General features: G+C 68.2%; 104 protein-coding genes, 2 tRNA genes and 1 pseudogene (2 of these 107 only partly in view). 45 read left to right on the forward strand and 62 right to left on the reverse strand.

The annotated features are described in order from the left end of the window. A protein-coding gene (locus ODE13_RS07035) for a MarR family transcriptional regulator (protein ID WP_322478629.1) crosses the window boundary here: on the forward strand, window positions 1–411 show its 3' portion. 135 nt of this gene lie to the left of the window's left edge; the window shows 411 of its 546 coding nt (coding positions 136–546); its start codon lies off the left edge, out of view; it ends in the stop codon at window positions 409–411. A gap of 12 nt (window positions 412–423) precedes the next feature. On the opposite strand, the gene ODE13_RS07040 is transcribed toward ODE13_RS07035, so the two are convergent. The 3 genes from ODE13_RS07040 to ODE13_RS07050 are packed head-to-tail and all read right to left on the reverse strand — an operon-like array spanning window position 424 to window position 4,050. After that, a complete protein-coding gene (locus ODE13_RS07040) occupies window positions 424–1,860 on the reverse strand; it encodes an MFS transporter (RefSeq protein ID WP_322478630.1) in 1,437 nt (478 codons plus the stop codon). A 29-nt stretch (window positions 1,861–1,889) separates the two neighbouring features. Next, window positions 1,890–2,864 (reverse strand): PDR/VanB family oxidoreductase, encoded by a 975-nt coding sequence (locus tag ODE13_RS07045; RefSeq protein WP_322478631.1) that lies wholly within the window; start codon window positions 2,862–2,864, stop codon window positions 1,890–1,892. A gap of 40 nt (window positions 2,865–2,904) precedes the next feature. Further along, a complete protein-coding gene (locus ODE13_RS07050) occupies window positions 2,905–4,050 on the reverse strand; it encodes an aromatic ring-hydroxylating dioxygenase subunit alpha (protein WP_322478632.1) in 1,146 nt (381 codons plus the stop codon). A 153-nt stretch (window positions 4,051–4,203) separates the two neighbouring features. On the opposite strand from ODE13_RS07050, the gene ODE13_RS07055 reads away from it, so the two are divergent. Continuing rightward, the gene (locus ODE13_RS07055; RefSeq protein WP_322478633.1) at window positions 4,204–4,821 is read left to right on the forward strand and encodes a PadR family transcriptional regulator; all 618 of its coding nucleotides are present in this window, start codon (window positions 4,204–4,206) and stop codon (window positions 4,819–4,821) included. An 83-nt stretch (window positions 4,822–4,904) separates the two neighbouring features. On the opposite strand, the gene ODE13_RS07060 is transcribed toward ODE13_RS07055, so the two are convergent. The 8 genes from ODE13_RS07060 to ODE13_RS07095 all read right to left on the reverse strand — a co-directional run bounded on the left by ODE13_RS07060 (window position 4,905) and on the right by ODE13_RS07095 (window position 12,324). Next, window positions 4,905–5,591: a 3-oxoacid CoA-transferase subunit B gene (locus ODE13_RS07060; protein ID WP_322478634.1), complete on the reverse strand. Its 687-nt coding sequence runs from the start codon at window positions 5,589–5,591 to the stop codon at window positions 4,905–4,907. Next, window positions 5,588–6,283, reverse strand: a complete 696-nt coding sequence (locus ODE13_RS07065; protein WP_322478635.1) for a 3-oxoacid CoA-transferase subunit A — start codon at window positions 6,281–6,283, stop codon at window positions 5,588–5,590. Before ODE13_RS07065 ends, ODE13_RS07060 begins: the two co-directional genes overlap by 4 nt. Window positions 6,284–6,318: 35 nt before the next feature. Continuing rightward, on the reverse strand, window positions 6,319–7,527 hold the full coding sequence (locus ODE13_RS07070; protein ID WP_322478732.1) for a thiolase family protein: 1,209 nt from the start codon (window positions 7,525–7,527) through the stop codon (window positions 6,319–6,321). 304 nt (window positions 7,528–7,831) lie between these two features. Beyond that, complete coding sequence (locus tag ODE13_RS07075; RefSeq protein ID WP_322478636.1) at window positions 7,832–8,806, reverse strand: hypothetical protein; 975 nt, start codon at window positions 8,804–8,806, stop codon at window positions 7,832–7,834. Next, complete coding sequence (locus ODE13_RS07080; protein ID WP_322478637.1) at window positions 8,806–9,648, reverse strand: ABC transporter ATP-binding protein; 843 nt, start codon at window positions 9,646–9,648, stop codon at window positions 8,806–8,808. The genes ODE13_RS07075 and ODE13_RS07080 overlap by 1 nt, the downstream gene beginning before the upstream one ends. Beyond that, window positions 9,648–10,487, reverse strand: a complete 840-nt coding sequence (locus tag ODE13_RS07085; protein ID WP_322478638.1) for an ABC transporter permease — start codon at window positions 10,485–10,487, stop codon at window positions 9,648–9,650. Before ODE13_RS07085 ends, ODE13_RS07080 begins: the two co-directional genes overlap by 1 nt. Continuing rightward, window positions 10,484–11,317 (reverse strand): ABC transporter permease, encoded by an 834-nt coding sequence (locus tag ODE13_RS07090; RefSeq protein WP_322478639.1) that lies wholly within the window; start codon window positions 11,315–11,317, stop codon window positions 10,484–10,486. The genes ODE13_RS07085 and ODE13_RS07090 overlap by 4 nt, the downstream gene beginning before the upstream one ends. Before the next feature lie 38 nt (window positions 11,318–11,355). After that, a complete protein-coding gene (locus tag ODE13_RS07095; RefSeq protein WP_322478640.1) occupies window positions 11,356–12,324 on the reverse strand; it encodes an ABC transporter substrate-binding protein in 969 nt (322 codons plus the stop codon). 170 nt (window positions 12,325–12,494) lie between these two features. On the opposite strand from ODE13_RS07095, the gene ODE13_RS07100 reads away from it, so the two are divergent. After that, window positions 12,495–13,367, forward strand: a complete 873-nt coding sequence (locus ODE13_RS07100; protein WP_322478641.1) for an IclR family transcriptional regulator domain-containing protein — start codon at window positions 12,495–12,497, stop codon at window positions 13,365–13,367. 19 nt (window positions 13,368–13,386) lie between these two features. Here the strand turns inward: ODE13_RS07100 and ODE13_RS07105 are convergent, their stop codons facing one another. Beyond that, window positions 13,387–14,574 carry an NADP-dependent malic enzyme gene (locus tag ODE13_RS07105; protein ID WP_322478642.1) on the reverse strand — a complete coding sequence of 396 codons (1,188 nt, stop codon included), beginning with the start codon at window positions 14,572–14,574 and terminating at the stop codon, window positions 13,387–13,389. A 330-nt stretch (window positions 14,575–14,904) separates the two neighbouring features. Between ODE13_RS07105 and ODE13_RS07110 the strand changes: the two genes are divergently transcribed. From ODE13_RS07110 to ODE13_RS07135, 6 genes are all read left to right on the forward strand, one after another. Beyond that, window positions 14,905–15,258 carry a hypothetical protein gene (locus tag ODE13_RS07110; protein WP_179541365.1) on the forward strand — a complete coding sequence of 118 codons (354 nt, stop codon included), beginning with the start codon at window positions 14,905–14,907 and terminating at the stop codon, window positions 15,256–15,258. Window positions 15,259–15,353: 95 nt separating this feature from the next. Further along, window positions 15,354–16,418, forward strand: coding sequence for a LacI family DNA-binding transcriptional regulator (locus ODE13_RS07115; protein ID WP_322478643.1), 1,065 nt, complete (start codon window positions 15,354–15,356; stop codon window positions 16,416–16,418). A 12-nt stretch (window positions 16,419–16,430) separates the two neighbouring features. Continuing rightward, complete coding sequence (locus tag ODE13_RS07120) at window positions 16,431–17,135, forward strand: pyroglutamyl-peptidase I (protein ID WP_322478644.1); 705 nt, start codon at window positions 16,431–16,433, stop codon at window positions 17,133–17,135. A 95-nt stretch (window positions 17,136–17,230) separates the two neighbouring features. Next, on the forward strand, window positions 17,231–18,406 hold the full coding sequence (locus tag ODE13_RS07125) for a S8 family serine peptidase (RefSeq protein ID WP_322478645.1): 1,176 nt from the start codon (window positions 17,231–17,233) through the stop codon (window positions 18,404–18,406). Between the two features lie 61 nt (window positions 18,407–18,467). Further along, entirely contained in the window at window positions 18,468–18,722 is a 255-nt protein-coding gene (locus ODE13_RS07130; RefSeq protein ID WP_322478646.1) for a hypothetical protein, read from the forward strand. A gap of 145 nt (window positions 18,723–18,867) precedes the next feature. Beyond that, a complete protein-coding gene (locus tag ODE13_RS07135) occupies window positions 18,868–19,233 on the forward strand; it encodes a hypothetical protein (RefSeq protein WP_322478647.1) in 366 nt (121 codons plus the stop codon). Window positions 19,234–19,334: 101 nt separating this feature from the next. On the opposite strand, the gene fdhA is transcribed toward ODE13_RS07135, so the two are convergent. From fdhA to ODE13_RS07150, 3 genes are all read right to left on the reverse strand, one after another. After that, on the reverse strand, window positions 19,335–20,549 hold the full coding sequence (fdhA, locus tag ODE13_RS07140) for a formaldehyde dehydrogenase, glutathione-independent (protein ID WP_179541371.1): 1,215 nt from the start codon (window positions 20,547–20,549) through the stop codon (window positions 19,335–19,337). Window positions 20,550–20,659: 110 nt separating this feature from the next. Beyond that, window positions 20,660–21,568 (reverse strand): HAD family hydrolase, encoded by a 909-nt coding sequence (locus ODE13_RS07145; protein ID WP_322478648.1) that lies wholly within the window; start codon window positions 21,566–21,568, stop codon window positions 20,660–20,662. 59 nt (window positions 21,569–21,627) lie between these two features. Then, window positions 21,628–22,617, reverse strand: a complete 990-nt coding sequence (locus ODE13_RS07150; RefSeq protein ID WP_322478649.1) for a helix-turn-helix transcriptional regulator — start codon at window positions 22,615–22,617, stop codon at window positions 21,628–21,630. Between the two features lie 98 nt (window positions 22,618–22,715). Here ODE13_RS07150 and ODE13_RS07155 point away from each other — a divergent pair, with 98 nt between their 5' ends. Continuing rightward, a complete protein-coding gene (locus ODE13_RS07155) occupies window positions 22,716–23,714 on the forward strand; it encodes an SDR family oxidoreductase (RefSeq protein WP_322478650.1) in 999 nt (332 codons plus the stop codon). 18 nt (window positions 23,715–23,732) lie between these two features. On the opposite strand, the gene ODE13_RS07160 is transcribed toward ODE13_RS07155, so the two are convergent. Further along, window positions 23,733–24,023 carry a PLDc N-terminal domain-containing protein gene (locus ODE13_RS07160; RefSeq protein WP_322478651.1) on the reverse strand — a complete coding sequence of 97 codons (291 nt, stop codon included), beginning with the start codon at window positions 24,021–24,023 and terminating at the stop codon, window positions 23,733–23,735. 140 nt (window positions 24,024–24,163) lie between these two features. On the opposite strand from ODE13_RS07160, the gene ODE13_RS07165 reads away from it, so the two are divergent. Then, window positions 24,164–24,919 (forward strand): hypothetical protein, encoded by a 756-nt coding sequence (locus ODE13_RS07165; protein WP_322478652.1) that lies wholly within the window; start codon window positions 24,164–24,166, stop codon window positions 24,917–24,919. A 47-nt stretch (window positions 24,920–24,966) separates the two neighbouring features. Next, window positions 24,967–25,401 (forward strand): DUF6653 family protein, encoded by a 435-nt coding sequence (locus tag ODE13_RS07170; RefSeq protein ID WP_322478653.1) that lies wholly within the window; start codon window positions 24,967–24,969, stop codon window positions 25,399–25,401. A gap of 35 nt (window positions 25,402–25,436) precedes the next feature. Here the strand turns inward: ODE13_RS07170 and dnaB are convergent, their stop codons facing one another. Continuing rightward, complete coding sequence (dnaB, locus tag ODE13_RS07175) at window positions 25,437–26,786, reverse strand: replicative DNA helicase (protein WP_179543069.1); 1,350 nt, start codon at window positions 26,784–26,786, stop codon at window positions 25,437–25,439. A 96-nt stretch (window positions 26,787–26,882) separates the two neighbouring features. After that, the gene (locus ODE13_RS07180; protein ID WP_322478654.1) at window positions 26,883–27,767 is read right to left on the reverse strand and encodes an alpha/beta hydrolase; all 885 of its coding nucleotides are present in this window, start codon (window positions 27,765–27,767) and stop codon (window positions 26,883–26,885) included. Between the two features lie 78 nt (window positions 27,768–27,845). On the opposite strand from ODE13_RS07180, the gene ODE13_RS07185 reads away from it, so the two are divergent. Together ODE13_RS07185 and ODE13_RS07190 are read left to right on the forward strand one after the other, a co-directional pair. Beyond that, the gene (locus ODE13_RS07185) at window positions 27,846–29,357 is read left to right on the forward strand and encodes a peptide synthetase (protein ID WP_322478655.1); all 1,512 of its coding nucleotides are present in this window, start codon (window positions 27,846–27,848) and stop codon (window positions 29,355–29,357) included. Continuing rightward, a complete protein-coding gene (locus tag ODE13_RS07190) occupies window positions 29,357–30,631 on the forward strand; it encodes a glutaminase (RefSeq protein WP_322478656.1) in 1,275 nt (424 codons plus the stop codon). The genes ODE13_RS07185 and ODE13_RS07190 overlap by 1 nt, the downstream gene beginning before the upstream one ends. A 17-nt stretch (window positions 30,632–30,648) precedes the next feature. Here the strand turns inward: ODE13_RS07190 and ODE13_RS07195 are convergent, their stop codons facing one another. The 6 genes from ODE13_RS07195 to ODE13_RS07220 form a co-directional block, all read right to left on the reverse strand. After that, window positions 30,649–31,782, reverse strand: a complete 1,134-nt coding sequence (locus ODE13_RS07195) for an LLM class flavin-dependent oxidoreductase (RefSeq protein ID WP_322478657.1) — start codon at window positions 31,780–31,782, stop codon at window positions 30,649–30,651. 1,315 nt (window positions 31,783–33,097) lie between these two features. Further along, complete coding sequence (gene rplI, locus ODE13_RS07200; protein WP_179541381.1) at window positions 33,098–33,550, reverse strand: 50S ribosomal protein L9; 453 nt, start codon at window positions 33,548–33,550, stop codon at window positions 33,098–33,100. Between the two features lie 33 nt (window positions 33,551–33,583). Continuing rightward, window positions 33,584–33,823, reverse strand: a complete 240-nt coding sequence (gene rpsR, locus ODE13_RS07205; RefSeq protein WP_070159044.1) for a 30S ribosomal protein S18 — start codon at window positions 33,821–33,823, stop codon at window positions 33,584–33,586. Window positions 33,824–33,901: 78 nt separating this feature from the next. After that, a complete protein-coding gene (locus ODE13_RS07210; RefSeq protein ID WP_322478658.1) occupies window positions 33,902–34,474 on the reverse strand; it encodes a single-stranded DNA-binding protein in 573 nt (190 codons plus the stop codon). Window positions 34,475–34,535: 61 nt separating this feature from the next. Then, window positions 34,536–34,835 (reverse strand): 30S ribosomal protein S6, encoded by a 300-nt coding sequence (gene rpsF / locus ODE13_RS07215; protein WP_179541383.1) that lies wholly within the window; start codon window positions 34,833–34,835, stop codon window positions 34,536–34,538. Between the two features lie 266 nt (window positions 34,836–35,101). Further along, a complete protein-coding gene (locus ODE13_RS07220; RefSeq protein WP_322478659.1) occupies window positions 35,102–36,448 on the reverse strand; it encodes a M18 family aminopeptidase in 1,347 nt (448 codons plus the stop codon). A 124-nt stretch (window positions 36,449–36,572) separates the two neighbouring features. Here ODE13_RS07220 and ODE13_RS07225 point away from each other — a divergent pair, with 124 nt between their 5' ends. Together ODE13_RS07225 and ODE13_RS07230 are read left to right on the forward strand one after the other, a co-directional pair. Continuing rightward, the gene (locus ODE13_RS07225) at window positions 36,573–38,009 is read left to right on the forward strand and encodes a sodium:solute symporter family protein (protein WP_322478660.1); all 1,437 of its coding nucleotides are present in this window, start codon (window positions 36,573–36,575) and stop codon (window positions 38,007–38,009) included. Window positions 38,010–38,012: 3 nt separating this feature from the next. Then, window positions 38,013–39,266, forward strand: a complete 1,254-nt coding sequence (locus ODE13_RS07230) for an amidohydrolase family protein (RefSeq protein ID WP_322478661.1) — start codon at window positions 38,013–38,015, stop codon at window positions 39,264–39,266. 31 nt (window positions 39,267–39,297) lie between these two features. On the opposite strand, the gene ODE13_RS07235 is transcribed toward ODE13_RS07230, so the two are convergent. The 14 genes from ODE13_RS07235 to ODE13_RS07300 all read right to left on the reverse strand — a co-directional run bounded on the left by ODE13_RS07235 (window position 39,298) and on the right by ODE13_RS07300 (window position 54,026). Then, complete coding sequence (locus tag ODE13_RS07235) at window positions 39,298–40,074, reverse strand: response regulator transcription factor (protein ID WP_246349165.1); 777 nt, start codon at window positions 40,072–40,074, stop codon at window positions 39,298–39,300. 193 nt (window positions 40,075–40,267) lie between these two features. Then, window positions 40,268–41,665, reverse strand: coding sequence for a sensor histidine kinase (locus ODE13_RS07240; protein ID WP_322478662.1), 1,398 nt, complete (start codon window positions 41,663–41,665; stop codon window positions 40,268–40,270). Window positions 41,666–41,710: 45 nt separating this feature from the next. After that, window positions 41,711–42,646 carry an ABC transporter permease subunit gene (locus ODE13_RS07245; protein WP_322478663.1) on the reverse strand — a complete coding sequence of 312 codons (936 nt, stop codon included), beginning with the start codon at window positions 42,644–42,646 and terminating at the stop codon, window positions 41,711–41,713. A gap of 1 nt (window position 42,647) precedes the next feature. After that, window positions 42,648–43,640: an ABC transporter ATP-binding protein gene (locus tag ODE13_RS07250; RefSeq protein WP_322478664.1), complete on the reverse strand. Its 993-nt coding sequence runs from the start codon at window positions 43,638–43,640 to the stop codon at window positions 42,648–42,650. 113 nt (window positions 43,641–43,753) lie between these two features. Continuing rightward, on the reverse strand, window positions 43,754–44,632 hold the full coding sequence (locus ODE13_RS07255) for a M23 family metallopeptidase (protein ID WP_322478665.1): 879 nt from the start codon (window positions 44,630–44,632) through the stop codon (window positions 43,754–43,756). 131 nt (window positions 44,633–44,763) lie between these two features. Beyond that, window positions 44,764–45,627, reverse strand: a complete 864-nt coding sequence (locus ODE13_RS07260) for a nuclear transport factor 2 family protein (RefSeq protein WP_322478666.1) — start codon at window positions 45,625–45,627, stop codon at window positions 44,764–44,766. Window positions 45,628–45,680: 53 nt separating this feature from the next. Beyond that, window positions 45,681–47,408 (reverse strand): ABC transporter ATP-binding protein, encoded by a 1,728-nt coding sequence (locus tag ODE13_RS07265; protein ID WP_322478667.1) that lies wholly within the window; start codon window positions 47,406–47,408, stop codon window positions 45,681–45,683. Continuing rightward, window positions 47,405–48,157, reverse strand: a complete 753-nt coding sequence (locus ODE13_RS07270) for a class I SAM-dependent methyltransferase (RefSeq protein WP_322478668.1) — start codon at window positions 48,155–48,157, stop codon at window positions 47,405–47,407. Before ODE13_RS07270 ends, ODE13_RS07265 begins: the two co-directional genes overlap by 4 nt. Before the next feature lie 49 nt (window positions 48,158–48,206). Beyond that, complete coding sequence (locus ODE13_RS07275) at window positions 48,207–48,794, reverse strand: hypothetical protein (RefSeq protein ID WP_322478669.1); 588 nt, start codon at window positions 48,792–48,794, stop codon at window positions 48,207–48,209. Then, on the reverse strand, window positions 48,791–50,719 hold the full coding sequence (locus tag ODE13_RS07280) for an alpha/beta fold hydrolase (protein WP_322478670.1): 1,929 nt from the start codon (window positions 50,717–50,719) through the stop codon (window positions 48,791–48,793). The genes ODE13_RS07275 and ODE13_RS07280 overlap by 4 nt, the downstream gene beginning before the upstream one ends. Window positions 50,720–50,849: 130 nt before the next feature. Beyond that, complete coding sequence (locus ODE13_RS07285; RefSeq protein WP_179541396.1) at window positions 50,850–51,041, reverse strand: hypothetical protein; 192 nt, start codon at window positions 51,039–51,041, stop codon at window positions 50,850–50,852. A gap of 110 nt (window positions 51,042–51,151) precedes the next feature. Beyond that, window positions 51,152–51,352 carry a hypothetical protein gene (locus tag ODE13_RS07290; RefSeq protein WP_179541397.1) on the reverse strand — a complete coding sequence of 67 codons (201 nt, stop codon included), beginning with the start codon at window positions 51,350–51,352 and terminating at the stop codon, window positions 51,152–51,154. A 212-nt stretch (window positions 51,353–51,564) separates the two neighbouring features. After that, complete coding sequence (locus ODE13_RS07295; protein WP_322478671.1) at window positions 51,565–52,872, reverse strand: DUF418 domain-containing protein; 1,308 nt, start codon at window positions 52,870–52,872, stop codon at window positions 51,565–51,567. A gap of 68 nt (window positions 52,873–52,940) precedes the next feature. Beyond that, window positions 52,941–54,026 carry an inositol-3-phosphate synthase gene (locus ODE13_RS07300; protein WP_322478672.1) on the reverse strand — a complete coding sequence of 362 codons (1,086 nt, stop codon included), beginning with the start codon at window positions 54,024–54,026 and terminating at the stop codon, window positions 52,941–52,943. Between the two features lie 176 nt (window positions 54,027–54,202). Here ODE13_RS07300 and ODE13_RS07305 point away from each other — a divergent pair, with 176 nt between their 5' ends. After that, window positions 54,203–55,597: a glycosyltransferase family 87 protein gene (locus ODE13_RS07305; RefSeq protein ID WP_322478673.1), complete on the forward strand. Its 1,395-nt coding sequence runs from the start codon at window positions 54,203–54,205 to the stop codon at window positions 55,595–55,597. Between the two features lie 9 nt (window positions 55,598–55,606). Here the strand turns inward: ODE13_RS07305 and ODE13_RS07310 are convergent, their stop codons facing one another. Next, on the reverse strand, window positions 55,607–57,031 hold the full coding sequence (locus ODE13_RS07310) for a CCA tRNA nucleotidyltransferase (protein ID WP_322478674.1): 1,425 nt from the start codon (window positions 57,029–57,031) through the stop codon (window positions 55,607–55,609). Between the two features lie 156 nt (window positions 57,032–57,187). Between ODE13_RS07310 and ODE13_RS07315 the strand changes: the two genes are divergently transcribed. The 5 genes from ODE13_RS07315 (at window position 57,188) to trxA (ending at window position 63,063) form a co-directional block, all read left to right on the forward strand. Beyond that, complete coding sequence (locus tag ODE13_RS07315; RefSeq protein ID WP_179543072.1) at window positions 57,188–57,682, forward strand: NUDIX hydrolase; 495 nt, start codon at window positions 57,188–57,190, stop codon at window positions 57,680–57,682. A 9-nt stretch (window positions 57,683–57,691) separates the two neighbouring features. Next, window positions 57,692–59,431, forward strand: coding sequence for a murein biosynthesis integral membrane protein MurJ (gene murJ / locus ODE13_RS07320; protein ID WP_322478675.1), 1,740 nt, complete (start codon window positions 57,692–57,694; stop codon window positions 59,429–59,431). 116 nt (window positions 59,432–59,547) lie between these two features. Further along, on the forward strand, window positions 59,548–61,458 hold the full coding sequence (locus ODE13_RS07325; RefSeq protein ID WP_322478676.1) for a hypothetical protein: 1,911 nt from the start codon (window positions 59,548–59,550) through the stop codon (window positions 61,456–61,458). 234 nt (window positions 61,459–61,692) lie between these two features. Beyond that, entirely contained in the window at window positions 61,693–62,697 is a 1,005-nt protein-coding gene (trxB, locus tag ODE13_RS07330) for a thioredoxin-disulfide reductase (protein ID WP_322478677.1), read from the forward strand. 39 nt (window positions 62,698–62,736) lie between these two features. Continuing rightward, window positions 62,737–63,063, forward strand: coding sequence for a thioredoxin (trxA, locus tag ODE13_RS07335; RefSeq protein WP_322478678.1), 327 nt, complete (start codon window positions 62,737–62,739; stop codon window positions 63,061–63,063). Window positions 63,064–63,186: 123 nt separating this feature from the next. On the opposite strand, the gene ODE13_RS07340 is transcribed toward trxA, so the two are convergent. The 8 genes from ODE13_RS07340 to rpmH form a co-directional block, all read right to left on the reverse strand. After that, window positions 63,187–64,320, reverse strand: a complete 1,134-nt coding sequence (locus tag ODE13_RS07340) for a ParB/RepB/Spo0J family partition protein (RefSeq protein ID WP_416210601.1) — start codon at window positions 64,318–64,320, stop codon at window positions 63,187–63,189. 1,074 nt (window positions 64,321–65,394) lie between these two features. Continuing rightward, window positions 65,395–66,288, reverse strand: coding sequence for an AAA family ATPase (locus ODE13_RS07345; protein ID WP_322478733.1), 894 nt, complete (start codon window positions 66,286–66,288; stop codon window positions 65,395–65,397). A gap of 269 nt (window positions 66,289–66,557) precedes the next feature. Beyond that, complete coding sequence (gene rsmG / locus ODE13_RS07350; protein WP_322478680.1) at window positions 66,558–67,277, reverse strand: 16S rRNA (guanine(527)-N(7))-methyltransferase RsmG; 720 nt, start codon at window positions 67,275–67,277, stop codon at window positions 66,558–66,560. Window positions 67,278–67,339: 62 nt separating this feature from the next. After that, window positions 67,340–67,936, reverse strand: coding sequence for a protein jag (locus ODE13_RS07355; RefSeq protein ID WP_416210602.1), 597 nt, complete (start codon window positions 67,934–67,936; stop codon window positions 67,340–67,342). Window positions 67,937–67,959: 23 nt separating this feature from the next. After that, window positions 67,960–68,931 (reverse strand): membrane protein insertase YidC, encoded by a 972-nt coding sequence (gene yidC, locus ODE13_RS07360; RefSeq protein ID WP_179541416.1) that lies wholly within the window; start codon window positions 68,929–68,931, stop codon window positions 67,960–67,962. A gap of 30 nt (window positions 68,932–68,961) precedes the next feature. Next, window positions 68,962–69,354 (reverse strand): membrane protein insertion efficiency factor YidD, encoded by a 393-nt coding sequence (gene yidD / locus ODE13_RS07365; RefSeq protein ID WP_218882072.1) that lies wholly within the window; start codon window positions 69,352–69,354, stop codon window positions 68,962–68,964. 115 nt (window positions 69,355–69,469) lie between these two features. Next, window positions 69,470–69,883, reverse strand: a complete 414-nt coding sequence (gene rnpA / locus ODE13_RS07370) for a ribonuclease P protein component (RefSeq protein ID WP_179541417.1) — start codon at window positions 69,881–69,883, stop codon at window positions 69,470–69,472. Between the two features lie 184 nt (window positions 69,884–70,067). After that, complete coding sequence (gene rpmH / locus ODE13_RS07375) at window positions 70,068–70,205, reverse strand: 50S ribosomal protein L34 (RefSeq protein ID WP_179541418.1); 138 nt, start codon at window positions 70,203–70,205, stop codon at window positions 70,068–70,070. A 412-nt stretch (window positions 70,206–70,617) separates the two neighbouring features. Between rpmH and ODE13_RS07380 the strand changes: the two genes are divergently transcribed. The 15 genes from ODE13_RS07380 to ODE13_RS07445 all read left to right on the forward strand — a co-directional run bounded on the left by ODE13_RS07380 (window position 70,618) and on the right by ODE13_RS07445 (window position 92,528). Further along, the gene (locus ODE13_RS07380; RefSeq protein WP_322478682.1) at window positions 70,618–71,394 is read left to right on the forward strand and encodes a TetR family transcriptional regulator; all 777 of its coding nucleotides are present in this window, start codon (window positions 70,618–70,620) and stop codon (window positions 71,392–71,394) included. 74 nt (window positions 71,395–71,468) lie between these two features. Next, entirely contained in the window at window positions 71,469–72,401 is a 933-nt protein-coding gene (locus ODE13_RS07385; protein WP_322478683.1) for an ABC transporter ATP-binding protein, read from the forward strand. Between the two features lie 6 nt (window positions 72,402–72,407). Next, a complete protein-coding gene (locus tag ODE13_RS07390; protein WP_322478684.1) occupies window positions 72,408–74,060 on the forward strand; it encodes a hypothetical protein in 1,653 nt (550 codons plus the stop codon). Window positions 74,061–74,469: 409 nt separating this feature from the next. Further along, complete coding sequence (gene dnaA, locus ODE13_RS07395; protein WP_322478685.1) at window positions 74,470–76,062, forward strand: chromosomal replication initiator protein DnaA; 1,593 nt, start codon at window positions 74,470–74,472, stop codon at window positions 76,060–76,062. A 782-nt stretch (window positions 76,063–76,844) separates the two neighbouring features. Continuing rightward, a complete protein-coding gene (dnaN, locus tag ODE13_RS07400) occupies window positions 76,845–77,972 on the forward strand; it encodes a DNA polymerase III subunit beta (RefSeq protein WP_322478686.1) in 1,128 nt (375 codons plus the stop codon). 13 nt (window positions 77,973–77,985) lie between these two features. Then, window positions 77,986–79,200: a DNA replication/repair protein RecF gene (gene recF, locus ODE13_RS07405; RefSeq protein WP_322478687.1), complete on the forward strand. Its 1,215-nt coding sequence runs from the start codon at window positions 77,986–77,988 to the stop codon at window positions 79,198–79,200. After that, window positions 79,197–79,796, forward strand: a complete 600-nt coding sequence (locus ODE13_RS07410; RefSeq protein WP_179541424.1) for a DUF721 domain-containing protein — start codon at window positions 79,197–79,199, stop codon at window positions 79,794–79,796. Before recF ends, ODE13_RS07410 begins: the two co-directional genes overlap by 4 nt. 280 nt (window positions 79,797–80,076) lie before the next feature. Then, window positions 80,077–82,227 (forward strand): DNA topoisomerase (ATP-hydrolyzing) subunit B, encoded by a 2,151-nt coding sequence (gyrB, locus tag ODE13_RS07415; protein ID WP_416210594.1) that lies wholly within the window; start codon window positions 80,077–80,079, stop codon window positions 82,225–82,227. A 38-nt stretch (window positions 82,228–82,265) separates the two neighbouring features. Next, window positions 82,266–84,893, forward strand: coding sequence for a DNA gyrase subunit A (gene gyrA / locus ODE13_RS07420; RefSeq protein WP_322478688.1), 2,628 nt, complete (start codon window positions 82,266–82,268; stop codon window positions 84,891–84,893). A gap of 263 nt (window positions 84,894–85,156) precedes the next feature. Continuing rightward, complete coding sequence (locus ODE13_RS07425; RefSeq protein ID WP_378937982.1) at window positions 85,157–85,543, forward strand: DUF3566 domain-containing protein; 387 nt, start codon at window positions 85,157–85,159, stop codon at window positions 85,541–85,543. A gap of 101 nt (window positions 85,544–85,644) precedes the next feature. Further along, window positions 85,645–85,718: transfer RNA gene (locus ODE13_RS07430), tRNA-Ile, on the forward strand. Window positions 85,719–85,778: 60 nt separating this feature from the next. Next, complete coding sequence (locus ODE13_RS16925; protein ID WP_218881899.1) at window positions 85,779–85,892, forward strand: DLW-39 family protein; 114 nt, start codon at window positions 85,779–85,781, stop codon at window positions 85,890–85,892. Between the two features lie 45 nt (window positions 85,893–85,937). After that, window positions 85,938–86,010, forward strand: a tRNA-Ala gene (locus tag ODE13_RS07435). 613 nt (window positions 86,011–86,623) lie between these two features. After that, window positions 86,624–90,985: a hypothetical protein gene (locus ODE13_RS07440; RefSeq protein ID WP_322478689.1), complete on the forward strand. Its 4,362-nt coding sequence runs from the start codon at window positions 86,624–86,626 to the stop codon at window positions 90,983–90,985. Window positions 90,986–91,115: 130 nt separating this feature from the next. Next, the gene (locus ODE13_RS07445; RefSeq protein ID WP_322478690.1) at window positions 91,116–92,528 is read left to right on the forward strand and encodes a copper amine oxidase; all 1,413 of its coding nucleotides are present in this window, start codon (window positions 91,116–91,118) and stop codon (window positions 92,526–92,528) included. 6 nt (window positions 92,529–92,534) lie between these two features. On the opposite strand, the gene ODE13_RS07450 is transcribed toward ODE13_RS07445, so the two are convergent. The 3 genes from ODE13_RS07450 to ODE13_RS07460 form a co-directional block, all read right to left on the reverse strand. Then, on the reverse strand, window positions 92,535–93,377 hold the full coding sequence (locus tag ODE13_RS07450) for a PhzF family phenazine biosynthesis protein (RefSeq protein ID WP_322478691.1): 843 nt from the start codon (window positions 93,375–93,377) through the stop codon (window positions 92,535–92,537). Window positions 93,378–93,621: 244 nt separating this feature from the next. Beyond that, window positions 93,622–94,329 carry a rhomboid family intramembrane serine protease gene (locus ODE13_RS07455; protein ID WP_322478692.1) on the reverse strand — a complete coding sequence of 236 codons (708 nt, stop codon included), beginning with the start codon at window positions 94,327–94,329 and terminating at the stop codon, window positions 93,622–93,624. A 168-nt stretch (window positions 94,330–94,497) separates the two neighbouring features. Beyond that, on the reverse strand, window positions 94,498–95,031 hold the full coding sequence (locus tag ODE13_RS07460) for a peptidylprolyl isomerase (RefSeq protein ID WP_179541430.1): 534 nt from the start codon (window positions 95,029–95,031) through the stop codon (window positions 94,498–94,500). A gap of 159 nt (window positions 95,032–95,190) precedes the next feature. On the opposite strand from ODE13_RS07460, the gene ODE13_RS07465 reads away from it, so the two are divergent. Next, window positions 95,191–96,075 carry a hypothetical protein gene (locus ODE13_RS07465; protein WP_322478693.1) on the forward strand — a complete coding sequence of 295 codons (885 nt, stop codon included), beginning with the start codon at window positions 95,191–95,193 and terminating at the stop codon, window positions 96,073–96,075. 88 nt (window positions 96,076–96,163) lie between these two features. Here the strand turns inward: ODE13_RS07465 and ODE13_RS07470 are convergent, their stop codons facing one another. After that, window positions 96,164–96,490 (reverse strand): cell division protein CrgA, encoded by a 327-nt coding sequence (locus ODE13_RS07470; protein WP_322478694.1) that lies wholly within the window; start codon window positions 96,488–96,490, stop codon window positions 96,164–96,166. 182 nt (window positions 96,491–96,672) lie between these two features. Between ODE13_RS07470 and ODE13_RS07475 the strand changes: the two genes are divergently transcribed. The 3 genes from ODE13_RS07475 to ODE13_RS07485 are packed head-to-tail and all read left to right on the forward strand — an operon-like array spanning window position 96,673 to window position 98,376. Further along, window positions 96,673–97,539 carry a class E sortase gene (locus ODE13_RS07475; RefSeq protein WP_322478695.1) on the forward strand — a complete coding sequence of 289 codons (867 nt, stop codon included), beginning with the start codon at window positions 96,673–96,675 and terminating at the stop codon, window positions 97,537–97,539. Between the two features lies 1 nt (window position 97,540). Further along, window positions 97,541–97,702, forward strand: coding sequence for a hypothetical protein (locus ODE13_RS07480; protein ID WP_179541434.1), 162 nt, complete (start codon window positions 97,541–97,543; stop codon window positions 97,700–97,702). Between the two features lie 11 nt (window positions 97,703–97,713). Next, window positions 97,714–98,376: an aminodeoxychorismate/anthranilate synthase component II gene (locus tag ODE13_RS07485; RefSeq protein WP_322478696.1), complete on the forward strand. Its 663-nt coding sequence runs from the start codon at window positions 97,714–97,716 to the stop codon at window positions 98,374–98,376. A 13-nt stretch (window positions 98,377–98,389) separates the two neighbouring features. Here the strand turns inward: ODE13_RS07485 and ODE13_RS07490 are convergent, their stop codons facing one another. Genes ODE13_RS07490 through ODE13_RS07520 form a run of 7 tightly spaced genes read right to left on the reverse strand, consistent with a single transcriptional unit; the run spans window position 98,390 to window position 108,632 of the window. Further along, a complete protein-coding gene (locus tag ODE13_RS07490; protein WP_416210596.1) occupies window positions 98,390–100,663 on the reverse strand; it encodes a protein kinase domain-containing protein in 2,274 nt (757 codons plus the stop codon). After that, entirely contained in the window at window positions 100,660–102,561 is a 1,902-nt protein-coding gene (locus ODE13_RS07495) for a protein kinase domain-containing protein (RefSeq protein ID WP_322478697.1), read from the reverse strand. The genes ODE13_RS07490 and ODE13_RS07495 overlap by 4 nt, the downstream gene beginning before the upstream one ends. Continuing rightward, a complete protein-coding gene (locus ODE13_RS07500; protein ID WP_322478698.1) occupies window positions 102,558–104,009 on the reverse strand; it encodes a penicillin-binding transpeptidase domain-containing protein in 1,452 nt (483 codons plus the stop codon). The genes ODE13_RS07495 and ODE13_RS07500 overlap by 4 nt, the downstream gene beginning before the upstream one ends. Continuing rightward, entirely contained in the window at window positions 104,006–105,535 is a 1,530-nt protein-coding gene (locus ODE13_RS07505; protein WP_322478699.1) for an FtsW/RodA/SpoVE family cell cycle protein, read from the reverse strand. The genes ODE13_RS07500 and ODE13_RS07505 overlap by 4 nt, the downstream gene beginning before the upstream one ends. After that, window positions 105,532–107,328: a PP2C family protein-serine/threonine phosphatase gene (locus tag ODE13_RS07510; protein ID WP_322478700.1), complete on the reverse strand. Its 1,797-nt coding sequence runs from the start codon at window positions 107,326–107,328 to the stop codon at window positions 105,532–105,534. The genes ODE13_RS07505 and ODE13_RS07510 overlap by 4 nt, the downstream gene beginning before the upstream one ends. Before the next feature lie 3 nt (window positions 107,329–107,331). After that, entirely contained in the window at window positions 107,332–107,841 is a 510-nt protein-coding gene (locus ODE13_RS07515; protein ID WP_322478701.1) for an FHA domain-containing protein, read from the reverse strand. Next, on the reverse strand, window positions 107,841–108,632 hold the full coding sequence (locus ODE13_RS07520; RefSeq protein ID WP_322478702.1) for a DUF3662 and FHA domain-containing protein: 792 nt from the start codon (window positions 108,630–108,632) through the stop codon (window positions 107,841–107,843). Before ODE13_RS07520 ends, ODE13_RS07515 begins: the two co-directional genes overlap by 1 nt. A 52-nt stretch (window positions 108,633–108,684) precedes the next feature. Here ODE13_RS07520 and ODE13_RS07525 point away from each other — a divergent pair. The 4 genes and pseudogenes from ODE13_RS07525 to ODE13_RS07540 all read left to right on the forward strand — a co-directional run. Beyond that, window positions 108,685–108,867: pseudogene (locus ODE13_RS07525) on the forward strand (LacI family DNA-binding transcriptional regulator); the annotation flags it as partial. A 287-nt stretch (window positions 108,868–109,154) separates the two neighbouring features. Continuing rightward, entirely contained in the window at window positions 109,155–109,793 is a 639-nt protein-coding gene (locus ODE13_RS07530) for a substrate-binding domain-containing protein (RefSeq protein WP_322478703.1), read from the forward strand. An 84-nt stretch (window positions 109,794–109,877) separates the two neighbouring features. Then, a complete protein-coding gene (locus ODE13_RS07535; RefSeq protein WP_322478704.1) occupies window positions 109,878–110,417 on the forward strand; it encodes a YceI family protein in 540 nt (179 codons plus the stop codon). A gap of 98 nt (window positions 110,418–110,515) precedes the next feature. Beyond that, window positions 110,516–111,286, forward strand: coding sequence for a sulfite exporter TauE/SafE family protein (locus tag ODE13_RS07540; RefSeq protein ID WP_322478737.1), 771 nt, complete (start codon window positions 110,516–110,518; stop codon window positions 111,284–111,286). 20 nt (window positions 111,287–111,306) lie between these two features. On the opposite strand, the gene gdhA is transcribed toward ODE13_RS07540, so the two are convergent. The 4 genes from gdhA to ODE13_RS07560 form a co-directional block, all read right to left on the reverse strand. Continuing rightward, complete coding sequence (gene gdhA, locus ODE13_RS07545; protein ID WP_322478705.1) at window positions 111,307–112,662, reverse strand: NADP-specific glutamate dehydrogenase; 1,356 nt, start codon at window positions 112,660–112,662, stop codon at window positions 111,307–111,309. A 95-nt stretch (window positions 112,663–112,757) separates the two neighbouring features. Continuing rightward, window positions 112,758–113,297 (reverse strand): Na+/H+ antiporter subunit E, encoded by a 540-nt coding sequence (locus tag ODE13_RS07550; protein WP_322478706.1) that lies wholly within the window; start codon window positions 113,295–113,297, stop codon window positions 112,758–112,760. Between the two features lie 3 nt (window positions 113,298–113,300). After that, window positions 113,301–115,070 carry a proton-conducting transporter membrane subunit gene (locus ODE13_RS07555; RefSeq protein ID WP_322478707.1) on the reverse strand — a complete coding sequence of 590 codons (1,770 nt, stop codon included), beginning with the start codon at window positions 115,068–115,070 and terminating at the stop codon, window positions 113,301–113,303. Next, on the reverse strand, window positions 115,070–115,343 hold the final stretch of the coding sequence (locus ODE13_RS07560) for a complex I subunit 5 family protein (protein ID WP_322478708.1). Its footprint extends 1,253 nt past the window's final position; the window shows 274 of its 1,527 coding nt (coding positions 1,254–1,527); its start codon lies off the right edge, out of view; its stop codon occupies window positions 115,070–115,072. Before ODE13_RS07560 ends, ODE13_RS07555 begins: the two co-directional genes overlap by 1 nt.

Raw genomic sequence — 115,343 nt, forward strand, 5'->3', positions numbered from 1 at the left:
GCCTTCCTCATCGCTCGGGTGCGGGGGCTCGGCAATGCCTCGGCGAACCGTCGGCTCGCCCCTCTGGGACTCAAGGTGCGCGACTTCGCGGTGCTGTCCATGGCCTGCTCCGACACGCGGCCCTCCCAGCGCGAGCTCGGCCGGTTCCTGGACCTGGACCCCAGCCAGGTGGTCGCGCTGGTGGACCGACTGGAGCGCCGCGGCGCGCTGCGCCGGGAGGTGGATCCTCGGGACCGCCGCTCCAAGATCCTGGTGGGCACACCGGAGGGGCATCGACTCCATGAGCAGGCCGCCGAGCAGACGCAGCTGGCCCACGAGGAGCTCTTCGCCTGCCTCACCGAACAGGAGCGCCAGGAGGTCCTGCGCCTGCTCTCCGCCGTGGTCTTCGCCGCCGATCGGGCCGGTTCCTGAGGGAACCGCCGGTCAGACCCGCGTCGAGGGGCACTGCACAGTCGGGGAGTCCTGCGCGGTCAAGGAGTCCTGCACGGCGCCACCCGTCCTCGCCGCGCCGGTGCGCAGCTGCTCGTCCGCGTCCCCAGCGCGCTCCGGCGCAGGCCGCGGCAGCAGGAACACCGCCACGGCACCGAGGACGACGACGCCGGCCACCGCTCCGTACAGCTGCGCGGGCGTCCAGTCCAGGTCCATCAGGGCGCCGGCCGCCAGGGGAGCCAGAATCGCCCCCGCACGCCCGACCCCGATCGCCCACCCCACGCCGGTGCTGCGCAGACGCGGCCCGTACTGGGCGGGGGCGAGCGTGTACAGTCCGGCGATGCAGCCGTTGATGAGCGCCCCGATGAGGATCCCGATCACGAAGGCCACCGGCATGAAGGCTGTGGCGGCGATGAGCACCGTCATCGTCCCGGCCGACAGCAGAAGGAAGCAGAACAGCACCGTCCGGGCGGGCCAGCGGCTGGCGCACAGGCCGAAGAGCACCGATCCCACAGCCCCGCCCAGGGCGACCATCATGCCGAGGTTGGCGCTCTGCTCGCGGCTCAGCCCGGAGGCCTCCAGCAGGGTGGGGGTCCAGGAGTTCGCGAAGTAGAAGCCGAACATGGTGCAGAAGAAGGCCGCCCAGAGCAGCAGCGTCCGGCGCCTCCGGGCGCCGCGGAACAGGTCCCCGATGCGTCCGGCCGCCGCGGCGTCGTCCCGCGCGGCGTGCGGATCACGAGCCAGGTCTGACTCCACTGCGTCGAGGTCGTGCCCCATCCGGCGGGCCAACTCACTGATCCGCGCCCGATCCCTCGACCGTGCCCTCACGCGTAGGAAGTCGATGGATTCGGGCAGGACGGCGATCAGCACCACCAGCACGATCGCTGAGAGCAGCGCCCCGGCCACGAACACGCCCCGCCAGCCGAATCCCTCCTGCAGGGTCACCGCCGCCAGGCCGCCCAAGGTGGCTCCGACTCCGAAGCCCGCCGCGTAGATGCTCACCGCGAGCCCCCGCCAGCGAGCGGAGGAGTATTCGCTGACGATCACCGTGGTGCACACCAGGACGCCGCCGACGCCCAGCCCGGTGACGAACCGCCAGAGGCCCACCTCAAGGGCGGAGCTCGAGATCGCCACCAGGGCGGGACCGATCGCGGCCAGAGCCACGGAGACCAGCACAGTGGGCCGGCGTCCGACCTTGTCCGCCACAGGCCCGAGCACGAGCGCCCCGACGGCCATGCCGATCAGGGCTGCGCTGAGCAGCAGACCCAGCACGGAGCCGCTCAGTTGGAACTCCTCGCCGACGGCGGCGGCGGTGAAGGCCAAGGCCATGACGTCGAAGCCGTCGAGGATGTTGAGCACGACGCACAGACCCACGATGAGCCACTGATAGGACGTCATCGGGGCCGCGTCGATGCGGGCGCGCAGATCCATGGGGTGTTCCTTCCGAGGCGACGGGGACGTCAGTGGACGTCGAGGGTGATGGTGGGCATCGAGGACGACGGCGGAGCTCCTTGGTCAGCCTGCGCCGCGGGATCCTTCCGTCGCGCGACACGGGAGACGCAGGCGCAGAGCGTGGCGTCGTCCTGCTTCTGCCGCTCGGAGAAGAAGACGTCGCGGTGGTCGATCGCGCCGTCGAGGCTCTCGACGGGGAGCACACAGAGCCCGCATTCGCCTTTGCGGCAGTCCGACATGGCCTCCACCCCGGAACGCTCCAGGGCGTCCAGCAGGGACTCGCCGGTTCCCACCACGGTCTCCACACCCCAGGAGGGGGCGCGGACGAGGAACTCCTCCGCCTGGAACCAGCCGCTGCTGCCGAAGGTCTCGTAGCGCAGGTTCGGCAGCGGGAGCTCGCGTTGCAGCCACTCTCGACGTACGGCGTCCATGAGCCGGATGGGTCCGCACATATAGAGCTCCGTGGCGGGGTCGACCTGGTCGAGGAGCTCCGGCACGGACAGCGGCCCGCCCTCATCGTCGACGTGCAGGCGCAGGTTCTCGCCGTGCGTGCTGGTCAGCTCCTCCAGGAAGGCCATCCGTTCCCGCGTGCGGCCGACGAAGACCAGCGTGTAGTCGGCGCCGAGCCGGCGCAGCGCCGAGGCCATGCCGGCCAGAGCGGTGATCCCGATGCCGCCGGCGAGCAGCACGTAGCGCGGGGCGCCGACGCGCAGCGGGAAGTTCTGCAGCGGGAAGGTCACCGGGAGGGTGTCGCCGGGCTGCAAAGAGTGCATGTAGCGCGATCCCCCGCGGGAGGTGGGTGAGAGGTTCACCCCGAGAGTGATCCGACGCCCGTCCTGAGAACAGCCGACCAGCGAATAGGAGCGGATGTCCCCGGAGTCGATGCGCAGATCCACATGCGCACCGGGTTCCACCCGGACCGGCTGCTCCAGCTCGATCTCGATCCTCCGGATGCCCTCTGCGGCCGGGGCGGCGGCGTGCACGCGCCCAGTCTGCCAACGGGCCTGCGCGGAACCGGCCATCTCAGCGCACCACCCTCGCGCCCTCGGCGAGGGCCGTCACCGGCTCGCCCGAGGATGCTCCATGGTCCATCATCCGCTCGGCTTCGACGGCGGCCTGGATGAGGCGGCGGACCCACATGCCGCCGGCGTCGATGTTGAGGTTGTAGAACTCGTGGTCAGGGTTGGCCTTGATGGCCTTCTGCTGTGCCATGAGCATCTCCTCGTCCTCGGCGAAGACGCCGTGGACGCCATCGCGCAGCTGCGTGGTGATGCGCTGCTGGTCCAGGCAGTAGTTGCGCATGAACGCCCAGAAGTAGAGCGAGCGGCGTCGGCCCACGGGCGTGATGGTGTTCATCACGAAGCCGTTGACCCCGCGGCTGCGGTCACCCTCCAGCGCACCGGTGCCGGCCTCGGCCACGCCGACGTCGATGCAGATGGTCGAGGGCATCTCGAAGGTGATGATCTGCCACCGGTCCACGCGGCCCTCGAAGTCCGGGAAGCGGTCCCGCATGTTCTTCCGCCAGAACGGGGGCGCCTCGATGTCCTCCATGAACCGGGTGACGGTGACGGTGCGCTCATCATGGGTGACGTCGATGTCGGAAGAGCTGAGCTCCTTCTGCCCGATGGAGGAGGAGTGCAGGAACTCCTCATGGGTGAGGTCCATGAGGTTGTCCAGCACGAGCTGGTAGTTGGCGGCCACATCGATGGTGCGGCCGTCTCCGGCCCAGTCCGGGGAGTCCATCTGGTGCATGTTCGGGATGAGCGAAGGGTCCGCCAGCGTGGGATCGCCCGGCCAGACCCAGACGAATCGGTGCCGCTCCACCGCGGGATACGAGGCGACCATGGCCGAGGGGTTGATGGTCTCCTGAGCCGGCATATGGGTGCACCGTCCGGCCGAGTTGTATCGCAGTCCGTGATAGGGGCACTGGATGCCGTCGGCGCCGACGAGCTGCCCCATGGACAGCGGCGCGAGACGGTGCCAGCAGGCGTCGGCGAGCGCGACGGGGCGCCCCTCCTCCGTGCGGTAGAGCGCCATGGGGCGACCGGCCACCGTGCGGGCGGTGATCTCCTTCCGCCCGATCTCGTGGTCCCATCCGGCCACATACCAGGCGTTGAGGGGGTACTCCATGCTCTTTGCGGTCGCGCCCGTGGGCCCGAGATCCGTCATCACTGCCTCCTGGTGTCCGCTACGCGACTGATCGGCGTGACTCACTTCGTCCATTGACTATGCCGATAGTTATTCTGTGAGCTGAGACACACCGTAGCCAGCGATATAGTCGTCGTCAAGACCCCGCATCTGAGGAGGAAGGAGAGCGGATCGATGAGCCTGCGCGCCGCCCTGCTCGCGCTGCTGACCGCCGAGCCGCTGACTGGGTACGAGGCCGCCAAACGCTTCGACAGCTCCGTGGGGCACGTGTGGAACGCACCGGACTCGCAGATCTACCCCGAGCTGCGACGCATGGAGAAGGAAGGGCTCGTCGACGGTGTACAGGTGCCCTGGGGGCCCAACAGCACCAAGACGCGGTACTACATCACCGAGGACGGAGAACGGGCTTTCCGCGACTGGATGGACGCACCGCTGGACTATGGGCCGCTGCGCGACGCCGCCCATATGCAGGCGGCCTACTTCGAGTGGGCCGACGCCGAGCGGGCCCGCGACCACCTCCGCCGGCACATCGCGTTCTACAACGGCATGCTGGACCGCTGGCGAGCGGCCCGCGAGGTGATCCTGGACCACAGCCACCGCACCATCGCGGCCCGGCTGGAGAAGTTCCCGCCCCAGACCCACGAGCGGATCGTGGCGTACAAGGCCTTCGCCTATGAGGGGCTCATCGCCCGCGGCGAGGCCGAAGTGGCCTGGGCGCAGCGAGGACTGGAGCTCATCGACTCACTGGAGGCCGAGAATCCCGCGCCGAGTGGCCACGAATCCCAGCACTGACGGGATGACACGCCGTCGGGCACCCCCAGATGCCGGGATTCACGGCCACTCGATGGCGCTCCGCCACTCGATGACGTCCAGGCTCATTCGGCGACGTCGAAGGGCACCTCGAGCCGCTCCCGCAGCTCCTCCACGGTGATGCCATGGGCCTCACGCAGGATCAGCTGGGCCGCCCCGTCCGCGCGGCGGTCCAGCAGGAACACCCCGTGGTCCGTGTACACCCGGCTCACGCAGCCCAGCCCAGTGACCGGGAAGGTGCACTCCGGGACCAGCTTCGGCGAGCCGTCCTTGGCGAAGAGCGTCATCATCACGAAAACCTGCCTGGCACCGACGGCGAGATCCATCGCTCCGCCGACGGCCGGGATCGCATCCGGGGCCCCGGTGGACCAGTTGGCCAGATCCCCGGCCGCCGAGACCTGGAAGGCGCCCAGCACACAGACGTCCAGGTGCCCGCCACGCATCATGGCGAAGGAGTCGGCGTGGTGGAAGTAGCTGGCCCCGGGCAGCTCGGTGACCGGGATCTTCCCGGCATTGATGAGATCGGGGTCCACATCGTCGCCGTGAGCCTGCGCCCCCATGCCGAGCATGCCGTTCTCGGTGTGCAGGGTCACCCCGCCCTCCGGAGTCAGGTGATCAGCGACCAGCGTGGGCTGCCCGATGCCGAGATTCACATAGGACCCCGGAGCGATGTCGGAGGCGATGAGCCGGGCGAGGTCGTCCCGGCCCAGACGGGCCGATTCCTGAGTTCCGGTGGTCTGCTGCGCGGTCATGCGATCTCCTTCAGGGCGGCCTCGCCGGAGGCTGTCGGGATGACGGTGACGGTGTCCACGTGGATGCCCGGGGTGACCACATGCTCGGGATCGATGCCGCCGACGGGGACGAGCTCATCCACTTGGACCACGGTGTGGGCGGCTGCCGCGGCCATGACCGGCCCGAAGTTCCGGGCCGTCTTCCGGTAGACCAGGTTGCCGGCCTCGTCAGCGCGCAGCGCCTTGATCAGTGCGATGTCCCCGGGCAACGGCTGCTCCAGGACATAGCCGCGCCCGTCGATGACGCGGGTCTCCTTGCCCTCGGCCAGCACGGTGCCGTACCCGGTGGGGGTGAAGAATCCCCCGATGCCGGCCCCGGCGGCGCGCAGCCGTTCCGCCAGGTTTCCCTGCGGCACCAGCTCCAGCCCGATCTCCCCGGCCCGATAGGCCTCATCGAAGTGCCAGGAGTCTGACTGCCGGGGGAAGGAGCAGATCATCTTCGCCACACGCCGCTCTTTGATGAGCAGCGCGAGTCCGGCGTCGGCCTGGCCGGCGTTGTTGTTCACCACGGTCAGATCGCGTGCGCCGGAGTCCAGCAGCGCGTCGATCAGCTCCATGGGCTGCCCCGGGTTGCCGAACCCTCCCAGCAGCACTGTGGAGCCGTCCTCCACCTCACCCACGGCCTCCGCCGCATCGCGTGCGATCGTGATCATCCTCGTCCTCCTCCATCAGTGTTCTCCAGCACAGCTCAGTCCGCGCGCTCCAGCACGACAGCGATCCCCTGCCCGACGCCGATGCACAGCGCCGCCACGCCCCACCGGACGCCCTCGGCCTGCATCCGGCGGGCCAGCGTGGCCAGCACGCGAGTGCCGGAGGCGCCGAGCGGATGCCCGATGGCGATGGCGCCGCCCCAGGCGTTGACGATGGCCGGGTCGCGCTCGTCACCGAACCCCCAGGCGTCCAGGCAGGCCAGGGACTGGGCGGCGAAGGCCTCGTTGAGCTCCACGGCGCCGACGTCGGCCCAGCCGATCCCGGCCCGCGCCAGCGCGCGGCCTGCCGCCTCCACCGGGGCATAGCCGAAGAACTGCGGTTCATTCGCGGCGGTGCCCCAGCCCGCCATGCGCGCCTGCGGGGCCAGACCCAGCAGTTCGCCGCCGCGGGCGGAGCCCAGCCAGGCGGCCGAGGCACCGTCGTTCATGGGTGAGGCATTGCCGGCGGTCACTGTGCCGTCTTCACGCCGGAAAACCGTCTTCAGCCCAGCCAGCGACTCGGGAGTCACGCCGTCGCGGATGGTCTCGTCCCGGGGAAGGCCCACTCCGGGGACCTCGACGACCATCTCGGCATAGCGACCCTCAGACCAGGCCTGGCCCGCACGGGCGTGGGATTCGGCGGCGAAGGAGTCCTGCCGTTCACGGCTGATGCCGTGGCGCTCGCGCAGCTGCTCGGTGGCCTCCCCCAGGGAGACGGTCCACTCGGCGGGCATCCGGTCGTTGACCAGCCGCCAGCCCAGAGTGGTGTTGACGGCTTCGAGGTTCTTCAGCGGAAAGGGCCGGTCCGTCTTGGGCAGCACCCACGGCGCCCGGGACATGGACTCCACGCCGCCGGTGAGCACGACGTCGGTCTCCCCCAGCGCGATCTGCCGCGCACCGGAGATCGCCGCGTCCAGCGAGGAGCCGCACAGCCGATTGACGGTGCTGGCCGGCACCTCCACAGGGAGACCCGCCAACAGCCACGCCATGCGGGCGACGTTGCGGTTCTCCTCCCCCGCGCCGTTGGCGTTTCCCAGGATCACCTCGCCCACGACATCTCCGGCCGCGGCAGGATCGAGCTTCGGAGCCCGGCCTACCAGCGCACTGATGACCTGCTGCGCCAGATCGTCCGGGCGCTGCCCGGCCAGGGCTCCGCCGACTTTGCCGAAGGGCGTCCGCACACCGTCGTAGACGAAGACATCCTTCATGACGTCCTCCATGAGAACTCCTGCCCGCGTCCACCCCACCAGTGGTGTTCGCTATGCGTACGTTTGTTCGCTTGTCGCACCTAGTGTAGACCGCCTGCTGCGCCGCGCCAACCCCTCATCCCCATGCCTGACACCCCGCCCGCATACCCCGCCCGCATACCCCGCCCGCATACCCCGCCCGCATACTCCGCCGACCCGCGAACTCCTCGTCGATCGGGGGATCTGGACACGGCTACGCCCCCGGAGAGCCGCATAGCCGCATCCAGATCCCCCAGTCGATGTGTCACAGGATCGGGCCTCAGGGTCAGACATCAGGGCAGGGCTCGGGCCCAAGCGGGCTGCTCCTGCCGGCCTGCCACGCGGCCGCCACCATCACCGAAGAGCACAGCAGCAGCATCCCCGTCCCCCACCACCAGGACCGGGTGACCTCATGGATCATCCCCACCATCACCGGCCCGGTCGCGGCGATCGCATAGCCGACCCCCTGCACCATGCCGGAGAGCTGCCTGCCGAAGGCCAGGTCCACCGGGCGCATGGCGATCAGCGTCAGGGACAGCCCGATGCCCGCCCCCTGCACGAGTCCTCCCGTCGCCATGAGCAGGGGCCAGAGCTCCGGGGCCGTCTGCAGCCCGGCGAAGAAGAGGAACCAGCCGGCCCCGATTCCCGCTCCAACGATCCGCGCGTCCCCGGAGATGCGCAGCATCGACGGCACCAGCAGCGTCCCGGCGATGCCGATCAGGTGGAAGATCGACAGGGCCGTGCCGGCCGTGGCCTCGCTGAGCCCGCCCGACTCCACCAGCTGCGCGGGCATCCAGGTGGCGCCGGTGTAGAACAGCAGGGACTGCATCCCGAAGAAGACCGCCAGCCACCAGGCCCCCGACTCCCGCCAGACGTCGCCCCCCGCCTCCGCCCGAGCACCAGGACCCGGCGCCGGCGACGCCCCGGACGACCCAGCCGCCCCGGACGCCCCGGACGCCTGCCATCCCGCCGTCATCCCGCGCGCGCCCGCCACGCCAGCGACCCGCATCCGCAGCACCCAGACCACCAGCGCGAGCACCACGAACAGCCCGGGGAGGCTGATCGCCCAACGCCAGCCGGCGAGCACCGCCACCGTCGTCGGGCTGAAGGCCAGCTCGGCGCTGATGGCACCCAGCACCGGGGGCACTCCGACGATCGGGGATCGCAGGGTCAGCCCCACCAGGATGACCGCCAGCACCAGCAGCCCCAGGCGCTCGGGGCCCGCCGGACCGCCGGGGGCGCCCCGGGGCGCGGACGTCATCACACCGTGCTCTCCGCCGCCTCCTCGTCAGGACGATAGCCCTGCTTGGCCCGCTGGACGAGGTCATAGATATGGGCGCGCAGCCGCCCGAACTCGGGATCGTTGCGGGTAGTCAGCTGGTCCCGCTCATCGGGGAGGTCCACCGCCACATCCTCGAGGATCACCGTGGGCCGGGCGGAGAGCACCAGCACCCGCTGACCCAAGTAGATGGACTCATCGATGTCATGGGTGACGAACAGCAGCGTGATCCCGAGCCGCTGCCACAGGTGCCGCACCAGGTCCTCCAGATCGGCGCGCGTCTGGGCGTCCACGGCCGCGAAGGGTTCGTCCATCAGCAGGATGTGCGGCTCATAGGCGGCGGCGCGGGCGATGGCCACGCGCTGCTGCATGCCGCCGGAGAGCTGCCACGGGTAGGAGTCCGGGACGTCACCCAGCCCCACCGCCTCCAGAGAGTCCTGGACCAGCCGGGCCCGCTCAGACTTCTTCAGTCCCTTCTCCTTCAGCGGCAGCTCCACGTTCTGCGCGACGGTCAGCCACGGGAACAGGGAGCGGGCGTACTCCTGGAACACCACAGCCATGCCTCGCGGGGGGCCGGAGACGTCGTGGCCCTCCAGCGACACCGTCCCGGAGGTGGGGGCCAGCAGCCCGGAGATGCACCGCAGCAGCGTGGTCTTCCCGGCGCCCGAGGGCCCCACGATGCACACGATCTCTCCCGCGGTGGCGTCGAAGGTCAGGTCGCGTATCGCCTCGGTGTCCCCGGACGCGGATCGGTAGACCTTCCGGAGACCCCGGACCTCCAGCATGGGGGATCCCGTCGGCGGTCGATGAGCTGAGTGGGACATCAGTTTCCTCCCCTGTGGGACTGGCGCTGGCCGTGGTACCAGAAGAGCACGGGCCGTTCGATGATGCGGAAGAGCACGGACAGGACGACGCCGACCAGGCCGAGCAGGATGATGCCGGTCCACATCTCCGGCATGGCGAAGGACCGCTGGAACTGCACGATGGTGAAGCCCAAGCCGTTGTGCGCGGCGAACATCTCGGAGATGACCATCAGAATGATCGCGATGGACAGCGACTGGCGCGCTCCGGTGACGATCTGCGGAGTCGCCCCGCGCAGCACGAGAGTACGTAGCTGGGTGAGGCGGCCCAGTCGATAGGTTCTGGCCGTGTCCCGGAGGACCTCGTCGACCCCTCGGACGCCTTCGACGGTGTTCAGCAGGATGGGCCAGACGGCGCCTGCGGCGATGACGAAGACCTTCATGCCGGTGCCGATGCCCAGGAACAGCATGAGGATCGGGACCATCACCGGCGGCGGGATGGCGCGGAAGAACTCCAGCACCGGCTCCAGGAAGGCCCGCAGCCGGGAGCTGAGTCCGATGGCGGTCCCGAGTCCGACGCCGATCAGCATGGCAAGCGCGTAGCCGGCCAGCAGCCGGCCCAGCGAGGGCACGACGTCGGCGGTGATGCGCCCCTCGAACCAGGTGGGCCCGAAGGTCGCCAGGATGTCCCGCAGCGGCGGGTAGAAGAAGCTGTCCGCCCGATCCGAGGTGACCCACCAGATCACCACCAGGATCAGCGGAAGCGCCAGAAGCGTCAGGAGGCGACGCCACACCGGAAGCCGCCGCAGAGCGACGAGGCCGCTCGCGCGGGCGGGGGCGGTCGCAGGCTGGGTGGTGGTCATGACGCGGTCTCCCGTCGGACGGAGGAGTGCCAGTGCAGGACCCGGCGCTCCACGGCGCGGGCGCCGAGGTTGACCAGGACCCCGATCAGTCCGGTGACGATGACCAGGGCGTACATGGAGGAGACTTGGCCGGACTGCTGGGCCACGGCCAGCAGACGTCCGAGCCCGGGGGTGCCGATGATGAGCTCCCCGGTGATGGTGAGGATCAGCGCCACAGTGGCCCCGAGCCGGAATCCGGTCATCGCGAAGGGCAGGGTGGTGGGCCAGACGACCGTCCGCGCGGTGGTCAGGAAGCGGAAGCGGTAGGACCGGGCCGTGTCCCGGGCGACCGGATCGACGTCCTGGACCCCGTAGAGCACCTGCACCAGAACCTGCCAGAAGGTCGCATAGACCACCAGCAGCAGGGTCCCGGGGCGACCGGTGCCCAGCATCAGCACCGCCAGGGGGATGAGCGCCACCGAAGGGATGGGCCGCAGGAACTCGATGGTCGATGCGGTGGCGTCCCGCAGGATCCCCACGGAGCCGATGACCATGCCCAGCACGATCCCGGCCACCAGGGCGATGGAGAATCCGATCGCCCAGGTCACCAGGGTGTCGCCCAGGGCGGTCCAGAACTCCCCGGTGGTGATCCGGTCGGCGAGCGCGGCGGCGATCTCGGAGAAGGGCGGCAGGAATCGGGCGTCTACGGCGCCGCTGCGGGGCAGCAGCTCGAGCACGAGGATCAGGGACAGCACCCCGGCACTGCCCCATAGGGCCCGGTTGGTCCCTTCACGGGGCCGGCGTGCGGCGCGCGGCGTCGTCGACGGCGGCGCGGCCGTCTGAGTCGTCATGGCGGTGGACCTCCGGTCGTGGACGTCAGCGGCGGGCGTCAGCGGATGATTTCGGCGACGTCGAGCTCGTCCGTGATGAGCCCGTGCTCGTGAGAGAGGTCGGCCAGATGCTGGAGCGACTCGCGGTCGATCTCTGCCGGGAACTCCGGCATCACCATGCGCTCGAGAATCTCGTCATCGATCTCGGTGTAGGTGCTCAGGATCGCGCGGGCCTCGTCGGGGTTCTGCTGGGCATGTTCGAGGGACTCCGTCATGGCGGCCGTGAAGGCGTCGACGACCTCGGGCTCCTGCTGGGCGAAGGGCTCATCGGTGAAGTATCCGGCGATGAGCAGGTTCTCGTCGGTCTCGGCGAAGTTGTAGGTCACCACCTCAGCGCCCTGCTCCTGAGCGATGCTGGAGAACGGTTCGAGGATCCAGGCGGCGTCGACCTCCCCGGAGGCCACGGCGGCAGGCATGTCGGGGAAGCCCATCTCCACGAAGCTGATGTCCGTGGGATCTCCGCCGTCCTGGGCCACGACCTCGCTGATGGTGACGTCGCCGATGTTGTTCAGCGTGTTGACAGCCACGGAGCGGCCCTCGAGGTCGGCCGGCGCCTCGATCCCGGTCTCCGGCATGGTGAGCACGGCGCCGATGTCCTCGCTGGTGTCCCCAGTGGTGGCCGCTCCAGGGGTGAGCAGCGTCAGCGGCAGGTCGCGGTCGGCGGCGATGAACAGGGAGACGGTGTTGGAGAAGCCGAAGTCGTAGTCCCCGCTGACGACGGCGGGGGCGATGGCCGCACCACCCTGGGCCACCTCCAGCGTGACGTCGAGGCCGTGCTCCTCGAAGATGCCCTCCTCGACGCCCAACCAGATGGCGGCGGTGTCCACGATCGGCATCACGCCCACCGTGATCTCAGTGAGCTCGCCCTCGGAGCCCGGGCCGCCGTCGTCTGCGGCGTCACCCCCGCCACATGCGGTCATCAGGGCCAGGGCGGTGACGGCTCCTCCGGCAGTCAGGGTGCGTCGCATGGAGACTCCTCGATGTGAACGGCTGGGCCTCCCGGCCCCTCAGGGCACCTTGGAAACGTGCCCAGAGCGAACAACAGTTCGCTATAGGCACATTACACAGCTGTGATGCGGATCACGTCAAGAGGCGCATGCATCGTCGCACCGCTGACCGGGCGGTATAGGCTCGTCACATGGAAGACCCCCGCACAGCGAACGGCGCGTCCACCCAGCGCACCGATGCGCCGCAGGAGACCCCGACCTCCTCGGAATCCCCTGATAAGGAGGAGTTCGTCCGGTCTCTGGCCAACGGACTCAAAGTGCTCGAGTCCTTCGCCGAGGCCGAGGACCCGATGACGCTCTCCGACGTCGCCCGGCGCACCGGGCTCTCCCGGGCTGCCGCCCGGCGCATGCTCAAGACGCTGGTCCACCTGGACTACGCGAGCACCGACGGCCGGCTCTTCGTGCTCACGCCGAAGGTGCTCAGCCTCGGCGTCGGCTTCTGGTCCGGCAACGGGCTGCACGACGTGCTGCAGCCGCTGCTGCGCACCCTGGCCTCCGAGCTGAACGAATCATGCTCAGCCTCGGTGCTGGTGGGTGAGGAGATCGTCTACATCGCGCGGGCGCACACCCGCCGCATCATGCGCATGGACCTCGACGTCGGCACGCGCCTGCCGGCCTTCGCCACCTCCATGGGTCGCGTGCTCCTCGGAGGCCTGGACGAGGACGCACGACGCCGGCTCCTCGACCACGCGGAACGGCCCCAGCTCACCCCAGTCACCCGCACCGGGGTCGACGAGCTTCTGCAGATCATCAACACGGCCCAGCGGGCAGGATGGACTCTCGTCGACCAGGAGCTCGAGACCGGGCTGCGCTCGGTCTCCGCCCCGGTGATCCATCCGGAACGAGGCGTGGTCGCGGCGATCAACGTCTCAGTATCCGCAGGGCTGGAGACGCCTGAGCAGACGCGCGACCGCGTCCTGCCTCCCCTGCGGCGTGCCGCGGAGGAGGCAGGACGCTCAGTCGCCGTCTGGGAACGCAGCACGGGGCGTCCCGTGCGCGACTAGGCCCGGGCATCAGGCCCGGTCACCCCACCTCGCCGGTCACCCCGTCCTGCCGGGCAGCCTCGATCACAGCGGCCGCCACGTCCGCTGCCACACGCTCGTCGAGCGGCGAGGGCACGATGTAGTCGGGGCCGAGGTCCTCCCCCACGGTGTCGGCGATCGCGGTGGCCGCGGCGACCTTCATCGCCGAGGTGATCCGCCGGGCGCCAGCGTCGAGCGCCCCGCGGAAGATCCCGGGAAAGGCCAGCACGTTGTTGATCTGGTTCGGGAAGTCGGAACGCCCAGTGGCGACGACGGCGGCATGTCGGGCGGCAACCTCGGGCATGATCTCCGGGTCCGGGTTGGACAGGGCGAAGACGATGGAGTCCGGCGCCATCCGCGCCACCGCCTCCTCCGGGACCTTCGACGAGGACACCCCGACGAACACGTCCGCCCCGTCGAGCGCCTCCGAGATCCCCCCGATGACGCTCTCCCGATTCGTGAAACCGGCCACCCGGGCCTTCACGGCGTTGAGGTCGTCGCGATCCCGGTGGACGGTCCCCTGCGAGTCGGTAAGGATGATGTCGCCGATCCCTGCCTCGTGCAGGATGTCGGCCACCGCGATGCCGGCCGCTCCGGCTCCGGCGATCACCACCCGCGTGTCGGCGAAGCTGCGCCCGGTGAGCCGAGCGGCGTTGGTCAGCGCGGCGAGCACCACCACGGCGGTACCGTGCTGGTCATCATGCATCACCGGGCAGTCGAGGGCCTCGATGAGCTTCTGCTCCAGCTCGAAGCAGCGCGGAGCGACCACATCCTCGAGGTTGACGGCCCCGAAGCTGGGCCGCAGCCGGACCATGGTCTCCACGATCTCGTCCACGTCGGTGGTGTCGATGACCAGCGGAATCGAGTTCAGCCCGCCGAACTCCCGGAAGAGCGCGGACTTGCCCTCCATGACCGGCAGCGAGGCGGCGGCCCCGATGTTCCCCAGCCCCAGCACGGCGGTGCCGTCGGAGAGCACCACCACGAGCCGGGAGGCCCAGGTGTGGGTGGCGTGTGCGGCGGGGTCCTCGTGGATCGCCCGGGAGACCTTGGCGACCCCGGGGGTGTACGCGATGGACAGCGCCCGCTTCGAATCCAGCGGCATGGTGGTCTCGACGGTGAGCTTGCCACCCTCGTGGGAGGTGAAGACCTCGTCGTCGGTGATGGGCGCGGTCGTGTCGGTGGTGGACATCAGTGGTGACTCCTGGAAAGCGTCTGATCAGGTCGGCACGGCGCATCGCGGATCCCGCGGGAGCGTCCACACGTCGTCGGGTGGACCGTGCGCTCCGGCCGTTCGCTGCAGTGCGCGCCGAGGTCATCGGCATCTGCACCGTCGCAGTGGTCAGTACTTTCTTTAGACCGTGCAGGCCAGGGTACGGCACGCCGGCGTCGGCACGTGAGCGTCGGTCCATCCAGTGGACGTCCAGCGCACGTCTCTGACAGGGGCGCCCCGTGTCCGGCGACGCATGGACGCGGCCGACCGACCTGGTCACCTCGAGCCCTCCCGTCTACTCTTCGATCCATGACGATCTCACCTGACAGCGGCCGGCGACGGCTCTCCGCCGCCGAGCTCGACGGCGATGCGGCCAGGATGGCCCGGCGTCGCCGGAGGTCGGGGGTCGGAGTCGGCGTGGTGCTCTCTCTGCTGGTGGGCTATCCGGTGTTCCACATGCACTTCCTGGCGCTGGTCAGCTACGGGATGGGCCGCCCGTGGGGCGGCTGGCTCCTGGGCGCGTTCCTGCTGGCCTGCCTCCCGGCCACCTCCGCGGTGACGGTGGGCACCGGCAGTCTGCGTCGCGGTCTGCTGCACGGGCTCTGGACCGGCGCGACGATCTCTGTGCTGGCGGTGGGAGGACTCATCCTGGTGATCGGCTGACCGCCCCCCACCCCAGGCCCACCCGAAAGAATGCATGTTTCTCAGCACGTCAGGTCTTCGCCAGATCGAAGTCCGGCTCTGCTACGTTGATCACAATGCCTGCCTCAGACACCCAGCCGCCGCAGGGCATCGATGGTGCCCGCGCCGCGGCTGACGCCCCTGTCCGTCGACGCCGTCCGACCGGCGCCGACGTCGCCGCGCGCGCCAACGTCTCCCGCGCCACCGTCAGCTTCGTGCTGAACAACACCCCCGGCCAGACCATCTCCGAGGAGACCCGGCGCGGCGTGCTCAACGCCGCGGAGGAGCTCGGCTACCACCCCAACCGGAATGCCAAGTCTCTGGCCTCGGGAAAGTCCACGAATCTGGTGTGCGTGGTACCGCGCACACAGCTGGGCGAGCCGGCCACCGCACTGATCGGCATGCTCACCGCCGAGCTGAGTCGACGCGGCTACTCCATGGCGGTGCACTTCGAGTCCTCGGACCACGGCGCGCTCACCGCACTGGTCCAGGACCTCGCCCCGCAGATGATCTTTCCGCTCTTCGGAGCCCTGCCGGGGTGGATCGATGAGGAGGCCGCCGACGGCACCACGCTGATGGCGGCCACCCAGCTGCCTGCGAACACTCGCGACGCCGGCGCCGCCGCCCAGGTGGAGCACCTCGCGCAGGCCGGCCACTCCCGTATCGGCTATGTGGGCACGGCCAGCCCCGTCGCCGGCGAGATCTCCGCATGGCGTGCCGCCACGGCCGAGCGCATCGCCGAGGGACTCGGACTGCAGATTCCGGTGGTGACCTCCGTCGCCGTCGACGGCTCCGACGCAGTCAAGGCGGTCCGCCGGGCCCGCGAGGCTGGTGTGACGGCGCTCTGCGCCTTCAGCGACAACATCGCGATCATGCTGATGGCCACGCTGCAGGACGAAGGCATCGCCTGCCCCGAGGACATCGCCATCGTCGGCTATGACGACGTCTCGTTGGCCGAGTGGTCCCGTCCGCGACTGACCACGGTCCACTGGGACGAGTCGGTGATCGCCTCGCTGATCGCCGACGCCGTCATCGCGGCCGTCGACGACGCCCCGCAGCGCCCCGCCGCCGAGCAGATCGCCTCCGGCGACGATGTGGTGATGATCGGCAAGGCCGAAGTCATCGTGCGCGAGTCAGCCTGAAGCCCTGAGCCCATGAGTGCCGGACCTCTGGACGACCGGCCCACGAGCGCCGCACCGTTGGTGCTCCTCTCCGGTTTCGAACCCTTCGGCGGGATGGACCACAATCCCTCCTGGGACGTGGTCACCGCAGTAGCCGCGCGCGCCGCGGCAGGTCAGTCCTCCCTCCCGGGAGCGCCCGAGGTCCGCCCGCTGCGCCTGCCGGTGGCCTTTGGTCAGGCGCCTCGGCTGCTGGACGAGGCGGTGGAGGCCGCCGTCGTCGAGGGCAGGCCCCCGGCCGCCGTCCTCGCCCTGGGCCTGGCTGCCGGCACCGACGTGGTGCGGCTGGAACGGGTGGGGGTGAATCTGCGCGATGCGCGGATCCCCGACAACGCCGGCGCCCAGCCGGCCGATGAGCCCGTGGTCGAGGGCGGCGACGGCGCACTGTTCTCCACTCTGCGGCTCAAGGCCGCCCACACACGGATCAGCGCGGCGAACATCCCGGTGCAGCTCTCGCTGAGCGCCGGAAGCTTCGTCTGCAACGACGTCCTCTACTCCCTGCTGCACGGTCTGCGGGTGCGCGGCCTGGAGATCCCTGGAGGGTTCGTCCATGTCCCTGACCTGCGGGACCCGCTGTCTCCGGTGAGCCTGGAGGGGGCGGTGGAGGCCGTGGAGATCCTGCTGGAGGAGACGCTGCACGGCGGCGCCGACCTGGCGACCCCCGGCGGGTCTCTGCACTGAGCCGGGCGGAGACGCCACCCCTGGGGGATGTCACCGCCGGAGCCTACTGTGGGACCACGTCCTCATGACCCGATCCGGACCAGCAGGAGGCCCCGATGCACACTCCCGAGCACACTCTGACCACCAGCACCCGCGAGGGTCGCTTCGTCGTCGTCTTCGACACCGCCGACCTCCACGTCCGGGATCAGGAGGCCCCAGGTCTGCTCAGCGCAGAGGGTCTCTCCACCGACACCTACTTCTCCCGACTGGGCATCGCCGTGGTCGACGGGGAGGACGAACGCCTGGAGGCCTTCCGGAGCCGCTGCCGGGATCGCCGCCGTCCCGTCCGGGTGCTGCCCGAACGGATCTACCACGTGCTGGGTCCCGCGACGCCGGCCCGGCCTGCCGAGCATTCAGGCTCTTTCACCGACACCGCGGAGCTGACCTGGGGCCTGCAGGCGGTGCGCGCCGTCGAGTCGGGGCACACCGGGGCCGGGGTCCGGGTAGCAGTGTTGGACACCGGCTTCGACCTCGAGCACCCCGACTTCACCGATCGCGGCGTGACCGCCGAGTCCTTCATCGAGGGTGAGACCGCCCAGGACGGCCACGGGCACGGCACCCACTGCATCGGCACCGTGGGCGGGCCGCGCAGCCGCGAGGCCGGCCCGGGCTACGGTGTGGCGCCGGAGGCGGAGATCTTCTCCGGGAAGGTGCTCGGCGACGACGGCTCGGGCTCCGACACCTCCATCCTGGCCGGGATCGACTGGGCCCTGCGCCATGACTGCGACCTGATCTCGATGTCCCTGGGCGCTGACATCCCGGAGGTGCACCCGCCCTACGTGGCCGCCGGGCGGCGTGCCCTGGAACAGGGCGCGCTGATCATCGCCGCAGCGGGCAACAATGCACGGCGCAGCGCCGGGGAGGACGGGTTCGTCGGAGCGCCGGCGAACAGCCCCTTCGTCATGGCTGTGGGTGCCCTGGACTCGGAGCTGGGGGTCGCGGACTTCTCGGCCCGCACGCTGCCGGGACGGGGCGGACAGGTCGACGTCGCCGCGCCGGGAGTGGATGTGCTCTCCTCCTGGATCGGGGACGAGCAGCACCGGACGATCAGCGGAACCTCCATGGCCACGCCTCATGTCGCAGGTGTCGCCGCACTCCTCGCCGAGGCCACCGGCTTCCGGTCGCGTGAGCTGTGGGCCGAGATCGTCCAGGAGGCGGTGCGGCTGGAGCAGCCCTCCGTCGACGTCGGATCAGGGCTCTCCGTGGCGCCGCCGGCAGACGATGCCGGCTGACCCGGGACAGACCGGGGAGCAGGCCTGTCTGCATTCCGGGTCGGAGGACTACCCTGGCGGCATGCAGTCCCACCGTGAAGAGAGCGTCGGCTGGATCATCACGGTCGATGAGAAGAGCGCGACACACCTGGATGACGTCGTCGTGGAGCTCCAGGCCGCCGGCCTGCGGGTCAACCGTGTGCTCACCTCGCTTGGGATGATCAACGGCCGTGCCCGCGAGGACCAGTGGGAGACCCTCGCCGCCGTCGACGGAGTGGTGTCGGTGGACCGCGAGCAGGAGCACCGGATCAGCCCTCCCGACGCGGACGTGCAGTGACCCAGACTCGACGGCCTACCCACACTGGCGCGCGATAGGCTTGTCTGCCGTGACCACCCGCAGAAAGTCCCGCAGCGCCGCACCCCCGGGACGGACGTCGACACGGACGAGGGACCGGACTCAGAAGCGACCTTCGAACCGCTCGGTGCCCCGCTCATCCGGCCGTTCCGCCAGGGACCATGGGACGGCGGCGAAGTCTCGACGTCGGACGGGAGGAACCTGGGGCCGGTACCTGTGGGCCCTGGTCACCTCCGTAGTGATCGCCGCGCTGCTCTTCGAGTTCACCATGCTGTGGACCATCGGGGTCGGGTTCTACATGCTCGCCCTGCGCGAGTTCACCGGCCTGTGGTTCCTCGTCGGAGGCTACGCGCTGGCCTGCGTACCGGCCGCCTTCGGGCTGCTGATCGCCACCGGGCAGTTCTGGCGCAGCCTCACCCATGCCCTGTGGATCGGGCTGGTCTACGGCCTGCTCGGATTCTTCCTTCTGGACCGCATCCTCGGCGCACTGTGACCCTGCGCCCTGTCGGCGTGACGCAGAGAAGCCATCTGCACCGCCCGTCTGGCGGCGCAGATGGCCCTCTGGCCCCTCCCTCAGGCAGGTGGGCCGCCGACTCAGGCGGCCACCATGCCATGCGGGTCGATGACGAACTTCCGGGCCGCGCCGTCGTCGAACTCCTGATACCCGCGCGGGGCATCGTCGAGGCCGATGGCGGTGGCGTTGACGGCCTTCGCGATCTGCGCGCGGTCATGGAGGATCAGGTTCATCAGCTTCCGGTTGTACTGCTTCACCGGGCACTGTCCTGTCATGAACGAGTGCGACTTCGCCCAGCCCAGTCCCAGTCGGACGCCCAGGGTGCCTTCCTTGGCCGCGTCGTCGACCGCACCGGGATCCCCGGTGACGTAGAGCCCGGGGATGCCGATCCCCGCACCGGCACGGGCCACGGTCATGCAGTCGTTGAGCACGGTGGCCGGCGCCTCTCCGGCCCCGGAGCCGTGGCCGCGGGCCTCGAAGCCGACGGCGTCGACAGCGGCGTCGACCTCCGGCTCTCCGACGACCTCGGCGATCTTGTCGGTCAGTTCACCCTCGGTGCTCAGATCGATGCCGACGCAGCCGAAGCTCTCGGCCTGGGTGAGCCGACCGGGAACCATGTCTCCGACCATGACCACCGCGGCGCCCAGCAGCTGGGCGGCGTGGGCGGCGGCGAGACCCACCGGCCCGGCGCCGGCCACGTAGACGGTGGACCCGGTGGTGACTCCGGCCGTGTAGGCGCCGTGATAGCCGGTCGGGAAGATGTCGGAGAGCATCGTGAGGTCCAGGATCTTCTCCAGCGCCTGGTCCCGGTCCGGGAACTTCAGCAGGTTGAAGTCCGCATAGGGGATCATCACGTACTCCGCCTGACCACCGATCCAGCCACCCATGTCGACGTAGCCGTAGGCGGCGCCGGCGCGGGCCGGGTTCACGTTGAGGCAGATGCCGGTCTTGCCCTCGTCGCACATGCGGCAGCGGCCGCAGGCGATGTTGAAGGGCACAGAACAGATGTCTCCTTCGTTGACGAAGAGCACATCCTCCCCGGCTTCGACGACCTCGCCGGTGATCTCATGCCCGAGGGTCTGCCCCTGGGGCGCGGTGGTGCGGCCGCGGACCATGTGCTGGTCCGATCCACAGATGTTGGTGGTGACGATCTTCAGGATGGCGGCGTGGGGCGCCTTCTTCGTGATCCCGAAGTGGTCCGCCACCTCCTGGGGGACTTCCAGGGAGGGGTAGTCGACGGACTCGACCGCCACCTCTCCGGGGGACTTGTAGACGACGACTCTGTTCGAACTCATGGTGGGGCTCCTGATGACACAAGGTAGGTGGTGTGGATCACATGCCACTCCTCACCATGGGGGCTCCGCCCCCGGGTGACAACAGTTCGCCGGCCTGGGTCCGGTGCGGCTCAGCCGACGGCCGGGGTGAGCTCTCCGACGTCGACCCAGCGGCTCAGCACACGGGCGATGCCTTCGTCGTCATGGCTGGCTGTCACGATGTCAGCGGCCTCCTGCGCCTCAGGGATGGCGTTGCCCATGGCCACCCCGATGCCCGCGGCGCGCAGCATCGTCACGTCGTTGCCGTTGTCACCGAAGGCCATCGTCTCCGCCGGTTCGATCCCCTGGGTCCGGCAGAAGTCCAGCAGTGCGGTGGACTTGTCGACGCCGGCGCCGGTGGCCTCCAGGTAGATCGGCGAGGAGTAGCTCAGCTCGATCCGGTCGGCGAAGCGTTCCCGCAGCTCGACCTCCAGGATCTCCAGCTGCGGGCGCGGGGCGCAGTAGAGGACCTTGGTGGGCTCGATGCCCGGCGCCGTGATGTCCTCGACTAGCCGCAGGGTCAGCCCATTTCCTCCGGCCTCGTGGACGGCCTGCGGGTCGCCGTCGTCGGCGACGACCAGCTCGTCGTCGTGGGGAAGCATCATCAGCGCTCCGTGACGCACCCCGGTGGCGATCAGCGGCCGGGCGACATTCTCAGGGACGGGGTGGCGGGCGAGCGTGCGGCCGGTGGCCTGGTCCACGACCACCGAACCGTTGAGGCCGGCGAAGATCAGATCCGTCCCGAGTCCGCAGCGCTCGGCGAGTCCCTGAAGCCCGGGGATGGGCCGCCCGGAGGCGAGCATGATTCGAGTGCCCGCGGCACGCAGACCGGCGAACGCCCGCAGCGTGCCGGGCTGAGGCCGCTTGGTGGAGTCGAACAGGGTCCCATCGATGTCGAAGGCCACCAGCCGGGGCAGGGCGGTGCCCGAAGGGACAGGGCTGAAGGAGGCGGGGCTGAAGGGGGCGGGGCTGGAGGGGGCGGGGCGCTCGTCGGTCGTCACAGCCGTGATCCTATCGGAGACCCTCCTGCCCTCGTCCGTCTGCAGCCGGGTGGGCCAGATCAGCGAGGAGTGTTCCTGGCCGCCAGGTCCTGGCCGCGCCCGTGCAGGAACCCGCGCAGCTCGGCTGGCTCATGCACCTCCACTCCGGGCACTCCGAGCAGCTGGGCTCCGACGATCTCCAGCGCCTCGGTCATCAGGCTGACCTCCAACCGTGTCCCACCGCCGGGGTCGGCGCTCGTCCCGGCGGTCCGCCGGGCCTCCTCCAGCGCGGCGTCGATCTGTGTCCCGGGAAGGGCCGCGCGCAGGGTCTCCGCGGAAGACTGCGGGATGGACACACACACCGGGAGACTGTTCACGGAGCGCTCGAACTGTGTCTGCGAGCGCTGCCAGTGATCAGCCAAGGAGAAATCCGCCGGACGCCAGGCCTGTTCCTCGTGGACGGTCGCGTCCGTGATGCGGGAGACCCGGTAGGTGCGCACCGATCGTCGGTGGGCGGCGATCAGGTACCAGCGGTCGGTCTTCAGCACCAGGCCCAGGGGATCCAGACGTCGGCTCACCGGTTCACCGGGTCGGCCGGGACGCTCATAGCGGATGCTCAGCCGACGCCCCGTCCACACCGCATCGGCCACCGTGGGCAGCGCAGGCGGCCGCTCCGGTTCTGCGAACCATCGGTGGTGGTCGATGTGGAAGCGTTCCACCGCCGACTCGCCCATCGCCTGCGGCGCCCCCGGGCTGGAGACCATCTTCGCCCGGGCGGTCTCGAACTCCGTGTGCATCCCCAGCTCGCGGGAACCGGCCTGGCCCAGCAGCAGCGCCTGGACCTCGGCGGCCATCATCCCGGTCAGCGGGGAACGCCAGCCCTCCACCAGCCCCACTCCGCCGGCCGGTCCCGTGCGGGTCCACACCGGCACCCCCATGTCCTGCAGGGCGACCAGGTCCCGCTGGATGGTGCGGGCTGAAACCCCGAGGGGTGCGGCCAGGTCAGCGACGGTGCTCCGCCGCACCCTGGTCAGCTCCAGCAGCAGGGCCACCAGCCGCGAGGTGCGCATGGGCAGATCCTAGATGGTGATCCTGCCCATTGGCGACATCCAGTGTCGCCAATGGGTGGCACGCTCGGTGGAGACAGCCCCACCACCAGGAGGACTCGATGACCGACGGCACCAGGCCCGACCACGCCAAGCCCGATTCCACACCCGATCCCACCGGCACCCGATCCTTGGAAGGGAGGGTCGCCCTGGTCGCGGGAGCGACCCGCGGGGCAGGCCGCGCCATCGCCCGCCAGCTGGGACGAGCCGGCGCCGTCGTCTACTGCACGGGACGCTCCACCGCGCAGAAACCCTCCGACTACGGGCGTCCGGAGACCATCGAGGAGACCGCGGAGCTCATCACTGGTGCGGGCGGCACTGCGCATGCCGTCGTCGTGGACCATCTCGACGTCGAGGCGGTGCGGGCCCTGGTGGCGCGCATCGACAGCGAGCAGGGCAGGTTGGACATCCTGGTCAACGACATCGGCGGAGAAGCCTATGTCCAGTTCGAGACCCGGCTGTGGGAGTACGACCTCGACGCCGGACGGCGTCTGTTCGACACGGCGCTGCTGACGCACCTGAACACCAGTCACAGCGCCCTGGGCCTGCTGACCAGGAACCCCGGCGGACTGGTGGTGGAGGTGACCGACGGGACCCGCGCCTACAACGCCTCCCACTACCGGGAGACGGTGTTCCTGGACCTGGCGAAGACGGGGGTGGACCGGCTGGCCTTCGCCGAGGGCCACGAGCTCGCCGCGCACGGAGGCACCGCCGTCTCAGTCTCACCGGGGTGGCTGCGCTCGGAGATGATGCTGGACCATTTCGGCGTCACCGAGCAGGACTGGCGACAGGCCGCCGAGGCCAACCGCGGGAGGACCGACACCGTCCCGCCCTACGAGTTCGTGATCTCCGAGACTCCGGAGATGCTTGCTCGAGGCATCGCCGCGCTGGCCGCGGATCCGAACCGAGCGGCCTGGAACACCCGGTCAACCAGCTCCTTCGAACTGGCCACCCACTACGCACTCACCGACGTGGACGGCTCCCGGCCTGACTCCTGGAGCTTCATCACCGCGATGGAGGACACCCCCGTGGAGAGGATCGACGTCGACGACTACCGGTGAGGGCCGCGCCCTCCCGGGTCAGCGGCCCGGGGTCGGGGGCGGCTCACCGGAGGATGACGGGTATTCCCTCCTGTGACGCACGGTCTCCACGATGAAGTACGTCGTAGGTCCGAGGATCGGCACGCCCAGAATGACCAGAGCCCACAGGGCACCTCGCGGCGGGCGGTGCCGGGTCTGGACCAGCACCATGAGGGCGGCGAGTGCCAGCGCCCCGGCCACCAGCAGACCCCAGCGCAGCCACCAGGGAGCCGCGGCACCACCCGAGGCGGCATCGGCGGTCAGCGAGAGGATCCACATTGAGTGCTCCATGATCAGTCAAGCGTAGAGCCGTCGCCTCCCCGGTGCCCAGGATGCCTGAACACGGAGCACGCGGAAACCCGGCGCCCTTGCGTCAGCCCGGATATGCTCCGGAGAAGAGCGCAGGACCACGTGGAGAAGAGAGGCCCGCCATGAGGACATCGAAGAATCCCGGCCAGGTCGCCCGAAGGGTCTTCCTCTGGTCGATGATCGCGTCATTCACGCTCGCCGCAGGTGCTGGCATCCTGGCGCTGCTCGGACTCAGCCTCGACGACACCGGTGGTCAGGTGCTGCTGACCACGGTGGTGGTGGGTCTCTACAGTCTGGCCATGCTCTGCTGCGCGGCAGTGTTCGGGCGTCCCGAGCGTCTGGTGGGCATCATCGGCGTCGCGGTGGCGGCGCTCAGCATGTTGTGGTCCCTGGTGATGGTCTGGTCGGAGAGCAGCTGGATCTGGGACGCCTACGAGGTGCTGCTCACCGGCATCACGCTGACCGTCGCTGCCAGCTTCCTGTGCCTCATGCTGACGATGACCTCATATCGAGACGCCGTGATCCGCTGGATGCTCGGGGCGGCCGCCGGGCTCATCACCCTGGCCACCGTCCTGACCGTGGTGCTGATCTGGTGGGAGACCTGGGAGAGCGAGACCTTCGGACGGTTCTACGGAATCGTGCTGATCCTGGCGGTGCTGACCGGCGTGGTCACACCTCTGCTCTCGGCGCTGCGCCGCCGGGCCGCACCAGGGGCGTCTGAGCCCTCGACCACGGCGCCGCAGGCCCCTGCACGGCCGACCGGCGTCGACCCGCAGACGGCCGCCGCCCTGCAGGCCGAGGCCCAGCATCGAGGCATCACCGTCGCTGAGCTGGTCGCCCCGTTGCTGGAGCACAGGAACCGGCCTCCCATGGAGTGAGCCGGGCACCATAGGGCGCAGGGAACCCCCTATGCCACGCTGGTGCTGTGACGTCTCCGGATGAACTCTACGCGCGCGTGTTCCGTCGGCACGCCCATCCCGTCAGCGCCTGGTCCCGGCTGATCAGCACGCCCTTACTGATGGTGCCCCTGTGGACTCGGCGGTGGTGGCTGTATCTGCCCATCGGGGCGTGGTTCGCTGTGAACCCCGTGATGACCCCGCCGGCTGACGATTCGACGTCCTTCGCCACACGGGCGATCCTGGGCGAGGAGGCCTGGACCCGGGACCCCACCTCTGACCTGCGGGCCCTCGCGCTGGGCGGCATCGCGAGCGCCTCGCTCGCAGGTGCCATGGTCGCCAGCTATCACCATAGACGGATCCCCGCCGTCGTCGGCACCGGCTTCTACATGGCGCTGACGCTGGGGCAGTGGAAGCTGTGGGCGGGCCGGTTCGCGCGGGGCGCACGTCCACCGACCCCCTGACTCGGCACCGGCCCAACCGTCGCTCAGGGGTGCTGCTAGATGTCCTGGGCCATGTCCTGGAAGCGGGCGTAGTGGCCCTGGAAGGCGACCACGATGTCCCGGGTGGGGCCGTTACGGTTCTTCGCGACGATGATGTCAGCCTCCCCGGCGCGCGGGGACTCCTTGTCATAGACCTCTTCACGGTGCAGCAGCAGCACCATGTCGGCGTCCTGCTCGATGGAGCCGGACTCACGCAGGTCAGAGACCTGGGGGCGCTTGTCGGTGCGCTGTTCGGAGCCACGGTTCAGCTGGGACAGGGCGACGATCGGGACGTCGAGCTCCTTGGCCAGCAGCTTCAGGGTTCGGGAGAACTCGCTGACCTCCTGCTGACGGGACTCCACACGCTTGCCGGAGCTGAGCAGCTGCAGGTAGTCCAGCACGATGAGCTTCAAGTTGTGCCGCTGCTTGAGCCGGCGAGCCTTCGCCCGGATCTCCATCAGCGACATGTTGGGGGAGTCGTCGATGAACAGCGGCACCTCGTTGAGCTTGTCCACCGCCAGAGACATCTTGTCCCAGTCGTCATCGCGGATGTCGCCCTTGCGCAGATCCTGGAACTGGATCTTGGCCTCGGCGGAGAGCAGACGCATGGCGATCTCGTTGCGCCCCATCTCCAGGGAGAAGAACGCAGACGTCATCCCGTGCCCCACGGAGGCGGCACGGGCGAAGTCCAGCGCCAGGGTGGACTTTCCCATTGCGGGACGCGCGGCGACGATGATCATCTGCCCGCCGTGGAACCCGTGGGTGAGGTCGTCCAGATCCCGGAAGCCGGTCGGGATGCCGGTCAGCCCGCCGTCGTGGCTGGCGTTGGTCTCGATCTCGTCGATGGTGGGGACCAGCACCTCGGAGAGCGCCACATAGTCCTCGCTCTGCCGGTTCTCCGCGACGCTGTAGATCTCCGACTGCGCCTGGTTGACGATCGCCTCGACCTCACCGTCGGCGGTGTGGCCCATCTGCGCGATCTTGGTGCCGGCCTCCACCAGACGGCGCAGGATGGCACGCTCGTGGACGATCTCCGCGTAGAACGAGGCGTTGGCCGCCGTCGGGACCGACTGGGCCAGATTGTGCAGATAGGCGGGGCCGCCCACCCGCTGCAGCTCCTGCCGTTTGGTCAGATGGTCGGAGATGGTGACGACGTCGGCGGGCTCACCCCGCCCGTAGAGGTCCACGATCGCGTCGTAGATCAGCTCGTGGGCAGGACGGTAGAAGTCTTGACCCCGCAGCACCTCGACGACGTCGGCGATCGCGTCCTTCGAGAGCATCATCCCGCCCAGCACCGACTGCTCGGCCACCAGGTCCTGCGGCGGCGTGCGCGACTCGGCCGCCGGCGGGGCGTCATAGGCTTCCAAGCTCACCGGGGATCCTCCAAGGGGGTGATCGTTCTGAGGACAGGGTGTCGGGCCTGCGTGGAGACCCATACATGCAGCAGCTGAGGAGGTGCAGACTCAGCGGGGGTCGGCAGAGACCATCTTCTCACCCTCAGCTGACAGCCCGGTCCGCGCCGTCGAGCCGGGCCCTGAACCCGGCTCCACCCCGGCCGCCGGGTGCGCCGCCACATGCGCGGCGGTCCGCGCGGGCCAGGTGGCCAGCTCCTGCGGCGTGGCGGCGATGCTCAGCGTGGAGTCGGGGATCAGCCGGTGCAGCGCCTCTGCGGTGGCCACGGGATGAGAGGGGTCGTCCACCCAGGCGAGAATCTGTGTGGGCACCTGCACACGGGAGATCTCCTCGGGTGCGGGAAGATCGGTCAGCGCCGCGCCCCGGAAGATCGAGGGCAACAGCTCCTGGCTGACCGCGGGCACTCGTTCCCGGGGCCGGTCCGCCAGCGCGGGAGGGGGCAGCACCTGGGCGCCGATGCGCACGAAGGCCCCGATGCCGGAGTCCTCCACCAGCTGCGCGGAGCGGCGGTAGTTCCCGGCCTGGGCTGCCCGGGTCTCCCAGGCGGTCGGCGGGACCAGCAGGGTCAGCGTGGCGAAGCGACGGGGCGCGGAGAGTGCCGCGTGCAGCAGCGTGGCCGCACCCATGGACGGGCCGGCAGCATGGACCTGTTCCCCGGGTGCGAGCGCATCGAGCAGGGCCAGCAGATCTCCAGCCAGGCGAGGCCACCGGTAGTCCTCGGCGACCTTGCGGCCGGTGGAACCGCCGTGCCCGCGGGCGTCATAGCGCAGCACGCGCATCGACTCGAGGCGGCCGGTCATGTCCAAGCCGACGCGGTGCTCACGGGAGCCGCAGGAGGTCAGACCGTGCAGCTGGACGAAGGTTCCCGCCGGTGAGGAGTCTGCGGCGCTGAGCTCATAGGAGATCGCCGCTCCGTCGGTCCGGAATATGCCCACTGCTCCGGTGTCACCTCGCTGTCGTCCTGGGTCCCCGCCGGGGTCCCGGACGGGAAGGTATCCCCCTAGACTACGCCTATGCGGCTGACCAACGTCTCCCGGATGGACACCCTGACGGGCAGACTCTCCAGCTACTCGGTGACGGTCTCGCCCGCCGAGGGTGACCCCCTGCCGATCTCCTTCGACCAGAACCGCCATGTCAGCCTCGGGTCGCGACCCGGGTCCTGGATGGCTGCCGCCTTCTTCCTGGACCATCCGGCGGCCCGGGAGGAGGTCGCCGAAGCCTGGCATGCGGTCATCGCCAGGCACGGCACATTACGCACCGTGTTCAGCTGGAAGCCTCGGGCCGACGCCGCGTCGGACCTCGGCAGCGGCCGTCGCCGCCCTCCCGTGAAGGAGGGCCGGGGCGGAGGACCGAAGACGGACCTGAACCTGGGCCCGGTGCACATCAGCCCCGGGGCATGGGAGGTGCTGAGCCCGGTCAGCGTCCCCCTCGAGTCGGGGATCAGTCTGCGTGCCCACCCGGAATCCCCGCCGGCCTCCCCCGCCCCGCCGGCCTCCCCCGGCCTGCCGGTCGAGGTCGGCTCCCCGGTGTTGACCGCTGAGGAGGTCCGCACCGCGCTGCGCGCCCATTTCGACTCCGTCTGCGACCCTCTCGCCGCACCCTCGCACCGCCTCTGCGTAGTGGAGCCCGCGGGAGGCTCGCCCCCGCAGGTGATCATCGGTGTCGACCACGCCCATGTGGACGCCTGGTCGCTGCTGGTGATCATCCGCGACCTCACCACCTGCCTCGCCGACCTGCAAGCGGGAAGACCGCCAGGACGGGAGCTGCCCGCCGCTGAGCCCTTCTCCGCACACACCGAGGTGCTGGAGGACCGGCCCGCCCCGCCCGCATCGCTGGTGGACCGCTGGCAGCAGATCCTCGCCGCCGGCGGGGGCGTGATGCCGCAGTTCCCACTGCCGCTGGGGGACCTCTCTGTGCCCAGGCCGGAGGTGGTCGAGGTCCGCAATGTGCTCGACCCCGCCGAGCTGGCAGCCGTGGAGGCCCACGCCGCCGCCCACGGGGTGCGGCTGATCTCGGTGGCGGTCTCGGTGATGACCGCACTCTTCGCCGAGCTCGGCGGGCAACCCCTGCGCACCGTCTTCCCCGTCCACTCCCGGGAGGAGCCGCGCTGGTTCGACTCGGTGGGATGGTTCATCACCAACGCGGTGCTGGAGAACGACGACCCCTCCCTGGAGGCCAGCCACCGGGCGGTCAAGGAGGCGATCAGGCTGGGCAGCCAGCCGTTGGCCCCGATCATGCACCCCTACGGCGGGATGCCCGCAGAGCCCGGAATGTTCGCGATGTCCTGGCTGGACCATCGCAGGCTGCCCATCGCCGTCGACGACGCCCTGCGCCCACAGCATGTCAGCGCGGTCATCCGCACCGACGGCGTGATGATCTGGTTCGTGATCAACGAGACCGGACTGCATCTGCGCTGCCGCTACCCAGACACCCCCGAGGCCCGCATCACGATGGCGCACTGGCTCGACGCCGTCGTCGAGAGACTGCGCAGACCCGTCCACGACGACCCCACGGAGACCACCTGATGCACTCCCCCATTCCGGACTACCTGCTCGAGGTGCTGGAGTCCTGCGCCCAGGACCGCTCCGGGGAACTGGCCGACTACATCCCGGAACTGGCCTCCGCCGACGCGGACCGGCATGCCCTCGCGCTGGGCACCACCGACGGCGTCTCCTACTCCGCCGGGGACGCGGAGGCGCAGTTCACCATCCAATCGGTCTCCAAGCCCTTCGTCTATGCTCTGGCCATCGACGACATCGGCCTGGAGGCGGTCCGCGCACGTGTCGGCGTCGAACCCTCGGGAGAGGCGTTCAACGAGCTCTCCCTGGAGGGCGGCACCGGGCGTCCGCTGAACCCGATGATCAACGCCGGAGCGATCGCCACCCACCAGCTGGTGAGCACCGAAGGCTGTGAACCGCTCGACGACGGCGCTCCGGAGCGCCCCGCCCGCACAGAATCGGTGCGTGCCCGCACCGGGCGGGTGCTCGCCGGGCTCTCGGCCTTCGCCGGCCGGGAGCTGCACATCGACTACTCCGTCGCCGAGTCGGAGTTCGAGGAGAGCTACCGCAACCGGGCGATCGCGAACATGCTGCGCACCCACGACATCATCGGCGGCGAGCCCACCGAAGCGGTGCGCGGCTACATCGACCAGTGCGCGGTGCTGGTGACCGTCCGGGACCTGGCCCTGATGGCCGCGACCCTGGCCGGCGGTGGCGTGCACCCGGTGACCGGGACTCAGGTGGTCTCAGCCGCCGCCGCACGGCAGACGCTCTCGGTGATGGCCACCTGTGGGATGTACGACGGGTCCGGCCGCTGGCTGGCTCGAATCGGCATCCCCGCGAAGTCCGGGGTCTCCGGTGCGATCATCGGGGTGCTTCCCGGACAGGTGGGGATCGCCAGCTTCGCGCCTCGCCTGGACAGCGAGGGCAACAGCGTCCAAGGCGTGGAGATGTTCGAGCGACTCTCCCAGGACATGGGCCTGCACCTGATGAGCGCCGAGCAGCCTGCCGCGGCGGCGGTGCGCGGCATCACCCGCGAGGAGGGTCCCGCCGGAGCTGCGACCACCAGGGTCGCCCTGCAGGGAGCGCTGCGCTTCACCGGGGCGGAGCGCGTGCTGCGCGAAGTCGTCGCCGTCGATGCCGATCACGGGCTGGCCGAGACCGTGGTGCTGGACCTGACCCAGGTGCAGGGGCTCTCCTCCACCGCCGTGCGCATGCTGCGCGAGCTCATCCGGCGCCTGGAGCTCGACGGACACACCGTGCCGCTGGAGGACCCCGGCGGCCTGCTCGAGGACCGCTGATAGCGCGCTGAGGCGGCTCAGCTCTCCGCGGCCTCGGCGCTCTTCTTCCTCCCACCGGGGATCGGGTCGCCGCCCGCAGCCCGGCGGCGGACCAGCGACCCATGCGTGGGCGGCTCCGGAGTCCCCTCCGGGGCCCGAGCGGCGACCTCCTGGCGCAGCACCGGCACGACCTCCTCGCCGAGCAGCTCGACCTGCTCCAGCACGGTCTCCAGCGGCAGGCCAGCATGGTCGATGAGGAACAGCTGACGCTGATAGTCACCGGCGTACTCGCGGAAGCTGAGGGTCTTCTCGATGACCTGCTCCGGGCTGCCCACAGTCAACGGCGTCATCTCGGTGAACTCCTCCAGAGACGGGCCCCCGCCGTAGACCGGCGCGTGGTCGAAGTAGGGGCGGAACTCGCGCACAGCATCCTGGGAGTTCCTGCGCATGAAGACCTGCCCGCCCAGACCCACGATGGCCTGCTCGGCGGTGCCGTGGCCGTAGTGCTCGTAGCGCTCCCGGTAGAGATCCACCATGCGGCCGGTGTGCTCCTTGTTCCAGAAGATGTTGTTGTGGAAGAAGCCGTCACCGTAGTAGGCCGCCTGCTCGGCGATCTCCGGGCTGCGGATGGACCCGTGCCAGACGAACGGGGCGACGTCGTCGAGCGGCCGCGGCGTGGAGGTGAAGTTCTGCAGCGGGGTGCGGTAGCGGCCCTGCCAGTCGACCTCGCTCTCGCGCCAGAGCTGGTGCAGCAGCGCGTAGTTCTCCACGGCCAGCGGGATTCCGGAGCGGATGTCCTTGCCGAACCACGGGTAGACGGGGCCGGTGTTCCCGCGTCCCAGGGTGAGATCCACCCGACCTTCGGCAAGGTGCTGGACATAGGCGTAGTCCTCGGCCAGACGCACCGGGTCCGTGGTGGTGATCAGCGTGGTGGCGGTGGAGAGCAGGATGCGATCGGTCTGCGCGGCGAGGTGCCCCATGAGGATGGGCGGATTCGCGGGGGCGACGAACGGCGGGTTGTGGTGCTGTCCGATGGCGAAGACGTCGAGGCCCACCTCTTCAGCCTTCCTGGCGATCTCCACGGTGGCTCTGATGCGCTCGTGCTCGGTGGGGGTGCGGCCGGTGGTGGGGTCGGGCGTGACGTCACCGATGCTGAATATGCCGAACTGCATGTCCGCTCCTTGGAGTCTGAGGCACTGCTGCCGCGGAAGATGGGGAGAGAACGTCACCCATCCTTTCAAAATTGAATCACTTGCGCCGAATGCAACTGCTCGAGCCTCCACGCTATTCCACACTGCCCGGGGCCGAGCACCCCGGCCCGCCAAGTCGAGCCGTCAGCAGGTCGGCCGACCCACTCATCTGTGAGGAGATGATCGGCAGACGTCCCTGACCTGCGGCGACATGGAGCAGCCCTCTCGCGGCGTCGATCCTGCTGTGGAGATCCTGTGGATAACTGTGGGCGACACGCGCTATACACCCTGGAGCAGACCCGCGGCAAGCCTTGGATCAGCCCAAGAGATCGCTCTCGAAAAAAGTTGAATCCACAGGTGTGTCGCTACATCGCTCCAGGTCCAAGCGCTTTTGCTGAGGGTTGTGGATAACTATCCACAGGGTTTCCCCCAGATTGTGCACAGGACACGCCGCGCACTCCACATGTTATCCACAGCCCGAGCGGTTGGGGGTATTGCTACTCGCCGGAAGTCACCATATGGTGTGAGGCGTCCCCCACTCGCCGGACGGGTATTGGCTGGCATCGCCTGCGCACATCCGTCCACCTGCTGATCGGCCGAACTGATCGGATTCGAGCATCGGGCCGGGAGGAGCTTCGCGGTCGGCTCGGGTTCACCATAGCCCGGACGATCAGCATCGGGTCCGCCTCACACGCGGATCCGGAGATGACGGCAGCATCGTCATCAGGCGAGTGAGTGACGGCGGCCGCCTGCGGGCGACCTGCGGCATGCAGCTCGACGACGACGGCGGATCCCCGCCGACGTCTCGATGCGTCCGTCCGGGGATCGGGCGAGAACTGCATCGGATCGCCGGGAGACCGGCGCAGGGAAGGGAATCACGGCACTGAAGCCGGGAGACCTGCTGGACGGCCCGCCTCGCGCGGCCGGACGACGCTGGGGACCGGTCTTGTCGTCGTCGTGATTCTGCCGTTCCCCGGCGATCCGATCAGCACGTCGCCGCTCGGCTCGGCCATGCCTCGCCCCCCGCGGCCCGGAACCCCCTCCAGATCTCGGTGCCCCGTCACTCAGCATGAGGCTCGCCGTGCACGGTACACCAGGGCCGCTGCCGGCCACCACGCGCCCTCCCCTCAGCACGAGCCTCTCTCAGACGCCGGACAAGACCCCAGACATGCAAGCGGGCCCCGGAAGAGATCTCCCGGGGCCCGCTCACTGTCTTGTGCCGAAGGGCTGAGCCCGTCGGCGATCGACGTCGGCAGGGCAGCTCAGTGGATGAGGCCCGGCCGCGCCGATGCGCGAGTCACTTTCCTGCGACGACCTGCAGGTCGATCGAGGCGGTGACGTCGGAGTGCAGCTTCACCGTGGCAGCGTAGCTGCCGACGGCCTTGATCCGCTCGGGGATCTCGACGGTGCGCTTGTCGATGGAGCCCAGACCGGCGGCCTCGACGGCCTCTGCGATCTGTGCGGCGCCGACGGTGCCGAACAGGCGACCGGACTCGCCGGTCTTCACGCTGACCTTCACCGGCTGCGACTGTAGCTTCTCGGCGACGGCCTGCGCCTCCTCGACAGTGGCGATCTCACGAGACTTCCGTGCTGCGCGGATGCGCTCCACGTCCTTCTCGCCACCCTTGGTCCACGCCAGGGCGTAGCCGCGCGGAAGCAGGTAGTTGCGCGCGTAGCCGTCCTTGACGTCGACGATGTCGCCCGCAGCACCCAGACCGGACACTTCCTGAGTCAGGATGAGCTTTGCCATAGATGAGTTCCTTTCCTTCCCAGACAGCCTGGATCAGCCGCGACCCGCGCCGGAGTACGGCAGCAGGGCCATCTCACGAGCATTCTTGATCGCCTGGGCGATCTTGCGCTGCTCCTGGACGGACACGCCGGTCACCCGGCGAGCACGGATCTTGCCTCGGTCGGAGATGAACTTCCGCAACAGGGCGGTGTCCTTGTAGTCAATGACCTTGATGTCAGCAGCCTTCAGCGGGTTCGCCTTGGGCTTCGGCTTCTTGAGTTCAGCCTTTGCCATCGTGGTGCTCCTTCTTCAGATCGGAGCCCGCAGGTGCTTCCTGCGGGATGGTGAACAGGATTAAGTGGTGAGCCTGCCTCAGAAAGGAGGCTCGTTGCTGTCAGGAGTGTCCCAGCCGCCACCGGAGGGCTGTCCGCCCCACGGGTCGGAGGAGCCGCCGGAGGGCTGCTGGCCGCCACCGCCGAAGGAGTCTCCCCCTCCGCCGAAGCCGCCACCGGCAGCAGCGCCACCGCCGAAGCCTGCACCGCCACCACCGCTGGTGAAGCCGCCGCCGCCTCCGCCGCCGCGGCTCTGACGCTGCACGCTCGCCGTGGCGAAGCGCAGCGAGGGGCCGATCTCGTCGACGTCGAGCTCCCAGGAGGTGCGACGCTCGCCCTCCTTGGTCTCGAAGGAGCGGGCCTTCAAACGGCCCTGGGCGACCACGCGCATCCCCTTGGTCAGCGACTCTGCGGCGTTCTCCGCGGCCTCCCGCCAGAGGGAGCACCGGACGAAGAGCGTCTCGCCGTCCTTCCACTCGTTCGCCTGACGGTCGAAGAATCGCGGCGTGGAGGCGATGCTGAAGTTCGCCACTGCCGCACCCGAGGGGGTGAAGCGCAGCTCCGGGTCAGCAGTCAGGTTCCCGACAACGGTGATGATGGTCTCGCCGGCCATATACAGCTCCTATGGTTCATGCCTGACAGGGTTCGGGCCTCGCGGCCCGTCCACCAGAGGATCAGCTGATGCGCTGGTCCTCAGGACGGATGATCTTGGTGCGCATGATCGTCTCGTTCAGGCGCAGCAGTCGGTCGAGCTCGGCAGCCGAGTCCGGGGTGGAGTGGAAGTTCACGACGGCGTAGATCGCCTCGTTCTTCTTCTTGATCTCGTAAGACAGGCGACGACGTCCCCAGACGTCGATCTCCTCGACGGAGCCGCCGTCCTTCTTGACGATCTCCATGTACTTGCCGAGAGTCGGCTCCACAGTGCGCTCATCCACCTCGGGGTCGACGAGCACCATCAGTTCGTAGTGACGCATATGTGAACCCACCTCCTTCGGTCTTGCGGTCACGGGCTTTCCGTAACAGGAGGTTCATTGCGTGCGTGTCTGCGCAGGCCAGCTCGGAGGGCGGGGATCCCGGCCTCCACCCGCAGGCGGGCACACTGAACGAGCGTCAGACAACCTGCACCATGCTACCGGTTCCGCGCCTCCGAGACTAACCGGCTCCGATGACAGGTGGAAGAGCCTGTGTCGCGCCCCCGGCTGAGACCCTGGCCTCGCTCACTCCCGGGCACATTCCCGGCTCACACCGTCAGCTCGGCAGTGAAGAAGGCCGCCGCCGCGTCACGCAGGTGGGCGACGTCGTCGACCCCGCACATCTCGCGGGCCGAATGCATGGACAGGAGCGGGATGCCGACGTCCACGGTCCGTATGCCCAGCCGGGTGGCGGTGATGGGCCCGATCGTGGAGCCGCAGGGGATGTCGTTGTTCGAGACGAACTCCTGGCTGGGGATCCCCGCCGCGCGGCACAGCTGGGCCCACATCGCCGCCCCAGGGGCATCGGTGGTGTAGCGCTGGTTGGCGTTGATCTTCAGCAGCGGCCCGGCGTTGGGCAGCGGACGGTTGGCCGGATCGTGGCGCTCGGCATAGTTGGGGTGCACCGCGTGGCCAGCGTCGGAGGAGAGGTGCCAGGAGGCCGCGAAGGCCTGCGCGCGCTGCCCCGCCGTCGCCCCCAGTCCCTCGTAGATGCGGTCCAGCACCTCCTCCAGGAACGGCCCTGCGGCCCCGGAGCGGGAAGCCGAGCCGAGCTCCTCATGGTCGAAGGCGGCCAGCATCGGGATGACTGCACCGTCGGCGGCCTCGGCGGCGATCTGCTCTAGAGCAGCGAGACCGGCATGCACTGAGGAGAGGTTGTCCAGCCGACCGGAGGCGAGGAACTCCCCGGCGCCCCGGCGCCCTGCCCCGAATCGGGCTGGAGCCTGGGCATCGGCGACCACGAGGTCGTATCCGTCCACCTGCTCAGGATCCACCCCCGCCGCCTCAGCGACCACGGCGAGCACATCCGCCTCCGCGGCGGCCTCCGGGGACCCGGCCAGCCCCAGAATGGGTGCGGTGTGGGTCTGCTTGCCGAGTGTGAGCCCGTCGTTGACCTTCCGGTCCAGGTGGATGGCCAGCTGAGGGATGCGCGCCACCGGTCCGGTGGCGGCCAGGTGGGTGGCGCCGTCGCGGGTGACCAGCCGGCCCGCCAGGCGCAGCTCCCGGTCCAGCCAGGAGTTCAGCAGCGGGCCCCCGTACACCTCCACGCCGGCCTGCACCCAGCCGTGGCTGATGACGGTGGACTTCGGCTTCAGCTTGAATCCGGGGGAATCCGTGTGAGCGCCCAGGATCCGCAGCGGGGTGGCCGCCGTCGCGCCCTGCGGGATGATCCAGGCCAGCACGGCCCCGTCGCGGACCACGACGTGACGTCCGGGCGTCACGGGCCAGTCCTGGTGCTCGCCGAGCTGGGTGAACCCGGCCTCCACGAGACGCTGGGCCGCCACGGACGCCGCGTGGTACGACGACGGCGAGGCGCTCACATAGGAGGCGAGGTCCTCGATGAGCTCGTCTCCGGTGAGCGGGGAACTGGTGAGGGTGTCGGAGGTCTCAGGCATGGCTTCATCCTACTGATCGGTCAGCTGACACCACGCGGGGGCGGTTCAGTGCGGCACGGGCGACCCCGGCGTAAAGTCATCAGGTGACACTCGACACCGCCGTCGACACGACCGAGGAGCAGCCATGAACACGGTGCACGTGACGATCCTGATCCTGTATCTGGTGGGCCTCGTCGCCACCGGCCTCTGGTTCAGCCGCACGAAGAAAGTCTCGACCGGTGATGACTTCATCTTCGCCGGGCGGCAGCTGCCCACGATCGTCATGGTGGGCACGCTGGTGGCCACCTGGGTCGGCTCCGGAACCATCATCGGCGGCGCGAGCTTCGTCTACAGCTACGGCCCCCTGGCCTCGCTCATCTTCTTCGCCGGCACCCCGCTGGGCATCCTGGTCCTCTATGCCCTCGCCCGCAGGATCCGCGTGTCAGGCTCCTACACGGTCCCGCAGATCCTGGAGATGCGGTTCGGCATCTCGGTGCGGATGCTGGCCGCGGCCATCACGATCCTCGCCTACGTCGGGATCGTGGCCTACCAGTTCACCGGCGGCGGCAGCATCATCTCCCTGGTCACCGGGCTGACTCCGGGCCAGGGAGCGATCATCGCCACGCTGATCATCACCTTCCTCGCCCTGGGCGGCGGCCTGAAGTCGGTAGCGTGGTCAGACTTCTTCTCTGCGGCGATCATCGTCACCGGACTGCTCATCGCCGTACCGATCGTGCTGGGTCGCACCGATGGATTCACCGGATGGTGGGAGGACCTGCCGACGGAGGCCACCACCCTCTCCGGCGGGCTCAGCGCCCTGGCCCTGCTGGGCTACTTCCTGCCGACCTTCCTGCTGATCATCGCCGATCAGAACATGTACCAGCGGCTCGGCGCCTCGCGTGACCCGGCCTCGGCCCGGCGGGCGATGGCGGGCATGTTCTTCGCCTCCTTCCTGATCTACTTCCCGGTGATCGTGCTGGCCACCGCGGCGATCACCCTGATGCCCGATGCGGAGCCCGGCGACGCGGTCCTGGGCCTCGCCTCGGCCGGCCTCATGCCGACGGTGCTCGGCGGGCTGATCCTCGCGAGTGCGCTGGCCTTCATCATCACCACCGGCTCCAGCTTCCTGCTCTCGGTGGGCAGCAACATCGTCTATGACGGATTCGCACGCTTCACCCGCGGTGGGCTCTCCGACCGGAGCAGGCTCCTCATCCACCGGATCACCATCCTGGTGATCGCCGCCCTGGCGTACGTGCTGGGCACGTTCTTCCCCACGGTGTTGGAGCTGCAGATGTACTCCTACACCGTCTACGGGGTCGCTCTGGTTCCGCCGCTGATGGCCGCCTTCTTCTGGCGGCGCGCCACCACCGCCGGAGTGCTGAGCTCCATGATCCTCGGCGTGATCGTGACCATCCTCTGGGAGCAGCTGGCGGACAGTGAGCTCAACGCCGTGATCGTCTCCCTGCCGGTGGCGGTCATCGCCCTGCTGGTGGTGAGTCTGCTGACCACCCCGCGTGCGGAGGCTCTGCCGGATGAACTGGCCGAGCCCGGCCCGGAGATCGACCCGCAGAAGGAGCGCTGACCCATGCCGGAGATACCCGGAGCCCGCACCGGCGACGAACCGCTGGTCATCCGCGAGGCGACGGTGGCCGACGTCGCCGCCGGGACCCTCACGGAGTCTCAGACCCTGGTGATCGCCGACGGGGTGATCCAGGAGGTCGGAGCCTCTCCCACCCTGCCCTCCGGAGCTCGGGAGGTCTCGGCCGGGGGACGCGTGGTGATCCCCGGACTCGTCGACGCCCATGTGCACGTCCTCGCCGGGACCGCGGACCTCTTCCGGCAGGCCGAGGAGTCCCCGTTCTATGTGGGAGCCCAAGGCTCACAGATCATGCGCTCCATGCTCGCGCGGGGCTTCACCACGGTTCGCGACGTCGGCGGAGCCGACCACGGAGTGAGTCGGGCCGTGGCCGAGGGGCTCTGGGAGGGGCCCCGCGTGGTCTTCGGCGGCCGGGCACTCTCGCCCACCGGGGGCCATGGTGACGGACGTGCGCCCAGCCGCTTCTCCACCGATGACACCTGCTGCGACATCGGCCTGGTCTGCGACGGTGAGCCGGAGGTGCGGCGCGCGGCGCGCCATCAGCTGCGCACCGGCGCTCATCATGTCAAGGTCATGCTCTCCGGAGGGGTGGCCTCCCCGACGGACCGCGTCGACTCCCTGCAGTTCAGCGACGCCGAAATCAGTGCCGTGGTGGATGAGGCGCAGGCGGCGAACCGCTATGTGGCCGGCCACGCCTACACGGCCCGCGCGGTGAATCGCGGGCTGCGGCTGGGCGTGCGCAGCATCGAGCACGGCAACCTCATCGACGACGAGTCCGTGGAGCTGTTCCGTGCGCACGACGCCTATCTGGTGCCGACCTTGGTCACCTATGACCGGCTGAAAGCCGAGGGGGCCGCCGCGGGGCTCCCCCGCGCGAGCCAGGAGAAGGTCGACGTCGTCCTCGAGGCCGGCCTGCGTGCGCTGGAGCGAGCCTGGCGCGGCGGGGTGAACATCGTCTTCGGCACGGATCTGCTGGGTGCCATGCATCCGCACCAGAGCGCAGAGTTCCGCATCCGTGCGGAGGTCATGCCCGCCCGCGACGTCCTGCTCTCGGCGACCGTCACCGCCGCCCGGCTGCTCGGGATGGAGGGACAGCTCGGGGTGATCGCGCCCGGTGCTGCGGCGGACCTGCTGGTGGTGGACGGAGACCCGCTGGAGGATGCCGCTGTCCTGGCTGATCCGTCCCGGCACCTGCGGACGGTGGTGCACGCGGGCCGTGTCGTGAGCTCCTCGCTGCCCTGACCTCGCCCTCAAGCTCAGTGCGCCGCCCGGGTCAGCCGACCAGTCCGGCCTGGTACACGTAGACCACCGCCTGGACGCGGTCGCGCAGCTGCAGCTTGGTGAGGATGCGCCGCACATGGGTCTTGACCGTAGCCTCCGAGAGGAAGAAGCGGCCGGCGATCTCCGCATTCGACAGGCCCTCAGCGACGGCGAAGAGCACCTCGGTCTCGCGATGGGTGAGAGGCTCGCGCACCACTCCGTCCTGAAGCGCCGCGGCGATGCGTTCTCCGCTGGGCAGGGCCGCCGTCTCCGCCGGCCCGGGTGCCGCCGCTGCGGTGCGGCGGGCAGGCGGTGCGGCGGGAAGCTCTCCGGAGCGAGTCCGGGTGGCCGGATCCGTCTGCTCCTGGGGCCGGTGCACATAGGTCTCCAGCAGCCGCTGGGTGATGCGCGGCGCGACGACGGCGTCCCCCTCGGCGACCACACGCACCGCGTGGACCAGGTCCTCCGGTGCCACGTCCTTAAGCAGGAACGCGCTCGCTCCGGCCTGCAGCCCGGAGAACGCGTACTCGTCCAGGTCGAAGGTGGTCAGGATGATGACGCGCGCACAGGGGTGGTCCGCGACGATCCGGCCGGTGGCCTCGATGCCGTCCATGCGGGGCATGCGCACGTCCATCAGCACCACCTCGGGCAGCTGCTCCTGCGGCAGGCTGTTCATCAGCTCCAGGGCCTCGACGCCGTCAGCGGCCTCCGCGACGACCTCCACGTCCGGCTCGCCTTCGAGGATCAGCCGGAATCCCATGCGCAGCAGGTGCTGATCGTCCACCAGCATCACCCGGATCGGCCCGGTGCGCACCTCGGCCCGTTCCTCGGTCCGTTCCTCTCGGTGCTCGAGCGCGTCAGTGCGTCGCGCGGCATGCTCGTCCATGGTCTCCCTCATCTCCGTCGTCTCCCTCATCGCGGCACGTGCTCCTCCGTCGTCCCACGCCATTCCCGCATGACTGCGGCTTGAGCGTCCATACCCCTCAGCCGGTGCCTCGCCCCGCCGACGTCGGCTGCGGGGGCTCAAGCACAGCCCGCACCGTCCAGCCGCGGTGCCGTCCCGGTCCAGCGTAGACGGAGCCGCTGAAGAACGCGGCGCGTTCATTCATCCCGCGGATGCCCTGCCCCGAGCCCACGGACTCCACCCGGCTCCCCACCGCCTGCGAGAGACCGTCATCGGTGACCGTGATGATCACCTGTTCCGCTCGGGTGATGCCCAGTGCCGCCTGATGGTCCTCCTCAAGGCCTTCGGCCCGCAGTGCCTCGGCCTCCTCCTCGGAGCTGCCCGGCCAATGCTCGATCCGCACCTGGACCGCGGTGACCTGTCTCCCGTAGCGCAGCACGTTGGTCAGCGACTCCTGGATGATCCGGTGCACGGTCAGTCCGAAGGCGACGTCGTCGGGCAGCGGCGGCCCCTGGGTGGTCACGGTGAGCGGCATCCCCGCCCGGCGGAACCCCTCGTAGAGCTCCTCCAGCGACTCGCGTGCCGGCCGGAGGGCGCGGTCGACGCCGTCCCCCTGCCGAAGCACCCCGATCACGCGCCGCATGTCCGCCAACGCGGTCCGACCGGTGCTGGACACTTCGCCGAGCACCTCAGCCGCCCGCTCCGGATCCCGCCGGACCACCACCCTGGCCCCGTCGGCCAGTGAGATCATCACCGACAGCGAATGCGCCACCACATCGTGCATCTCCCGGGCGATCCGGTTCCGCTCGGCCACCTGCGCAAGCTCATGGCTGCGGCTGGCCCATTCGAGGACCTCCCGCTCATGGCTGCGACCACGGCGCACCGCAGCTCCGATGCCGCCGGAGATACCTACCGAGAGAGCCATGATGATCACCATGGGGATCAGCAGCTCATGGGGACTGGATCCATTGTTGAAGATCTCCTCCAGGTACGCGAAGTCGTATCTCTCCAACCAGGCGTCGGCGCGCAGCAGCGGCAGATACGCCACCACGGTGCCTGCGACCCCGACCACCAGCCCTGTGACCAGACCGCGATGCAGTCCCACGCAGTAGATGGCAAAGCACAGGCCCACCATCTGCGCCCCCTGCCAGGGGTAGACGAAGATCCCGGCCGCCTCACCGAGGACCACCGCGGCGGCGATCCCCACGGGCCAGCGATGTCGAAACAGCAGCGCCGCCGCGATCACGGCCTGGACTGCACCCAGCCACCAAGCGTCAGGTCCCATGTCGATGAAGGCGCCGGGCAGGCTCCAGGCCGAGAGGAACACGTAGACGGCCGAGACGAGGAGGTTCATCGTCCGTGGGTGCCGGCGAAGCCAGCCGCGCATCCCCCGGCGCCGGACGATGCCCAGATCCTGCCAACCCGGTGGCTGCTGTCCCCCGGCCGGTGTCCCCGTCAATGGCGCCGTCGTACTCATGCCACGAGCCTACTGGCCTGCCCGGTCATCCTGACCGTCCCGGGTTCAGGCGTCCCTGCGGCGGAACAGGAGTCCACCCGTCACGGTCACGGCCGCCGTCCAGGCACCCATCCCCACACCGGCGGCGAAAGAGCCGATCCCCTCCCTGGGGGCCGGGCCCGGGACGGTGAAACTGCTCATCAGGTTCGCGAACTGCCACCGGTAGAGCGTCATGACCAGCTCGGACTCCTCGGTGACCGACACCAGGATCTCCATGGCCATAGGCAGCACGAACAGCAGGATCGCCAACGTGACGATCCCTCCGGCAGTGCTGCGCAGGATGGCACCGAGTCCGAAGCCGACCAGACCGGCCAGAACCACTCCCGCCCAATGGGTGATGAGCCGGTGCCAAGTCTCGGTAGCTGTGAAGTCCGGGGTGAGACCGTGCGTGGCCGCAAAGGGCAGCGCGACCGCGAGGATCCCGGCGATCATCAGTGCGGCCAGCACCCCCAGCACTACGGCGGTGGCCAGCGCCTTGGCGGTGTAGAGCACCACCCGGCGGGGCACCGCAGAGAGCGATGAGCGGACTGATCCGCTGGCGTGCTCAGAGGTGATAGCGATGACCCCGATGCAGCCCAGGAGGATGACGGCGAAGTAGAGTCCGGTCAGCGGGGTCTCGAGGGCCATGTCCCGCAACGCCGCCTCGGGCAGTCCTGCCCCGGGATCCTCCTGCTGCCAGCTGATCATGCTGTTCAGGCTGGCCCCGGACATCCAGGCGAAGAGCAGCACCAGCACCAGAGCGCTGGCGCCGAGCCACCAGGTGGCGCGCAGCCAGACGAGCTTCTGCAGTTCGGAGCGCAGCACACGCAGGAAGCTCAGCCCGCTCAAGGCAGGGTCGACCTCGAACCGGCGCTGCGGCTCCGTGGCGGTGCAGGTGTTCAGGCGTAGCCCCGGCGCACCCTGGGGATGGCCGACGCTGGAGGATCCAGTCTCAGGAGTCATGTCAGCGCCCTTCTTCATGGTCGGGTCCGTTCGGCGCCTCGTCCGGGGAAAGGGAGACCGTGCCGGAACTCTCGAGCCCGCCGCTGCGGTGCTCGACGGCGTCATGTGTGAGTCGCAGGTAGGAATCCTCCAGCGAGCTCCGCAGCGGCGTGAGCTCGTGCAGCACCGCTCCGATGTCACGGGCGCGGCGACCGATGCTGCGGGCGTCGAGCCCGGTGACCTCGAACGTCTCAGCATCGTGCCCGGTGACCGTGACCTCGGCAGCCGAGAGGGAGTTCATCAGATCAGCGGCGTCTTCGCTGCGCACCAGCACCCGGGACTCCCCGGCGGCGTCGATGAAGTCCTGCAGGGGCATATCGGCCAGGATCCGGCCGCGGCCGAGCACGATCAGGTGGTCGGCGGTCTGGGCCATCTCAGACATCAGGTGGGAGGAGAGCAGCACGGTGCGGCCCTCGGCGGCGAGCTGACGGGTCAGCTGCCGCACCCAACGGACGCCCTCAGGGTCCAGGCCGTTGACCGGTTCGTCGAGGATCAGTGTTGCGGGATCGCCCAGCAGCGCGGCGGCGATGCCGAGCCGCTGATTCATGCCCAGCGAGTAGCTCTTGACGCGGCGGCCGTCCACTGAGCCCAGCCCGGTCATCTCGATCACCTCGTCCACACGCTGTCGGCCGATGCCGTGGGTGCTGGCGAGGAGCCGCAGGTGCTGCCGCCCCGTGCGTCCGGGATGGGTGGCGCCGGCGTCGAGCACAGCCCCCGCCTGACGCAGCGGCGCATCATGCTGGGAGAAAGGGAGACCGTTGACGGTGATCGTCCCGGAGGTGGGGCGGTCCAGGCCCATGGCCAGGCGCATGGTGGTGGACTTCCCGGCCCCGTTGGGGCCGAGAAATCCGGTGACCTTCCCGGGCGCAGCAGTGAAGCTGATGCCGTCGACGGCGGTCCGGGGCCGGGAGGTGCCGGCGCCGTAGGTCTTGCTCAGGTCCTCGGCGGTGATCATGACTCTCCGATCGGTGGTCGCGATGCCCCTCACTCTACGGAGCCGCAACCGCGCGACGCTTCAGCCTGTGGGGGTATCTTGTGCCGACCAGATCGTCGACCAGACCCGTCACGTCATCCTTCAGAAGGAGACGCGGCCCGCTCCTCTGCCATCCTGACGATCGCCCCGTCGCGAGGCATGCCGTCGAGCGCCGTGCTCCCAGGCTCCTGAGCGTGCTTCCTCCAGGACGGGTCCATGCCCTCCACCTGACATCCCTGCCACGTCATGGGCAGCCCGGCAGCAGCGTCGAAGGAGGCCCGGTCCATGAGGTGCACGTGCAGATGCGGCTCAGTGGAGTTGCCCGTGTTCCCGACCGCGGCGATGACCTGGCCCGCCACAACTTCCTCTCCCACCTGGACACGTGACGAGCCACGCTTCAGGTGGGCGTAGGCGGCGAAGGTGCCGTCATGGTGACTGATCACGATGCGATTTCCGATCACGGCACGGTATCCACCGACCAGCTCACGGAGGAACCCGCCCAGGAGGATCATCCACAGCATGGCCTGCCAGGTGTTGCGGGCACGCTGGTCCCGCTGCCCGTCCGACGTCTGAACCACGACTCCCTGCGCCACAGCGTGGACCGGCTCCCCGAAGCACGTGAAGTCTTCCGGCCGGCTCCCTCGCAGAGCCCGTCGGGGCGACACTGGGTTCTGCGGTGTGACCATGTCCGGTCCCACTGTGGGATGGGAGAGGTCCACCGCGTAGCGCTGCCCCCGGGTCGTCGTCCCATGGCTCGGGACCTTCTGCCCGGGGCTGTTGTGGACCATCCATCTGCCCCGGACCGGAGCGTCGACGATCAACGGCTCCTGGGACTCGGTGGCGGGCGCCACCCTGTACAGCAGATAGGCCAGCAGGATCCAGGCGATGACACCGAGAACCCACCACAGCCCGCTGGGTGGCGTGATGATCCCTGTCAGATCCGCAGCGATCACCAGGACACCCAGACACATCATCACTCGCCACAGTGCCCGCAAGCGGGCCACGATCCTCAGCACTGCCACCCTCCCATGGTCTCTTCCCCAGCATCACAGGCCGCACGGCACGGATGCCTGCTCCTCGACTCCCCGCATGGCTGAGTTCCTGGTCAGGAGGGCCAGGCGCCTGAGGAGCTCTGCATCATCGTGTGCAGGCTGCACACCCTGCCGTCTGACGCGAGACGTCCGACATCGAAGACAGCGAGCGTCGGCCCGCCTCCCCGCCTCCGCTCCGGAGTCATCGTGTAGCGTGCGGCGAAACGCCGACCCTGACGCAGGACGTCGTGGACCTCCACGGAATGACTCAGCCCCTTCTTGCGGGCCCGCCTGATCGCCGCCACCATGTCAGAGCGGTGCTTGAGGGTCCTGTTGATCCTGACGTCGGCACCGGGCGTGTGGAACGTCTCGAAGACGTCGTCGGCAGCGACCGATTCGTCCGAGACGAGCCGGTTGTACTCGTGCAGATACGCGGCGATGTCGTCCCCGGGTGTGCCCGGCAGGGCGTTCAGAGGAGCATCAGCCCCCGCAGCCTCCACCTCCACCTCCACCATAGGATCCCGCGGCTCACCCCAGACGTAGCCGCTGCGTGAGACAGATGCCGAACCGGAGATGCGACCGTCATCTCCGAGCCGATGAAACTCGATGTGCTCAGTCTCCATGCGCAACTCCCAGAGGACACCCGAGAGAATCGCGTATCGGACGGCCAGCCTGTCTCCTTCGACCACCGCATCTCGGATCTGCAGGACGTACGGAGACTCTCGAAGTCGCCATTGACGCAGCTGCTTGACTCGCCGGGCGCGCGCCATCGGCTTCTGATTCATGACATGCACAGCATCCGGTGCGTGACAACTGTCCCAGATATCCTCGACCGGCTCCGATCCGTCGAAGCTCCTGTCGATGAACCAGCGCACGAATCCGGCGGGATCCTGGCTCAGGATCGGGGGCTTCGCGGACTGCATGCTCGTCTCCTCCATCGTCGGTCTCCTCCCTACCGGTCTCCGATGCGACCGATGCCGCGGGCTGTCACTTACTGGACGCCGCTGGCTTGCAGCTGCTGCTCTGCCAGCCGGCGATAGACCTCATCTGACTCCATCAGCTCCGCGTGAGTCCCGATCGCGCGCACAGCTCCTCGGTCGAGCACGATGATCCGATCGGCCCGGAGCACTGTGGAGATCCTGTGGGCGATGGTGACGACCGCACGTTGCTGGGCCGCATCGATGACCGCGTCACGGAGCGCCGCCTCGGTGTCACTGTCGAGGTGGGCAGTCACCTCGTCGAGGAGCACCACCTCAGGCTGCTGCAGCAGGGTGCGGGCGATGGCCAGACGCTGCCGCTGCCCACCGGAGAGGCCGAGGCCTCGTTCCCCCAGCTCCGTATCGAGCCCTTGCGGCAGAGACTCGACGAAGTCCTTGAGGCTGGACAGCCGCAGGACCTCCTCGATCTGCCGCTCCTCCGCTTCCGGACGAGCATAGACCAGGTTCTCTCGGATGGTCCCGCGCAGCAGCGGGGCGTCCTGCTCCACATAGCCGACCTTGGTCCTGAGCTGATCCAAGGACATCTCGGCGACATCGACGCCGCTCACGCTCACCGCGCCCCGGTCAGCTCGATGGAATCGTTCGACAAGCTGAAAGAGACTCGTCTTCCCGGCGCCGGACGGTCCGACGATGGCGGTGAGCCCTGTGCGAGGCACGGAGAAGGTCACATCGCGAAGTGCTGGCGACCCGTCCTCGTAGGAGAACCACACACTCTCGAACGCGACCGCCGCATCCACCATCTCGCCACGGGTGCTGTCCTCAGCTGCTCCGGCTGCCTGCGGTTCTTCCTCCTGCGGCAGCTCGGCCAGCTCCGTGATGCGCTGGACTGCGGCCCGGCCCTGTTGGATCTGCCCCAGCGCCAGGAAGAGCATCACCAGCGGGGACACCAGGTAGAAGAGGTACATGACGAATGCGGTCAGATCGGCTGCGTGCAGCTCACCGGTCGTCACACGGGCCATCCCCCACGCGATGACGACGGCCAGCGAGAGCTGGGTGCCTACGTTCATCGCGGGCTGCAGCAGCGCTCCGAGAGCGGTCACGCGGATCCCGCTCTGACGAGCTGAGTCCGCCAGACCTTCGAGGCGCTCTGTCTCACGCGCCTCGGCCCGGGAGGCCTTCACCGTCGTGATGGCCCCGAGCACGCGCTGCAAACCCGACCCGAAGGCGCTGGTGTCCGTTCGGTTGACCAGGGACGCGACCCTCACCTGACGAGCGATCACCAACGAGACGAGGCTGGCTGCTCCGAGGCAGATGAGGGTCGCCACCAGCAGCTGCCAGTCGATCCACGCCATGAAGATGACACCGCCCACCACCATGAAGAGGGAACTCACCAGCTGGGCGAGTGCTTGGGTGATCACCATGCACGCCAAGGTGGTGTCACCGACCATGCGGGTGAAGATGTCTCCGGACTCCATCCGTTGGAAGGCGGCGACCCTGCTGCGCAGCAGACGCCCCGCCAGAAGGTTCCGCACATCGAACACGATGTTTTCGCCGGCGCGTCCGATGAGGTAAGCGTTCGCCGCCGACATAGCGGCATCGAGGATGAACAGGCCGACGATCCAGAGGATGGGCCCGGAGATGGAGTCCCCCTCCGCAACGGCCCTGATGAGGATGCCGACGAACAGCGGCTGGGCGAGGGAGGCGGCCGCACCCACGAGTCCGGCGACGATGCCTGCGACGAGGAGGGCCCGGTGTCCGGAGATGATCCGCACAAGGTTCATGACGGCTTGCGATACGTCGCGATGAACATCAGGGATTGCTCCGCATAGGGACTGCGAAGTGGGTCAGACCACGAACCGTCCGGCTCCAGGCCAGCGAAGTGCGCATAGGCGTCGGTGTCCTCGGGCGTGATCAGCCGGAGGACCTCGGTGCCGATCCTATGCGTTCCATCCGCTTCGAACCAGATCTGCGAACAGTGCCAGAGATCATCGGGCAGCAGGGTCGCGTGAGTCTGGAGACCTGTGTTGCGCTCCGGGTAGGGGAAGAAGAGCGTCGTCCTCGTCTTTCCTTCATGCAGGCCCACACATCCAGGACGGTTGTGTGCTTCGAGGACGAGACGGCCACCAGGAATCAGCAGGTCGGCGGCGCGCTGGACCGCCTGCTGCTGCTCTTCCCGAGACAGCACCAGGGACAGTGCCGAGCACACGATGTAGATGAGACCGAATCGCCGATCGTCGGTGTAGGTGCGCATGTCCCCGTAGCGGGGGACCACGAGATCCTCCCCGCACTCCTCTCGCAGGGCGTCGAGCATCAGGCTGGAGCTGTCAACGCCCACGACCTGCCCGACCCGTCTGGCCAGAGGGACCGCGATGCGCCCGGTGCCGACACCGAGCTCAAGCGTTCCGCTGGCAGGATCTGGGTGCTGGTCCGCGAGGAACTCCGCCAGCACCTCCGCCGACTCGTCCTTGCGGAAGACCCGGTCGTACCAGCCCTCGAACTGTTCGGCGTAGCCTGTGTCCTGCACAGTCATCGAGTCTCGTCCTTTCTCCGTCGTGTTGATCGGGCATGGTGGGGTGTCCTCAGGCGACGGGGACGAGTCTGCGTTCATCAGCGCCGTCCATTCCCACATAGGGCGAGACGAAGAGGATCTCAGGCTCCTCGTCAGGGTCATGGCCGCTCGCCCGCACCATGGATATCTGGAATCCCTTGATGCGGCTGAGGTCATCGGACCTCTCGGCGATCTCTCGGCGGATGAAGTTCACCAGCAGGCGGTAGGACGCGGTGACCTTGATGACCTCGAAACCCTTGTCCATCCTCTGGAGGATCTCGCTGCACACGTCGAACACCGCCTTCTCGCCCCTGCGCGTGGCGAACCAGAACGCCTGGTGCATCCGTCGATCAGCGATGAGCTCGATGCTCTGCCACCTCGACGTCTCACCGTCGACGTCCAGCGTCCGGAAGAGGTAGTGATAGTCGTGGGTCGCCGGGTTGGGTGCGAAGAACTTCCAGTTGGGCAGCACGGAGAAGTGGTCTCGGAGCTGGAGCCGATTGAAGACGGGATTGGGATGCTGGGTGGCGACAGTGGCGACGAGAAGGGCGGAACCCGCGATCCGCGCTGCCGCACCACGACCTGTGAACAGCGCCCTGCACTGAGCTGCGACGTTCATCCGAGCACCTCGACCTTCCTCGTGTCGTGACCATCGGTCCGAGCGAGATCCACATCCGAATCTGCCGACGGCTCCATGAGATCAACGTGTCGGGAGCGCTGGAGATGGGCGATGATGACGTCTGCGACAAGGTGCGCGTGCCGCGCATTGGTCAACATGCTGTCGTGGTCCGTGCCGGGGATGACGCGCAGCTCACTGGACGGATCATCATGGGTCCTCACCAACTCCTCGTACATCGCCAGCTGCTCGGCATCCTGATCGACCGTGTTCTGGGCTGCGACGACGACACCGCACGCAGCGATGGGGTCAACGTCGGCGGAGTGACTGCGGAAGTCCTTCTCCACCGCACGCCACTCTCGGGATGCCGCACTCCACAACCGAGCATCGGAGTATTGGGCGAAGACCTTGTCACGATACGCCGGCGGGAGACTGTCCAGCCACCGGGGTCGGCTCATCAGGATCCCCGTTCCCAGGCGCAGCGCCCAGGTCGCCGTCGTGAGCGCACCGTGGAGGTTCCGCGCGCCCAGGTCCTGTGCTTCTGAGCGTTGGAGCTCAGCAGGATGGGACGGGTCCAGGTACACCAGAGCCTCGAGAGTCTCGGGATCCATCTCGGAGGCAGCGCGCCGGATGATCTCACCACCCAACGAATGCCCCACCAGGGCGACCTTCCGACCGCTTGGGGCCGTCACCGCATGGCAGAGGTCGAGGAGGTCGTCCACCGACTCCTGAAGCGTGTAGTCGGCACGGGATCTCCGCCGACTGCCTGCATACCCGGCTCGCGCATAGACGATCAGACCGCAGTCCGTCTCTGTGACGATCTTCTCGCTGATCCAGGCGAAGTGTTCGGCGGTCGCGGCAAGACCCGCGACGAAGATCACGATGGGGGACTCTCCATCAGGCGTGCCTCCAGACTCGAACTGGAGCTCGTTGCCGTGGCGCGTGGTGATCCTGCGGGATGTCCCCCATCCCTGAAGCGTCTTGAGCCGCTTCTGCACGGCCACTGTCCCGGCGACAGCCGCGGAGACCCCTAGCGCCACCAGGGCTGCGGGGACCATGCGGTCGTCCCTGCCAGCGACGACGGGATGGGACCTGGGAGTCGAGGTATAGGCGACGAAGGGATGCATCGAGGGGAATGCCGTCATGAACCGTCCCAGTCCCATGACGAAGCCGTTGGCGACGTGGAAGGATGCCGCAGAGGCCAAGAACGGTCGCGCAAACCGTCCACCTGCCACGTAGACGAGGGGAAACAGACACTCCATGGCGAGAACCCCGTGCTGGATCATCGTGGAGGCCCGCGGATGCTGCTTGGAGAATCTGTAGACCTTCTCGAAGCCATAGGTCTTGGTCCGCATGACTCCAGGCAGGGCTTCGCCGCTGCGCCACTTGTCACCCAGCAGCTTCACCCAGCCCGACGCGGCGTAGGAGAGGTTGGCCTGGATCGCCACATACCAGAGCAGCGCATCCTGAGTCTGGGGGGACGAGCTCAGACGAGCCGCACCCGTGGCTGACTGCACCAGAAGAGAGACCTGGTCGGACCCGTCTGTGCCGAATCGGTGTCGGGGATAGAGGATGGCGGTGATGCCGCTGAGCGCCAGGTTGCCTGCGCCGCGCCATCGACTGTTCCCGGGCAGCATCATCGCGATGCTCACGGCCGCCCGGGTCACGTGGAGTCCCACTGTGACCCGACGGTCTCCGACCAGATCCAACACACACCGGAACATCGGATTGTCGACTGCTTCCTCCTCCCTCATGATCTCCCAGTCATTCAGCCCACCCTTCTCAAGGTGGCGACGCTGGCTGAGGTACTCCAGGGACGACGTCAGAGTCGTCGCGGCGACCAGGCGTTCGGAGATGCCGAGCGCACGATCACGAGATACGGGGATCGGGCTGAAGACAGCGGAGACCAGTTTCCGGGCCAGATTCACGGGGTGGTCCTTGCGGTAAAGGGGTTCGATGGAGAAGAGGCCTCCGGGACACAGGAGCTCTGCATCCCGGAGACCTCAGGACGGGCCGGCTCATGCACAACCCAGCGTGGGACCGAATGCGTCCGGTGAGTCAGCCGTTGGCGCCGGCGTGCTCACGTCCCAGGTCATAGGCCTGAAGTGTGATCCACGCGTACCCGGCAGCGCCGGCGAAGGCTGCGGGCGTCGCCATGACCGGCCCCAGCTTGGCACCGGACATGCGACTGTCCTCGGTCAATGCGGACTCGGTCTCGCTCTCCAGCTTCTCCTCAATGCGGGCGATCATGTCGTCCTCTCTGAAATCATCGTGATCCGGTTGATGAGCCTGGCGACCAGCCCGTCAGCAGGGCCTCGGACACATGTCCGGCACTGTGTCGACGGTCGGTCACGACCAGGTCAGTTGACCGTGCGGCCCACGGTGTAGGCGACGCCCACACCGGTGACTCCCGCAGCCGCGGCTCCCACGACCTTCTTCCCGGCGAGGGCCGCCACCACCGCGGCGGGTGTCGCCATGACCGGCGTCCCCTCCCGACGGAAGCCTTCGGTGAGTGATCCCAGTTCCTGCTCGTTCATGAATGCGGCGATGTTTTCTGACATAACTCTCCCCAATCTTATTCAGCAGACTTGACATAATCGAGAGGCCACCGAACGGCCCGTCGATCACGAATGACGCTACAGACGCGTTCAGTTCCCGCCAAGACTAATGCGCGTATTTTGAGGAACTCGAAAGGTTGCGTTCAGCTCCTGTTAAGGGTGGACGCCCGCTCCATCATGATGTCCGGCGCCTCCGCCCGGCATCGCCGCTGACCTCACCGCCAGCGTGGAGCGCGGCCGTAGGTGATCGCCCGCACCGGCGCCTCCAGGGGGCCGGTGCGGAAACCGGTCATCCAGAGACGAGAGGCCAGCAGCTGGACCAGCCAGAGAGCGAGGGCGATCCCGCCGACCTGCAGTGCGGTCAGCTGGCCGGCCAAGCCGAGACCCAGGGCGGAGAAGATCAGCGCCAGCACCAGTGACTGTCCCAGGTAGTTGGTCAGCGACATGCGCCCGGCCGGGGCGAGGGCGGCGGTGAGCCAGCCGAATGCCGGGCTGCGGAACACCAGCAGGGCAAGGATCACGTAGCCCAGGGACTGGACTGGGCCTCCGGTGAGGGTCAGGGCCTGCGCCAGCAGGAGCTGGACCATGCTGGGCTCCCCGCCGGCCACCGACCCGGGGGCGCCCCAGTCCAGCCAGGCGGCGGTCCCGGAGATCAGCAGACCCACCGTCAGGGCCGGCACCATGATGGCCACCAGGCGGCCTGTGGGCACCTCACGAGCGACGATCCGCTCCAGCAGCTGCGAACGCCCGACCACCAGTCCGATCAGGAACGCAGCGAGGACCATGATCCCCTGCCCGAACAGGATCATGGGGCCCATGAACGCGTAGGTCTGCAGCTGGAAGCCCAGATAGGAGCCGATGGTTCCGGTATAGGCGGCGACGGCGGCGTCGGCGTCACCGCCGGCCATCATGGCGTCGTCGAAGCCGGGGGTGCCTTCGGCCAGCAGCATGATGCCGCTGATTCCGAACATGAACAGGGCGACCACCCCGTAGAGAAGCCCGGCGAGGATCAGCGCAGTGCGGGTACGGATGCGGCGCATGCCCAGCAGCGCGAAGCCCAGCAGCGCATAGGCCAACAGGATGTCGCCCACGAAGAGCAAGATCCCATGCAGCACGCCCAGCACCGCCAGGGTGATGAAGCGGCGCACCGAGCGGCCCACCTCCGAGACTCCGGCCCGATGTGCCGAGGCCCACTGCATCACGAAGGAGAGCCCGAAGAGGAAGGAGAAGACCACATAGGACTTCGCCTCGAAGAGCAGAGTCGCGGTGAAGGCCGTCAGCTGGTCGCCGGCGCTCTGGATCTCGCGGTGGAACTCCCCGGTGCTCAGCTGCCCCGGCTCGGCGAAGAACCAGATGTTGACCGAGAGGATGCCCAGCAGCGCCACCGCCCGCAGGGCGTCGACGGCGATCAGCCGCGGGGGCCGAGCGGGCTGGGTGCCGCTTGGCATAGGCAGGCTGGAGCCGCCGTCGTCGTCGATGTGCCGCTCCCTACCGAGGGTGCCCTCCGGCTGATGTCCGCTCATGGGACTCAGCGTAGGGACGTCGCAGCCGCGGCTCATCCCCCCGAAGGATGATCCCGCCCCTCAGCGCCTCAGCGCTCGACGTCCCCCCGGATGAACGCCTCCACACGGTCCCGGGCGACGCTGTCGTGCAGCTGCTCGGGCGGGGACTTCATGAAGTAGCTCGACGCTGAGACCAGCGGGCCCCCGATGCCGCGGTCCAAGCCGATCTTCGCGGCACGCACGGCGTCGATGATGACCCCGGCGGAGTTCGGCGAGTCCCAGACCTCGAGCTTGTACTCCAGCGCCACCGGGGCGTCGCCGAAGTTGCGGCCCTCCAGACGCACATAGGCCCATTTGCGGTCGTCCAGCCACTGCACGTAGTCGGAGGGGCCGATGTGCACGTCCTCGGCCTGCAGGTCTGCGCTGGTGTTGGAGGTGACCGCCTGGGTCTTGGAGACCTTCTTCGACTCCAGCCGGTCCCGCTCCAGCATGTTCTTGAAGTCCATGTTGCCGCCCACGTTGAGCTGATAAGTGCGGTCCAGGATCACCCCGCGTGACTCGAAGAGCGCCGCCATCTCACGGTGGGTGATGGTCGCCCCGATCTGCGACTTGATGTCGTCTCCGACAATCGGGACCCCCGCCTCGGTGAACTTCTGCGCCCACTCCTCGGTTCCGGCGATGAACACCGGCAGGGCGTTGACGAAGGCGGCGCCGGCGTCGATGGCGGCCTGTGCGTAGAAGCAGGCCGCCTCCTCGGAACCCACCGGCAGGTAGCAGACCACGACGTCGACCTCGGCCGCCTGCAGCGTCGCGACCACGTCGACCGGCTGGGCGGGGGACTCGGTGATGGTCTCCCGGTAGTAGCGGCCCAGTCCGTCCAAGGTGGGCCCGCGCTGGACGGTCACTCCGGTCGGCGGGACGTCGGCGATGGTGATCGTGTTGTTCTCACTGGCGTCGATGGCCTTCGAGAGGTCCAGGCCCACCTTGGCCTCGTCGACGTCGAAGGCCGCCACGAACTGCACGTCGGAGACGTGATAATCACCGAACTCGACGTGCATCAGCCCGGGCACCTGCTGATCGGCCGGGGCGTCCTTGTAATACTCCACGCCTTGGATCAGCGAGGCGGCGCAGTTGCCGACGCCGACGACGGCGACGCGGATGGGGTTCGTGGCCACGTGGTCACTCCTTGGTTCTCGGGTCTCTGGGACGCGTGCGGATCGCACAGCGGGGCCGACGGTGTCACCGTCGGCCGATCCCTTCAGCCGACGTTCACCAGCCTGTCATTATTCCTCATCAGGCCCGCATCCCGGTGAGGCTCACGCAGTCAGTCGCGGGTCTTAGAGTGGTGCCGATGACACCAGAACCCCGGAATCGGCGCGAGGTCGTGGCACCGACGCGCGCGGATCCCCTGCTGCGCCTGCTCTCCGACCGAGTCGGCGGCCCCAGCGGGACGCGGCTGACCGCGGGTCGACGCTTCTGGACGATTCCCCGGGTCCTGATGGCGATGACGGCGGTGGCCGCGCTGGTCTCGCTGCTGTCGATGCAGCACTGCCGAGCAGAAGGCTGGATCGGGGTCTCGCTCTACCACCACGGCTGCTATTCGGACGTCTCCGCCCTGTACGTGCAGCGCGGGCTCGACGCCGACCCCTGGGCCCCCTTCGTCGACGGTCAATGGTTCGAGTATCCGGTGCTGACCTCGCTGCTGGCCTCGCTGGCGGCGCTGGTGACCCGCGGAGTGGACGGCGTCGTGAGCTCGACGGTGCCCTCCCTGGCCTACTGGGAGGGCCGGCTCTCCCTGCTCTACTGGGACGTGACGTTCCTGGGCGCGGTGCTGGCCTGGTTCCTCCTGGTGCTCACCGTGATGCGCGCCGCCGGGCGGCGGCCCTGGGACGCGGCCATCGTGGCGACCTCTCCGGCGATCATCTTCGGGGCAGGCATCAACTGGGACCTGTGGGCCACTGCGGCGCTGCTCCTGGCAGTGTTGGCGCATCTGCGCGGCCAGCACCTGACCGCCGGGGCGCTGATCGGCGTCGGAGTCTCCTTCAAGCTCTTCCCGCTGTTCCTGCTCGGAGCGCTGTTCGTGCTGGCACTGCGCCGGGACGGTCTGCCCTGGTCGGCCCTCGGGCGCACAGTGGCGGCCTCAGCGGTCTCCTGGGCGCTGCTGAACGTGCCGGCAATGCTGCTCAGCTGGGAGAACTGGTCCCAGTTCTGGTCGTTCTCGGCCGAGCGCGGCAGCGGCTACTCCTCGATCTGGCACGTCTGGCAGGTGCTGGCCGAAGCGCAGGGAAGCGCCGGGCCGGGGCCCGAGCTGGTCTCCACCCTGAGCCTGGCACTGTTCCTGGCCTGCTGCACGGGCGTGCTCCTGCTGGGCCTCAGGGCCCCGGTCCCACCACGCACGGTGCAGTTGCTGCTGCTGATCGTGGCTGCCTTCGCCCTGGTCAACAAGGTGTACTCGCCGCAGTTCATGATCTGGCTGATTCCGCTGATCGCGCTGGCCGCCCCGCGCTGGCGGGACGTGCTGATCTGGCAGGCGGCCCAGGTGCTGCACTTCTGGGCGGTGTGGATGTACCTGGCCGGCGTCGTCGGGGATGCGGGACCGCAGCACACCATGGCCGACGGCGTCTACCTGCTGGCGGTGCTGGGGCACATGGCCGCCACCGCGTGGATCATGGCGGTGGTGGTGCGGGACATGTACCGGCCGGAGTGCGACGTGGTGAGGCACCCGCCGGTGCTGGCTCGACGCTGAGCGTCCGCCTCACTCCTGCGCGGACCACCAGTCGCGCAGCACCTTCTCGGCCGTCGCAGGCTCCACCGGCCCGTGCTCCATGCGGTGCTCCAGCAGGAACCGGTAGGCCTGGCCGACCTCCGGTCCCGGGCGGATCCCCAGGATCTCCATGATCTGCTCGCCGTTGAGGTGGGGGCGGATCCTGGCCAACTCCTCCTGCTCGGCGAGCACGGAGATCCGGTCCTCGAGATCGTCGTAGGCGTGGGCCAGCCGGTCGGCCTTCTTCCGGTTGCGAGTGGTGACGTCGGAGCGGGTGAGCCGGTGCAGCCGCTCCAGCTGATCGCCGGCGTCGGTGACATAGCGCCGCACCGCCGAATCGCTCCAGCCGGCGTCGCCGTAGCCGTAGAACCGCATGTGCAGCTCCACCAGCCGAGTGACCGCCTTGATGGAGTCCTTGTCGAAGCGCAGCTCCTGCATGCGCTTGCGGGTCAACTTGGCCCCGACCACGTCATGGTGCCGGAAGCTGACCCCCCCACCGGGTTCGAAGCGGCGGGTGCGCGGCTTGCCGACGTCGTGCATCAGTGCCGCGAAGCGCAGGACGAAGTCCGGGCCGGGGACCGGGCCGTCGTCGTCGGTCTCCAGCTCCGCGGCCTGTTCCATGACCTGCAGCGAATGCTGGTAGACGTCCTTGTGCCGACGGTGCTCGTCATCGGTGCGCTTCAGGGCCGGCACCTCGGGCAGCACAACGTCAGCCAGCCCGGTGTCCACCATCAGGTCCACTCCCGCACGCGGGTGCGCCCCGCAGATCAGCTTGACCAGCTCCTCGCGGACCCGTTCTGCGGAGACGATCTCCAGACGGGAGGCCATCGCCGTCATCGCGTCGCGGACGCCCTCGTCCACGTCGAGTCCCAGCTGGGAGGCGAAGCGGGCGGCACGCATCATGCGCAGCGGGTCGTCCGAGAAGGACTCCTCGGGGGTGGAGGGGGTGCGCAGCCGCTGGGCGACGAGGTCCTTCACCCCGCCGTGCGGATCGACCAGCTCGAAGGAGGGCAACCGCAGCGCCATGGCGTTGACCGTGAAGTCCCGACGGACGAGGTCCTCAGCGAGGCTGTCGCCGAACTGCACCTGAGGCTTGCGGGAAGCCGGGTCGTAGGCCTCGGCGCGGTAGGTGGTCACCTCGATGGTGGCATCGCCTTTGCGGATGCCGATGGTGCCGAAGTCCCGGCCGATGTCCCAGTGCGCATCCGCCCAGCCGGACACGGCGGCGATGATCTGATCCGGGGTGGCATCGGTGGTGAAATCGAGGTCCGGCGAGGTCCGTCCGAGGAACAGGTCACGGACCGGCCCGCCGACCAGCGAAAGCTCATGGCCGTGGGAGGCGAACTGTTCACCGAGGTCGACGACGACGTCGGGCAGCCAGGCGCCGTCGGGGAATCCAGCAGGGAGATATGGCATGACAGAGACAGTTTCCCACAGGCCGACGAAGCTCTCCGCCCGGCAGCCCGGGGAAGGGTCCGACCACGACCGGAGCGGGCTGCGCTTCCCGCTAGAGTAGTGATCATGAACGGATCGGAGACCGGTGATGAACCCCAGACCCCGTTGACGGTGTCGATGGGATCACGCCGCGTGCCGGTTCCCAAGCCGCCTCGCGGTGGCGGCCACCTTCCCACCGTGGAAGAGGTCAGCGCGGGCGGAGTGGTCATCAGGCCCGCCGCCCAGGGCTTCGAGGTGGCCATCATCGCCCGATACAACCGGGGCGGACGGCTCGAGTGGTGCCTGCCCAAGGGCCACCCGGAGAACGACGAGGACCACGAGCAGGCCGCGATCCGTGAGGTGGAGGAGGAGACCGGCATCGCCGGGGCCATCCTGACCTCTCTGGGAAGCATCGAGTACTGGTTCACCGTCCCCACCCACCGGGTGCACAAGACGGTGCACCATTTCCTGCTCGAGGCCGTGGGCGGGGAGCTCACCACCGAGAACGATCCGGACCACGAGGCCGTTGACGTCGCCTGGGTCAACATGGACGATCTGGAACGGACGCTGTCCTTCCCGAATGAGCGACGCATCGTCTCCGCTGCCAAGCAGGTCATCGCGGACACGTTATAGTCAGCGCCGATGTCGCATACTTCCCCTGACCAGGACAGCCGTCAGCACGACGGCGACAAGTCCCCCGACACCCATATCCCACAAGGCGGGATGGCGCGGGCCAGCGCCTTGATGGCCTCCGGGACCATGGTCTCGCGCATGCTCGGCTTCATCCGGACCGCTCTGCTGGCCGTGGCGATCGGCTCCACGGCACTGGTGGCCGACGTCTTCGAGAAGGCCAACACCATCCCGAACGTGATCTACATGCTGCTGGCCGGCGGCATGTTCAACGTAGTGCTGGTGCCGCAGCTCATCAAGGCCGCCAAACGCCCGGACAGGGGCTCCGACTACACCTCTCGGCTTCTGACGCTCTGCGTGCTGGTGCTCGGCGCGTTCACCATCCTGCTGACCCTGGCGGCATACCCGCTGATGGTGGCCCTCACCAAGGACTGGACCGAACCGATGCTCGCGCTGGGCACCGCCTTCGCCCTGTGGACGCTGCCGCAGGTGTTCTTCTACGGGCTCTACGCGGTCATCGGGCAGATCCTCAACGCCAACGCGAAGTTCGGCTGGTACATGTGGGCCCCGGTGCTGAACAACGTCATCGCCATCGGTGTGATCGGCAGCTACCTGGTGATGTTCGGCCGCTTCACCTCCGGCACCGATCAGGCCGCGGAGTGGACGACCCAGCAGACCCTCTGGCTGGCGGGCGGCCACACCGTGGGCATCATCGCCCAGGCCGCGATATTGATCTGGCCGCTGATGAAGATCGGGTTCCCGATCCGCCCGAAGTTCGGCTGGAAGGGAATGGGGCTGCGCTCCACCGGGCAGATCGCGGCCTGGACGCTGGCGACCATGCTGATCAGCAACATCGCCAATCTGCTCTACATGCGGCTGATCTCCGGTGCCACCGCGAGTCGTGAGCAGATGGCCGACGGCGGCGCCTCCATCCCCGGCGAATACGCGGCCAATACGGCCCAGCTGATCACCGTGCTCCCGCATTCGGTCTTCGTGCTCTCGCTGGCCACGGTGCTGTTCAACCAGCTGGCGCGCTCCATGGACCTGGGCCGGCTCGGACGTGCCAGGGAGATCATCAACGAGGGTCTGCGGATGTTCGCGATCCCGGTGATGTTCTCCATGGTCGCGGTCATCGTGCTGGCAGGGCCGCTCGGGAGGCTCTTCGGCGGCTCCGCGGAGACGGCGCACCTCTCCGGCGCCGCGATCGGCCAGCTGCTGATCCTGCTGGCCCTGGGCATGCCGTTCCGCTCTGCGAACTTCTATCTGATGCGCGTCTTCTACTCGGCGGAGGATGCGCGCACCCCGATGCTGGTGCACACCATCATCGCTGCCCTGTGCCTGGCCTGCGCCTACGGCGGCGCCCTGGTGCTGCCCAACGAGACGCTGCCGTTCCTGGTGATCGGGCTCTTCTCCCTCTTCCACGTCGTGCAGTACGTGCTGTGCCACGTGTGGGTGGTCCGCCGCTGGGGCAGCTTCGGTTTCTCCTCTGTGGTGGCCGCCTACGCCCGCTCGGGCTGGGCCGCCGTCATCGCCGGACTGACCGGCGCGGCCGTGCTGTGGCTCCTGGGCGGATACTCCTGGGGCTTCGCCTGGCAGTCGATCCTGACCGCGCTGATCACCTGCACCGTGGTGGGCACCGTCATGGGCGTGGTGTTCGTGATGATGCTCAAGGTGATGCGCGTCCGTGAGTTCGACGACGTCATGGCCCCGCTGGCCCGCAGAATCCCGGCCCTGGCTCGTCTGAGCCGGTAGGCTGACCCCGAACGGACGCCATCGTCCGGACGTCGGTGCGCCCCTGGCGGCACCCGTCCCGGGCACCGGCGCCCCAGTGGACAGCTCGCCCCGAGCATCAGTCAGCAGGAGGATACGTGGCCCAGCCTTTCGGCATCGGCGATGTGGTGGGAGGTCGCTACCGCATCACGCACCATGTGGTGACCTCTGCGGATCAGGACATCGTCTTCCAGGGCATCGACCAGGTGCTGAACCGCGAGGTGAGCATCCTGCTGGCCTCCACGCAGAACGCCAAGCAGGTGGCGACCTCTGCGAAGGAGCTGGCCACCGGGGAGCGCAGCTCGGAGGTGCAGGTCCTGGACCTGGGGCTGGCGGAGGACCGCACCTACCTGATCTCCACGCAGACCCACCCCAATGATCTGCTGGACCTTGTGGTCCCGGACTCTGCCCCCTATGTGGAACCGTTCTTCACCGATTCCCTGGGTTCGGAGCTTTTCGGGCAGTCCCGGGTGATGGAGCCCGAGACGTTCCACGACGACGCGGAGTACTATGCCGGCCTTCAAGGGGTCGCGCCCGGTGCGGAGGAGCAGGATTCTGAGGAGACCGGACCACAGACCCGCCGACGTCGTCCGGCCTTCCTGGGCAAGGTCTCCGAGACGCTGAACCGCCGTCTGGGCACCCACCGTGATGCGGACCGGCTGCCGCAAGGACCGTCCGGGGCTCCTGCCGCGGAGCCCTCGGACGATGTGGCCTCCTTCGGCTCCGCCGGCGCCTCGGGCGCTGTGTACTCGGGTGCGGCGGCCGCACACAGCGCCGGATCCCCCAGCCTGCCCCACGCCACTGGCGACTCGCTCGCTGATGCGGCGGGGCCCGGCCCGGGCGAGACTCTCACCCTGCAGGCCGACATGGAGCTCGTGGACCCGCGTCCGGAGGCCGATGCCGAGGAGGAGTTCGGCGTCGCCGCCGACACCACCGGCCGGCTGCAGCCGGTCGGCATCTCGGTGGGCCCCGCCGCCGCGCCGATGGGGCAGCCCGCTGACCAGGACCACAGTCACGACGACGGCGAAGAGGTCGTCGACGACCCGCCGGACGAGCCGATCGCGGGCTACGGGACCACCTCCGCCGCGGGGCCCGGCTCGACGGACTCTGAACTGGCTTCCGGCGCGGCCGCCGCAGGGCAGCCGTCCCCGACGGAGAATCCCAGCTTCACGGGCCTGATCTCCGCGGTCTCCTCCGATCGTCGCAGCGCCTTCCCGGGGCCGGTGGCCGGCCAGGAGGGCGACGCACCCGATGCGGCTGAGCACGTTCCGGCCGAGACCCCGGCAGCGGCTCCGGCAGCAGATCCCGCTCCCGCGCAGGAGCGCTCGGGCGCGGGCCGCTGGATCGGTGTGGCCGTGCTGGCCGCGGTGGTGCTGGTGGCTGCGGTGTTCGCCTTCGTCGCCCTGCGCGGCGGCGATGACTCCCCGCCCGTGGCAGAGGATGAGGAGACCACCGAGCCGGAGGAGACCACTGAGGCAGAGGGGGACGACACCGGGGAGGACGCAGAGGCTCCGGAGGATCCCGAGGACGCTGACGAGACCCCGGACGAGGTGACCCCGGAGATCAGCTCGGTCTCCCGGCTCGTGCCGGACAGCCCGGGCCTGAACGAGGACACCGACGGCCAGCTGCCCAACACCTTCGACGGCGACACCTCCACGACGTGGAGCTCCTTCCTGTTCGGCTCCGCCGAGTTCGGCGGCCTCGCCTCCGAGTTCGCCTTGGTGGTGGAGCTCGAGGAGTCTTCCTCAGTGTCTGCGGTGACGCTCACTCAGGAAGGCGAGGTGGAGGGCGGGTCCTTCCAGGTGCTGGTCAACGACTCTCCGGAGCTCGAGGGGGCTGAAGAGGTCGGTTCGGGGACCTGGAACTGGAACGAGACCACCGTGGAGCTCGACGAGCAGGCGGAGGGCCCGTACCTCATCATCAACACGACCGCTCTCCCTGAACGCCTGGAGCCGGACAACCCTGATCTCCCCTATGGCCTGCAGCTCGCCCAGATCACCCTGGAGTGAGCACCTTGTCCTGAGGCGCTGAGCGCTCTGAAACGCCGCCGGAGGACCTTCCGCCCCTCGGTGCTTCACTGGCTGCAGGGGCCTGCACGTCGGAGCCAGCGGTGCCGCCGGAGCATCTGCCTGCCGCCGTCGTGCGGAATTTTCATGCCCCCCGGGTGGTTTCACACCTTGGAACCGATGCCAGCCGCCGGCACCACCCGCCGGAGGCCTCTCGACGAGAAGGACACAGCAGACGTGACTGAACAGACTCCCGACCAGGTCCATGATGTGGTCATCGTGGGCTCCGGCCCGGCCGGCTTCACCGCCGCGGTCTACACCGCCCGAGCCAACCTGAATCCGGTGATGCTGGCCGGCTCAGTCACCACTGGTGGCGAGCTGATGAACACCACCGACGTCGAGAACTTCCCGGGGTTCCCCGAGGGCATCATGGGCCCGGAGCTGATGATGAAGATGGAGGAGCAGGCGGCGCGCTTCGGTGCCGACATCCGCCGCGAGGACGCCACCGAGCTCGCTCTGGACCAGCCGATCAAGGAGATCACTATCGGCTCCGGTGAGGTGCTGCACGCCCGCGCCGTCATCCTCGCCACCGGCTCCGCCTATCGCGAGCTGGGCGTGCCCGGCGAGAAGGCGCTCTCCGGACACGGCGTCTCCTGGTGCGCCACCTGTGACGGCTTCTTCTTCCGCGAGCAGCACATCGCCGTGGTCGGCGGCGGCGACTCCGCGATGGAGGAGGCCCTGTTCCTCACGAAATTCGCCTCCAAGGTCACCGTGGTCCACCGGCGGGACTCGCTGCGTGCCTCGAAGATCATGGCTGATCGGGCCGAGGCCAACGAGAAGATCGACTTCCTCTGGAACACCGAGGTCACGGAGGTCCTCGGCGACGGCAAGCTGACCGGTCTCTCGCTGCGCAACACCGTGGACGGCTCGGAGTCCTCCATAGATGTGACAGGTCTGTTCGTGGCCATTGGTCATGACCCTCGCGTCGAGCTGTTCAAGGACCAGCTGCAGCTCACCGCGGACGGAACAGTGCAGGTCGACGCGCGCAGCTCGCGAACCACTCTTCCCGGAGTCTTCGCCGCCGGCGATGTGCTCGACCCCACCTACCGGCAGGCCGTCACCGCCGCGGGCTCGGGCTGCGTCGCCGCCTTGGACGTGGAGCACTGGCTCGCCGACGAGGCAGACGCCGGCACGGCCGGTGCAGCCGGTCTGGTCGGTGCTGCGGCCGACTCCGCCTCCTGACCCCAGACCCCTCAACCACCGAAGGAAAGGACAGACGCCATGGCAGATCTGAAGAGTGTCACCGATGCGAGCTTCGACCAGGACGTCCTGCAGGCCGACAAGCCCGTGATCGTCGACTTCTGGGCAGAATGGTGTGGCCCCTGCCGCATGGTCAGCCCGGTTCTCGAAGAGCTCGCCTCGGAGAACGAGGACAAGATCGAGGTCGTGAAGGTGAACGTCGATGAGAACCCCGCCATCGCGGCGAAGTTCGGCATCACGTCCATTCCGGCCATCTACGGATTCAAGGGCGGCGAGCACGTCATCTCCTCGATCGGGGCGAAGCCCAAGCAGGCCTTGGAGTCAGAGTTCTCCGACTTCCTGGACTGAACCTGCGGCAACCGCCGCACGTCGGCGGACGCTGGCAGCCTGACGCAGAAGGGCCCTGACAACCTCTCAAGGTTGTCAGGGCCCTTCTGCGTGTGCACTCTTCGGTGGGAGGGTCCCTCTGGGTCAGCTGACGCGCTGCTGCTCCCCGATGATCTCCATCAATCGGTGGAGGTCCTCGATCGATCCGAAATCGATGGCGATGCGGCCCTTCTTCGCGCCCAGAGTGATCTTCACCTGGGTGTCGAGACGATCCGTCAGCGCTTCGGCATATTCGTCCAGCTGCTGATACCTGGCCGTCGAGGGGAGCCGATTCGTTCCACGTGAAACGCCATTGCTGGCGCCTTGGTGGGCCAGGGTCACGGCTTCCTCGGTCGCTCGGACGGACAGCCCCTCGGCCACGATGCGCTTGGCGAGCTCTTCCATCTCCTCAGGCGTGGACAGACCCAGAAGGGCACGGGCATGGCCGGAGCTCAGAACTCCTGCAGCCACGCGTCGTTGGACTGCGGGGGGCAGCTTCATGAGCCGCAGGGTGTTGCTGATCTGCGGCCTGGATCGACCGATCCGCGAGGCGAGCTCATCCTGCGTGCAGTTGAAGTCATCCAGGAGCTGCCGATAGGCGGCGGCTTCCTCCAGCGGGTTGAGCTGGGAGCGATGAATGTTCTCCAGGAGGGCGTCCCTCAGGAGGTTGTCATCCGCGGTGAAGCGCACGATGGCCGGAATCTCGCGGCGGCCGGAGGCCTTGGTGGCACGCCAGCGGCGTTCACCCATCACAAGCTCGTACTGTCCCTCGTCCACTTCCCGGACCACGACAGGCTGCAGCACGCCGATCTCACGGACCGAGTGGATCAGCTCCGCCATGTCGTCTTCGTCGAACTCCGTGCGCGGCTGCCGCGGATTGGGCTGGATCGCATCCACCGGGATCGACCGGAACTCTGCACCCTCCACGCTGGAAGTGCTGCCACCGCCCGAGACCACGTCAGTCCAGGCCTGCGGATCAGATGTCTCCGGCTCAGCAAGAGGCGTCTCGGGTTCGGATGCTACGGGGGCGGACGTGTCCTGCGCTGCCCCTTCAGCACTGTCGAGCGGGGAGGACGCAGATCCAGCGCTTCGCACCGATGGACGCTCACTCAGCAGATCCGGCATCTGAGCCCGGCCGCCCGCGCTGCGCCGACTCGTCGTCGTTCTCGCGCTCTGCCGGGTTCCACGTGAAACACGCTGAGTCCCGAGATGGGACTTCGCGGAGAAGAACACGTCGATCGGTCGCTCAGCCCTCTCGATCCCGTTCTCAGGATCCGGCTGGTGCGTGCTGTCCCTGACGATCTCCTCAGTAGGTTCCTCGACGGCGTCGGTCGGGGAGTCAGGCTCTAGCGAGTTCTCATGGGGCACTGGCTCGGGATCCAGCTCCTCTGGGGAGTTCAGTCCCTGATCTGCTGTGCCGTGGCCATTCGACGCTGGATCCCCCCCGACATCCTCTGTCGAGATCTCCGGGACCGGCTCGTCCGCCAGGCTGCCATTCTCCTGTCCATGCGTGACCGAGCCATGACGTTCGGTGCCACCTGCCTCCTGGGCGGCGAGATCAGCCTCCGCTTCACGTGAAACATCGTCGGCGACGGCATGAGCGGTCGCGCCGGATGCTTCGTCTCCTTGGGCATCGCTGTTGATGAGGGCCCCAAGCCCACGTCCCAGACCACGTCGCCTACGTTCTGCCATATCAGGTCACCTTCCTTGATCCGCCGAGACCGTGCCGGCGTCTGAACCGCTGTCCATTCTACGGTTCAACGGGAAATTCACCTCTTTCACTGGCGACCCTGCGTTTCACGTGGAACGACGGCCCGGATGACGGACCCCCGATGAATCGCACCAGGTTCCGTGTTTCACATGAAACGCTGGACACACGGGATCGTCGGCTCCGACACCGGAGAAGAACTCGGCGTCCGGTCACAGATGAGCAGAATCATGGACGTATCACGTGGAACTAGGCCCTAGTGGCATTCCCTCAGCATGCCTCGGTCGAGGAGTACCGCACTTGTCAGCATCGGGACCTGGGACAGTCCGTAAGTTTCACGTGGAACACCGCACTCCGCAGAGACTTCCTCGCAGGGGAGCTACCTGCCAACGGGAGATCTGCCTCAGTTGCGTACGCTCATCCACCGGATGCGGGAGACCGTCTACGAAAAACCAGTGGCCACGCGAAGCTCGCAGCGCAGTTCCACGTGAAACACCATTCACGAACCCCCAAGCGCGTCATTTCCAGCACACATGACGAAGGGGGACCGATCCCATCGGATCGATCCCCCTGACGCCTCTCGCGGTCGCAGACCAGTAACTGGCTCAGATCTCAGTCGGGCCGCCCCGCGTAACGATCTCCGCCGCCGCCTCGAGATAGGCGAGAGCACCAGTAGAGGAGCGGTCATAGGAGATCACGCTCTGTTGATACGAGGGTGCCTCCGAGATCCGGACATTGCGAGGGATCAGCGCATCCAGGACGGCCTCCGGGAAATGCTCCCGAACTTCCTCGGCCACCTGAGCAGCCAGCCGCGTCCGCCCGTCATACATCGTCAGCAGGATGGTCGAGACCGTCAACGGCGGATTCAGGTGCTTCTGGATCATCTGGATATTGTTCAACAACTGACTCAGCCCTTCCAGCGCGTAGTACTCGCACTGGATGGGGATCAACACTTCCCGAGCGGCGACAAAGGCATTGACGGTCAGCAGGCCCAAACTCGGCGGACAGTCGACGAACACATAGTCCAGTCGTTCCAGGCCGTGCTCCTCCCGGTACCGGTGGTACTCCTCGACCGCCCGCTGCAGACGCTGCTCCCGAGCCACCAGGGACACCAGCTCGATCTCGGCACCCGCCAGATGAATAGTGGCGGGGATCACCTGCAGCCTCTCGATGTCCGGGCAGTCAGCCACGACATCCGCAAAGCTGAGGTCATCGATCAGCACGTCGTAGATGGAGTCCGTGTCGGCAGAATGCTGCACGCCCAGGGCTGTCGACGCATTACCCTGCGGGTCGATGTCGATGACCAGGACGTGAAACCCCTGACTGGCCAAGGCAGCGGCGAGGTTCACAGTGGTTGTCGTCTTGCCCACCCCGCCCTTCTGGTTCGACACCGTGATCGTTCGTGTCGTGGCCGGCCGCTCCAGCTCCTTCTCGGAGAGCACCTGGCGACGACGACGTTCATCGGCGAGCTCTGCGGCCAACGGGGACGAGGCGTCCATGCCGTCGAGGATCGACGAACCCCGCGCGGTCTCGGCAGCCTGTTGGGCAGCCTCGCCGGTGGATGCGCCCCGGCCGCGTGTGTTCTCGTGGCTCGCCACAGGTCATCCCTCCAAAGGATCCGTTGCTCGTCGGCCCCCAGCCTCTGCCGAAGGCACCCCCAGCAGTCTAGGACACGGCCCTGACCGCGGGCATCCGCGACTTCGACGTGAGGTCGAGGACAAGGCTGCAGAGAAGCGGGTCCGGCCTCTGTCCGGCCAGCCGCGGAAGGTCAGCGACGCGGGCAGCGCATGACCGTCGTGGTCTCTTCAAGCAGACCTTCGCCGAGGTGGACGACCTGTGGGAGACCCAGGCGATGCGTCGAGAAGGCCTTGCGGGCCGCAGTGATCTCCTGGTCCACGCTGCGGCCCTTCAGCAGGAGCAGCTCGCCGTCATCGGCCAGCAGGGGAGCTGTCAGGGGAAGAAGCTTCTTCAGTGCTGACACCGCTCGGGCGGTGACGACGTCGGCCATCACCTCATCGGTGACCTCCTCCGCACGGGCTCTGATCAGCTCCACATTCTGCAGCCCCAGATCCTTGAGGACCATGTCCATCCAATGGATGCGTCGTTCCATGGGCTCGATGAGCTGGAACTCCACATCAGGGCGCGCTAGAGCCAGTGCGATCCCGGGGAGTCCTGCCCCGGATCCGACGTCGGCCACAGTCCCTCCGGCAGGCAGCTCGGGACCCAGCACCGCACAGTTCAGCACGTGGCGCGACCACATGCGCGGAATCTCCCGGGGACCCAGCAGCCCGTGCTCCACACCTGTACTGCACAGATGCTCCACAAAGCGTTCCGCCAGGGGCAGCCTGTCCCCGAAGAGGATCTCGGCCGCACGGCGCTCCGCTGCCGTCAGCTCAGGTGTCTCCAGGGGCTCCTGCGCCTCCTCGTGCCCGCCCAGCTGATCCTTGCCGTGCTCCTCGTGCTGGTCCTCGTCCTGCTGTCCGCTCATGATCTGTCCTCTGGTCTCGGCCGGCTGGCGGGCTGGATGATCACACGTCTCCACGGGTGCGTTCAGGAGGCGGCGATCACCACATGGCGACGCTTGCCCTCGCCTTCGGACTCACTGACGAGACCCGCCTCGGCCACGAAGTCATGCACGATCTTGCGCTCGTAGGCGCTCATCGGCTCGAGATGGACCTCTTCGCCGTGGTCGCGCACCTGGGCGATGGCGTCATCGGCCTGCTGCTTGAGCTCGGTCTGGCGAAGCTCCCGGTGCCCGGCGATGTCCAGCACGAGTCGTGTCCGGTCACCCGTAGCCGTCAGCACCGCGAGCCGCGACAGCTCCTGCAGGGCGTCGAGGACCTCACCCTTGGGGCCGACCAGGTCCTGCAGCTCGTCACCGCCCTCTTCGGCGACGATCGAGATGAAGGTGCGTTCCCCCCGGATCTCGATGTCGATGTCGCCGTCGAGGTCAACGATGTCCAGAAGCTCCTCGAGGTAGTCGGCCGCGATGTCGCCCTCGTCGGTGTCCGCACTCGGCGCCTCGTCGTCCTCGGCGGCGTCGTCCTGCACCTCCGCCTCCTGCACGGTGTCCCCGGAGTCAGCGGTCTCCGGAACGGCCGGGACGCCCTCCTGGGCCTCCTCGGGCTCGGGGCCCTCAGATTCCATGGGGTGCTCGGTCTGCGTCTGGCTCATCGTTTCTTCTTCCTCTTCTTCTTCTTGGAGGGCTGCGCCTGCTGACCGCGGTGCTCGCCGGTCGGCTTGGGCTTGTCCTCCGTCGTGGACTGGGGCTTCTCGTTGACGGGCGGCAGACCCTTCGCGGCGCGGCGGAGGTTGAGCTCCTTCTCCGCCAGCGAGCCGGGCGTCGGGTTGTTGCGAATGACCCACCACTGCTGGCCCATCGTCCAGAAGTTCGTGGCGGTCCAGTAGATCAGCACACCCACGGGGAAGTTCACACCGCCGATGACGAAGACGAGCGGCAGCATGTACAGCATCATCTTCTGGGTCTGGGCGAACTGCCCCTGCAGGGCGGCCTCAGACATGTTCTTGCTCATCAGCTGCTTCTGGGTGAAGAACTGCGTGAGCACCATCGCCACAATCATGATCGAGGTCATGATCACGACGTTCCACTGCGTGGGGTCCGACTGGAAGGAGGGGAGGAAGATGTCCGACATCCCGACGCCGAGCAGCTCGGACCCGTCGAAGCTCTGGACCTCACCGGCGCTCAGCGCGCCGTAGCCCTCCTGCTGATACTGCTCCTGCCGCATGCGGTTCAGCATCCAGAACAGCGCGAAGAAGATCGGCATCTGCGCCAGCAGCGGCAGGCACGTCATGAAGGGGTTGACCTTGTGCTTCTTGAACAGCGCCTGCTGCTCCTGAGCCATGGCCTGCCGGGAGACAGGATCCTTCTTGCCCTTGTACTTGGCCTGGAGCTTCTGCACCTCAGGCTGGATGATCTGCATCCCACGCTGGGACTTGATCTGCCGCACGAACAGCGGGATCAGGATCACACGGATGACGATCACCAGCAGGATGATCGAGATCGTCCAGTTCCAGCCGGACTGCGGATCGAGCCCCAGGAAGGTGAGCCCCGTGTGGAACATGCTCAGGATGAATGAGACCGCCCAGGTGAACGGGGTCATCAGTGTGTCGAAGAAGCCCATATGTCTCTCAAGTCGTCGTGCCGAGCATGGTCAGCGCTGCTCGGGGTCTGCTGGACGCGCACTGTCACCGTGCGCTGCGGGCGCCTCTGCATCGCTCGGTGAGCGCCCGACGTCATGGGCGCAGTCGTGGTCCAGGGGTATCGGCGGATGGTTTGTCTCTATGATCGACGGTGCTGACCCTCCTGGCCAAATCCTGCGCCCCACGGGCACATGGTCGACTCCACCGCCGGTGAAAGGGTTGCAGCGCAGGATCCGCCAGGCCGTGAACACGGAGCCACGGACCGCCCCGTGGACGGTCACCGCCTCCAGCCCGTAGGCCGAGCAGCTGGGATAGTAGCTGCAGACCTGCCCGTACAGCGGGGAGATCACCTTGCGGTAAGCCTTCAGCAAGGCGGTGAGGATCGCTGAGGGGGACCGTCGCAGCGGCCCCCAGTGCTGGCGGCGAAGCTCCTCGGCATCGGGCTGGCGGCCTGGGATGCCGGGCGTCTCCCCGTCGGGGACATAGAAGTCCGCATGCCTGACCCAGAGCCCACGCTCGTCACTGCGCACGCGGCCCCCCGTCCCGCCGTCGCAGTTCCTTCCGCGCGGCGCGGACCAGGGTGGAGCGCAGCTGAGCCACGAGCTCGTCGTGGGCGGCCTCAGGGGCTGCGGGCAGAGCGCGGACGACGACGTCGAGCCGGACCCCCTCCGGAATCGTCATGGAGTCTTCCCGCATGACATCCCAGAGGATGTGCCGCAGCCGACGCTGGGTCCGATGGCGCACCACCGCGTTGCCCACGGCCTTGGAGACGATGAAGCCACACCGCCAGGGAACCTGATCCGCGTCAGCCGCCCCGGCGTCGGCAACGAGCCTCACCGAGATGACCACGGCGGAACCACCGGCCCGGGACCCGGAACGCGTGACGGCTCGGAAGTCCGTCGGCGCGGTGACACGGTGCCGGCGGGGAAGCATGCTCGCGAAGTCCTCCGGTCGTTCGGGCTGACGCTGATGGCCAGGCTCGAGGTGCCCCACGCGCCCCCGCGGGGGCCGCAGATGCACGAACGGCCCGTACCCTCGATCGGGACGGGCCGTGGGTGCGGCAGCGCCTGTCTCCAGTGCACTGCCCCGAACCGTCATCCGGCTCGGCTGGCGTGGTTCAGGCCGAGAGTTCCTTGCGGCCTCGGCTGCGACGGGTCGAGATGATGGAACGACCGGCGCGGGTCCGCATACGAGAACGGAAGCCGTGCTTGCGGCTGCGACGGCGGTTGCTCGGCTGGAAAGTCCGCTTGCTCACTGTGTACTCCCACTGGATGGTTCGAAGTCGGGGTGGAGTCCGAACCGTCTGGTCGGCTCCGTGTGCGGCGGGGCGATGGCATCATCCCCGTTCACCTGAGTCAGTCTCTCGCTCGTCAGGGCACGCCAGAGGGCATGCGCCCGGAGAGCGACCTGTCAACACTAGATGCCGACTCGGCGCGTCGTCAAGTCGCCGCCTCCATCGCTCGGCAGCCGGGGCCGTACTCTACACCACTTATCCACTGCTGTGAATAAACCTGTGCAGAACCCCGGCGTCCTCCCAGACTTCTCCACAGCCGCCCTCCGGACTCCGCCTCTTGTGCGCTGAATGAACGTTAAGTTAGTCTGCTCGACATCGGCTGAATACGCGTTCAGCCTTGTCATCAGAGGCAGCCCGGAAGGCGAGAGAGACCATGGCTGGACCAGCACAGGCGAACGGGAGAGGCACGGGGCACGACCCTCGGGCCGCGGCCTCCACCCACAACATCACCGGCGCCGGCAACACCTCGCCGCCCGAAGATCCGGCATCCGGCGCAGAGCGCATCCTCGACGCGGCCATCGATCTCTTCGGGCAGCAGGGGTTCGAGTCCACCAGCCTGAAGCAGATCGCCGTCCGCGCGGAGGTCTCCGCCCCGCTGGTGATCCATCACTTCGGATCGAAGGAGGGTCTGCGCACGGCCTGCGACGCGCGGGTGGCGGACCTCTATCTCGCCTATAAGTCGGATGCGGTGGCGCGGTCCGCCAGTCCGCTACCCCGGAACTACGTCCTGGAGGCCGTCCAGACGTCCCGCCCGCTGGTCCGATATCTCCTGCAGGCCTTCCTCACCGGAGGGGAGCACACCGACGCGCTCTTCGACCGACTGGTGGAGGACACCCTGGACTACATGGCCGACGCCGAACGGATCGGCCTGGTGACTCCCAGTGCCAACCGCCGTCACCGGGCGGTCGTGCTCCTGCTGCAGGGATTCGGTGCGCTGATGCTGCACCGGCAGATGAAGCGCCTGCTCGGTGCCAGCCCTCTGGAGGATCCGCCGGAGAAGCTCGGCGCCTACATGGCAGCCGTGCTGGAGCTCCATACCCAGCCGCTCATGGACACCGACGTCTACGACGAGCTGATCGCCGGACTCCTTCCCCAGGAGTCCGACGACGACGTCGATCCCACCCCCGACGATCCCACCCCCCGACGATGACGCCGGCCCTACCCGCCGGCCCCCTGATCCCCGCCCCGCGTGACCCGCAGGGCCGGAAGGAAAGGACCACCCTCATGAATGAGACCCGACCGGTCATCCGCACCGACAAGCTCGTCAAACGATTCGGCTCCGTGTGCGCCCTGGACGAGCTCGACCTCACCATCGCCCCGGGAGAGGTCCACGGGTTCCTCGGCCCGAACGGCGCCGGGAAGTCCACCACCATGCGCGTGCTGCTGGGGCTCCTGCGCATCGACTCCGGGACGGTCGAGGTGTTCGGCCGCGATCCCTGGAGACACGCCGTCCAGCTGCACCGGCATCTGGCCTACGTGCCGGGCGACGTCGAGCTCTGGCCGAATCTCACCGGAGGCGAGGTCATCGACATGTTCCTGCGACTGCGCGGCAGCTGGTCGAAGACGCGCAGGGATCAGCTGATCGAGCGGTTCGACCTGGACCCGCGGAAGAAGACCCGCACGTATTCCAAGGGGAACAGGCAGAAGGTGGCGCTGATCTCGGCGCTGGCCTCCGACGTGGACCTCCTGCTGCTCGACGAACCCACCGCCGGCCTGGATCCGCTCATGGAGGTCGTCTTCCAGGAGACCATCAAGGAGGTCACCCGGAACGGACGCTCCGTGCTGCTCTCCAGCCACATCCTCGCCCAGGTGGAGGCCCTCTCGGATCGGATCTCGATCATTCGGGCAGGGTCCGTCGTCGAGTCCGGGACGCTCTCGGAGCTGCGCCATATGACCCGCACCACCATCGAGGTGGAGACCGTCCGCCCCGCCGCCGAGCTCGCCGGGTTGGCAGGGGTGCATGACTTCCGCCACGAGGGGGAGCGGGTGATCTTCGAGGTCGACGGAGAACGCGTCGAAGACCTCATGCACCAGCTGACCCCGCTGGGCGTCCGGTCCCTGGTCGCCCACCCGCCCACGCTGGAGCAGCTGCTGATGCGCCACTACGGCGACGAGCTCGCGGTGCGAGGCATGGCCGACGGCGCAGGGAAGGAGTGAGTCGCGATGACTGCTGAGACGCTCTCCCCCACCGCCCCCTCAGAGGGCTCGGCCGAGGTTGCTCCACTGGCCCGAACCGGGGCCATGCTGCGGTTCATGCTGCGCCGGGACAGAATCCGGCTGAGCATATGGGTGCTCGCCTGCGGACTTCTGGCGATGTACTTCGCCAACGCCATCCAGCTCATCGCCGATGATGAGACCGAGCTCGCCCACCTGGCCGTGCTGTTCAACGATCCGGTGGGTCGGCTGATGACCGGTCCGGCCTTCGGCATGGAGCAGCCGACCTTCGAGCGGTTCTTCTCCGCCGGGTACGTGCTGTTCCTCTACATCCTCATCGCGCTGATGAGCTTCTTCCTCATGATCCGGCACACCAGGCTGGAGGAGCAGACGGGCCGGGCCGAACTCATCCGCGCCAACGTGGTGGGCCGGCATGCGACGCTGACCGCCGCCCTGCTCCTGACGGCGGGAGCGAACCTCGTCGTCGCGGTGCTCGTCTGGGCCGCCTCCGGCCCGATCGCCGGCTACGCGTCAGGCGGATCTGCGCTCGTCGCCGCCGGGGGGCTCTGCGTCGGGCTGCTGTTCATGGGGGTGGCCGCGACGACCTCCCAGCTCAGCGAATCGTCCCGAGGCGCCTCAGCGATGGCCGGGGCAGTGCTGGGACTGGCCTACCTGATCCGCATGGGTGGAGACATGGCCGAACAGGGCGGCAGCACCCTATCCTGGTTCTCCCCACTGGGCTGGGCGCAGCAGACCGCTCCCTACGTGGAGGACCGGTGGTGGCCGCTGCTGCTCCCACTGGGCTTCGCCGCCTCCCTGGTGACGCTGGGCTTCTGGCTGAGCGCCCGGCGCGACGTCGGAGCCAGCCTGGTCCCCTCTCGCATGGGGCGGGCAGCCGCGCGTCCCTCCCTGGGGACGGCCGCGGGGATGGCCGGGCGCGGCCTCCAGGGCGTGCTGCGCGGCTGGACGATCGCGCTGGTCCTGGCCGCCCTGATGTTCGGCGGATACGCCCAGTCGATGGTCGACGCCGCCGACGGCCTCCCCGAGGAGATCGCGATGATCATGAGCGGAGACGACATGGTGCTGGGCTATCTGGCCTACATGTCACTGTTCCTGGCTCTGTTCGTCGCCGCCGCTGGGGTCAGCGGGGTGCAGCTTCTGCGAAGTGAAGAGGTCCAGGGCCGCGCAGAGTTCGCGCTCTCCCTGCCGTTGAGCCGGTCGCGCTGGCTCGGATCCCACCTGGTGGTCCTGCTGAGTGGGCTGGTGGCGATGCTGCTGCTGGTCGGGCTGTGCACGGCCGCCTCGGCCTCCGCCGCGCTGGGCGACGCCGGTCACTTCGGGGGGCTGCTGCTGGGGAGTCTCCACCAGCTACCGGCGGTGCTCGCCGTGGTGGGCCTCGTCGTCGCGCTCTTCGGGTGGCTGCCTCGAGCCGGCGGGACCGTGGGCTGGGTGCTCATCGCCTTCTCCGGCATCGCCACCAACTTCGGTCCGCTCCTAGACCTTCCTCAGGCGGTGCTGAACCTGAACCCCTTCGGGCACCTGGCCGCCTATCCGGTCGAGGACCCGGCGCTGGCTCCGATCCTCTGGCTCACCGGCATCGGGGTGACCGGGATCGTGGTGGGAATGGCCGGCTGGCGCAGTCGTGAGATCAACCGCGTCTGAGCGGCCACCGTTCTCCACATATCCACAGCACTGTCCACAGGACGTGGATCCGACGCTCCACAGGAGGGAGTCCGGATCCACATCCTGTGGATGCTCAGGTGCGGTGCTCGGCAAGCGCCACCCCCTCAGCCCGGCATGATTCGGTGGGAGACGCCGTCGTCCCCTGTCATCCCGCGGAATCTGCCGGCGCTGCCGACCGACGGCAGGAGCAGCCGCGCACGCGGATCGACGCCAGCCCCGGCCGGGATGCCGACGTGTCGCTCCCCGGTGGTGTGCACACCGACTGCACAGCCTCTCCACATGGCGGACGGAGAAATCCACAAGTGTGCGCGATACAGTCGAGGGGCACAGGGACGGCGTCTGCGACGACGTCCCGGCACCACTGATCATCGTCGCAGGGAGGAGCAGCGTGTCTGCCGACTCGGAAGTCAACGTGCCGGTCAAATGGCAGCAGGTGCTCACGGAGCTCCGCGAGCACCACGGCATCACCGGACTGAAGCTGACCGACGTCGGCCGTGCTGTCCCCCAGGGGGACCAGCTCATCGGCGACACCCTGCTGCTCGCGGTGCCCCATGAGCGGGTGCGCGAACTGATGCAGTCCACCCTGCAGCACCAGCTCAGCGAAGCGCTGCGAACCGTCTTCGGCCGTGACATCCTCTGCGCCTATGTGATCGACCCCGGCCTGGCCGCTCGACAGAAGGCCGAGTCCTCCGAGACCTCGCCCCCGACGGAGCAGACGTCCGCCCCCTCAGCCGCCTCAGCCTCCTCCACCGCCGTCGACGACGTCTACCCTGGGCCCGGCCAGGCCTTCGGAACGCCGCGGGTCCACGCGGGCCAGGACCTGCCGGGACGCGGTGCGGCAGGACCGCCGCGTGCCCCCGCCGCCGAGATGCCCGTGCCGCCCTCGGGCCTGGCCGACAACGGCACCATCCCTCCCGCCCCCTCCGGGGTGCGGGCCAGTGAGATCTTCGAGACCTCACGGCTGAATCCGCGCTACACCTTCGACACCTTCGTCATCGGGTCCTCCAACAGGTTCGCCCATGCCGCGGCGAATGCGGTCGCCGAGGCCCCGGCGAAGGCCTACAACCCGCTGTTCATCTACGGGGACTCCGGTCTGGGCAAGACCCACCTGCTCCATGCGATCGGACACTACGCCCAGCGGCTCTACAGTGGGATCCGGGTCCGGTACGTGAACTCCGAGGAGTTCACCAATGACTTCATCAACTCGATCCGTGACGACGAGGGCGCCAGCTTCAAGCACCTCTACCGCAACGTGGACGTCCTGCTTCTGGACGACATCCAGTTCCTCGCGGACAAGGAACGCACGGTGGAGGAGTTCTTCCACACGTTCAACACCCTCTACAACAACAACAAGCAGGTCGTGATCACCTCCGACCTGCCCCCCAAGCGGCTCTCCGGATTCGAGGAGCGGCTCCGCTCCCGCTTCGAATGGGGTCTGATCACCGACATCCAGCCACCGGACCTCGAGACGCGGATCGCGATCCTGCGGAAGAAGGCCACGGCGGAGAACTTCTCCTGCCCGGACGACGTGCTGGAGTACATCGCCTCGAAGATCTCCACCAACATCCGTGAGCTCGAGGGTGCGCTGATCCGCGTCACCGCCTATGCCTCGCTGAACAAGCAGCCGGTGGACCTTCCTCTGGCCGAGCAGGTGATGCGGGATCTGATCTCTGATGACCACGTCCAGGAGATCACCGCCGAACAGATCATCAATGCCACTGCGGAGTACTACAGCTTCACCGTGGAGGACCTGATGTCCAAGTCACGCAACCGCACGCTGGTGACGGCTCGGCAGATCGCCATGTACCTGCTGCGCGAGCTGACTGAGATGTCGCTGCCGAAGATCGGCCAGGCCCTGGGCGGCCGGGACCACACCACCGTGATCTACGCGGAGCGCAAGATCCGTGAGCTGATGGCGGAGCGTCGTGCGGTCTTCAACCAGGTCACTGAGCTGACCAACAAGATCAAGCAGCAGCGCTGACCCGCTGAGACCTCGCTGTCAAGCCCGTGGTCCACGGGTGTGGAGAACGAGTTCATGCACATCTCACACGCGTGTAGTTCCCCTGGATCAGCGGGATGCATCGTCGGAGTGGATCTCGTCCTCCACAGTTTTTCCCACATATCCACAGGCACCGGTGGAGTTTCTCCACCACCCTGCCCACACCTGTGGATAACCCAGTGGAGAGATCGGTGCAGAACTGCCTCCACCCTGGGGACAGACCGCCCTGTCCTGCGGAGATCGTGATCAGGCACCCTCTTGATCTCCACCACCCGCCCACAGCACAAGCGGTGACACTGCACGGGAGACTGCACAGCAAGATCCGCCCGGCGAGGCCCAAGCAGTGACTTATCCACAGAATCCACAACTGTTGTTAACACTGCTCCACTCCACCACTAGGAAAACAAAGAACCTCTACAGGGCGATGCGCCGCACCGTGTGCCGGACGACGCCGACCCCGTGGGCTCCGACATCAGCCACCACATCAGCACTCACATCACAGCTCTGTGCCGCAGGACCAGCAGAACCAGCCGCTTCGTGAAGGTCCCGGAACACGCCGTGCACAAGATATGGGTCCGAACGTCGTCCTGATCGGCACATATCGTGGTCAGCCCGGTGGCATGAAGACCGGACCAGCAGGTAAGCTCGACTTTCGACACAGCAGCCGTGATGCTTGACATCCACTCGATGAACGCTCCAAGCGTCCTGAGAGGACCGACCTCCCACGGCTGGTCATCCCCAGCAGCACCGAAAGGCGGAGATCAGTGAAGTTCACTGCGGAGCGTGACGTCCTCACCGAAGCTGTCTCCTGGACTGCTCGTTCCCTCTCCCCTCGGCCTCCTGCACCCGTCCTCTCGGGCCTGCTGATCAGCACTGAGGACCAGACCGTGTCGATTTCCAGCTTCGATCACGAGATCTCCGCACAACTGCACGTCGAAGCCGATGTGGAGGAGCAGGGCACCGTCCTCGTCTCCGGGCGGATGCTCAATGACATCGTCAAAGCCCTCCCGGACGCTCCCGTCACCATCGAACTGGTGGACTCCAAGGCCGTGGTGACTTGCCGGTCCTCCCGCTTCACCCTCGCCACCATGCCCGTGGACGAGTACCCGGAGCTCCCTGCGCTGCCCGAGCTGGCCGGGACTGTCGACGGCGCCGCCTTCGCCCGCGCGGTGTCCCAGGTCATCACCGCAGCCTCCAAGGACGACACGCTGCCGATCCTCACCGGGGTGAAGGTGGAGTTCGAGGGCGACACCGTGACCTTCCTGGCCACCGACCGATACCGGCTGGCCATGCGGGAGATCACCTGGGCTCCTGCCCACCCTGACATCTCCACCTCTGCGCTCATCAAGGCCAAGACGCTCAGCGACGTCGCGAAGTCCCTGGCCGGATCCGGGGAACTCTCCATCGCGCTGGGTGAGAACACCGAGCTCGTCGGGTTCACTTCCGGCGGACGACGCTCCACCAGCGTGCTCGTCGACGGCGATTACCCCAAGATCCGTCAGCTTTTCCCCGAGGAGACGCCGATCCATGCGGTCGTACGCACTGCGGAGCTCATCGAGGCCTCCCGGCGCGTGTCGCTGGTCGCGGAGCGCAACTCACATGTCCGACTGCAGTTCACCGAAGCCGGGGAGGTCATCCTCGACGCCGGTGCGGACGACGCGGCAGCGGCTTCCGAGGTCATCTCCGCCGAGCTGACCGGGGAGCCCATCACCGTCGGGTTCAACCCCAGCTACCTCAATGAGGGCCTGAATGTCATCGACACCGAGTACCTGCGGTTCTCCTTCGTCTCGGCACCCAAGCCCGCGATGATCACCGGCCAGGAGACTCCTGACGGGGAGAACTCCACCGATTTCCGCTACCTGTTGATGCCGGTCCGGCTCATCAACCAGTAGCCCGCGAGCGGCCATGCGGCTCTCCACCCTCACCCTGAACGATTTCCGCAGCTACGCCGACGTCGAGCTGACTCTCCACCCCGGCCCCAATGTCCTCCTGGGGTTCAACGGGGTCGGGAAGACCAACATCGCTGAGGCCATCGGCTACCTGTCCACGCTCGGATCGCATCGGGTGACCCATGACGCGCCGCTGGTGCGCCATGGACGGTCACAGGCGATCATCCGCGCACAGGCTCACCGTGGTTCCCAGGAGGCCATGCTCGAGCTGGAGATCAACCCCGGCCGCAGCAATCGGGCTCGGATCAATCGGGGAGGTGCCGTGCGAGCCACCGAGATCCTCGGCATCCTGCGCACGGTGCTCTTCGCTCCGGAGGACCTGGAGCTGATCAAGGGGGCTCCCGGGGTGCGGCGGCGGCTCTTCGACGACCTGGCCGTGCAGCTGCGTCCAGCCCTCGGGCGCGTCCGACTCGACTATGACAAGGTGCTGCGCCAGCGCAACGCCCTGCTGAAGTCCATCCGGCATGAGGGCTTCACCACCACCCACGAGTCGACCCTGGCAGTCTGGGACCATCAGCTCGCCGACGCGGGCTCCCGGCTGCTCCAGGCACGACTGGAGGTGCTCGGCGCGCTGAGGCCCCACGTGGCGGAGGCCTATCAGCAGCTCTCCGGCAGTGTGCGCACGGCCCGGCTGCGCTATGAGACCGGCCTTGAGGGCCAGGGACCGGGTGCCTCGGGTGACCCTGGCTCCGCCGCGGATGATCTCTGCCCCCTGGAGTCTGCTGATCGCGGGCAGCTCGCGGAGCTGCTGCGGCAGGGCCTCGAGGGGGCGCGCCGTGAGGAGCGTGATCGTGCCCAGACCCTGGTGGGTCCCCATCGTGATGACATCGGCTTCAGTCTCGACGAGGTTCCGGTGAAGGGCTTCGCCTCCCATGGGGAGACCTGGTCCTTCGCGCTGGCGCTGCGGCTGGCGGCCTACCGCACGATGGTCGAGGACGACCCGGCGGACGGGGCCCGTCCGATACTGATCCTCGACGACGTCTTCGCCGAGCTGGACGCGCGCCGACGTCGGCGCCTGGCTGAGCTGGCCGGAGAGGCCGAGCAGCTGATCGTCACGGCCGCCGTCGACGACGACGTCCCTGAGTCGCTGCTGCAGCATGCCCTGCGCGTGGAGTCCGAGGACCAGCTGAGCCGGGTCAGCATGCTCGAGACCCCCGAGGACGGATCATGAGTGCTGCGCGGGCGGGCACGGGAGACCAGGATCAGCCGGAGGTCGAGCCCAGTCCCGACGGCGTTCCGGTCCATGAGGCCGAGGACGCCGCCTCACTGGTGCTGGCACGTATGCGACGGGCCGCCGAAGCACGCGGTGAGCATCGGATGCGAGGCGTGCCGCGCGGCTCCTCCTTGGCGGGGGATCCTCGGAAGCCCGCCGCACCCAGGCAGAAGGCGTCCGGGAAGAGCTCCGTCGATCGCCGTGATCCCAGTCTGCTGGGTTCGGTGGTCGGCGGGCTGATCAGCACCCGCGGCTGGTCCTCCCCGGTGGCGGTCGGATCGGTCATCGCCCGCTGGGACCAGCTGGTGGGGGAGCAAGTGGCCGCTCACTGCCGGCCGGAGCGTTTCGAGAACGGAGTGGTCGACGTCGCCTGTGACTCCACCGCATGGGCCACCAATCTCAAGCTCATGCAGCCGCAGCTGATGGAGATGTTCACCCGGGAGCTCGGGCGGGGAATCGTGACCGGTCTGCGCATCCGTGGGCCGCAGGCGCCGAGCTGGAAGAAGGGCCGATGGTCGGTCCGTGGGCCGGGTCCCCGGGACACCTACGGCTGATCCGGCGACCCCGGAGGTCCTAGATGCGCTCCTGCCGCGTCCAGGGGCTGTGGGTGGAACGGGGCCTCATCCGAGGACCCGCCAGGGCGTCCCACTGGCCCTCGGTGCCCTTATGCGGCGATTTCGTGGGACGCGGCTCATCGGGAGAATCGGGATTTCAGCCGATGAAGCGGTAGAATGAAGCCTTGACCCGAGCGCACGTGGTTCTCGGGTCAGTTCGTGTCATGACCCGGCCGCACACGCGGCCGCACCCCTGGTGATAAAGGAGACGGCAGAGCCCGTGACCTCGGAAGACAACACCCTCCCGTCCGCCGCTGAGAAGCCTGAACAGCCGGCCCCCGCGCAGTCGGGATCACCAGCCATCCCGGCGCAGTCCGGAGGATACGGCGCCTCGGACATCACCGTCCTGGAAGGCCTCGAGGCTGTCCGCAAACGGCCGGGGATGTACATCGGCTCCACCGGCGAGCGGGGGCTGCACCACCTGGTCTACGAGGTCGTGGACAACTCGGTGGATGAAGCCCTGGCCGGCCACTGCTCCCACATCGAGATCACCCTGCAGGATGACGGCGGCGTGCGCGTCGCCGATGACGGCCGCGGCATCCCGGTGGACATGCACCCCTCCGAAGGCAGGCCGACGGTGGAGGTCGTGATGACGATCCTCCACGCCGGCGGCAAGTTCGGCGGCGGAGGCTATGCGGTCTCCGGCGGTCTGCACGGGGTCGGCATCTCGGTGGTCAACGCGCTCTCGGCCCGGGTGGACACCACGGTGAGACGCCAGGGCCATGAGTGGTCGATCTCCTTCGCTGACGGCGGCAAGCCCATCACGGAGCTCACGCGCGGCGAGCCCACTGAGGAGACCGGGACCACGCAGGTCTTCTACCCGGACCCGACCATCTTCGAGAGCATCGAGTTCGACTTCGAGACTCTGCGGGCGCGCTTCCAGCAGATGGCCTTCCTGAACAAGGGGCTGCGCATCACGTTGGCCGATGAGCGCAGCATCGAGCGGAACCAGGTCGTCTCGGACGAGATCGTCGAGGGCGATGACGCCGAGGCGGAGCTCGCCGACGGCGAGGCCGTCCCCGCGGAGCCGGGCGAGGGCGCCGAAGCGGTGGCTGAGACCCACACGGGCCGGGTCGTCGTCTATCAGTACGACCACGGACTGCTGGACTACGTGAATCATCTGAACTCGGCGAAGAAGGCCGAGAACGTCCACGAGGACGTGATCGCGTTCGAGTCGGACGATGACGAGCGGGGCATCACCGCCGAGCTGGCCATGCAGTGGACCACGACGTACTCGGAGTCGGTGCACACCTATGCGAACACGATCAACACGCATGAGGGCGGCACCCACGAGGAGGGCTTCCGTGCGGCGATGACCGGTCTGATCAACCGTTATGCGCGGGAGAAGCAGATCCTGCGTGAAAAGGACGACAACCTCACCGGTGAGGACATCCGGGAGGGACTCACCGCGGTGATCTCGGTGAAGCTCTCGGAGCCGCAGTTCGAGGGACAGACCAAGACCAAGCTGGGCAACACGGAGGCTCGGGCCTTCGTGCACAAGGTCGTCAACGAGCATCTCGGCGACTGGCTGGAGCGCAACCCCAGCTCGGCCCGGGACATCGTGCGCAAGGCCCAGTCGGCGGCGCAGGCTCGCATGGCGGCCCGGAAGGCTCGGGAGAACGCCCGGCGCAAGTCGCCTCTGGAGACGCTGGGCATGCCCGGCAAGCTGGCCGACTGCTCCTCGAAGGACCCTTCGCGCTGCGAGGTCTACCTGGTCGAGGGTGACTCCGCCGGCGGTTCGGCCAAGCGCGGCCGGGACCCGGAGACGCAGGCGATCCTGCCGCTGCGCGGCAAGATCCTCAACGTGGAGCGTGCCCGCCTGGACAAGGCGTTGGGCAATCAGGAGATCCAGTCGATGATCACCGCCTTCGGCACGGGCATCGGCGAGGACTTCGACATCGCGAAGCTCCGGTACCACAAGATCGTGCTGATGGCCGATGCCGACGTCGACGGTCAGCACATCTCCACACTGATGCTGACCCTCCTGTTCCGCTACATGCGGCCTCTCATCGAGCACGGCTACGTCTACCTGGCGCAGCCTCCGCTGTACCGGCTGAAGTGGTCCAACGCTCCGCATGACTATGTCTTCACCGACGCTGAGCGGGACCAGGCGCTGAAGGACGGCCTCTCAGCCGGCCGGAGGCTGCCCAAGGACCTGGGCATCCAGCGGTACAAGGGTCTGGGCGAGATGGACTACGGGGAGCTCTGGGACACCACCATGGACCCGCAGCACCGCACCTTGCTGCAGGTGTCCATGGACGACGCCGCCGCCGCCGACGAGATCTTCTCCATCCTGATGGGAGAGGACGTCGAGTCCCGGCGCGGATTCATCCAGCAGAACGCCAAGGACGTCCGCTTCCTCGACATCTGATCGTCTGATCGTCACCTTCCCAAGGGAGAGCACCACACGTGAGCGACAACACCGAGAACCCCGAGCAGCCGCAGCCTGAGGAGGGCGTCGAAGGAGCCGTGCTGACCGACCGGATCCGGCCCGTGGACCTGCAGACGGAGATGAAGCGGTCCTACCTGGACTATGCGATGGCCGTGATCGTGGGCCGCGCGCTGCCGGACGTCCGAGACGGTCTGAAGCCGGTCCACCGCCGTGTCCTCTATGCGATGTACGACGGCGGTTACCGCCCGGAGCGCTCCTTCAACAAGTGCGCCCGTGTGGTCGGCGATGTGATGGGCAACTATCACCCGCACGGCGACTCGGCGATCTACGACGCCCTGGCGCGCCTGATCCAGGACTGGGTGATGCGCTACCCGCTGGCCACCGGCCAGGGGAACTTCGGCAACCCTGGCAACGACGGCCCGGCGGCTCCCCGATACACCGAGACCAAGATGGCCCAGCTGGCCATGGAGATGGTCCGGGACATCAATGAGAACACGGTCGACTTCCAGGACAACTACGACGGCAAGCAGCAGGAGCCGGTCGTCCTGCCGTCCCGGTTCCCGAATCTGCTGGTCAACGGCTCCTCCGGCATCGCCGTCGGCATGGCCACCAATATTCCGCCGCACAACCTCCGCGAGGTCGCGGACGGGGTCAAGTGGTACCTGCAGCATCCGGAGGCCTCCCGGGAGCAGCTGCTGGAGGCGCTGCTGGAGCGGATCAAGGGCCCTGACTTCCCCACCGGGGCGCAGATCCTGGGCACCCGGGGCATCGAGGACGCCTATCGCACGGGCCGTGGCTCGATCACCATGCGCGCGGTGGTCAGCGTCGAGGAGCTGCAGGGCCGCACCTGCCTGGTGGTCACCGAGCTGCCGTACCACGCCAATCCGGACAATCTGGCGATCAAGATCGCCCAGCTGGTCAAGGACGGCAAGGTCGGCGGCATCGCGGACCTGCGGGATGAGTCTTCGGGTCGCACCGGTCAGCGTCTGGTGGTGGTGCTGAAGCGAGATGCCGTGGCGAAGGTCGTGCTCAACAACCTGTACAAGCACACCCAGCTGCAGGAGAACTTCTCGGCGAACATGCTGGCGCTGGTCGACGGCGTCCCGCGCACGCTGAGCCTGGACGCCTTCGTCCATCACTGGGTGACACATCAGATCGACGTCATCGTCCGGCGGACCCAGTTCCGGCTGGCGAAGGCCGAGGCCGAGGCGCACATCAAGGTGGGTCTGCTGAAGGCTCTCGATGATCTGGATCGGGTGATCTCGACGATCCGCGAGTCCTCCACGGTGGAGGCTGCGCGCCAGAACCTGAAGGCGCTGCTGGACATCGATGACGATCAGGCACAGGCGATCCTGGACATGCAGCTGCGCAAGCTCGCTGCGCTGGAGCGCCAGCGTCTCCAGCAGGAGTACGACGAACTGATGCTGCGGATCGCCGAGTTCAAGGAGATCCTCGGTGATGAGGTGCGGCAGCGCCAGATCATCTCCGACGAGCTCGACGGGATCGTGGACAAGCACGGTGATGATCGACGCACCCACATCGTGCGCGGCTATGACGGGGACATGTCGATGGAGGACCTCATCCCCGAGGAGGACGTGGTCGTCTCCATCACCCGCGACGGCTACGTCAAGCGGACCCGGATCGACAACTACCGGGCGCAGAACCGCGGGGGCAAGGGCGTGCGGGGGGCGCAGCTGCGCGCGGACGACATCGTCGAGCACTTCTTCGTGACCACCACGCATCATTGGATCCTGTTCTTCACCAATCTTGGGCGGGTGTATCGCACCAAGTGCTATGACCTGATGGAGTCGGGCCGCGACTCCAAGGGCCAGCATGTGGCGAACATCGTGGCTTTCCAGCCGGATGAGACCATCGCCGGGGTGCTGCCGCTGCGCAGCTACGAGGACGCTCCCCACCTCGTGCTGGCCACCCGCAATGGTCTGGTCAAGAAGACGCCGCTGACGGACTATGACTCTCCCCGGCAGGCCGGCGTGATCGCGATCAATCTGCGCGACGATGATGAGCTCGTGTCGGCGAAGCTGGTCTCCTCCGAGGACGACCTGATGCTCGTGTCCCGTCGGGGGCAGTCTCTGCGTTTCACCGCCACTGATGAGGCGCTGCGGCCGATGGGCCGAGCGACCTCGGGGGTGACCGGCATGAAGTTCCGCGGGGATGACGAGCTGCTCACCGCCGACGTGGTCACCGAGGACTCCTATGTCTTCGTCGTCACTGAGGCCGGCTACGCGAAGCGCTCACATGTGGACGAGTACCGTGTGCAGGGCCGCGGCGGGCTGGGCATCAAGGTCGGCAAGCTTGTCGAGGACCGCGGGGATCTGGTCGGTGCGATGGTCGTGGAGGACGACGATGAGGTCCTGGTGGTCATGCAGTCCGGCAACGTCGTCCGTTCCGCAGTGGAGGGCGTGCCCTCGAAGGGCAGGGACACCATGGGTGTGATCTTCGCCAAGCCGCGTGGCAAGGACAGGATCATCAAGGTGGCCCGCAGCTCTGGGGAGGCCCTGGCCGCCACCGGGGAGGACCAGGCCTCCGAGGACGCGACACCAGCGGCCGATGTCGAGTCGGTGGAGGGCTCTGCCCCGATCGATGCAGTAGCGTTGGACTCTGACAGCGATGGAGGTCATCAGTGAGCGCGAACACCCCTGAGAGCCAGTCGGGCTCCTCCTCGGCACGTCAGACGAATCGCTTCCCTGCGCCGCGTCCCCGTGCCCAGAGCTCCGCGTCGGCGGAGGACAGCGGCACCATCACCGCGACTCGGTCGACCTCGGGGTCCGGCAGTGCGCCGGCGCGCCCGAAATCTGGGCCCGCGCGCCCGCAGTCCGCTCCGCGGCCTGCTTCTGGCGGTGCGGCCCGTCCACAGGCTCCTCGGGGAGGCGCCAGGCAGGCCGGGCTGGTGCGGCCGACGCCGAAGGCCAAGGTGCGCAAGGCTCGGCTCCTGATCTCGAAGGTCGATCCATGGTCGGTGCTGAAGATGAGCTTCCTGCTCTCTGTGGCGCTTGGCATCATGACGGTGGTCTGCGCGGTGATGCTGTGGTCGGTGATGGACCTGACAGGCATCTTCGATCGGGTGAACGATCTGCTGGCCCAGGTGCTGGGCACAGAGGGTGAGGGCTTCGCGGTCGAGCAGATGGTGACTCTGGGCCAGGTGGCGTCCTTCGCGACCATCATCGCGGTGATCAACGTGGTGCTGCTGACCGTGCTGGCCATGCTCGGTGCGATCCTGTACAACCTCTCAGCATCGCTGGTCGGCGGCATCGGCGTGACTCTGACTGATGACTGACGCCTCGATTTGTAGGCAGTTCTGAAGCTGGTGTAATGTGGAATGGTCGTCCTGAGGAGGACAGGTCCGCAAGGGCTGAATCCCTCGGTGACGGCGTTCCAGGGCGTATAGCTCAGGCGGTTAGAGCGCATCGCTGATAACGATGAGGTCCGAGGTTCAAGTCCTCGTACGCCCACTCCTGATCCTGGATCACCGATCGAATCCACGACTGCTGGTCAGTCGGGAGGAGCAGCCCATGCGACGTCTCGCAGTGACGGCTCTGCTCGTCGCCGGTATCCTGGGGTACCGGCGCTGGAGACAGGCTGAGGACGGTCGGCGCGTATGGCGCGGTGCCACTGACTCGGTCTGAGGTGTCCGGCAGGACGAAGCAACATCCAAAACTTCACACTCCCGCGGGGGCATGGCGCAATTGGTAGCGCATCTGCTTTGCAAGCAGAGGGTTAGGGGTTCGAGTCCCCTTGCCTCCACGTTCAGGGAAGCCCCTGGGTCGGATCTCCGGCCCAGGGGCTTTCTGCATCTTCCGGAGCGGGACGCGTGGGGTTTCGGCACCTCTCCGGCCTGACTCCTGCAGGCGCTTCACATGGCCGATCACAGAAGATTCACAGACTGGTCACAGAATCTGTGAAGGTCTCAGAATGATGTCGGCGAATTGTCATGAAAGAGATCGTTCAGATTGTGGCCGGGCATTCCGGGCTTCTTTCGTCGCTGCTCGGGGATGTGCATGGACGGCGTCATCACGGGTGACTGGCCTTCATTGAGGCGTTCGACGGCCCTCGAGGCTGCCTCGGCAGGCACACACGCACACAACTATAGGCGCCGGTCGTTCAGGTCTGCAACCACCTTGGCCGAATCACATTCTGGGGATTCATCCCTGGAGGAAAAACGCCTTTTTGGCGCTCTTAAGAGCCTGGAGAACAGCTTGACATGACCCTGACAGTTGGCTTGGCTGATACGGGGACCTGGCCGGACTGTGCTCCGGCCTGCGGGTCTCACGCCAACCACCTGAACGGAGAGGACGGCATGCAAGGGGAATCCATGCATCATGCAAGTGGGGGGAAGCCGCGTTCCCCCTGGAAAGGGGTGCTGAAACGCACCCTCGCGGTAGGCGCGGCTTCGACGATCTCTGTCGGCGCGTATGCGCTTCCGGCGGCTGCGGCTGTCGACAACTATCCTGAGGCCCCGGCGGAGTCGGAGGCGAGCCTCGTCGACTCGACGCTCCTCGGGGAGGGCCTTGCCGGTGGCGGTCGCACGACCGCCGCCTGGGACGAGGACCCGGGCCCCAACAATGAGGCGCTGAACGTCGATCTGCTGGGCAACGAACTCATCGGGATCGGCAACATCGAAGTGCCGCTGGACGAGATTCTCGACTTCGGCCAGGCCGGCGCGCTGCTCTCGGAATCGGAGGCGACCAGCCCGCTGGATGCCCGGGCGATCTCCGGGATCGCCGCCGGTGACGGATCGGTCACCCTGGACGGTGACGATGCCGGCTTCGGTGCCGCGGAGATCGATCTGCTCTCGCTGTTCAGCGCTGCAGGCGTGGACGACATCACTGAGGACATCGTCTCCGAGGCGACCCTGCTGTTCGGTGCCGGTGGCGCCGAGGTCATCGCCGAAGACGGCGAGTTCCTCGACCAGGATGGCGTCGGTGGTCTGGGTCAGTACCGTGTGGGCGAGGCGAGCGTGCTGTTCGCCTCCCCGGCCATCGAAGAGGCCGCGGGGATGATCTACGACACCATCGGCGAGATGGATGACCTCGCGGAAGAGACGGTCAACGATGTCCTGGACCTGGCGGACATCATCGACGCGTTGCCGGGAGACACCTCCCTGGACGTGACGGTGACGTCGGAGATGCAGGAAGAGATCTTCGCCGCCATCTTGGCTGAGCCGATCACCACGAACAACGAGGTGCTCACGGTGGACTTCTCCACCGGGACTGCCGAACTGCACCTGGACCAGCTGCTCTCTGGCGAGATGCGTCCGGATCAGCCCACTGGGATGAACAACCAGAACCCGAACACCGAGCTGATCGATGATGAGATCTACCCGATGATCGCGGAGACCGTCCACGATCTGATGGAGGAGGTCACCAACATCACCCTGGGCGCCGTCGAAGGTGCGCTGGGCAGCATCACGCTGGACTTCGAGATCACCCTCGATGGTGGGCCTGCCGGCACTGCGACCGGCAGCTGGAGCGTCAACCTGATGGGTGACGAGCTGGAGCCGTTCACGTGCGAGTCCACCGGTGTGGGTGGTGCCGCTCTGTGCACCACGCTGACCACCACGTTCAACACGGTGGTGGAGCCGCTTGTCGAGACCGCGCTGATCCCCGTGCGGGACTTCCTGGTCGGGGATGCGGGCCAGGAGCTCTTCGATCTGCTCGTCCGAGACATCAAGACCGGCGCCATCACGGTGCCGATCCGTGAGGCGCTCGAGCCCTTCATCGAGACGCTGGCCACTGTGGTGTCCGTGCAGCTCAACCACCAGGTCGAAGAGGTCTGCGAGGCTCCGGACGGCTCCACGCTGACGGAGTCCCTGGAGGTCTCGGCGCTGAGCATCGGGCTCTTCGAGGGTGACGGTGCCCGTCTGAACTTCGGCAACGCCGGTGCCCGCATCGACGCATGTGGAGCCTCCGACGAGCTGGAGCTGGGTCTGATCGTCGACCCGTCTGAAGTTCCTGCTGGTGACTCCACCACGGTGACCGGTGACGGGTTCACTCCCGACTCCACGGCGACCGTGCAGCTCACCGACGATGAGGGCAACCCGGTGGGTGACCCGATCGAGGTGCCGACAGATGAGAACGGTGAGTTCGTCACTGAGCTGCCGACTCCTGCGGATGCTGAGCCGGGCGACTACACCGTGGTCGCTACTGACGACACCACGGGAGAGGAGATCTCCGAGTCGCTGGTGATCACTGAGCCCGACGACGGTGTGGAGATCGACCCGTCGGTGGCAGTGGACCCCTCGGAGGTCCCTGCTGGTGAGCCCACCACTGTGACTGGTGAGGGCTACACCCCGGACTCCACGGCGACGGTGCAGCTCACCGACGATGAGGGCAACCCGGTGGGTGACCCGATCGAGGTGCCGACAGATGAGAACGGTGAGTTCGTCACTGAGCTGCCGACTCCTGCGGATGCTGAGCCGGGCGACTACACCGTGGTCGGGACTGATGACACCACTGGTGAGGATGCTTCGGCCCCGCTGGTGATCACTGAGCCCGACGACGGCACCGAGGACGGTGTCGAGGACGGCGTTGAGGACGGTGTCGAGGACGGCGTTGAGGACGGTGTCGAGGACGGTGTCGAGGACGGCGTTGAGGACGGCGTTGAGGACGGCGTTGAGGACGGTGTCGAGGACGGTGTCGAGGACGGCGTTGAGGACGGCGTTGAGGACGGCGTTGAGGACGGCGTTGAGGACGGCGTTGAGGACGGTGTCGAGGACGGCGTTGAGGACGGTGTCGAGGACGGCGTTGAGGACGGTGTCGAGGACGGCGTTGAGGACGGTGTCGAGGACGGCGTTGAGGACGGCGTTGAGGACGGTGTCGAGGACGGCGTTGAGGACGGTGTCGAGGACGGTGTCGAGGACGGCGTTGAGGACGGTGTCGAGGACGGCGTTGAGGACGGCGTTGAGGACGGCGTTGAGGACGGTGTCGAGGACGGCGTTGAGGACGGTGTCGAGGACGGCGTTGAGGACGGTGTCGAGGACGGCGTTGAGGACGGCGTTGAAGACGGTGTCGAAGACGGCACTGACGACGGCGTCGAGTTCGACCCGTCCATCGGCCTGGACCCCGACACTGTCGCCCCGGGTGAGACCACCACGGTCACTGGTGAGGGCTTCGTGCCTGGATCCACGGTCACCGTGGAGGTCACTGACCAGGACGGCAACCCTGTCGCCACGATCGAAGACGTGCCCACTGACGATGAAGGCAACTTCACCATCAACTGGACCGTCCCTGAGGACACCCAGCCGGGCATCCTGCCGATCACGGCCACCGATGACGAGGACCCCGAGGTCACGGCCACGGAGCACCTCACCGTCACGGATGAGGACGGCGTCGTTCAGCCGGGCCTGATCATCCACCCGGATGAAGTCGCCCCGGGCGAGGACGTCACGGTGGACGGACAGGGCTTCGTGCCTGACTCCACGGTCACCGTGGTCATCACCGATGCCGATGGCAACGAGATCGGAACCATCGAGGGTGTCGAGGTCGATGGTGAGGGCAACTTCACCGTGGACTGGACCGTGCCTGAGGGCACCGATCCTGGTGAGCTGACGATCACGGCCACGGATGACGAGGACCCCGAGGTCAACGCATCCGGCACCGTGACCGTCACTGACGAGGACGGCGTGATCGTCGACCCGACGATCACCGCTGAGCCCGCCGTGGTGAACATCGGCGAGGACCTCACCGTCACCGGTGAGGGCTACGTCCCCGGTTCCACCGTGGTCTTGGACTTCTCGGACGTGGACGGCAACGTCTACGACTCCGTGGAGGGCGTCTCCGTGGATCAGGACGGCACGTTCACCATCACCTGGACGGTGTCGCACAGCGTCGCCCCCGGTGCGCTGGTCATCACCGGCACTGACGAGTCCGACCCGACCATCTGGGACGTGACTGCCGTGGCCGTCACCGATGAGGCCGCCGATGTCGAGGACCCCTCGATCTCGATCGAGCCGCAGGCGGTGAACCCCGGTGAGGACGTGACCGTCAGCGGCGAGGGCTTCACCCCTGGCACCACTGTCACGATCGAGATCACGGACGCCGACGGCAATGTCATCGGCGTCATCGAGGGTGTCGAGGTCGGCGACGACGGAACGTTCACCGTGGACTGGACCGTCCCCGAGGACACCGTCCCCTGCATCAAGGTCGTCACCGCCACGGATGACAACGACCCGGATGTCAGCGCGTCGAGCGTCTTCAAGGTCAATGACGAGGCTGACCAGATCATGCTGAGCATCTCCGTCGAGCACCCTGTGCTCACCCACGGGGACACTCAGATCGGTTACGCCTCCGGCTACGAGCCCGGCACCGAGGTGGAAGGGTTCATGAACTCGAACCTGCACCTCGAGCTCGGGACCGAGGTCGCTGACGAGGACGGCAACGTCACCTTCACCTGGGAGATCCCGGAAGGGGCCGACGTGGGTGCTCACACCTTCTCGGTCACTGCTGAGGACTACCCGGACCAGGGAGTGGCCTTCCTGGTGATCGACGACGCCGCCGCAGGTGCCGATGAAGACGGCGCCGAGGATGGCTCGGGCACCGGCACTGCCGACCCGGCTGGTGACGACGGCAAGAAGACCGGCCCGGGCGCCAAGCCCGATTCGGACCTTGCCCGCACCGGTGTCGACGGGGGCCTCCTCGCGGCACTGGCTGCACTCGCGCTCCTGCTGGGCAGCGCAGCTGTGGTCTTCGCGAAGCGGAGTCACCGCTCCTCGGCTGAGTGATCAGCTGAGAACCTGATGCGGATGGCTGCATCGCCCCTCGCGGGGTGGTGCAGCCATCCGCTCATGTGTGCACCGAGAAAGTCGGTGCCGCCCAGAGACCGACCTGCACCTCCCCTCCGCTGAGAGAACCATGCCTCGCCTCAACCTTCCTCGTATCCCAGCCGCTCTGCTCTCCGCTGGAGCCGTCATCTCACTGCTGCTGGTCGGCTGCGCCGATGCTGAGACGGAGACCGCTGCGGAGACCGAGCCGGACGTCTCCCATCTGGACTGCGGACATGGTCTGCCGCTGGAGCAGACCATGGCTTCCGGCTCGAGCTGGTCGATGTGCTTCTCGGTGGACCCGAAACGCGGCATGGTGCTCTCCGACATCCACTTCGCCGCCGCCGACCGAGAACCCGTCCAGCTGATCCAGGAGCTCTCCCTGGCGCAGATGGAGGTCCCCTACGACGACGGCGAACGCCTGACCTCGGACATCACGGAGGCCGGCTTCGGGGGCACCCGCATGCACAGCCTGACCGAGACGGAGTGCCTCGGAGACCGCCTCGCCCTGGAGATCCCCAACATCGGAGACGGCACCCAGCACGGCGAATCCCCTGAACGCGAGGTCCTCTGCTCGGAGACGCAGGACTCTGGTCTGGCTTACCGCTCCCATGCAGACGGGATGCTGACCGTCGCGCGCGGGGACGAGTGGCGACTCTCCACGATCTCCAAGGTGGGCTGGTACGAATACATCAGCGAATACACCTTCGGCTCGGACGGCTCCATCCGCCCGGCGCTGGGTGCCACCGGCGACCTCTCCCCGGTGGACTACACGGACGAGGACCACGGATGGCCTGTCGGCGACGGCGACGCCGATTACGCCGCCAGCCACTCGCACAACGTGGTGTGGAAGGTCCACTGGGACCTCGGCGAGGATGAAGAGATGGCGGTCGAGCAGTACGACGCCGAGCCCACGGGCGACGCAGGATCGCAGTCACCGATCGTCGAAGGATCGCTGACACGGATCAGCGAGCCCTCCGCCCATCACGGTGACGACCGGCGATGGTGGCGGGTCATGGCTCCGGACCTCCTCAACGACAACGGGCACCCCATCTCCTACGAGATCAACCTCGGCGTCACCGACAGCTTCACCTTCGTGGAAGAGGGTCACCATCACGGCGAGGACGCCGGATACGACATCGCCTTCACCAACCACGACGAATGCCAGGTCTTCGCCACGCGGAACAGGGGAGGCTGCGGCCGCACCGTGCTGGACTACATCGACGAAGACGACACCGGCACACTGGAGGACATCGTCTCCTGGGTGGCGATCGGGTACCACCACGTGCCCCGGGACGAAGACCAGTCGCCCATGGAGATGCACTGGCAGAGCTTCACCATGGGGCCGAGGGACTTCACCTCCACCCGCGCCGACGTCCCCGAGGAGCGGGAAGGCATCGACGGCATGCCGGAGGACTCCGAGTTCACCCGGCACCTCGACGACGACGGCAGCGACATCGACCTCGACGAGCTGGACGACCTGGAAGAACCTCAGGACGACTGACCCCGCTCAGATCTCGAGGGACCCGCGCACCGCGACTCTCGCCTCTCCGCCGATCCACAGGGTGCCGTCCGAGTCGGGGTCCACATGGACCCGACCGCGCCGGCCCATTGCCGTGCCCTGGGCCGCCACATAAGGGGCGGTGAGCCGGCCCGTCTCGGTGAGCCACTGGGCGACCGAGGCGTTGAGACTGCCGGTCACGGGGTCCTCCGTCAAGGCCCGACCCGCGGAGAAGAAGGCCCGGACCTCGACATCGGCATCCCCGTCCGCGGCGGGGGCCACCACGCCGACCTTCAGGTCATCCAGCCCGCCTCGGGTCAATTCGGGGCGCAGACTGAGCACCGTCTCCGCGTTGTCCAGAAGCACAGCGATCCACCCTGGTCCGTTGTCGGCCCAGGAGGCGTCCACCAGCTGCTGCTCGGAGACGCCCAGCACCCTGCGGATCGCCTCACGCAGCTGTGGGTCCACCGGGCCGGTGCGCAGCCTCGGCGGGGCGGCGAAGGCGAGAGTGTCGCCGTCGCGCCGGACCCGGATCAGGCCAGCGGGGCACTCCTGGATCAGCAGGTCGTCCCGGGCCGGGCTTCCGCCCAGGTCCAGCCAGGCGCGGGCTGTGCCCAGAGTGGGATGCCCCGCGAAGGGGAGCTCCGTGTCCAGACTGAAAATCCGTACCCGGTAGTCAGCCTCCGGCACCGTGGGCGGCAGCAGGAAGGTGCACTCGGAGAGGTTCGTCCAGGCAGAGAACCGTCGCATGGTGTCTTCGTCGAGGCCCTCGGCGTCGGCGACCACAGCGAGCGGATTCCCGGTGAACGGGCCCGTGGTGAACACGTCGATCTGGCGGAACTCTCGACTCATGGTCTTACTGTAGCCGTCACTGCTCGAGAGGGTCTGACGCCCAGGCGCAGCGCGTCAGTGCACAGATCACTCCACAGAAGAGCACTTCGTCCACAGATGCCTGTGGAGAAAGCGCTGAACTGGGGAAATACAGAGATGTAACTTCTCCACACTGTGGATAACACCTGTGGATAAGTCCTGGCTTTGGAGAATCCGGAGCCATTGTGGAGAGGATTCTCCACAGGGGGTTGATCGGTAGGTCGGGTCAGAGCGGGCTGACCAGGGGGACTCCGATTCCCGTGAGCACCACCAGCGCCGCAGCGATGGCCGCCAGTCCGAGCCCCTGCCAGAGGCTGCGGTGAGGGCCTCGGGGCACTCTGGCGATCACCAGGGCGCACAGCAGACCGGTCAGGAGCCCGCCGAGATGCCCCTGCCAGGAGATGTTGGGGACCAGCAGGCTGACGGCGACGTTGATGGCGATCAGCACCAGCAGGCCGCCGGTCTGGGCGCCGGAGGACCGCAGCAGGATGAACATGGCGCCGAAGAGACCGAAGACGGCTCCGGAGGCGCCGACGGTGGGAGTGGTGGCCGGGGTCAGGAACAGCACGGCCACGGATCCGCCGAAGGCTGAGAGCAGCAGAAGCAGTCCGTAGCGCCAGGCGCCCACGGCCGGCTCGACGACCCTCCCGAACAACCACAGGGCCACCATGTTGAAGAAGATGTGCATCGCGCTGGAGGGCGAGTGCAGCAGGGCGGAGGTGAGCATCCGCCAGGGTTCGAAGGCCCAGCTGGATGTGTGCAGCGGGGCGTACCAGAGCCGCTCGGTGACCACGCCGCCGGTCAGCCACTGCAGCAGATACATCACCACGCAGATCCCGATCACCGAGTAGGTGACCATCGGGGCGCGGTCCGGGCGCGCGACGGCCCCGAAGCGGGTCCGCGGCACCGGCATGGCGGCGCGGGCGCGGGCCACGCAGTCCGCGCAGTGGAACCCGACCGGAGCCTGATGGAGGCACTGTGGGCAGGCAGGCCGTTCGCAGCGCTGGCAGCGCAGATGCGTCGATCGGTCAGGGTGGCGCGGGCACACCGGGGCGGGATGGCCCGCCCCGGTGTGGGGGTGCTCAGCGGTCACGAGATGTCGTCAGACCTTCTCGATCGCGATGGTCTCGACGACCACGTCCTCCTGAGGGCGGTCACGCATGTCGGTGGCGACCTTGTTCAGCGCGTCGACGACGTTCCTGGAGTCTTCGTCGGCAACCTCGCCGAAGATGGTGTGCTTGCCCTGCAGCCAGGTGGTGGGCACCGAGGTGATGAAGAACTGGGAGCCGTTGGTGCCCGGGCCGGCGTTGGCCATCGCCAGCTTGTAGGGGGCGCTGAAGTCCAGCTCAGGGTGGATCTCGTCCTCGAACTGGTAACCGGGGCCGCCGACGCCCATGCCGAGCGGATCCCCGCCCTGGATCATGAAGTCGGCGATGATGCGGTGGAAGACGGTGCCGTCGTACAGCGGGGCGCCGACCTTCTCCTCCCCGGTCTCGGGGTGCTTCCAGGTGATCTCCCCGGTGGCCAGGCCGACGAAGTTCTTCACGGTCTTCGGGGCGTGGTGGCCGTAGAGGTCCACGTGGATCTCGCCGGCTGTGGTCCGGATGGTTGCCTTGTGGGTTGCGATAGCGCTCATGGCCGATATTCTCTCACCAGATCCTGACAAGCCTGGTGACGACGTCCCGAGACAGGTCTGGACGAACCGGAGACGACGCATCGCCGCTTCTCATAGCAGGAGAGGGGCTGAAGGTCGTAAGCTGAGCACAGCACACCGATCCTGATTCGGAGGACATGCATGTTCGGTAAGAAGAAGAAACCGAGCCACACCTGGGAGCACAGGGTGCTCGCCGGCGTCGAGACGGCCCGTGACTGGACCGCCCCGAAGCTGGGGGTCGCCGCGGACTGGGCTGAGACCACCTACCGCAAGAACGCCCCGAAGGTTCAGGATGCCTCGGCGCGCGCTCTGCGGACGGTCGAATCCAATGCCGCTGGTGCCGCAGACCGCGCTCGAGGTCTGGCGTCCAAAGCCTCGGTGGGTCTCGAGTCCCAGTACGACAGGCTCCCGCCGCAGGCCAAGGCCGAGGTGGACAAGATCTACGCGAAGTACTCCGACGCGAAGCGCCAGCTCGCGAAGGACTATGTGCCGGCCGCCTCCGCCAAGCTCGGCGGATACGCGGACCGCACGGCCAAGCTGATCCACAAGGCTGAGATCGACCCGCGCGTCGAGCAGGCTCTGGTGAAGGCCACGGGCGACAAGAAGGTGGTCAAGAAGCTGCGCAAGACCTCCGAGAAGTACGCCAAGCAGACCGCGAAGGCGCTGAAGAAGCAGCAGAGGACCAAGAGCCGCCGCAAGGGGCTGCTGATCTTCGGCCTGGTGGCCGCCGGCGTCACCGCCGGAGTGGCGGCCTGGCGTGCCTCGCAGCCTGTGGAGGACCCGTGGAAGAAGCCGGAGCCGATCTCCAGCAGCACCCCGGCCTCCTCTTCGAAGCCGGCGGCGCAGGCGGAGACCAACGCCAGCGCGAAGCCGCAGGCTTCGACGTCGGCCGATTCGCCTCAGGGTGCGGCCCCCTCGGCCAAGCCTGAGCCGGACCAGGCCGCGGCGTCCGGCGACAAGCCGGCCCAGCCGGCTGACAGCGTCACCAAGGATGGGGGCATCCCCCAGCCGAAGCCGGCCACCTGATCCGGATTCCGCCTCGGCCGGAGGCAGACCGTGAGGGCCCCGTCGATCGAAGGATCGACGGGGCCCTCACGGTCTGCGGGGTCGGCGGTCAGCGCCAGCGCATCGTCATGAAGAATCCGATCATCGCGATGCCGAAGCCGATGATGACGTTCCATCCACCTGCAGCGGCGATCGGGGCGAGGCCCTGGCTGATGTACCAGACGATGAGCCACAGCAGCCCCAGGATCATCAGACCGATCATCGTGACCCGATACCAGAGGGGCAGGCCCTGATCCTCGAGGTCGTCGAAATCCTCGGCGAAGGGGTCTGCATCGTTCAGCGGGGACTTCGAGGCGCCTGCATCCTCGGTGGTGAGCCTCCCGCGGTTCTTCCGACTGCGCTTGTCGCTCTTCTTGCGGTTCTTCGACTCTGGCACGGTGAGCTGATCCTTCCGGGGCGTGATCACGGCAGCGGGGCCGCGAGACCCTGGTCGACTTCGGTATCCTGACTCTGTCCTCCACGACGTGGGGACACATGGTCTGCGTGTCATTCTATCGGGTCCGCCGTCGTCGCGGCGGGCCGACCATTCTCTGCACACCACGAGAGGACAGGGCGTCCATGCCAGCTGAGCGATCTCCGGCCACACGGCCGCGCCATGCGCGACGTCGGAGAGCCGCTCTCCCGGTCCGTCGATCAGCGGGCTCGCGGATCCTCGGCGGGATCGGGGAGCTGCTCATCACCCTCGGGGTGCTGGGCATCCTCTTCCTCGTCTGGGAGCTCTGGTGGACAGGTCTGGAGGCCGATCGAGAGCGTGATGAGTCCAGCCAGGAGCTGTTCTCCAGCATCGAGGCCCTGGAGGGGGCCGGCCAGGGGGATGACGAGGGAGGCAGCGGCGTCGAGCTGGAGGATCTGGTGGTCCCCAGTCCCGACAACACCGCAGAGTTCGCCGACCAGGGCCAGGTGATGGCCATGGTCTATGCCCCGCGCATGGGGTCGGACTGGGGCGCGCCGGTGGTGCCCGGCGTCGGGCCGGAGTCTCTGAACCGGGCAGGGCTGGGGCACTACAGCTCCACCCAGCTTCCCGGGGAGCCTGGCAACTTCGCACTGGCCGGCCACCGCCAGACCTACGGCAACATCCTGTGGAACCAGGACAAGTTCGCGGTCGGGGACCTGGTCTACGTGCAGTCCCCCGACGGCTGGTACATCTATTCCGTCACCGAGACCTACATCGTGGCGCCCCACCAGTCCGAGGTGCTGGCCCCGGTGCCCGGAGCACTCGATGAGGAGCCCGGAGACACTTCGATCCTCACCCTGACCACCTGCCACCCGCCCTACACCACCCTGGAGCGGATGATCACCCACGCCGAACTGGTCGACTACGCCCCGCTCTCGGACGGACCGCCGACGGCGATCGCTGACACCGTGGAGCGGCGCATGCAGGCTGAGGGCCCCTTTGGGGACCTCAGCTCGCAGGAGGGACGCTGAGATGTACGCCTGGATCTTCCGACACCTGCCCGGACCGCTGTGGATGAGGATCATCCTCACCCTGGCGCTGCTGGCCGCCGCTGTGCTCCTGCTCATGGAGGTCGTCTTCCCCTGGGTGGATCAGTACAGCCCGCTGAACGACTCGACCATCCAGGACGGCTAGCATGGTGCGCGATGACTGAGAACACAGAGGAACGGCCGCCTTTCCGGGCGAAGATCCTGGTGGTCGACAACTACGACAGCTTCGTCTACACGCTGGTGGGCTACCTGCGCGAACTCGAGGCGGAGACCACAGTGATCCGCAATGACGATCTCACCGTCCAGGAGGCGATCGCTCTGGCCGCCGAGCACGACGGTGTGCTGATCTCTCCGGGTCCGGGGGCCCCGCATGAGGCCGGGGTGTCCATCGAGCTGACCCGCTGGTGCGCGGAGGCGACCACCCCCATGCTGGGCGTCTGCCTGGGACACCAGGGCCTCGGGGAGGCCTTCGGCGGCACGGTCGTCCACGCCGAGCAGCTCATGCACGGCAAGACCAGCGACGTCACCCACACCGGTCACGGGTCCTTCGACGGGCTGCCGAAGACGTTCGTGGCCACCCGGTATCACTCCCTGGTGGTCGCCCCGGAGTCTGTGCCGGACGTCCTGGAGGTCACCGCCACCACCGCCGACGGCGTCATCATGGGCCTGGCGCACCGCTCCGCCCCGCTGTGGGGCATGCAGTACCACCCGGAGTCGGTGCTCACCGAGGGCGGCTACCGGATGTTGGGAAACTGGCTGGAGTCACTGGGGCAGGAAGGCGCGGCGGCGAAGGCCGCGGACCTCAACCCGATCCGCTGAGCCGCGGTCCGGCTCAGTCGTCGTCGGAGTCGTTCCCGTTGTCTCCGCCGTTTCCGTTGCCCTCGCCGTTCCCGGTGTCCTCGTCGTCGGTGTCCTCGTCCTCCGGCTCGTCGGTGGGTGACTCCTCGTCGTCCGGCTCGTCGGTGGGTGACTCCTCGTCGTCCGGCTCGTCGGTGGGTGACTCCTCGTCGTCCGGCTCGTCGGTGGGTGACTCCTCGTCATCGGCGTCTTCGTCGGTGTCCTCATCGTCGTCCCCGTTGTCCTCGTCCTCGTCGTCAGGGGAGCGGGTCTCCTCAGGCTCCGGGGACTCCTCCGGCTCCGGAGCCACAGCCAGGGAGATCGACACGGTGGCGCCCTGGGGGATGGGCGTGCCCGGATCGATGAGATCGCCGCCGTAGAAGGTCCCGCCGACGGTGCCGGCGTCGTAGGCGTCCGTGGTCCAGTCCACCGTCGAGTCGGTCACGGAGAATCCGGCCTCCTCGAGCTGCGCACGGGCCTCCGATGCCGAGAGCAGCGCCACGTCAGGGACCGGGTAGAGGCCGGTGCCCAGGACCAGGTCCACCTCGGAGCCGAGCTCCACTGTGCTCCCGCCTTCCGGGTCGGTGGCGATGAGCTCGTCGGCGCCCACGGTCGGATGGTCCTCCTCGATGAGCTCACCGACTTCCAGCCCCACCGCCTCGAGCTCTGCGCGGACCGTCTCCTGGGTCTCACCCTGCAGGCCGTCCGGGATGGTCACCTGGTCCTGGCCCGCGGAGATGTAGAGGATCAGCTCCTCATCCTCGCCCAGCCGCTCCCCGGCCTCCGGATCGGTGCCGATGGCATGGTCAGCCTCGATCGCAGGGTCCGGGACCGTCTCGATGTCCGCCGGCTCGATGTTCGCCTCGGCCAGCTCTGCGACGGCCTCGGCCTGTGTCATGCCCTCGACCTCCGGCACCTGGGCGGAATCGGTGTCGAGCATGCGGATCAGCGCCCAGGTCCCTCCGGCGACCAGAGCGATCAGCAGGACCACCCACAGCCAGGCGAACCCACGACGACGTCGTGGCTCCTCCACCTCCTCCTCGGGCTCCTGGTAGAGGTCCGGATCCTCCGGAGTGCGTGCGGACAGCGGAGTGCCGAGCCCGGCCGCGCCGGCGCTGACCAGCTGATCGAAGTCGTCGCCGGGGTCGACGGCGGGCATGGCGGCGGTGGCGTCCTCCACGGGCACTCCGTGCAGGGCGTCCTTGATCGCGGAGGCGAACTCGTCGGCGTTCTGGAAGCGGGCGGCCGGGTCCTTGGTCAGGGCCTTGGCCACCACGGACTCCATGGCTGGGGAGACGCGCGGGTTCAGGTCCGAGACCTGCGGCGGGTCCTCCCGCACATGCTGGTAGGCCACTGAGACCGGGGACTCCCCCTGGAAGGGCGGCCGGTTGGTCAGCAGCTCGAACAGCACGCAGCCGGCGGAGTAGAGGTCGCTGCGGTGGTCGACGACCTCGCCGCGGGCCTGCTCCGGGGACAGGTACTGGGCGGTGCCGACCACCGCGGAGGTCTGGGTCATCGTCGAGGCCGAGTCCGCCAGCGCGCGGGCGATGCCGAAGTCCATCACCTTCACGGCACCGTTCTGCGCCACCATCACGTTGGAGGGCTTGATGTCCCGGTGGACGATCCCCTTCTCGTGGCTGTAGCTCAGGGCGCCCAGGATGCCGTCGAGGTACTCGGCGGCCTTCGGCTCCGGCATCGGTCTGCCCAGCGCTTCGTCGATCCTCTGGCGCAGCGGTTCACCCACGTCGGCGGCCGCACCGTGCTCCTCGACGTCGGTGCGCCCGGTGTCCCCCAGGGCGAGGACGTCAGGGCCCGAGCCGTCCTCGGCGGGGGCGCCGTCGGCGACCGTGCGGTCCTCCGCGGAGGACTGCAGCTGTGTCGCCTCGTCGTCAGCGTCGACGTCGCCGGTGCCCTCGTGGGTGGGAGTGCCGTGCATGATGTGCCGCAGGGTGACGCCGTCCACGTACTCCATGACGATGTACGGGGTCTTGATCTCCGCATGGTGGGAGTCCTCGACGTCGGCTCGACCGGTGTCATAGACGCCGACGATGTTGTGGTGGTTCAGGGAGGCCGACGACTGGGCCTCGCGCCGGAACCGGCCCTGGAACTGCGGGTCGCGGGCCAGGTCCGGGCGCAGCATCTTCACCGCCACCCGGCGGTTCAGGGAGAGGTCGTGCCCGAGGTATACGTCGGCCATCCCGCCACGCCCGATGAGGGCCTCGATGCGGTACCGGCCGTTGAGGACGCGGTGTCCGTTCTCAGTCATCATGCCTGTCCACTTCGTGTCGTGTCGTCGGACTCCCCGGACTGCGGCTCCTCCGCATCGCCCTCGCGGGGCTCCGTCTCGTCGGCGTCCTGGCCGGTGGTCGGCTCCGGTGCCGCGTCGGCGCCTTCCTCGGTCTCCTCGGGCTCCCCGTCCTCTTCGGGCGGAGCCGGGGCGGTCTCGTCGGGACCGTCCTCCTCGGCGTCGGTGGGGCTCGGTGCGGGGGAGGTCGGTGTCGGGGAGGGCGAGTCGGTCTGCGCCTCGCCGGTGTCCTCCTGGTTCCCGTTCTCGCCGCCACCACCGTTTCCGCCACCACCGTTTCCGCCACCGGTCTGGCCCTCATCCTGGGCGGGGTCGTCCGCGCTCCCCCCTTGTTCCTCGGAGCCGGGGTCAGGATCAGCCTGGTCGGTCGGGGAGGGCAGAGACTCGAGGCCTACGGAGTAGGACAGTCTGACGGTGGAGCCCGCCGGCACCTGTCCGGTGGGTGCGACGGCCACCACTGTGCCGGGCGGCTGGGGGGACTCGACCTCCTCAGCCTCCACCACCAGGCCCATCTCGGTGAGCTGCTCGGTGGCCACCTCCAGGGTCATGCCCAGGAAGTCGGCCTCGTCGATCGTCACGATCTCGGCCTCGGCCGTGAAGGTCTCGGTCACCGTGGGCTGGGGCTCCGGTTCGGAGCTGGTCAGCCGGGGCAGCATCCAGGAGCCGAACAGCGCCAGCAGCACCAGGGCGACGAGCGCCACCAGCGGCCATCGCCAGCGTGTCAGGCCCGCTGAGGAGTCCTTGGACTCTTTGGAGTCTTTGGAGTCTTTGGAATCCTTGGAGCCTTTCGACCCCCTCTTCGACGTGCCGGCCGCTGCTGCCGCCCCGGCGGGCTCTGTGGCCTCCGGCGGCTGTTCCGGAGTCCGCGCAGACAGTGCCGGAGTCGGCACGGACGCTCCGGTCGCCCCGGCGGCGGCGCCTGCTGTGGGGACCACCGCGGTCGGTTTCGTCGCCGCAGGGATCACCTGGGTGGTGTCGTCCCCGGCCTCGGGGTGACTCATGTGGTCCAGCAGCGTCGGCACGGCCTTCAGCGCAGCGTCGAGGTCGTGCCGCAGGAGCGCGTCGGAGGCCTCGGCGAGCTTGGTGGCGTTCATCGGCCGGTCGCCGGCGTCCTTGGCCAGCATGGACATGATCAGTGCCCGCACCGGCTCCGGGATGGTGTCTGGGAGCGGCGGGGGCGGATCGTTGACCTGCTTGAGGGCGATCGCGATCTGCGACTCTCCGGTGAACGGACGGTGCCCGACCATGGCCTCATAGCCGATGATCCCCAGGGCGTAGATGTCCGAGGACCCGGTGGCGTGCTGGCCGGTCGCCTGCTCCGGGGAGAGGTACTGCACGGTCCCCATCACTTGGCCGGTGGCGGTCAGCGGCACCTGGTCGGCCAGTCGGGCGATGCCGAAGTCGGTGATCTTCACCCGGCGGGTGGGGGTGATCAGCAGGTTCCCCGGCTTCACGTCTCGGTGGACGAGTCCCTGGTCGTGGGCGACCTGCAGGGCGCGCGCGGTCTGGGCGATGATCGAGAGCGTCTTCTCCCAGGGCAGCGTCCGGTCTTTCTCCAGCAGCACGGAGAGGGGACGTCCCGGCACGAGCTCCATGACCAGGTAGCCGGAGCCGGCCTGCTCGCCGTAGTCGTAGATGTCGGCGATGCCGGGGTGGTTGAGCAGCGCGGTGTGCCGCGCCTCGGCGCGGAAGCGGCGGAGGAAGGCTTCGTCGCCGGTGTACTCCTCCTTGAGGATCTTGATCGCCACAGTGCGGCCCAGGATCTCGTCGGAGGCCTTCCACACCTCACCCATGCCGCCGATGGCGATCCGCTCGGTCAGCTTGTAGCGATCGCCCATGAGGATGCCCACAGCAGGTCTCATTCCTCGATCACCGCCTCGAGCATCGTGCGCATGTTCGGCGCGGTCAGCGAGGAGCCGTAGTCGTAGTCGATGCGTTCGTAGACCACGGTCACCGCATACTGGGGATCGTCGGCGGGGGCGAAACCGGTGATCCAGGAGTGCACCAGGTTGCTGTCGTCACCGATCTGGGCGGTGCCGGTCTTCGCGGCGATGTCGAATCGGTCGCTCTGGCCCCGCCACGCGGTGCCGGACTCCACGGGCCCCTGCATCAGCTCGGTGAGCTCCTCGGCGACGTCCTCGGAGATCGGCTCGCCGAAGACCTCCGGCTCGGAGCGTTCGATCACCTGCAGGTCCGCCGCGCGCACTGACTCGATGAGCGTCGGCTGCATGAGCGTGCCGCCGTTGGCGATGGCCATGGCGACCATGTTCATCTGCAGCGGGGTCGAGGTCACGCTCGCCTGGCCGATCGAGGCGTAGGCCAGCTCGGCGTCGGAGCCGACCTCGGGGAACTGCGAGGGGGAGACCGTCAGCGGGAAGTCGATGTTCTGGTTCCAGCCGAACGCCTCGGCGGCCTCGCGAATAGGCTCCTGCCCCATCTCCATGGCGGTCTCCGCGAAGGGAGTGTTGCAGGACTGGGCGGTGATGAAGTGCAGATCGGCCTCGGACTGCTGGTCGCAGATTCCGCCGAAGAAGTTGCTCAGCGTGCGGTTGGACTGCGGGAGCTCGATTTCGGAGGGATTGTCCATCACCGTGTCTGCGTCGAAGTCCCCGGAGTCCAGCATGGCCACCAGATCGATCAGCTTGAACGTCGAGCCGGGGGCGATGGTGTCATACACCGGTCTGAACCGGTACGCGCTCAGGCCGTCCTCCTCGCTGAGGGCATCGATGTTCTCCTGGAACTGGCTGGTGGAGTGCACTGCGAGCAGATTCGTGTCGTAGCTCGGCTTCGACGCCATCGCCTTGATCTCTCCGGTGCCCACCTCGGAGACGATGATCGATCCGCGGGTGCCGTCCGGAATCGTGTCATAGGCCAGCTGCTGCAGCTCCGGATCCAGGGTGAGCTCGACCTGCGCGCCCTCCAACGTCTCCCCGGTGAACAGGGAGGTGATCCGGTCGAAGAACTGACTGTCCGACTGCCCGGTGAGGTAGTCGTTCATCGAGTTCTCCAGCCCAGTGGACTCAGCGGCGATCGAGTAGAACCCGGTGATGCCGGAGTACAGGAAGGGGTCATGGTAGACCCTCTGGTAGTCGAAGTTGGTGCCCTCCGAGGGCACGGATTCGGCGATGGCGGTGCCGTCCACGGTGATCGCCCCCCGCGGAGCGCCGCGGTCCTGATAGACCTGGCGCACGTTGTTCGGGTGGGAGTTCAGCTCCTCGGTCAGCGCCACCTGGATGAGGCTGAGCGCGGCGAAGAGCACGACGAAGAGGCCGACGCTGACGAGCCAGGTATGACGGATCGCGTTGTTCACCGGTCGCCCCCTGAGGTCTCGTGGGTGGGTTCGGGCTCTTCGAGGGGGTGCCCGTGGGCGGGGGCGTGGCGCTGCGTGCGCTCCGCCGCCGTGAGCGGCTTGGCCACCGGGCGCTTGGGCTCGGCGGCTCCAGGGCCCTCTTGATGGGTGGGGTTCTCTGTGCCGGCGGCGTCAGCGCCGGTGACGTTGACCATCGGGCCGACGACGATGGGTCGCCGCGCCGCATGCGAGATCAGCAGCACCAGCGCCAGGATGAGCCAGTTGGCCAGCAGCGAGGATCCGCCGGCGGCGAGGAACGGGGTGGTCAGACCCGTCATCGGGATCACCCGCGTGATGCCGCCGACCACCACGAAGATCTGCAGCACCAGCACCACGGCGAAGCCCACGGAGAGCAGCTTGCCGAAGGCGTCGCGGGTGCCCAGGCCGGCGCGCATGAACCGGCTGAACAGCACCAGGTAGAGCATCAGCATTGCGGAGAGCCCAATGAACCCGAGCTCCTCGCCGAAGGCCGCGATGATCATGTCAGAGTTCGACAGCGGCACCCGCTGGGGCAGGCCGGAGCCGAAGCCGGTGCCGGTCAGGCCGCCGTTGGTGAGTCCGAACAGGCCCTGGACGATCTGGTCCGAGCCGCCGAAGGGCCGCGAATAGATCTCCTCGTCGAAGGCGTTGAGCCAGATCTCCACGCGCTGATTCACATGCGGGACGAACTGGTTAGCCAGGAGGCCGCCGGCGGCGACCAGGCCCACGCCGATGATGATCCAGGACAGCCGCGAGGTCGCCACGTAGATCATGCCCATGAAGAGGCCGAAGAACATGATCGAGGTGCCCAGGTCGTTCTGCACGACCAGCACACCGATGGCCACGATCCAGGCGATGAACATCGGCCCCAGGTCCCGGGCGCGGGGCAGCTGCAGCGGGCCGATGCGCCGACCTGCCAGCAGGATCAAGTCCCTGTTGTTGGCCAGGAACCCGGCGAAGAAGATCGCCAGGGTGATCTTGGCGATCTCCGCAGGCTGGAAGGAGGCGAAGCCCAGGTTCACCCAGATCCGGGCGCCGTTGATCGTCATGCCCAGCCCGGGGATCAGCGGCAGGAACAGCAGCACCACGCTGACCACCAGGGAGATGTAGGTCAGCTGGCGCAGCCGCCGGTGATCCTGGAGGAACCACAGCAACGCCATCGCCGCGGCCATCGAGACCAGGGTCCACATCAGCTGGCGGTCCTCCGCCGGCGGCCCTCCGGTGACCAGGTCCAGACGGTGGATCATCGCCATGCCCAGCCCGTTGAGCGTCACCACGATCGGCAGGATGAACGGGTCGGCGTACTTGGCCCGCAGCCGCAGCACGATGTGGAAGGCGAGGGACATGGCGACGAACAGCGCCGCCTCGGTGTAGTAGGTCTGGTCGTAGGGCTCGTCCATCGCGACGGCGACGAGGAACTTCGCACCGATGCCGATGGTCAGCGCGAGCAGCAGCAGCACCAGCTCCACGTTGCGACGCGGCCTGGGTGCTGTCTCCACCTGGGTCACTGCTCTTCACCCCCGTCCTCGGTCGGCTCGTCTGCGTCTTCTGCGTCTGTGTCTTCTGCGTCGGCGTCTGCGTCTTCGGCTTCGGCCTCCCGCGCGGAGGCCGTGGTCGCCCGCAGCTGCTCCACGATCGTGTCCGCATGGCTGCGGTCGTCGGCGGGGATGCCGCGCAGCACCCGCTCGCGGTGGTAAGGGGAGAGCTCCTCGACGTCGAAGCCGGCGTGCTCGTCGACCCCGGAGAGCGGGATCGGGCCCAGTGACTGCGAGACGCCGTTGTAGATGGCCACCTCACCGTCGTCCTGGCCCACGTAGTACTGGGTCTGGGTCCAGATGTATCCCAGGAACGTCACCACGCCCAGCAGCAGCGCGAGCAGGGTCACGAAGGTCGGCAGGAACCAGCGACGGCGTCGGGAGGCGCGGCTCGCGATCGCTACGTCCTCGACGTCGATTTCCGAGCTCGCCATATCGGCCTCGGTCAGCGCCGGGTCGGAGAGGTCGGGGTCCTCGTCCTCCCCCAGTGGAGCCTCTTCCGACGTCTCCGCCGATGCTCCCGCGGACGTCACTTCCGACGTCACTGTTGGTGTCTCCGCGGGCGCCTCCTCGGCGTTCTCGGTCGTCTCCGCGGCCTCCGGAGCCTGCTCGGAGCGGGGAGTCTCCTCGGCCGGGTGCTCACGGTGGTCGCCCAGCATCTCGGAGTAGGTGTGGCGCACGGGGATCAGCGGCTGGCCGGTGAGCAGCACCGCCATCGGGTGCTCGTCCACATTGCGGGCCACCACCGGGATCATGCCAGTCTCGGTGGCCTTGTCGGCGGCGCCCACCAGCAGATGCGGGCGGGTCTCCAGTCCTTGGCCGAGCATCGAGGCGGTCAGCGGCGAGAGTTCGTCGTCCTCCTCCGGCGGGTGCTCGGAGAGCGCGTCCACGTTGACCACGGGCACCAGCTCCATGGTCTCTTCGGCGTCGCCGGGGTGCTCACCGCCGGTCGACTGGCCCGTCGGGGGCTGATAGCCCTCTGCGGCGGCGTCCACGGCGGCCTGGGTCAGCGGCAGACGTCGGCTGGGGGTCAGGTCCTGCTCATCGGCCTCCACCACCTCCAGGCAGAGCACCGTCACGTTGTCCGGGGCCCCGCCTTCGAGGGTGAGGTCGACCAGCTCCTCGACGATCGACTCCAATGATCGCGAGGAGCGCAGCTTCTGCTCCACGAGCCGGTCTGAGACCACCGCGTTGAGGCCGTCGGAGCACAGCAGCCAGCGCTCACCGGCCTCCAGTGGGAAGGAGGTGATGTCCAGCTCCGGGGAGGCGTCGACGTCGCCCAGGACGCGCATCAGCACGTTCTTGTGCGGATGGAACTCAGCCTCGTCTGGATCCAGACGACCTTCGTCGACGAGCCGCTGCACGAAGGTGTGGTCCTTGCTGACCTGCCGGAAGCGGCCCTTCTTCAGTCGGTAGGCCCGCGAGTCCCCGATGTGGGCGAACTGCAGTCGGTCCCCGGTGATCAGCAGGGAGGTGATGGTGGTGCCCATGCCGGAGAGTTTCGGATTGGCCTTGACCAGTTTGTTCAGGAAGGCGTTGGCCGTCTGGATCTCATCGGGCAGCACGGTGTCTGGTTCGGCGAAGCCGAGGGTGTCCAGGTGGGCGAGGTCCAGCACGGTGGAGGCGCTGGCGACGTCGCCGCCTGCATGGCCTCCCATGCCGTCGGCGACCACCGCGAAATAGCGCCCCGCATAGCCGGAGTCGTCGTTCTTGGAACGGACGACTCCGGTCTCGGAGCGGGCGGCGAAGCGGAAGACCAGGGCCACGGGCTAGGTCCTCAGCTCCAGGACGGTCTTGCCGATGCGGATGCGCTCCCCGGGCTCCACGGTGGAGGCGCGGGTGAGCTGCTCTTCGCCGAGCCACGTGCCGTTGGTAGACCCCAGGTCCTCCAGGAACCATCGCGAACCCTGGGGGAAGAGTCGGGCGTGCTTGCCGGAGGAGTAGTCGTCCTCCAGCACCAGCGTGCACTCCTGGGCGCGGCCGAGCATGATCGGGGCCGATCCCAGGTCCAGCTGGGTGCCCGTCAGCGGGCCCTCGGTGACCACGAGCTTCCGGGGCTTGGGCCGCTGGGTCTGACCGGTGGTGGGCGCCGAGGAGCCCGACGGCGTCCGAGCTGCTGAGCCGCCGTCGTTCTTGCGCGCCGCCGAGGTGTGCGCGCGGGTCCGGGACTTCTTGGAGACCATCAGGTCGCGTCCCTGGGCCGCGATGATCGAGAGGATCAGGATCCACAGCAGCAGGAGGAGCCCGAACTGCAGGACCGTGACGGCGAGTTCGCTCATCACACCTCCCCGGTCGCCAGACGGAAGCGCAGCCGGGCATTGCCCAGCGAGATCAGCGCTCCGTCGAAGAGCTCGACCTGGTCATGGGAGCCGATGAGCTGCTCGCCGTCGACGTAGGAGCCGTTGGTCGATCCGAGGTCCCGGGCGATCCAGCGCCGGCCGTCGCGGAAGACCTCCAGGTGGCGACGGGAGACGCCGGTGTCCGGGATGGTCAGGTCAGCGGAGGTGGAGCGGCCGATCACGGTGCCTTCGGCGCGCACGGGGTGCTGCCGGCCCTCGTGGTCCAGGACTGCGACCACCGAGGGGGTCGGCACGGCTGGCTGCGCGATGGTGGGCGCGATCTCCTCGGCCTCAGGGGCGGGCTGGGGGACGCTCGGCGCCGGCTCGGCGCCGGCGGCGTCCTTCTCGGTGAGCGACTCGATGCCCAGCTGGCCGCGCTTCAGGTCGGTGTTCTTCACGAAGGTGGCCTTCACCGGGCCGAGCAGCGTGTACCCCTGCGAGTCGGCGTGGCGGATGATCTCCTCGCACAGCTCTTCGGCCAGGGCGACGCCATACTTCCTGGCGGCTGCGAAATCCTCCTCCGAGAGGCGGATCCTGTAGACATTGGGGACGAAGCTGCGTCCCTGGGACATGGTGAAGGACTCACGGTCCATGTGCCGACGTACGGCGGTGGCGATCTCCACGGGGCCGAGGCTCCCTCCGCGTCCAGAGAAGGCGCCGCGGACGGCTTTCTCGATGCCACGCTCGACGTTGTCCAGCAGGCCCATCGGCACCTCCTTCTCCGTCTTCATGACTGTCCCTGCTCGGGGCAGTCTCTCAAAGAGTCTACTGTCTCACCTGGTGATGGGCGCTTCAAACGTGCCCTCCGCGCCGTGCGGCCCCGTCGGCCGGAGACCGACGGGCTACCGTGGGTATGTGAGCAGAGAGACAGGCGGCTGCCGAGCCCCCACGTTGGAGGACGTCGCCGCACGAGCCGGGGTCTCGCGGGCCACGGCCTCCCGAGTCGTCAACGAGGACCTGAGGGTGCGTCCGGCCGCCCGAGAGGCCGTGCAGGACGCCGTCGCGGAGCTGGGCTACCGGCCCAACCGTGCGGCACGTTCGCTGGTGACCCGTGAGGCCGGCTCCATCGCCGTGGTCGTCCCCGAGGCTGAGGACCGGGTCTTCCGCGATCCGTTCTTCGCGTCGCTGCTGGTCTCCATCACCCAGGCCCTCGCCGATTCCACGGTGCAGGTGCTGCTGGCGATGGGCCGCCCCGGTGACGGGTGCCGCAAGATCGAAAAGTACCTGCGGGGGGCGGCACAGACGGCGCCATCGTGGTCTCCCACCACCAGGACGAGGCGATCTGGCGCGCCCTGCGGGAGACCCGGCTGCCGGCGGTCCATGTGGGTCGCCCCCAGGCCGGCGGCACGGGTCTGCCCTATGTGGACATGGACAACGAGGCGGGCGGGGCGCTCGCCGCGGAGCACCTCATCGCGGGGGGCCGTCGCCGCATCGGCACCATCGCAGGCCCGCAGGACATGGCTCCGGGCGCGGACCGGCTGTCCGGCTGGCGACGGGCGATGCGCGCGGCCGGGCTGGCCGATGACCTGGTGGAGATCGCCGACTTCTCCGCGGAGTCCGGCGGGGAGCGGATGCGGCGCCTGCTGCGGCGGGAGAAGGGGCTCGACGCGGTCTTCGTCGCCTCGGACCTGATGGCGGTCGCCGCGATCCATGAGATCCAGGCGGCCGGACTGCAGGTGCCGGAGCAGATCGCCGTCGTCGGATTCGATGACTCGCAGGCCGCCTCGCTGAGCCGTCCGTCGCTGACCACCGTGCGCAATCCGGTGGACTCGCTGGCCACGACCGCTGTGGACATGCTCCTACGACTCATGCAGGGTGAGGAGGCGGAGTCCGTCGTCCTCGACACGCAGCTGGTCCGCCGCGCCTCGACAGACTTTTCAGTTTTGAAATAAATTGGTGCCTGTCCTGGTTGACCCTCGACGAGTCGGCACCGCCGATCAACCCAGCGAACGATCAACTGAAGGAGCGCACTGAACATGGCATCTCTGACCCCCGGCACCTGGACGCTGGACGTCGCCCATTCCGAGATTGGCATGACCGTCCGTCACGCCGGCATCTCGAAGGTCCGCGCCGTCTTCACCGACGCCGATGCGACGCTGACCGTGGCCGAGGGCGGCGCCTCCGCCGTCGAGGCCGCCGTGAAGGTGGGGTCCTTCGACTCCAAGAACGCCGACCGCGACGCGCACGTCCGCGGCGAGGACTTCCTCGACGTCGAGACCCATCCCGAGCTGACCTTCGTGGCCCGTGACTTCACGCCGGCCGGCGAGGAGTTCGAGGTCACCGGCGACCTGACCATCCGCGGCGAGAGCCGTCCGGTGACCTTCGACGTCGAGTTCGGCGGTCAGGCGGTGGACCCCTTCGGCGCCACCCGCGCCGGCTTCTCCGCCAGCGCGGTCATCTCCCGGAAGGACTTCGGGCTCACCTGGAACGCCACCCTGGAGGCCGGCGGCGTGCTGGTCGGGGACAAGGTCACCATCGACCTGGAGGCCGCCTTCGTCCTCGACCAGGGCGAGTGAGCTGAGCGCCCTGTGAGCTGAGCTCAGCAGACACGAGGCCCCCGCACCCCACGGCGTGGGGGCCTCGTCATGTCCGGAGTACAGTGGCATCCGTGTCCATGACGGTCCTCGGCCCCCTGCTGATCATCGCCGGCGCCGTCCTGATCGGCACCGTGCTGCAGCGCGTCTCCGGAAGCGGGGTGGGGCTCGTCGTCGCGCCGGTGCTGTCCATCCTGCTGGGACCCGCCCTCGGGGTGCTGGTCACCAATATGGCCACGATGGTCTCCGGCTTTCTGATCATGCTCGCCGTCTGGTCGCGGATCGACTGGCGACGCTTCCGGACCCTGGGCCCCGTGACCGTCATCGGGGCGGTCCCGGGCGCCTGGCTGGTCGGCCAGCTCTCCGCCGGTTGGCTGTCCATCATCCTGGGCGCCATCGTGCTGTGCGCACTGCTGATCACCGTCAGCCTGCCCCGCCTGCCGCACTGGGAGGGCCGGCGCGTGGACGTCGTCAGCGGTGTCCTCGGCGGCTTCTTCAACACGACCTCCGGGGTGGCGGCCCCCGTGATGGTCATCTGTGCGCGGCTCTCCCGCTGGGACCAGCAGAGCTTCGCGGCGACCATGCAGCCGCTGTTCATGACCATGGGGGCCGCGTCGGTGGTCACCAAGCTGCTCCTCGGCTCGGTGGACGAGGTCGGCCAGACCGGTGACCTGCATCTGGGCCTGCTCTTCGGTGCCATCGTGGCCATCGTGCTGCTCGGCATCGTGCTCGGCGGCCAACTGACGAAGGTCGTCTCCCCGGCCCGTGCGCGCACCCTGGCGATGGCCCTCGCCGGCCTCGGTGCCCTCGGGGCGCTGATCCGCGGGACGTGGCAGGTGCTGGGCGGCTGAGGCGGGACCCCCGGATCAGCTCAGATGACGCCCTGGGCGATCATGGCATCAGCCACCCGCAGGAATCCGGCGATGTTCGCCCCGGCCACGTAGTCCCCAGGGACCCCGTACTCCTCGGCGGTCTCCGCGCAGAGGGTGTGGATATGCTCCATCGTCCCGGCGAGCCGCTCATCGGTGTACTCGGCGGTCCAGGAGTCGCGACTCGCGTTCTGCTGCATCTCCAGCGCCGAGACCGCGACGCCGCCCGCATTGGCCGCCTTGCCCGGGGCGAAGAGTAGCCTGTTCTCGCGGAAGATCTGCACCGCCTGCGGGGTGCACGGCATGTTGGCGCCCTCGGCGACCACCCGCACGCCGTTGCTGACCAGACGCCGGGCCGCATCGGCGTCGATCTCGTTCTGCGTGGCGCAGGGCAGGGCGACCTCGACGTCCTCCAGGTCCCCGCGTGTCCAGACCGCCCCGGAGTGGTGCCGCGCGCGCGGCCGGGCCTCCGCATAGGCCGAGATGCGCTCCCGGCGGACCTCCTTGACCTCGCGCAGCAGTTCCAGGTCGATGCCCTCGGGATCATGGACGTGGCCGGCGGAGTCCGAGGCGGCGATGACCGTGCCGCCCAGCTCCTGGACCTTCTCGATCGCGTGGAGGGCCACGTTGCCCGAACCGGAGACGGCCACACGGCGCCCGTCCATGCCCTCCCCGGCGGCGCGCAGCATGTGTTCGGTGAAGTAGACGGTGCCGTAGCCGGTGGCCTCCGGGCGGAGGAGCGAACCGCCCCAGGTGGTGCCCTTGCCGGTGATCGCCCCGGCCTCGTAGCGGTTCGTGATGCGCTTGTGCTGGCCGAACAGGTAACCGATCTCCCGCCGGCCCACCCCGATGTCTCCGGCAGGGACGTCGACCTTGTCGCCGATGTGCCGATACGCCTCAGTCATGAACGACTGGCAGAAGCGCATGATCTCCCCCTCGCTGCGGCCCTTGGGGTCGAAGTCGCTGCCGCCCTTGCCGCCACCGATCGGCAGGCCCGTCAGGCTGTTCTTGAAGACCTGCTCGAAGCTGAGGAACTTGACCGTGCCCAGCAGCACGTCGGGGTGGAACCGCAGGCCTCCCTTATAGGGCCCCAGGGCCGAGTTGAACTGGACCCGGAAGCCGCGATTGATGTGGACCGTGCCGCCGTCGTCGGTCCACGGCACCCGGAAGATGATCTGTCGCTCCGGCTCACACATGCGCTCCAGCACGGAGCCGTCCATGTACTCGGGGTGCTTCTCCAGCACCAGGTGGAGCGACTCGAAGACCTCCTCGACAGCCTGGTGGAACTCCCGTTCACCGGGATTCCTGGCGATGATCTGCTCATGGACCTGGCTGATGTGTGTGTGATGAGGGCTCACGTGCGGCTCCTTCCTGAGCTGTCCGGGCTGTCAGGGCTGTCAGAGTCCTGCCCGGCGGACTCTACCGGTCAGGTCGGCCGGATGCCGAGGCCCGCTCACTCTGCCGTCCGGCGGCGCCCCTCCAGCGCCGCGGTGCGGCTCTGGAGCTCCTCCCAGATCTCTCGGGGCCGCAGCTCGGCGGCCAGCGCGTGGATCTCCACGCTCTCCGGCTCGCCGGGCAGGACCCGCTGGACCATGGAGCCGGGCATCAGGTTCATCATCAGCAGGGCGATCTCACGGGCCGGACCCGGCGCCAGCCGCAGCGGCGCCCTGACCACCTCCGGGGAGATCCGCGTCCGAGGGTGCAGCGCCCGGAATGAGACGTCGACGCCGCCGACCACGATCTTTCGGAGGAACCAGAGGATCAGGCTGGCGGCGGCGGCCGCCTGACGCCATCGCCCCACGTCGCCCGGCCGGCGGCGCGGCGGCAGCAGCCACAGGCTGAGCGCGACGGCGGCCAGGACGGAGACCAGCCCGTAGACGGCCTTGTCCGGGTCGCCGTGAGTGAGGCCCGCCCAGAGCACTGCGGCGGCCGCGCCGCGGATCAGCGCCGCCGTCGTCCAGCGGCGGATGCGTGCGCCTCGTGTCTCATCCATGGGTCACCCTCCTCCTGCGACGAGGACGATCAGGCTCACCAGGACCAACAGCACCAGCAGGGCCGCGCCGGAGCGCCCCCAGTCCTGGAGACCGGCGTCGGCCCGGGAGCCCAGGCTCCTGCCCCTCTCCGCGGCGCCAGACCAGAGCTCCCGCCACCGTGCGGCGGACTGCCCGGTGAACCGGTGGGCGGCCCCCGTCCCCGCGTGCAGCGCGCGTGACAGCACACGTGCCCCGGACTCGGTGGCGACCACCAGGTCCCCTGCGGGGATGCGCGGACGGCCCACTGCCCGGGCCGCCGGGACGGCCAGTCCGCACAGGGCTGCGCCGACCAGCAGCGGCCACAGGCCGTCCCAGACGACGGCGGCCTCGGCGCCGGGCACGGCGACGTCCAGCCAGCCCCCGGTGATCCACCAGGGGAGCCCGGCGCCCAGGAGCACCAGTCCCAGCCAGGCACCGAGCGCCGCAGAGGCCGGGGGATCGCCGGAGCCGCCCTCGCGCAGGGTCCAGGCCAGCCGGACCATCAGCACCGTGGAGCCGACCGCGACCAGCGGAAGGAGCTGCTCCAGGGCGGGGGAGGCCTCCTGCACGGCCTCCTTGGCGGCGTACTTGGCGACCCACCCGGTGGTCAGCGGAGCCCCGGCCAGCGAGAGTGCGCAGAGCACGGATCCGCCCACCACCAGCGCACGCACTGCGCGGCCTCCTCCACCGCGCAGCAGCGGCACCCCCAGGAACAGGGCACCCTTCACCAGCCCGTGGTGTACCACGTAGAGCACCGCCGCCGCGGTCACCGCAGGGGCAGCCTGCGGCTGGAGCAGGGCCACCGCCGCCACGGCCACGAGCAGGCCCATCTGCGAGATCGTCGAATAGGCAAGCACCACCTTGGGGTCCTCCTGGACCGCACCTGCGGCGGCCGCCAGCAGACCGCCGAGCAGGGCGACGACGAGCAGCACGGCCCCTGCCGCGGGCTGCGCCTGATCCGGTGTCAGCCGGAGGATCCCCAGCAGCCCGGCGGCCACCAGCACCCCGGACAGTACGGCGGAGGCCGCCGGGGGAGCGGCCGGGTGCGCCAGCGGCAGCCACAGATGCAGCGGCACCACGCCGACCTTGATCCCCAGCCCCACCCCGAGAAGCACCAGCACCAGTCCGGTGTGCTCAGAATCCACGACGGCGTCGGGAGCCTCCGCCATCGTGCGCCCGCCGGCGGCGAAGACCAGCAGCAGCGCAGCGAGCAGCGCGGTCTCGCTGACCACCGACATCACCAGATAGACCCGGGTGGCGCGCACCGCGGCGCCGTCCAGATGGTGGACCACCAGCCCCGCCGCGGAGAAGCTCATCAGCGCGAACATCACGTAGAAGGTCACGACGTCGGCGGCCAGGCATACGCCGAGAGTGCCACCGAGGCAAAGCAGCAGAAAGGCGCTCAGCACCCCGGGCGGCAGGGAGCGGTCACTCGCATCGCGCTCGGACCCGGAGGGTGCGGACGGCGCCGCCCAGGCGACCGTCACCAGCGCGGCGGCATGGACCAGCGCGGCCAGGGCCACCAGGGGGCGGGCCGGGCCGTCCATGGTCAGCGTGGTCCCTAGCAGCAGGCCGGGCAGCTCCAGCGTCGGCGTCTCGGGGCTCAGCGGAAGCAGCAGCGCCGGAAGCGCCGCAGCGGGGGCGAGACGCATCGCCGCCGTCGTGACCGGCCCACGGGCTCCGGGCGGGAGCGCCTGACCGGCGAGCAGGAGTCCGCCGAGCAGCAGCGGCGTCACCCAGGAGATCAGCAGCATCAGCGGAACACCCCCTCGGCGATGTATTCGGCCACGCGCAGTGGAGCGAAGGGCACCGAGGCAGCCAGGCCCACCAGCAGGGTGAAACCTGCGGTGATCATCGCCGGCACCACCAGCGGGGCGGGTTCGTGGACCCGCCCGCGGTCCCGACCCTCCGCCTGGACGGGCTCGGGCGCCCAGAGCCTCAGCACGATCGGAAGGAAGTAGGCGGCGTTCAGCAGCGAGGACAGCACCAGCACGCCCAGCACCCAGGGGTGCGGGGAGGCCAGGGCG

Source organism: Nesterenkonia sp. HG001, from assembly GCF_034438835.1.
In the GTDB taxonomy this organism is placed as follows: domain Bacteria; phylum Actinomycetota; class Actinomycetes; order Actinomycetales; family Micrococcaceae; genus Nesterenkonia; species Nesterenkonia xinjiangensis.

Coding starts and splice junctions, on each gene's coding strand:
- ODE13_RS07040 (WP_322478630.1), bottom strand. CDS start 1,860: ATGGATCTGCGCGCCCGCATCGACGCGGCCCCGATGACGTCCTATCAG.
- ODE13_RS07050 (WP_322478632.1), bottom strand. CDS start 4,050: ATGACGGATCTCGGGCCCACGGGCGCGACCGCAAAGAGCATGGAGTAC.
- ODE13_RS07055 (WP_322478633.1), top strand. CDS start 4,204: ATGAGCCTGCGCGCCGCCCTGCTCGCGCTGCTGACCGCCGAGCCGCTG.
- ODE13_RS07060 (WP_322478634.1), bottom strand. CDS start 5,591: ATGACCGCGCAGCAGACCACCGGAACTCAGGAATCGGCCCGTCTGGGC.
- ODE13_RS07065 (WP_322478635.1), bottom strand. CDS start 6,283: ATGATCACGATCGCACGCGATGCGGCGGAGGCCGTGGGTGAGGTGGAG.
- ODE13_RS07070 (WP_322478732.1), bottom strand. CDS start 7,527: ATGAAGGATGTCTTCGTCTACGACGGTGTGCGGACGCCCTTCGGCAAA.
- ODE13_RS07075 (WP_322478636.1), bottom strand. CDS start 8,806: ATGACGTCCGCGCCCCGGGGCGCCCCCGGCGGTCCGGCGGGCCCCGAG.
- ODE13_RS07080 (WP_322478637.1), bottom strand. CDS start 9,648: ATGTCCCACTCAGCTCATCGACCGCCGACGGGATCCCCCATGCTGGAG.
- ODE13_RS07085 (WP_322478638.1), bottom strand. CDS start 10,487: ATGACCACCACCCAGCCTGCGACCGCCCCCGCCCGCGCGAGCGGCCTC.
- ODE13_RS07090 (WP_322478639.1), bottom strand. CDS start 11,317: ATGACGACTCAGACGGCCGCGCCGCCGTCGACGACGCCGCGCGCCGCA.
- ODE13_RS07095 (WP_322478640.1), bottom strand. CDS start 12,324: ATGCGACGCACCCTGACTGCCGGAGGAGCCGTCACCGCCCTGGCCCTG.
- ODE13_RS07100 (WP_322478641.1), top strand. CDS start 12,495: ATGGAAGACCCCCGCACAGCGAACGGCGCGTCCACCCAGCGCACCGAT.
- ODE13_RS07105 (WP_322478642.1), bottom strand. CDS start 14,574: ATGTCCACCACCGACACGACCGCGCCCATCACCGACGACGAGGTCTTC.
- ODE13_RS07110 (WP_179541365.1), top strand. CDS start 14,905: ATGACGATCTCACCTGACAGCGGCCGGCGACGGCTCTCCGCCGCCGAG.
- ODE13_RS07115 (WP_322478643.1), top strand. CDS start 15,354: ATGCCTGCCTCAGACACCCAGCCGCCGCAGGGCATCGATGGTGCCCGC.
- ODE13_RS07120 (WP_322478644.1), top strand. CDS start 16,431: ATGAGTGCCGGACCTCTGGACGACCGGCCCACGAGCGCCGCACCGTTG.
- ODE13_RS07125 (WP_322478645.1), top strand. CDS start 17,231: ATGCACACTCCCGAGCACACTCTGACCACCAGCACCCGCGAGGGTCGC.
- ODE13_RS07130 (WP_322478646.1), top strand. CDS start 18,468: ATGCAGTCCCACCGTGAAGAGAGCGTCGGCTGGATCATCACGGTCGAT.
- fdhA (WP_179541371.1), bottom strand. CDS start 20,549: ATGAGTTCGAACAGAGTCGTCGTCTACAAGTCCCCCGGAGAGGTGGCG.
- ODE13_RS07150 (WP_322478649.1), bottom strand. CDS start 22,617: ATGCGCACCTCGCGGCTGGTGGCCCTGCTGCTGGAGCTGACCAGGGTG.
- ODE13_RS07155 (WP_322478650.1), top strand. CDS start 22,716: ATGACCGACGGCACCAGGCCCGACCACGCCAAGCCCGATTCCACACCC.
- ODE13_RS07160 (WP_322478651.1), bottom strand. CDS start 24,023: ATGGAGCACTCAATGTGGATCCTCTCGCTGACCGCCGATGCCGCCTCG.
- ODE13_RS07165 (WP_322478652.1), top strand. CDS start 24,164: ATGAGGACATCGAAGAATCCCGGCCAGGTCGCCCGAAGGGTCTTCCTC.
- ODE13_RS07185 (WP_322478655.1), top strand. CDS start 27,846: ATGCGGCTGACCAACGTCTCCCGGATGGACACCCTGACGGGCAGACTC.
- ODE13_RS07190 (WP_322478656.1), top strand. CDS start 29,357: ATGCACTCCCCCATTCCGGACTACCTGCTCGAGGTGCTGGAGTCCTGC.
- ODE13_RS07195 (WP_322478657.1), bottom strand. CDS start 31,782: ATGCAGTTCGGCATATTCAGCATCGGTGACGTCACGCCCGACCCCACC.
- rplI (WP_179541381.1), bottom strand. CDS start 33,550: ATGGCAAAGCTCATCCTGACTCAGGAAGTGTCCGGTCTGGGTGCTGCG.
- rpsR (WP_070159044.1), bottom strand. CDS start 33,823: ATGGCAAAGGCTGAACTCAAGAAGCCGAAGCCCAAGGCGAACCCGCTG.
- ODE13_RS07210 (WP_322478658.1), bottom strand. CDS start 34,474: ATGGCCGGCGAGACCATCATCACCGTTGTCGGGAACCTGACTGCTGAC.
- rpsF (WP_179541383.1), bottom strand. CDS start 34,835: ATGCGTCACTACGAACTGATGGTGCTCGTCGACCCCGAGGTGGATGAG.
- ODE13_RS07220 (WP_322478659.1), bottom strand. CDS start 36,448: ATGCCTGAGACCTCCGACACCCTCACCAGTTCCCCGCTCACCGGAGAC.
- ODE13_RS07225 (WP_322478660.1), top strand. CDS start 36,573: ATGAACACGGTGCACGTGACGATCCTGATCCTGTATCTGGTGGGCCTC.
- ODE13_RS07230 (WP_322478661.1), top strand. CDS start 38,013: ATGCCGGAGATACCCGGAGCCCGCACCGGCGACGAACCGCTGGTCATC.
- ODE13_RS07235 (WP_246349165.1), bottom strand. CDS start 40,074: ATGCTGGTGGACGATCAGCACCTGCTGCGCATGGGATTCCGGCTGATC.
- ODE13_RS07240 (WP_322478662.1), bottom strand. CDS start 41,665: ATGAGTACGACGGCGCCATTGACGGGGACACCGGCCGGGGGACAGCAG.
- ODE13_RS07245 (WP_322478663.1), bottom strand. CDS start 42,646: ATGACTCCTGAGACTGGATCCTCCAGCGTCGGCCATCCCCAGGGTGCG.
- ODE13_RS07250 (WP_322478664.1), bottom strand. CDS start 43,640: ATGATCACCGCCGAGGACCTGAGCAAGACCTACGGCGCCGGCACCTCC.
- ODE13_RS07255 (WP_322478665.1), bottom strand. CDS start 44,632: ATGATGTGTCTGGGTGTCCTGGTGATCGCTGCGGATCTGACAGGGATC.
- ODE13_RS07260 (WP_322478666.1), bottom strand. CDS start 45,627: ATGGAGGAGACGAGCATGCAGTCCGCGAAGCCCCCGATCCTGAGCCAG.
- ODE13_RS07265 (WP_322478667.1), bottom strand. CDS start 47,408: ATGAACCTTGTGCGGATCATCTCCGGACACCGGGCCCTCCTCGTCGCA.
- ODE13_RS07270 (WP_322478668.1), bottom strand. CDS start 48,157: ATGACTGTGCAGGACACAGGCTACGCCGAACAGTTCGAGGGCTGGTAC.
- ODE13_RS07275 (WP_322478669.1), bottom strand. CDS start 48,794: ATGAACGTCGCAGCTCAGTGCAGGGCGCTGTTCACAGGTCGTGGTGCG.
- ODE13_RS07285 (WP_179541396.1), bottom strand. CDS start 51,041: ATGATCGCCCGCATTGAGGAGAAGCTGGAGAGCGAGACCGAGTCCGCA.
- ODE13_RS07290 (WP_179541397.1), bottom strand. CDS start 51,352: ATGTCAGAAAACATCGCCGCATTCATGAACGAGCAGGAACTGGGATCA.
- ODE13_RS07295 (WP_322478671.1), bottom strand. CDS start 52,872: ATGAGCGGACATCAGCCGGAGGGCACCCTCGGTAGGGAGCGGCACATC.
- ODE13_RS07305 (WP_322478673.1), top strand. CDS start 54,203: ATGACACCAGAACCCCGGAATCGGCGCGAGGTCGTGGCACCGACGCGC.
- ODE13_RS07310 (WP_322478674.1), bottom strand. CDS start 57,031: ATGCCATATCTCCCTGCTGGATTCCCCGACGGCGCCTGGCTGCCCGAC.
- ODE13_RS07315 (WP_179543072.1), top strand. CDS start 57,188: ATGGGATCACGCCGCGTGCCGGTTCCCAAGCCGCCTCGCGGTGGCGGC.
- murJ (WP_322478675.1), top strand. CDS start 57,692: ATGTCGCATACTTCCCCTGACCAGGACAGCCGTCAGCACGACGGCGAC.
- trxA (WP_322478678.1), top strand. CDS start 62,737: ATGGCAGATCTGAAGAGTGTCACCGATGCGAGCTTCGACCAGGACGTC.
- ODE13_RS07345 (WP_322478733.1), bottom strand. CDS start 66,288: ATGGACGCCTCGTCCCCGTTGGCCGCAGAGCTCGCCGATGAACGTCGT.
- rsmG (WP_322478680.1), bottom strand. CDS start 67,277: ATGAGCGGACAGCAGGACGAGGACCAGCACGAGGAGCACGGCAAGGAT.
- ODE13_RS07355 (WP_416210602.1), bottom strand. CDS start 67,936: ATGGAATCTGAGGGCCCCGAGCCCGAGGAGGCCCAGGAGGGCGTCCCG.
- yidC (WP_179541416.1), bottom strand. CDS start 68,931: ATGGGCTTCTTCGACACACTGATGACCCCGTTCACCTGGGCGGTCTCA.
- rnpA (WP_179541417.1), bottom strand. CDS start 69,883: ATGCTTCCCCGCCGGCACCGTGTCACCGCGCCGACGGACTTCCGAGCC.
- ODE13_RS07380 (WP_322478682.1), top strand. CDS start 70,618: ATGGCTGGACCAGCACAGGCGAACGGGAGAGGCACGGGGCACGACCCT.
- ODE13_RS07385 (WP_322478683.1), top strand. CDS start 71,469: ATGAATGAGACCCGACCGGTCATCCGCACCGACAAGCTCGTCAAACGA.
- ODE13_RS07390 (WP_322478684.1), top strand. CDS start 72,408: ATGACTGCTGAGACGCTCTCCCCCACCGCCCCCTCAGAGGGCTCGGCC.
- recF (WP_322478687.1), top strand. CDS start 77,986: ATGCGGCTCTCCACCCTCACCCTGAACGATTTCCGCAGCTACGCCGAC.
- ODE13_RS07410 (WP_179541424.1), top strand. CDS start 79,197: ATGAGTGCTGCGCGGGCGGGCACGGGAGACCAGGATCAGCCGGAGGTC.
- ODE13_RS16925 (WP_218881899.1), top strand. CDS start 85,779: ATGCGACGTCTCGCAGTGACGGCTCTGCTCGTCGCCGGTATCCTGGGG.
- ODE13_RS07445 (WP_322478690.1), top strand. CDS start 91,116: ATGCCTCGCCTCAACCTTCCTCGTATCCCAGCCGCTCTGCTCTCCGCT.
- ODE13_RS07450 (WP_322478691.1), bottom strand. CDS start 93,377: ATGAGTCGAGAGTTCCGCCAGATCGACGTGTTCACCACGGGCCCGTTC.
- ODE13_RS07460 (WP_179541430.1), bottom strand. CDS start 95,031: ATGAGCGCTATCGCAACCCACAAGGCAACCATCCGGACCACAGCCGGC.
- ODE13_RS07465 (WP_322478693.1), top strand. CDS start 95,191: ATGTTCGGTAAGAAGAAGAAACCGAGCCACACCTGGGAGCACAGGGTG.
- ODE13_RS07475 (WP_322478695.1), top strand. CDS start 96,673: ATGCCAGCTGAGCGATCTCCGGCCACACGGCCGCGCCATGCGCGACGT.
- ODE13_RS07480 (WP_179541434.1), top strand. CDS start 97,541: ATGTACGCCTGGATCTTCCGACACCTGCCCGGACCGCTGTGGATGAGG.
- ODE13_RS07485 (WP_322478696.1), top strand. CDS start 97,714: ATGACTGAGAACACAGAGGAACGGCCGCCTTTCCGGGCGAAGATCCTG.
- ODE13_RS07490 (WP_416210596.1), bottom strand. CDS start 100,663: ATGATGACTGAGAACGGACACCGCGTCCTCAACGGCCGGTACCGCATC.
- ODE13_RS07495 (WP_322478697.1), bottom strand. CDS start 102,561: ATGAGACCTGCTGTGGGCATCCTCATGGGCGATCGCTACAAGCTGACC.
- ODE13_RS07515 (WP_322478701.1), bottom strand. CDS start 107,841: ATGAGCGAACTCGCCGTCACGGTCCTGCAGTTCGGGCTCCTCCTGCTG.
- ODE13_RS07520 (WP_322478702.1), bottom strand. CDS start 108,632: ATGAAGACGGAGAAGGAGGTGCCGATGGGCCTGCTGGACAACGTCGAG.
- ODE13_RS07535 (WP_322478704.1), top strand. CDS start 109,878: ATGGCATCTCTGACCCCCGGCACCTGGACGCTGGACGTCGCCCATTCC.
- ODE13_RS07540 (WP_322478737.1), top strand. CDS start 110,516: ATGACGGTCCTCGGCCCCCTGCTGATCATCGCCGGCGCCGTCCTGATC.
- ODE13_RS07550 (WP_322478706.1), bottom strand. CDS start 113,297: ATGGATGAGACACGAGGCGCACGCATCCGCCGCTGGACGACGGCGGCG.
- ODE13_RS07555 (WP_322478707.1), bottom strand. CDS start 115,070: ATGCTGCTGATCTCCTGGGTGACGCCGCTGCTGCTCGGCGGACTCCTG.